The 108980-nt window shown below is 71.7% G+C and carries 98 protein-coding genes (1 of these 98 running past the window's edge); 52 read left to right on the plus strand and 46 right to left on the minus strand.

Annotated elements, in window-relative coordinates:
* The 6 genes from ABZ810_RS13195 to ABZ810_RS13220 all read right to left on the minus strand — a co-directional run.
* A protein-coding gene (locus tag ABZ810_RS13195) for a prolyl oligopeptidase family serine peptidase (RefSeq protein WP_358402746.1) crosses the window boundary here: on the minus strand, nucleotides 1-1631 show its 5' portion. It extends 331 nt beyond the left edge of the window; the window shows 1631 of its 1962 coding nt (coding positions 1-1631); it begins with the start codon at nucleotides 1629-1631; its stop codon lies beyond the left edge, outside the window.
* A 74-nt stretch (nucleotides 1632-1705) separates the two neighbouring features.
* Complete coding sequence (locus ABZ810_RS13200) at nucleotides 1706-2779, minus strand: NAD(P)-binding domain-containing protein (RefSeq protein ID WP_358402747.1); 1074 nt, start codon at nucleotides 2777-2779, stop codon at nucleotides 1706-1708.
* Between the two features lie 157 nt (nucleotides 2780-2936).
* A complete protein-coding gene (locus ABZ810_RS13205; RefSeq protein ID WP_358402748.1) occupies nucleotides 2937-3923 on the minus strand; it encodes an amino acid ABC transporter permease in 987 nt (328 codons plus the stop codon).
* Nucleotides 3920-4603, minus strand: a complete 684-nt coding sequence (locus ABZ810_RS13210; RefSeq protein ID WP_358402749.1) for an amino acid ABC transporter permease — start codon at nucleotides 4601-4603, stop codon at nucleotides 3920-3922. The genes ABZ810_RS13205 and ABZ810_RS13210 overlap by 4 nt, the downstream gene beginning before the upstream one ends.
* A 74-nt stretch (nucleotides 4604-4677) precedes the next feature.
* Entirely contained in the window at nucleotides 4678-5511 is an 834-nt protein-coding gene (locus ABZ810_RS13215) for a glutamate ABC transporter substrate-binding protein (protein ID WP_358402750.1), read from the minus strand.
* Nucleotides 5512-5552: 41 nt separating this feature from the next.
* A complete protein-coding gene (locus ABZ810_RS13220; protein ID WP_358402751.1) occupies nucleotides 5553-6359 on the minus strand; it encodes an amino acid ABC transporter ATP-binding protein in 807 nt (268 codons plus the stop codon).
* Nucleotides 6360-6634: 275 nt separating this feature from the next.
* Here ABZ810_RS13220 and miaB point away from each other — a divergent pair, with 275 nt between their 5' ends.
* The gene (gene miaB, locus ABZ810_RS13225) at nucleotides 6635-8182 is read left to right on the plus strand and encodes a tRNA (N6-isopentenyl adenosine(37)-C2)-methylthiotransferase MiaB (protein ID WP_358402752.1); all 1548 of its coding nucleotides are present in this window, start codon (nucleotides 6635-6637) and stop codon (nucleotides 8180-8182) included.
* A 92-nt stretch (nucleotides 8183-8274) separates the two neighbouring features.
* Here miaB and ABZ810_RS13230 read toward each other — a convergent pair whose 3' ends face one another.
* A complete protein-coding gene (locus tag ABZ810_RS13230) occupies nucleotides 8275-8472 on the minus strand; it encodes an antitoxin (RefSeq protein ID WP_358402753.1) in 198 nt (65 codons plus the stop codon).
* Between the two features lie 98 nt (nucleotides 8473-8570).
* Here ABZ810_RS13230 and miaA point away from each other — a divergent pair, with 98 nt between their 5' ends.
* Nucleotides 8571-9476, plus strand: a complete 906-nt coding sequence (gene miaA / locus ABZ810_RS13235; protein ID WP_358402754.1) for a tRNA (adenosine(37)-N6)-dimethylallyltransferase MiaA — start codon at nucleotides 8571-8573, stop codon at nucleotides 9474-9476.
* Nucleotides 9477-9530: 54 nt separating this feature from the next.
* Complete coding sequence (dapF, locus tag ABZ810_RS13240) at nucleotides 9531-10397, plus strand: diaminopimelate epimerase (RefSeq protein ID WP_358402755.1); 867 nt, start codon at nucleotides 9531-9533, stop codon at nucleotides 10395-10397.
* Between the two features lie 43 nt (nucleotides 10398-10440).
* Here the strand turns inward: dapF and ABZ810_RS13245 are convergent, their stop codons facing one another.
* From ABZ810_RS13245 to aceB, 8 genes are all read right to left on the minus strand, one after another.
* Entirely contained in the window at nucleotides 10441-11652 is a 1212-nt protein-coding gene (locus ABZ810_RS13245) for a hypothetical protein (protein WP_358402756.1), read from the minus strand.
* A gap of 455 nt (nucleotides 11653-12107) precedes the next feature.
* Nucleotides 12108-14063, minus strand: a complete 1956-nt coding sequence (locus ABZ810_RS13250) for a sensor histidine kinase (RefSeq protein WP_358402757.1) — start codon at nucleotides 14061-14063, stop codon at nucleotides 12108-12110.
* Between the two features lie 469 nt (nucleotides 14064-14532).
* Nucleotides 14533-15150, minus strand: coding sequence for a TetR/AcrR family transcriptional regulator (locus ABZ810_RS13255; RefSeq protein WP_358402758.1), 618 nt, complete (start codon nucleotides 15148-15150; stop codon nucleotides 14533-14535).
* Between the two features lie 83 nt (nucleotides 15151-15233).
* Nucleotides 15234-15947, minus strand: coding sequence for a hypothetical protein (locus tag ABZ810_RS13260; protein WP_358402759.1), 714 nt, complete (start codon nucleotides 15945-15947; stop codon nucleotides 15234-15236).
* 222 nt (nucleotides 15948-16169) lie between these two features.
* The gene (locus tag ABZ810_RS13265; protein WP_358402760.1) at nucleotides 16170-17546 is read right to left on the minus strand and encodes a heterodisulfide reductase-related iron-sulfur binding cluster; all 1377 of its coding nucleotides are present in this window, start codon (nucleotides 17544-17546) and stop codon (nucleotides 16170-16172) included.
* Nucleotides 17546-18757 (minus strand): FAD-binding oxidoreductase, encoded by a 1212-nt coding sequence (locus tag ABZ810_RS13270; protein WP_358402761.1) that lies wholly within the window; start codon nucleotides 18755-18757, stop codon nucleotides 17546-17548. The genes ABZ810_RS13265 and ABZ810_RS13270 overlap by 1 nt, the downstream gene beginning before the upstream one ends.
* The gene (locus ABZ810_RS13275) at nucleotides 18757-20235 is read right to left on the minus strand and encodes an FAD-linked oxidase C-terminal domain-containing protein (RefSeq protein ID WP_358402762.1); all 1479 of its coding nucleotides are present in this window, start codon (nucleotides 20233-20235) and stop codon (nucleotides 18757-18759) included. Before ABZ810_RS13275 ends, ABZ810_RS13270 begins: the two co-directional genes overlap by 1 nt.
* Before the next feature lie 87 nt (nucleotides 20236-20322).
* A complete protein-coding gene (gene aceB, locus ABZ810_RS13280; RefSeq protein WP_358402763.1) occupies nucleotides 20323-21930 on the minus strand; it encodes a malate synthase A in 1608 nt (535 codons plus the stop codon).
* 318 nt (nucleotides 21931-22248) lie between these two features.
* Here aceB and hflX point away from each other — a divergent pair, with 318 nt between their 5' ends.
* The 5 genes from hflX (at nucleotide 22249) to ABZ810_RS13305 (ending at nucleotide 29817) form a co-directional block, all read left to right on the plus strand.
* On the plus strand, nucleotides 22249-23628 hold the full coding sequence (gene hflX / locus ABZ810_RS13285) for a GTPase HflX (protein WP_358402876.1): 1380 nt from the start codon (nucleotides 22249-22251) through the stop codon (nucleotides 23626-23628).
* An 803-nt stretch (nucleotides 23629-24431) separates the two neighbouring features.
* Complete coding sequence (hutI, locus tag ABZ810_RS13290; protein ID WP_358402764.1) at nucleotides 24432-25646, plus strand: imidazolonepropionase; 1215 nt, start codon at nucleotides 24432-24434, stop codon at nucleotides 25644-25646.
* 65 nt (nucleotides 25647-25711) lie between these two features.
* A complete protein-coding gene (locus tag ABZ810_RS13295; RefSeq protein WP_358402765.1) occupies nucleotides 25712-26572 on the plus strand; it encodes a DegV family protein in 861 nt (286 codons plus the stop codon).
* Nucleotides 26573-26617: 45 nt separating this feature from the next.
* The gene (locus ABZ810_RS13300; protein ID WP_358402766.1) at nucleotides 26618-27322 is read left to right on the plus strand and encodes a helix-hairpin-helix domain-containing protein; all 705 of its coding nucleotides are present in this window, start codon (nucleotides 26618-26620) and stop codon (nucleotides 27320-27322) included.
* 386 nt (nucleotides 27323-27708) lie between these two features.
* Nucleotides 27709-29817: a ComEC/Rec2 family competence protein gene (locus tag ABZ810_RS13305; protein ID WP_358402767.1), complete on the plus strand. Its 2109-nt coding sequence runs from the start codon at nucleotides 27709-27711 to the stop codon at nucleotides 29815-29817.
* Nucleotides 29818-30041: 224 nt separating this feature from the next.
* Here ABZ810_RS13305 and ABZ810_RS13310 read toward each other — a convergent pair whose 3' ends face one another.
* Nucleotides 30042-30623, minus strand: coding sequence for a TetR/AcrR family transcriptional regulator (locus ABZ810_RS13310; protein ID WP_358402768.1), 582 nt, complete (start codon nucleotides 30621-30623; stop codon nucleotides 30042-30044).
* 98 nt (nucleotides 30624-30721) lie between these two features.
* Here ABZ810_RS13310 and ABZ810_RS13315 point away from each other — a divergent pair, with 98 nt between their 5' ends.
* The 3 genes from ABZ810_RS13315 (at nucleotide 30722) to holA (ending at nucleotide 33965) form a co-directional block, all read left to right on the plus strand.
* Entirely contained in the window at nucleotides 30722-32248 is a 1527-nt protein-coding gene (locus ABZ810_RS13315) for an FAD-dependent monooxygenase (protein ID WP_358402769.1), read from the plus strand.
* Between the two features lie 33 nt (nucleotides 32249-32281).
* Nucleotides 32282-32938 carry a CatB-related O-acetyltransferase gene (locus ABZ810_RS13320; protein ID WP_358402770.1) on the plus strand — a complete coding sequence of 219 codons (657 nt, stop codon included), beginning with the start codon at nucleotides 32282-32284 and terminating at the stop codon, nucleotides 32936-32938.
* A gap of 61 nt (nucleotides 32939-32999) precedes the next feature.
* A complete protein-coding gene (gene holA, locus ABZ810_RS13325; RefSeq protein WP_358402771.1) occupies nucleotides 33000-33965 on the plus strand; it encodes a DNA polymerase III subunit delta in 966 nt (321 codons plus the stop codon).
* Between the two features lie 48 nt (nucleotides 33966-34013).
* On the opposite strand, the gene ABZ810_RS13330 is transcribed toward holA, so the two are convergent.
* The 3 genes from ABZ810_RS13330 to rpsT form a co-directional block, all read right to left on the minus strand.
* Nucleotides 34014-34433: an SRPBCC family protein gene (locus ABZ810_RS13330; RefSeq protein WP_358402772.1), complete on the minus strand. Its 420-nt coding sequence runs from the start codon at nucleotides 34431-34433 to the stop codon at nucleotides 34014-34016.
* A complete protein-coding gene (locus ABZ810_RS13335) occupies nucleotides 34433-34981 on the minus strand; it encodes an RNA 2'-phosphotransferase (RefSeq protein WP_358402773.1) in 549 nt (182 codons plus the stop codon). Before ABZ810_RS13335 ends, ABZ810_RS13330 begins: the two co-directional genes overlap by 1 nt.
* 102 nt (nucleotides 34982-35083) lie before the next feature.
* Entirely contained in the window at nucleotides 35084-35353 is a 270-nt protein-coding gene (gene rpsT, locus ABZ810_RS13340; protein ID WP_358402774.1) for a 30S ribosomal protein S20, read from the minus strand.
* A 212-nt stretch (nucleotides 35354-35565) separates the two neighbouring features.
* On the opposite strand from rpsT, the gene lepA reads away from it, so the two are divergent.
* Entirely contained in the window at nucleotides 35566-37440 is a 1875-nt protein-coding gene (gene lepA / locus ABZ810_RS13345; protein WP_358402775.1) for a translation elongation factor 4, read from the plus strand.
* Nucleotides 37441-37669: 229 nt separating this feature from the next.
* The gene (locus tag ABZ810_RS13350; protein WP_358402776.1) at nucleotides 37670-38422 is read left to right on the plus strand and encodes a Uma2 family endonuclease; all 753 of its coding nucleotides are present in this window, start codon (nucleotides 37670-37672) and stop codon (nucleotides 38420-38422) included.
* 76 nt (nucleotides 38423-38498) lie between these two features.
* On the opposite strand, the gene ABZ810_RS13355 is transcribed toward ABZ810_RS13350, so the two are convergent.
* The 3 genes from ABZ810_RS13355 to ABZ810_RS13365 form a co-directional block, all read right to left on the minus strand.
* Nucleotides 38499-38984 (minus strand): DUF4870 domain-containing protein, encoded by a 486-nt coding sequence (locus tag ABZ810_RS13355; RefSeq protein WP_358402777.1) that lies wholly within the window; start codon nucleotides 38982-38984, stop codon nucleotides 38499-38501.
* 90 nt (nucleotides 38985-39074) lie between these two features.
* Nucleotides 39075-40523 (minus strand): hypothetical protein, encoded by a 1449-nt coding sequence (locus ABZ810_RS13360; protein WP_358402778.1) that lies wholly within the window; start codon nucleotides 40521-40523, stop codon nucleotides 39075-39077.
* A 76-nt stretch (nucleotides 40524-40599) separates the two neighbouring features.
* On the minus strand, nucleotides 40600-41475 hold the full coding sequence (locus ABZ810_RS13365) for a hypothetical protein (protein ID WP_358402779.1): 876 nt from the start codon (nucleotides 41473-41475) through the stop codon (nucleotides 40600-40602).
* A 221-nt stretch (nucleotides 41476-41696) separates the two neighbouring features.
* Here ABZ810_RS13365 and ABZ810_RS13370 point away from each other — a divergent pair, with 221 nt between their 5' ends.
* The gene (locus tag ABZ810_RS13370) at nucleotides 41697-42137 is read left to right on the plus strand and encodes a hypothetical protein (RefSeq protein WP_358402780.1); all 441 of its coding nucleotides are present in this window, start codon (nucleotides 41697-41699) and stop codon (nucleotides 42135-42137) included.
* A 23-nt stretch (nucleotides 42138-42160) separates the two neighbouring features.
* Here ABZ810_RS13370 and ABZ810_RS13375 read toward each other — a convergent pair whose 3' ends face one another.
* Together ABZ810_RS13375 and ABZ810_RS13380 are read right to left on the minus strand one after the other, a co-directional pair.
* A complete protein-coding gene (locus tag ABZ810_RS13375; protein ID WP_358402781.1) occupies nucleotides 42161-42766 on the minus strand; it encodes a hemerythrin domain-containing protein in 606 nt (201 codons plus the stop codon).
* A 12-nt stretch (nucleotides 42767-42778) separates the two neighbouring features.
* Nucleotides 42779-44308 carry an MFS transporter gene (locus ABZ810_RS13380; RefSeq protein ID WP_358402782.1) on the minus strand — a complete coding sequence of 510 codons (1530 nt, stop codon included), beginning with the start codon at nucleotides 44306-44308 and terminating at the stop codon, nucleotides 42779-42781.
* 114 nt (nucleotides 44309-44422) lie between these two features.
* On the opposite strand from ABZ810_RS13380, the gene ABZ810_RS13385 reads away from it, so the two are divergent.
* Complete coding sequence (locus ABZ810_RS13385; RefSeq protein WP_358402783.1) at nucleotides 44423-45325, plus strand: MarR family transcriptional regulator; 903 nt, start codon at nucleotides 44423-44425, stop codon at nucleotides 45323-45325.
* Between the two features lie 81 nt (nucleotides 45326-45406).
* Entirely contained in the window at nucleotides 45407-46621 is a 1215-nt protein-coding gene (gene hemW, locus ABZ810_RS13390; protein WP_358402784.1) for a radical SAM family heme chaperone HemW, read from the plus strand.
* A 12-nt stretch (nucleotides 46622-46633) separates the two neighbouring features.
* Here the strand turns inward: hemW and ABZ810_RS13395 are convergent, their stop codons facing one another.
* Together ABZ810_RS13395 and ABZ810_RS13400 are read right to left on the minus strand one after the other, a co-directional pair.
* The gene (locus ABZ810_RS13395) at nucleotides 46634-47386 is read right to left on the minus strand and encodes a DUF4870 domain-containing protein (protein ID WP_358402785.1); all 753 of its coding nucleotides are present in this window, start codon (nucleotides 47384-47386) and stop codon (nucleotides 46634-46636) included.
* Nucleotides 47387-47416: 30 nt separating this feature from the next.
* The gene (locus tag ABZ810_RS13400; protein ID WP_358402786.1) at nucleotides 47417-48238 is read right to left on the minus strand and encodes a DUF3097 domain-containing protein; all 822 of its coding nucleotides are present in this window, start codon (nucleotides 48236-48238) and stop codon (nucleotides 47417-47419) included.
* Between the two features lie 143 nt (nucleotides 48239-48381).
* Here ABZ810_RS13400 and hrcA point away from each other — a divergent pair, with 143 nt between their 5' ends.
* The 3 genes from hrcA (at nucleotide 48382) to ABZ810_RS13415 (ending at nucleotide 51361) form a co-directional block, all read left to right on the plus strand.
* Complete coding sequence (gene hrcA / locus ABZ810_RS13405; protein ID WP_358402787.1) at nucleotides 48382-49395, plus strand: heat-inducible transcriptional repressor HrcA; 1014 nt, start codon at nucleotides 48382-48384, stop codon at nucleotides 49393-49395.
* Complete coding sequence (gene dnaJ / locus ABZ810_RS13410; RefSeq protein ID WP_358402788.1) at nucleotides 49396-50529, plus strand: molecular chaperone DnaJ; 1134 nt, start codon at nucleotides 49396-49398, stop codon at nucleotides 50527-50529.
* Nucleotides 50530-50629: 100 nt separating this feature from the next.
* Entirely contained in the window at nucleotides 50630-51361 is a 732-nt protein-coding gene (locus ABZ810_RS13415; protein ID WP_358402789.1) for a 16S rRNA (uracil(1498)-N(3))-methyltransferase, read from the plus strand.
* A 149-nt stretch (nucleotides 51362-51510) separates the two neighbouring features.
* On the opposite strand, the gene ABZ810_RS13420 is transcribed toward ABZ810_RS13415, so the two are convergent.
* Together ABZ810_RS13420 and ABZ810_RS13425 are read right to left on the minus strand one after the other, a co-directional pair.
* Nucleotides 51511-52185, minus strand: coding sequence for a hypothetical protein (locus ABZ810_RS13420; protein WP_358402790.1), 675 nt, complete (start codon nucleotides 52183-52185; stop codon nucleotides 51511-51513).
* Nucleotides 52182-52724, minus strand: a complete 543-nt coding sequence (locus ABZ810_RS13425) for a SigE family RNA polymerase sigma factor (RefSeq protein WP_358402791.1) — start codon at nucleotides 52722-52724, stop codon at nucleotides 52182-52184. The genes ABZ810_RS13420 and ABZ810_RS13425 overlap by 4 nt, the downstream gene beginning before the upstream one ends.
* A 371-nt stretch (nucleotides 52725-53095) precedes the next feature.
* Between ABZ810_RS13425 and ABZ810_RS13430 the strand changes: the two genes are divergently transcribed.
* The 5 genes from ABZ810_RS13430 (at nucleotide 53096) to ABZ810_RS13450 (ending at nucleotide 57447) form a co-directional block, all read left to right on the plus strand.
* The gene (locus tag ABZ810_RS13430) at nucleotides 53096-53440 is read left to right on the plus strand and encodes a histidine triad nucleotide-binding protein (RefSeq protein ID WP_358402792.1); all 345 of its coding nucleotides are present in this window, start codon (nucleotides 53096-53098) and stop codon (nucleotides 53438-53440) included.
* Between the two features lie 141 nt (nucleotides 53441-53581).
* Nucleotides 53582-54625, plus strand: a complete 1044-nt coding sequence (locus tag ABZ810_RS13435; protein ID WP_358402793.1) for a PhoH family protein — start codon at nucleotides 53582-53584, stop codon at nucleotides 54623-54625.
* 223 nt (nucleotides 54626-54848) lie between these two features.
* The gene (gene ybeY / locus ABZ810_RS13440) at nucleotides 54849-55322 is read left to right on the plus strand and encodes an rRNA maturation RNase YbeY (protein ID WP_358402794.1); all 474 of its coding nucleotides are present in this window, start codon (nucleotides 54849-54851) and stop codon (nucleotides 55320-55322) included.
* A 41-nt stretch (nucleotides 55323-55363) separates the two neighbouring features.
* Nucleotides 55364-56662 (plus strand): hemolysin family protein, encoded by a 1299-nt coding sequence (locus ABZ810_RS13445; protein ID WP_358402795.1) that lies wholly within the window; start codon nucleotides 55364-55366, stop codon nucleotides 56660-56662.
* Nucleotides 56663-56742: 80 nt separating this feature from the next.
* Nucleotides 56743-57447: a hypothetical protein gene (locus ABZ810_RS13450; protein WP_358402796.1), complete on the plus strand. Its 705-nt coding sequence runs from the start codon at nucleotides 56743-56745 to the stop codon at nucleotides 57445-57447.
* Between the two features lie 65 nt (nucleotides 57448-57512).
* On the opposite strand, the gene ABZ810_RS13455 is transcribed toward ABZ810_RS13450, so the two are convergent.
* The gene (locus tag ABZ810_RS13455; RefSeq protein WP_358402797.1) at nucleotides 57513-57848 is read right to left on the minus strand and encodes a cytidine deaminase; all 336 of its coding nucleotides are present in this window, start codon (nucleotides 57846-57848) and stop codon (nucleotides 57513-57515) included.
* 145 nt (nucleotides 57849-57993) lie between these two features.
* Here ABZ810_RS13455 and ABZ810_RS13460 point away from each other — a divergent pair, with 145 nt between their 5' ends.
* From ABZ810_RS13460 to era, 3 genes are all read left to right on the plus strand, one after another.
* Entirely contained in the window at nucleotides 57994-60123 is a 2130-nt protein-coding gene (locus tag ABZ810_RS13460) for an MMPL family transporter (protein WP_358402798.1), read from the plus strand.
* A 76-nt stretch (nucleotides 60124-60199) separates the two neighbouring features.
* Entirely contained in the window at nucleotides 60200-63607 is a 3408-nt protein-coding gene (locus tag ABZ810_RS13465) for a BTAD domain-containing putative transcriptional regulator (protein WP_358402799.1), read from the plus strand.
* Between the two features lie 83 nt (nucleotides 63608-63690).
* Nucleotides 63691-64596, plus strand: coding sequence for a GTPase Era (era, locus tag ABZ810_RS13470; protein ID WP_358402800.1), 906 nt, complete (start codon nucleotides 63691-63693; stop codon nucleotides 64594-64596).
* A gap of 114 nt (nucleotides 64597-64710) precedes the next feature.
* On the opposite strand, the gene ABZ810_RS13475 is transcribed toward era, so the two are convergent.
* Nucleotides 64711-65682, minus strand: a complete 972-nt coding sequence (locus ABZ810_RS13475; RefSeq protein ID WP_358402801.1) for a hypothetical protein — start codon at nucleotides 65680-65682, stop codon at nucleotides 64711-64713.
* Nucleotides 65683-65805: 123 nt separating this feature from the next.
* Here ABZ810_RS13475 and ABZ810_RS13480 point away from each other — a divergent pair, with 123 nt between their 5' ends.
* The 8 genes from ABZ810_RS13480 to leuA all read left to right on the plus strand — a co-directional run bounded on the left by ABZ810_RS13480 (nucleotide 65806) and on the right by leuA (nucleotide 74337).
* Entirely contained in the window at nucleotides 65806-66417 is a 612-nt protein-coding gene (locus ABZ810_RS13480) for a zinc-ribbon domain-containing protein (RefSeq protein ID WP_358402802.1), read from the plus strand.
* Nucleotides 66414-67202 carry a dimethylargininase gene (ddaH, locus tag ABZ810_RS13485; RefSeq protein WP_358402803.1) on the plus strand — a complete coding sequence of 263 codons (789 nt, stop codon included), beginning with the start codon at nucleotides 66414-66416 and terminating at the stop codon, nucleotides 67200-67202. The genes ABZ810_RS13480 and ddaH overlap by 4 nt, the downstream gene beginning before the upstream one ends.
* A gap of 146 nt (nucleotides 67203-67348) precedes the next feature.
* The gene (gene urtA / locus ABZ810_RS13490; RefSeq protein ID WP_358402804.1) at nucleotides 67349-68581 is read left to right on the plus strand and encodes an urea ABC transporter substrate-binding protein; all 1233 of its coding nucleotides are present in this window, start codon (nucleotides 67349-67351) and stop codon (nucleotides 68579-68581) included.
* A gap of 97 nt (nucleotides 68582-68678) precedes the next feature.
* Nucleotides 68679-69557, plus strand: coding sequence for an urea ABC transporter permease subunit UrtB (urtB, locus tag ABZ810_RS13495; RefSeq protein WP_358402805.1), 879 nt, complete (start codon nucleotides 68679-68681; stop codon nucleotides 69555-69557).
* The gene (gene urtC / locus ABZ810_RS13500; RefSeq protein WP_358402806.1) at nucleotides 69554-70642 is read left to right on the plus strand and encodes an urea ABC transporter permease subunit UrtC; all 1089 of its coding nucleotides are present in this window, start codon (nucleotides 69554-69556) and stop codon (nucleotides 70640-70642) included. Before urtB ends, urtC begins: the two co-directional genes overlap by 4 nt.
* 59 nt (nucleotides 70643-70701) lie before the next feature.
* The gene (gene urtD, locus ABZ810_RS13505; protein WP_358402807.1) at nucleotides 70702-71454 is read left to right on the plus strand and encodes an urea ABC transporter ATP-binding protein UrtD; all 753 of its coding nucleotides are present in this window, start codon (nucleotides 70702-70704) and stop codon (nucleotides 71452-71454) included.
* Nucleotides 71454-72149: an urea ABC transporter ATP-binding subunit UrtE gene (gene urtE, locus ABZ810_RS13510; protein ID WP_358402808.1), complete on the plus strand. Its 696-nt coding sequence runs from the start codon at nucleotides 71454-71456 to the stop codon at nucleotides 72147-72149. Before urtD ends, urtE begins: the two co-directional genes overlap by 1 nt.
* A gap of 478 nt (nucleotides 72150-72627) precedes the next feature.
* Complete coding sequence (leuA, locus tag ABZ810_RS13515; protein ID WP_358402809.1) at nucleotides 72628-74337, plus strand: 2-isopropylmalate synthase; 1710 nt, start codon at nucleotides 72628-72630, stop codon at nucleotides 74335-74337.
* 127 nt (nucleotides 74338-74464) lie between these two features.
* Here the strand turns inward: leuA and ABZ810_RS13520 are convergent, their stop codons facing one another.
* Both ABZ810_RS13520 and ABZ810_RS13525 read right to left on the minus strand, forming a co-directional pair.
* Complete coding sequence (locus ABZ810_RS13520) at nucleotides 74465-74713, minus strand: protealysin inhibitor emfourin (RefSeq protein ID WP_358402810.1); 249 nt, start codon at nucleotides 74711-74713, stop codon at nucleotides 74465-74467.
* A gap of 19 nt (nucleotides 74714-74732) precedes the next feature.
* Entirely contained in the window at nucleotides 74733-75761 is a 1029-nt protein-coding gene (locus tag ABZ810_RS13525) for a M4 family metallopeptidase (RefSeq protein WP_358402811.1), read from the minus strand.
* 119 nt (nucleotides 75762-75880) lie between these two features.
* Between ABZ810_RS13525 and recO the strand changes: the two genes are divergently transcribed.
* The 3 genes from recO to ABZ810_RS13540 are packed head-to-tail and all read left to right on the plus strand — an operon-like array spanning nucleotide 75881 to nucleotide 78272.
* Nucleotides 75881-76678 (plus strand): DNA repair protein RecO, encoded by a 798-nt coding sequence (gene recO, locus ABZ810_RS13530; protein WP_358402812.1) that lies wholly within the window; start codon nucleotides 75881-75883, stop codon nucleotides 76676-76678.
* Nucleotides 76675-77472, plus strand: a complete 798-nt coding sequence (locus ABZ810_RS13535; protein WP_358402813.1) for an isoprenyl transferase — start codon at nucleotides 76675-76677, stop codon at nucleotides 77470-77472. The genes recO and ABZ810_RS13535 overlap by 4 nt, the downstream gene beginning before the upstream one ends.
* A gap of 59 nt (nucleotides 77473-77531) precedes the next feature.
* Entirely contained in the window at nucleotides 77532-78272 is a 741-nt protein-coding gene (locus tag ABZ810_RS13540) for a TauD/TfdA family dioxygenase (RefSeq protein ID WP_358402814.1), read from the plus strand.
* Between the two features lie 78 nt (nucleotides 78273-78350).
* Here ABZ810_RS13540 and ABZ810_RS13545 read toward each other — a convergent pair whose 3' ends face one another.
* From ABZ810_RS13545 to ABZ810_RS13570, 6 genes are all read right to left on the minus strand, one after another.
* Entirely contained in the window at nucleotides 78351-78776 is a 426-nt protein-coding gene (locus ABZ810_RS13545; protein ID WP_358402815.1) for an OsmC family protein, read from the minus strand.
* 88 nt (nucleotides 78777-78864) lie between these two features.
* Nucleotides 78865-79254, minus strand: coding sequence for a transcriptional repressor (locus ABZ810_RS13550; protein WP_358402816.1), 390 nt, complete (start codon nucleotides 79252-79254; stop codon nucleotides 78865-78867).
* A complete protein-coding gene (locus tag ABZ810_RS13555) occupies nucleotides 79251-80123 on the minus strand; it encodes a metal ABC transporter permease (protein ID WP_358402817.1) in 873 nt (290 codons plus the stop codon). The genes ABZ810_RS13550 and ABZ810_RS13555 overlap by 4 nt, the downstream gene beginning before the upstream one ends.
* Nucleotides 80120-80779 (minus strand): ABC transporter ATP-binding protein, encoded by a 660-nt coding sequence (locus ABZ810_RS13560; RefSeq protein ID WP_358402878.1) that lies wholly within the window; start codon nucleotides 80777-80779, stop codon nucleotides 80120-80122. The genes ABZ810_RS13555 and ABZ810_RS13560 overlap by 4 nt, the downstream gene beginning before the upstream one ends.
* A gap of 59 nt (nucleotides 80780-80838) precedes the next feature.
* Nucleotides 80839-81780 carry a zinc ABC transporter substrate-binding protein gene (locus ABZ810_RS13565; RefSeq protein WP_358402818.1) on the minus strand — a complete coding sequence of 314 codons (942 nt, stop codon included), beginning with the start codon at nucleotides 81778-81780 and terminating at the stop codon, nucleotides 80839-80841.
* Nucleotides 81781-81823: 43 nt separating this feature from the next.
* Nucleotides 81824-82102: a DUF6703 family protein gene (locus ABZ810_RS13570; protein WP_358402880.1), complete on the minus strand. Its 279-nt coding sequence runs from the start codon at nucleotides 82100-82102 to the stop codon at nucleotides 81824-81826.
* Nucleotides 82103-82214: 112 nt separating this feature from the next.
* Between ABZ810_RS13570 and ABZ810_RS13575 the strand changes: the two genes are divergently transcribed.
* From ABZ810_RS13575 to ABZ810_RS13585, 3 genes are all read left to right on the plus strand, one after another.
* Nucleotides 82215-82499, plus strand: coding sequence for an antibiotic biosynthesis monooxygenase (locus ABZ810_RS13575; protein ID WP_358402819.1), 285 nt, complete (start codon nucleotides 82215-82217; stop codon nucleotides 82497-82499).
* 134 nt (nucleotides 82500-82633) lie between these two features.
* Entirely contained in the window at nucleotides 82634-83932 is a 1299-nt protein-coding gene (locus ABZ810_RS13580) for a DUF1906 domain-containing protein (RefSeq protein ID WP_358402820.1), read from the plus strand.
* A 240-nt stretch (nucleotides 83933-84172) separates the two neighbouring features.
* Nucleotides 84173-85561, plus strand: coding sequence for a glycine--tRNA ligase (locus ABZ810_RS13585; RefSeq protein ID WP_358402821.1), 1389 nt, complete (start codon nucleotides 84173-84175; stop codon nucleotides 85559-85561).
* Nucleotides 85562-85692: 131 nt separating this feature from the next.
* On the opposite strand, the gene ABZ810_RS13590 is transcribed toward ABZ810_RS13585, so the two are convergent.
* Nucleotides 85693-86379, minus strand: coding sequence for a hypothetical protein (locus ABZ810_RS13590; RefSeq protein ID WP_358402822.1), 687 nt, complete (start codon nucleotides 86377-86379; stop codon nucleotides 85693-85695).
* Nucleotides 86380-86632: 253 nt separating this feature from the next.
* Here ABZ810_RS13590 and ABZ810_RS13595 point away from each other — a divergent pair, with 253 nt between their 5' ends.
* Entirely contained in the window at nucleotides 86633-87133 is a 501-nt protein-coding gene (locus tag ABZ810_RS13595) for a hypothetical protein (protein WP_358402823.1), read from the plus strand.
* A gap of 146 nt (nucleotides 87134-87279) precedes the next feature.
* A complete protein-coding gene (gene secD / locus ABZ810_RS13600; protein WP_358402824.1) occupies nucleotides 87280-89553 on the plus strand; it encodes a protein translocase subunit SecD in 2274 nt (757 codons plus the stop codon).
* A gap of 10 nt (nucleotides 89554-89563) precedes the next feature.
* Here secD and ABZ810_RS13605 read toward each other — a convergent pair whose 3' ends face one another.
* Both ABZ810_RS13605 and ABZ810_RS13610 read right to left on the minus strand, forming a co-directional pair.
* Nucleotides 89564-90691, minus strand: a complete 1128-nt coding sequence (locus tag ABZ810_RS13605) for a septum formation family protein (protein ID WP_358402825.1) — start codon at nucleotides 90689-90691, stop codon at nucleotides 89564-89566.
* A 351-nt stretch (nucleotides 90692-91042) separates the two neighbouring features.
* Nucleotides 91043-92932, minus strand: a complete 1890-nt coding sequence (locus tag ABZ810_RS13610) for a glycoside hydrolase family 15 protein (RefSeq protein ID WP_358402826.1) — start codon at nucleotides 92930-92932, stop codon at nucleotides 91043-91045.
* Nucleotides 92933-93202: 270 nt separating this feature from the next.
* Here ABZ810_RS13610 and ppdK point away from each other — a divergent pair, with 270 nt between their 5' ends.
* From ppdK to ABZ810_RS13640, 6 genes are all read left to right on the plus strand, one after another.
* Entirely contained in the window at nucleotides 93203-95893 is a 2691-nt protein-coding gene (gene ppdK, locus ABZ810_RS13615) for a pyruvate, phosphate dikinase (protein WP_358402882.1), read from the plus strand.
* Between the two features lie 113 nt (nucleotides 95894-96006).
* Nucleotides 96007-96759: a YdcF family protein gene (locus ABZ810_RS13620; protein WP_358402827.1), complete on the plus strand. Its 753-nt coding sequence runs from the start codon at nucleotides 96007-96009 to the stop codon at nucleotides 96757-96759.
* Nucleotides 96760-96824: 65 nt separating this feature from the next.
* Nucleotides 96825-98105 (plus strand): deoxyguanosinetriphosphate triphosphohydrolase, encoded by a 1281-nt coding sequence (locus ABZ810_RS13625; protein ID WP_358402828.1) that lies wholly within the window; start codon nucleotides 96825-96827, stop codon nucleotides 98103-98105.
* A 105-nt stretch (nucleotides 98106-98210) separates the two neighbouring features.
* On the plus strand, nucleotides 98211-99434 hold the full coding sequence (locus ABZ810_RS13630; protein WP_358402829.1) for an FAD-dependent oxidoreductase: 1224 nt from the start codon (nucleotides 98211-98213) through the stop codon (nucleotides 99432-99434).
* Nucleotides 99435-99479: 45 nt separating this feature from the next.
* On the plus strand, nucleotides 99480-100733 hold the full coding sequence (locus tag ABZ810_RS13635; RefSeq protein WP_358402883.1) for an MFS transporter: 1254 nt from the start codon (nucleotides 99480-99482) through the stop codon (nucleotides 100731-100733).
* Between the two features lie 96 nt (nucleotides 100734-100829).
* The gene (locus tag ABZ810_RS13640) at nucleotides 100830-101252 is read left to right on the plus strand and encodes a GtrA family protein (protein WP_358402830.1); all 423 of its coding nucleotides are present in this window, start codon (nucleotides 100830-100832) and stop codon (nucleotides 101250-101252) included.
* A gap of 94 nt (nucleotides 101253-101346) precedes the next feature.
* On the opposite strand, the gene ABZ810_RS13645 is transcribed toward ABZ810_RS13640, so the two are convergent.
* Nucleotides 101347-102705, minus strand: coding sequence for a hypothetical protein (locus tag ABZ810_RS13645; protein WP_358402831.1), 1359 nt, complete (start codon nucleotides 102703-102705; stop codon nucleotides 101347-101349).
* Nucleotides 102706-102953: 248 nt separating this feature from the next.
* On the opposite strand from ABZ810_RS13645, the gene ABZ810_RS13650 reads away from it, so the two are divergent.
* A complete protein-coding gene (locus ABZ810_RS13650) occupies nucleotides 102954-103619 on the plus strand; it encodes a DUF305 domain-containing protein (RefSeq protein WP_358402832.1) in 666 nt (221 codons plus the stop codon).
* Nucleotides 103620-103663: 44 nt separating this feature from the next.
* Here ABZ810_RS13650 and ABZ810_RS13655 read toward each other — a convergent pair whose 3' ends face one another.
* On the minus strand, nucleotides 103664-104968 hold the full coding sequence (locus ABZ810_RS13655) for an alpha/beta fold hydrolase (protein ID WP_358402834.1): 1305 nt from the start codon (nucleotides 104966-104968) through the stop codon (nucleotides 103664-103666).
* A 115-nt stretch (nucleotides 104969-105083) separates the two neighbouring features.
* Between ABZ810_RS13655 and ABZ810_RS13660 the strand changes: the two genes are divergently transcribed.
* On the plus strand, nucleotides 105084-105824 hold the full coding sequence (locus tag ABZ810_RS13660) for a DUF4389 domain-containing protein (protein ID WP_358402836.1): 741 nt from the start codon (nucleotides 105084-105086) through the stop codon (nucleotides 105822-105824).
* 66 nt (nucleotides 105825-105890) lie between these two features.
* On the opposite strand, the gene ABZ810_RS13665 is transcribed toward ABZ810_RS13660, so the two are convergent.
* Together ABZ810_RS13665 and ABZ810_RS13670 are read right to left on the minus strand one after the other, a co-directional pair.
* Complete coding sequence (locus ABZ810_RS13665) at nucleotides 105891-106763, minus strand: LLM class F420-dependent oxidoreductase (RefSeq protein WP_358402838.1); 873 nt, start codon at nucleotides 106761-106763, stop codon at nucleotides 105891-105893.
* Nucleotides 106764-106860: 97 nt separating this feature from the next.
* Nucleotides 106861-107376, minus strand: a complete 516-nt coding sequence (locus tag ABZ810_RS13670; RefSeq protein WP_358402839.1) for a CGNR zinc finger domain-containing protein — start codon at nucleotides 107374-107376, stop codon at nucleotides 106861-106863.
* A gap of 106 nt (nucleotides 107377-107482) precedes the next feature.
* Between ABZ810_RS13670 and ABZ810_RS13675 the strand changes: the two genes are divergently transcribed.
* Nucleotides 107483-108337, plus strand: coding sequence for an alpha/beta hydrolase (locus ABZ810_RS13675; RefSeq protein ID WP_358402840.1), 855 nt, complete (start codon nucleotides 107483-107485; stop codon nucleotides 108335-108337).
* Nucleotides 108338-108740: 403 nt separating this feature from the next.
* Here the strand turns inward: ABZ810_RS13675 and ABZ810_RS13680 are convergent.
* Nucleotides 108741-108980: hypothetical protein (locus tag ABZ810_RS13680; protein ID WP_358402842.1), on the minus strand; the 240-nt coding region annotated here is incomplete at its 5' end.

Genomic DNA, 108980 nt, shown 5'->3' on the forward strand with positions numbered 1-108980 from the left:
TGCGACTCGAAGTCGTGCGTGGACGCCACAAAGCTCTGCAGCTCGCTGATGCCGTAGTAGGACGTGGCGGCCTTGAACAGGTCGGTCTGGGTCACCGCCGCCAGAGCCGTCCAGCCGCCGGCGCTGCCGCCGCGGATCGCCATGCGGGCCGGGTCGGCGATGCCGCCGTCGATGAGGGCCTGGGCGGCGGCGATGGCGTCCTCGACGTCCACCACCCCCCACTGGCGGCGGAGGCGTTCACGGTAGGCGCGGCCGTAGCCGGTCGAACCGCCGTAGTTGACGTCGACGACGCCGATGCCGCGGCTGGTGAAGTACGCACGTTCCAGGCTGAGCACCTTGGTCGTCCGCGACGTCGGCCCGCCGTGCACGAACACCACGTACGGCGGGCGCTCGCCCTCCGGCGCGGCGGCCTCGGGGTTGGACGGGGGGTAGATGTGCGCGTGCACCGGCCGCCCGAACGGCCCCTCCAGCTGCTCGCTGCGAGGCTTGGGGAGGTAGGCGATGTCGGGCACCTCGGCGAGCTCGCGCCGCAGGCCCTCCACCCGGCCGGTCGTCACGTCGACGCGGACGACCGACGACGGGATGGCGGGGCCGCCCGCGATGCCGACGATGGTGGTCCCGTGCGCCGACAACGCCGGCGTCCAGTCGTCGTAGGGGCCCTCGAGGTCGGTGAGCTCCAGCGTCTCCGGGTCGTAGACGCCCAGGCGCATGTCGCCCTCGCCGTGCAGCACCGCGAGGCGGCCGTCCTCCAGCAGCGCGTACGGCATGCCGCCGAGCGTCCACAACGGCCCGGCGAACTCCTCCTCGGCCGGGTAGAGCGCCTGCGGCGACTCCCCGTACAGCCCGACCTGGTAGATGTTCCACCAGCCGGGCCAGTCGGAGATCACGTAGAGGCTGCTGTCGTCGCGCCACAACGGGGCGAGCACGGACTCGGTGAGGCCGCCCTTGACGGTGCGCGGCGCCACGGCCTTGCCGTCCTCGATCGCGGCGACGCGCAGCTCGGTGCCGTCCCAGGGCATGCGGGGGTGGCTCCACTGCACCCACGCCAGGTGGCCGCCGCCGGGCGACGGCGACGGGCTGGCGTAGAAGTGCGCGCCGCTGACCAGCTCGCGGATGAGCCCGGCGTCGTCGGCGCCGCTGCCGTCGAGCGGCACGGCGACGATCGCGCGGCGGATGCCCTCGGGCGTGTGGCCCTCGCAGACGCACCACACCTCGGTGCCGTCGGGCGACAACACGTAGTCGGCGTACCGCAGCCCGCCCGGCAGCGCCGGCTCCGGCGTCAGCGGCCGCGGCTTGGGATCGCCCGGATCGAGACGGTGCAACCGCTGGTCGTCATAGTTGGAGAACACGATGGCGTGGCCGTCGGCGGTGCGTACCGGCAGGTATGACCGCCCGCCGTATTCGTGAACGCGGGTCCGCGCGTCCCACGGGGCCTGGAGCAACTCGGTGCGATGCCCGCCCCGAAGGTGGATGACCGTGGTTCTTCCGCCCTCCTCGGGCCGGGTCTCCTGCCACCACACATCACTGTTGTGAACAATGGGAAAGCTGAGGCGCAGCCGCGCACGGGCGACGTCGGCTGCGGAGATGGGGGAGGGCCAGGAGCCGTAGGGAAGGGTCGCACGAGCGGTCATATGCGAATCGTCCCGCAAACGGGGACAGGTTGGGGCCATGAACCGCCAGTTGAACTCGGAAAGATACAAGCCGCTCACCGAGCGCCGGTCGCCTCCGGAGCCGGTGCGCGCCCGGGGCCTTTCAGCAGGGCCTTCACCTGCCGTACGGCGGTGCGCCCCGCCCGATTCGCACCGATCGTGCTCGCGGACGGTCCGTACCCCAAAAGGTGAATTCTGGGATCATCCGCCACGCGCGTCCCGTCCATCCGGATGCCCCCGCCGGGGCCCCGCAGCCGCAGCGGCGCGAGGTGGTCCAGAGCGGCCCTGAACCCGGTCGCCCACAGGATGACGTCGACGTCCAGCCGCCGCCCGTCCGGCCACTCGACGCCGGTCGGCGTCACGCGTTCGAACATCGGCCGCCGCGCCAGCACGCCGCTCTCCCGCGCGGCGCGCACCTCGTCGGTCAGCAGCAGCCCGGTGGCGCCCACCACGCTCCCCGGCGGGAGCCCGCGCCGCACCCGCTCGTCGACCCGCGCCACGGCCGCCGCGCCGTCGAGCGGGCCCTCCACCCACACCGGCTCGCGCCGCGTCACCCAGGTCGTCTGCGCCGCGACCGGCGCCATCTCCATCAGCGCCTGCGTCGCCGAGGCGCCGCCGCCGACGACCAGCACGCGCAGCCCGGCGAACTCCGCGGGCCCCCGGTAGCCGGCGGTGTGCAGCTGCCGTCCGCGGAAGTCCGCCATCCCCGGTTTGAAGGGCAGGAACGGCCGGTCCCAGGTCCCGGTCGCGTTGATCAACGTTCGGGCGATGAGGAGGCTCTCAGAGCCCTCCACGAGCAGCCGCCCGTCGCCGGCCTCCCGCACCGCCGTCACGTCCACCGGCCGGTGCACGTCCAGGCCGAACTCGCGCTCGTACCGCGCGAAGTACTCCGACACGACCTCCGACGCGGGCCGCCGCGGATCGCGCGACTCCAGCGGCAGGCCCGGCAGGTCGTGGATGCCGTGCGCGGCGCCGAGGGTCAGCGTCGGCCACCGGTACTGCCACGCCCCGCCCGGCCGCGGCGCGTGGTCGAAGATCACGAAGTCCAGGCCGGCCCGCCGCAGGAAGTACCCGGCCGACAACCCCGCCTGGCCGGCCCCGATCACCGCGACATCCACGTCCTGCGTCACACCCGCAAGAACCCGGACCCCCGGACGAAGATTCCCGCACGCGGGCCGCGGCCCGCACCGCCGGTGAACGGCGAACGGTGAACGGCGAAGGGGCGCCACCGGAGATCGGTGACGCCCCTTCGAGAGACGTGTCGCGCCGCGGGCGGCGGCCGGCGGGTCAGACGCCGCCGGTGTCGCCGCTGATGCTCGGCGGGGTCTGGTTGACGCCCGACACACCGACGGCGGGCTGGGTGCCGATGCCCACGCCCATCGTCTTGGCGGTGCTCTTGCGGCTCCGCCGGGACCTGGCCTCCAGCCGGGTCGCCAGGTAGCCCAGCGCCATGTTGATCATGATGTAGATCGCGCCCGTCACGACCAGGGCGGCCACGGCGTTCCCGTAGTTGGCCTTCATCTGGTAGAAGCCCAGGGTCAGCAGCTCCTCGTACGCGATGATCGAGCCGAGCGCCGAGTCCTTCAGCAGGACGACGAGCTGGGCGACGATCGCCGGCATCATCGCGGTCACGGCCTGCGGCACCAGGATCAGCCGCATGACGCCGTTCTTGCGCAGCCCGATCGCGTACGCGGCCTCCGACTGCCCCTTCGGGATCGACAGGATGCCCGCGCGGAACACCTCCGCGAGCACCGACCCGTTGTAGAGGGTCAGGCCGGCGACCACCGCCATGAACGGGGTGATCTCGATGAACTCGCGGTTGAACGCGGTCGCGATCGTGGGCGGCCCGGAGAAGATGAAGAAGATCAGGATCAGCAGCGGGATCGCCCGGAAGAACTCCACGACCGCGCCGGACGGGACCCGGATCCACCAGTGGTCCGACAGCCGCCCCAGGCCGAACACCACACCGAAGAGCAGCGCCAGCACCGAGCCGATCGCCGCGGCGTAAAGGGTGCCCAGCAGACCCGGGATGATGAACTCGGTCCAGGTCTCGCCCTCCAGGAACGGCTCCCAGAGCTCCCCGGCGAACTGGTTCTCCTCGTCGAGCCGCCCGTAGACCACGTACGCGATGCCGAGCAGGATCAGCGTGCCGACGACGGCGATGATGTTGTTGCGCACCCGGGCGCGCGGCCCCGGCGCGTCGAACAGGACCGAGGGCTCGCTCTTCTTCGCCTTGGTCGGCTTGGGCGCCGGCGTGTCCACGGACGTCGTCATCGAGCCACCGCCATTCGCTTGGACAGCCAGCCGAAGAAGAAGCCCATCGGCAGGGTGAGGATCATGAACCCGATCGCGAACGCGGCGAACATCGGGATGGTCGCGCCCTCCTCGTCGAAGAGCTGCCGCATCATGTACGCCGACTCGACGTAGCTGGCGACGATCACCACGGTGGTGTTCTTGGTCATCGCGATGAAGATGCTGCCCAGCGGCGCGATGACCGACCGGAACGCCTGCGGCAGGATGATCAGCCGCAGCGACTGGAAGAACGTCAGGCCGATCGCGCGCGCCGCCTCCGCCTGGCCCAGCGGCACGGTGTTGATGCCGGCGCGGAGCGCCTCGCAGATGAACGCCGCCGTGTAGGCCGAGAGCCCGAAGACCGCCAGCCAGTAGAAGTTGACCGTCGACTGGTTCGAGAGCTTGATGTGGAGCGTGTCGCTCAGGCCCAGCGCGCAGAACGCGAGGATGAGGGTCAGCGGCGTGTTGCGGAATATGTTGACGTACACCGTGCCCGCGCCGCGGAAGATCCTGACCGGCGAGACCCGCATCCCGGCCAGGACGGTGCCCAGGATCAGCGACAGGACTCCGCTCATCAACGCCAGGCGGATCGTCGCCCAGAACCCCTGGGCGATGTCGTCCATGCGGTCGAAGACCGGTGTGAAATCAAAGAGAACGTCCATCGTGCTCCACCATCTCGAACCAGGGCCGGTGAACCCCGGAGGGGCTCACCGGCCCTTTGGTCGAACCGTATGGGTCAGCTGCAGCCGTTGGGCGCCGGCTGCGCGGCGTCGAACGGAAGTCCGGCCTTGCCGAACCACTTGTCCCAGAGGGTCTTGGCCGTGCCGTCCTTGTACATGTCCGTGACGGCCTTGTTGACGGCCTCGCAGCCCTTGGTGTCGCCCTTCTTGAGGCCGATGCCGTACTTCTCGTCGGTGAACGGCGAGTTGACGACCTTCATCGTGGTGCCGCCGTCGCGCGCGACGAAGCCGGCCAGGATGGTGGCGTCGGTGGAGACGGCGTCGAGGGAGTCACCCTTGAGCTTGGTGATGCAGTCGTCGTAGCCCTGCGCCGGAACGGTCTCGGCGGCGACCTTGGTGTTCTGCTTGTTGGGGCCCTCGGTGATGTTCTTCCACGAGTTGGAGCCCGCCACCGCGCACAGCTTCTTGCCCTTGAGCGACGCGAGGTCCTTGATGGAGGTGTCGTCCTTGCGCACCATGATGTCCTGGTGCGTGATCACGTACGGGCCCGCGAAGGTGACCTTGGGCTTGCGGGCGTCGGTGATCGAGTAGGTCGCGATGACCAGGTCGACCGTGCCGTTGGCCAGGAAGGTCTCGCGGTTGGCCGACTTGGCCTCCTTGAGCTCCACCGTGGCGCCGAGCTTCTTGCCGATGTAGTTGGCGACGTCGACGTCGAAGCCCTCGACCCCGCTGCCGGACTTGAGCCCCAGCGACGGCTGGTCGTACTTGACGCCGATGATCAGCTTCTTCTTGTCGGCGACCGAGTCTTCCTTCTTCTCGGCACAACCGGACACCGCCATGGCACCCGCGGCCAACGCCGCCAGGGCCACCCCGTACTTGCGAACGCGCATGTCTGTTACTACCTCTTCTTCCCTGACGGAGCCCCAGCGGCTCAGTGCGTGAGGATCTTGGAAAGGAAGTCCTTCGCGCGCTCGGTGCGCGCGTTGGTGAAGAACTCGTCGGGGGTGCTCTCCTCGACGATCTGGCCGTCGGCCATGAAGACGACCTTCTGGGCGGCACGGCGGGCGAAGCCCATCTCGTGGGTGACCACGATCATGGTCATGCCCTCGGTCGCCAGGCTCGTCATGACGTCGAGCACCTCCTTGACCATCTCCGGGTCAAGGGCCGAGGTGGGCTCGTCGAAGAGCATCACCTTGGGCTTCATGGCCAGCGCGCGGGCGATCGCGGCGCGCTGCTGCTGGCCGCCGGAGAGCTGCGCGGGGTACTTCTGGGCCTGGTTGGCGATGCCGACCCGCTCGAGCAGCTCCATCGCGTGCTTCTCGGCTTCCTGCCTGCCCGACTTGCGGACCTTGACGGGTCCGAGCATGACGTTCTCGAGGATCGTCTTGTGGGCGAACAGGTTGAAGGACTGGAACACCATGCCGACGTCCGCACGGAGCCGGGCGAGGTCCTTGCCCTCCTCGGGCAGCTTCTTGCCGTCGACGAGGATGGTGCCGTCGCCGATCGGCTCGAGCCGGTTGATCGACCTGCACAGCGTGGACTTGCCGCCGCCGGAGGGGCCGATCACGACGACGACCTCGCCGCGGTTGATGGTGAGGTTGATGTCCTTGAGAACGTGCAGTTCACCGAAGTGCTTGTTGACGTTCTCCAGGACGACGAGGGGGGCACCGCCCTGGGTGTCATCCTGGGGCCCGCCGTCTTCCTTGCCCGGCTCGGGCCCGACTCCGCTGTCCGTCATGGGCCCGGACTTTACGTCATCATTAGCAATGAACAACCCTCGGCGCGGTACCGATCCGATCACGAATCCCCACGTCGGCGGGGGAATTCGCGAACCGTCGTTGATCGACTGGAGCGCCTTCGGGGTACGGGGTCATCTCATATGGTGACCACGTTGTTATGCCTCGGTTATTAACGAACACCGCGCGTGACGGTGAGCCAACTCATGATCGACATCACGGCACTGAATGATCACGCGCGGGGACCCGGCGCCGCCGCGTACGCTTGGTCACTGTCATGAATGCGCCTATGGAGACCGGCGCCCGCACGTACGAGATCCGTACCTACGGGTGCCAGATGAACGTCCACGACTCCGAGCGGCTGTCAGGCCTGCTGGAGGACGCCGGCTACGTCCGCGCCGCCGAGGCCGGTGCCGAGCCCGATGTCGTCGTGTTCAACACCTGTGCGGTACGGGAGAACGCGGACAACCGGCTCTACGGCAACCTCGGCCATCTGCGGCCCGTCAAGGACGGGCGTCCGGGCATGCAGATCGCGGTCGGCGGGTGCCTGGCGCAGAAGGACCGCGACACCATCGTCCGGCGGGCGCCCTGGGTCGACGTCGTCTTCGGCACGCACAACATCGGCTCGCTGCCGGTGCTGCTGGAGCGGGCGCGCGTCCGGGAGGAGGCGCAGGTCGAGATCGAAGAGTCCCTGGTGACCTTCCCGTCGACCCTGCCGACCCGCCGCGAGTCGCCGTACGCCGCGTGGGTGTCGATCTCCGTCGGCTGCAACAACACCTGCACGTTCTGCATCGTCCCGTCGCTGCGCGGCAAGGAGCGGGACCGCCGGCCGGGCGAGATCCTCGCCGAGATCGAGGCCCTGGTCGCCGACGGCGTCCAGGAGATCACCCTCCTCGGCCAGAACGTCAACGCCTACGGGTCGGGCTTCGGCTCCCTGGCCACCGCGCCCGGCGAGGTCCGCGAGATGACCGCGAACGGCCAGTCGGCGTTCGCCGGGCTGCTGCGCGCCTGCGGCGGCGTCGAGGGCCTGGAGCGGGTCCGGTTCACCTCCCCGCACCCCAAGGACTTCACCGACGACGTGATCGCCGCGATGGCCGAGACGCCCAACGTGATGCCGTCCCTGCACATGCCGCTGCAGTCGGGCTCGGACCCGGTGCTCAAGGCGATGCGCCGCTCCTACCGCCAGGAGCGCTACCTGGGGATCATCGAGAAGGTGCGGGCCGCCATCCCGGACGCCGCGATCACCACCGACATCATCGTCGGGTTCCCGGGCGAGACCGAGGACGACTTCGAGCAGACGCTGCACGTCGTGCGCGAGGCGCGCTTCTCGTCGGCGTTCACGTTCCAGTACTCCAAACGTCCCGGCACGCCCGCCGCCACCATGGACGGCCAGATCCCCAAGGAGGTCGTGCAGGCCCGCTACGAGCGCCTGATCGCCCTCCAGGAGGAGATCTCCTGGGCCGAGAACAAGAAGCAGCTCGGCCGCGCCGTCGAGGTACTGGTCGCCGAGGGCGAGGGCCGCAAGGACGGCGCCACCCGGCGCCTGTCCGGCCGCGCGCCCGACAACCGGCTGGTGCACTTCGCCGCCCCGGACGAGCCGGTGCGGCCCGGTGACATGGTCACGGTCGAGATCACGTACGCGGCGCCGCACCACCTGGTGGCCGACAAGCCCGCCGCCGGCATCCGCCGGACCCGCGCGGGCGACGCCTGGGAGGCCCGGCAGGGCAAGCCTGACGGTGCCGCCGGGGTCTCGCTGGGCATGCCGTCCATCGGCCGTCCCGCGGCCCCGCCGTCAACGGCCTCCGCGTGCTCGACCTGCCCCTGACACCGCCGTGGAGCGCGCGCGTGCCCACGCCGGCGAGTGGCCGTCGCGCGACGGCGACGACCGGGCGGCCGGCGTGGGCCCGGCGTGAGTCGTCAGGACGCGGGAGTGCCGCCGTCCTTCGGCTTGGCGCCCTCGATGAAGTCCTTGGCCTTGTCCTGGGCCATGTCGACCTTGTCGGCGTACTTGCCGCCGGTCTTGTCATCGACCATGTCGCCGGCCTTGTCGACCGCCTGCTTGGTTTTGTCGGCGTTGCCACCGAGCATTTCCTTGACCTTGTCGACGATGGACATCTGAATCCCCCGATCCGTCGTCCCCATGGCGCCGTGCGGACCCCGTCCGACGCCCGTACACCCGGATCCATACCCCATTCATTGCCGAAAATAAGCCTGTGACCTCACCAAACGTCATCGCCGTCGTCGGGCCGACCGCGGCCGGCAAGTCCGATCTCGCCGTCGGTCTCGCGCTGCGCCTGGGCGGAGAGGCGATCAACGCCGACTCGATGCAGTTCTACCGGGGCATGGACATCGGCACCGCGAAGCTCTCCCGGGACGAGATGCGGGGCGTCCCGCACCATCTCCTCGACCTGTGGGACGTGACCGTCACCGCGAGCGTCGCGGAGTTCCAGCGGCTGAGCGCCGCGGCCATCGACGACGTCCGCGGGCGGGGCCGGGTCCCGGTCCTGGTCGGCGGCTCCGGCCTGTACGTGCGGGCGGCGCTCGACCATATGGAGTTCCCCGGCACCGACCCGGCCGTACGGGCACGCCTGGAGGAGGAGCTGGCCGCCGTGGGGCCCGACGTCCTCCACGAACGGCTGCGCGAACGCGACCCGAAGGCCGCCGACGCCATCCTGCCGAGCAACGGGCGGCGCGTCGTCCGGGCCCTGGAGGTCATCGAGATCACCGGCCGCTCCTTCACCGCGACCCTGCCCGAGCACCGCTACCGCTACGACGGCGCCGTGCAGATCGGGCTGACCGTGCCCCGGCCCGAGCTGGACGCGCGCATCGGCCTGCGGGTCGAGCGCATGTGGGAGGCCGGTCTGGTCGACGAGGTGCGCAAGCTGGAGGCGGAGGGGCTGCGGGACGGCCTCACCGCGGGGCGAGCGCTCGGCTACGCCCAGGTGCTGCGGTTCCTGGCGGGCGAATGGACCGAGGAGCAGGCCAAGGAGGAGACGGCCCGGGCCACCCGGCGGTTCGCCCGGCGGCAGGAGTCGTGGTTCCGGCGCGACCCCCGCGTGCACTGGCTGCCGTACGACGCGCCCGACCTGCTCGACCGGGCGCTCGGCCTGACCGGCTGACCCGCTGACCCGGCCGTCGGGCGACCGGCCGCAGCCGGGCAATACGATCGGGGCATGCGTTTCATCAAGGGCCACGGCACCGAGAACGACTTCGTGATCCTGCCGGACGCCGACGGCCACCTCGACCTGACCCCCGAGCTCGTCGCGCGGATCTGCGACCGCCGCGCGGGCATCGGCGCCGACGGCGTGCTGCGCGCCGTCCGCACGAAGGCGGCGGGCGAGACCGGGGTCGAGGCGCTGGCGGGGTCCGCGGAGTGGTTCATGGACTACCGCAACTCCGACGGCAGCGTCGCCGAGATGTGCGGCAACGGCGTGCGCGTCTTCGCCCGCTATCTGGTGGACGCGGGGCTCGCCGCGCCCGGGGAGTGGGACCTGGCCACCCGCGGCGGCCTGCGCCGGGTGACGCTGGGCGAGACGGGCGACGTGAACGCGGACATGGGGCCGCCGGTGTTCCAGGGTGCCGGTGAGGCCTCGGTGGACGGCCGTCCGTACGCGGGCAAGCGCGTCTCCATGGGCAACCCGCACCTGGCCTGCCGCATCGACGGGCCGGTGGCCGCCCTCGACCTGACCCGCGCGCCGGACTTCGACCCGGCGGCCTTCCCGGAGGGCGTCAACGTCGAGTTCTTCCGTCCGGTGGGGGAGCGCCACCTGGAGATGCGGGTGTACGAGCGCGGCTCCGGCGAGACCCGTTCCTGCGGCACGGGCACCGTCGCGGTCGCGGTCGCGGCGGCGATCGGCTCCGCCGCCCCGGACGGGGCGTACGACCCGGCCGGTGGCCGGCTGCCGCGCGGCGCGTGGACGGTGGACGTGCCCGGCGGCCGCCTGACCGTCACGCTCGACGGCGAGACCAGCTATCTGAAGGGCCCGGCCGTCCTCGTCGCCGAGGGCGAGATCCGGCCGGAGTGGCTCCAGGCCCGCTGAGGGCGCCCTGTCCGGCGCTCGGGTCGCCGGACAGGGCGGTCCGTCAGGCGGGGGTGAAACGCTCGATGAACGGGGCGTAGCCGGTGCCCTGGACGCCCACGGCCCAGATCGACCGGGTGCCGGGGATGGCCGCCATGTCGCGCGCCTCGGTGTGGCCCAGGTCGGGGTCGCGCGAGGGGCCGAGGACCCTGCTCCACGTGGTGCCGTCCCAGTGCAGGTAGCCGGTCCGGCCGCTGCCCACGGTCTCGGCCAGGGCGGGGATCCAGACGCCGCCGGAGCAGTCGGACACGAGGTGGCCCCCGTACGCCATCGGGAACATGCCGTTGCGCGGCACGTCCGCGACCTTCGTCCAGGCTCCGGCGTCCAGGCGGAAGAGCCGCTGGCCCGCGTAGGCCCAGACCTCGCCGCGCGAGACCGGCAGGATGTCCAGCGCGGGCGGGAACGTGGCGGCCCCGGCGGCCAGTTCGAGCCTGGTCCAGGCCGACCCGTTCCAGTGGAAGGTCAGCGATCCGGCGCCCGACTGGAGGCTCGTCGCGCCGATCCAGACGTCCCGGCGTGAACGGACCTTGATCGACATCAGCTGGTGGCCCTCGTCCAGGGCGGGGCCCTGCTTGCGCACCCACGCGCCGCCTTCGAAGCGCAGCAGGCTCTGCTGCCCGGCGGCCGGGCCTTCGGAGAGGACGGCCCACGCGGTGCCGCCCGGCTCGGCCGAGACGGCGGGCACGAACGCGAGCGGGTCGGCGCCCACGCGCGGGACCGGCACCTCCCGCCAGCTCGAGCCGTTCCAGTGGATCGAGATCGGGGCCTGGCCGGTCAGGGTGATCCCGGTGACCCACGCGGCGCGCGGGCTCGCGGCGGCCAGATCCATCCACCAGTTCCACTGGAGGGGAGGGACGGGCCGGGTGACCCACTCCAGGCCGTTCCAGTGGAGCGCGGTGGTGACGTCGCGCTGCTCCCAGGAGAACTGGCCGATGGCGAACGCGGTGCGCGGCGCGGGCGCGGCGACGGCGAACAGCTGCGTCGCGGTGCCGGCCGGGTACGGCACGTCGGCCCAGGTGCCGGCGGGTGCCGCGCTCGCCGGGGCGCCGGGTACGTCCGCGGGCGAGGCCGCGCCGGTAAGGGAGGCCGCGGCGGGGGAGGCCCCGGCTCCGGCCCAGGTCAGGCCGGTACCGGCGCCGGTCGTCAGGGCCAGGCCGATCGCGCGGCGCCGGGTGAAGTGCTCGGGAAGGTCGCTGGAGCTGTGCTGCACGGACACGATGACTCCTCGGGCGCGGGGGAACGATCACGTCGCGCCAACTATGCCACCATCTGCTGGCAACGTCTGCGCTCGTGGGTCGCATTTGTCAACGTGTGAGGACCCTGGTCGCTGTTTGTGGTGGCCAGTGTTCTTACTGACGTTCGTCCCGGAAGGACCGGGACTGATGTCCCTGACCGGCGGGACCCGGGAAGGCATAACTTCGTTCCTGCACACCTCCTGGTGGAAAGGCCCGCACGGGTCCGGGATGGGAGCCCCGGTGCCGGAGCGGAGCCCGAGGGCCGGTGGCGACCTTCTTGGCGGGGGGCGGTCACCGGCCCTCACAAACTTTGAACGTCCTGCGCCGCCGCGAGGCCATATCCGCTGTAACCCCTTGGCCCCGCGGTGGCGCAGGCGCGTTCCACCCGAGGTGACGTCCGGCACGGGTGATGTGAGCCCTTCCGAGGCCGCCCGCGCTATGGGGGGACCGGGAGGCGGGCGCTCACCATGGTGCCGCCGCCGGGCGCCGGGCCCACCGAGCAGGATCCGCCCAGCTCGGCGGCCCGCTCGCGCATCGACGACATGCCGATCCCGGAACGTACCTGCTGGGGCAGCCCGACGCCGTCGTCCCCGACCGTCACGTGCAGGTCGCCGTTCATGTTGAGGTGGACCACCGCGGCGCGCGCCCGGGCGTGCCGGTGCACGTTGGTCAGGGCCTCCTGGACGATGCGGTACGCGGCGACCTCCGCCGCCGCCGGAAGGCTGGACAGGTCGCCCTCGACGTGCACGTCCACCCGGGGACCGTCCTCGGTCGAGACCACGCCGCCCAGCGCGCGGATCGCACCGGCCAGGCCGAGGTCGTCCAGCGCCGGGGGACGCAGGTCGTAGACCAGGTCGCGGATGTCGCCGATCGTGCGGCCCATCGTCGACCGCAGGTTCTCCAGGAGGGCGTCGACCGCCTTCGGGTCGCGCTTGAGGGTGATGCGCGCGGCGTCCACCGTCATGGCGAGGCTGGCCAGCGTCGGGCCGAGCCCGTCGTGCAGGTCGCGGCGCAGCCGCCGGCGTTCCTCCTCGCGGGTGCGCAGGATGCGTTCACGGGACCGCTGCACGTCGGCCGCCAGCCGCGCCGCGTTCGCCAGTTCGGCCAGGTTGCAGGCCAGGATCGAGGCCAGCCGCATGTCGGGGGTCCGCCGGCGCGAGAAGAGCAGCCGCCCGACCGGCTCGCCGTGCCACACCAGCGGGATCACCTCGGGCCTGTCGTCCATCTTGCCGCTGTCGGCGGTGACCGCCCGGCCGTCCCGGTCGAGCACCTCGATCACGACGCCGTTCGCGTGCAGCGCCTCGCGCACCGCCTCGGCGGCCACCGCGAGCGCGGCGGCGGGGTCGGCGGCGGCCTGGAGGCGGCGGTTGATGCCGTCGGCGAGGCGGTACGGGTCGCGTTCGCCGTGCAGCAGCCGGTCGACGGCGCGCTGGAGGCGCCGGCGCGCGGGCTCGAAGACCGCGCCCGCCGCGATCGCCCCGGCCAGCCCCGCCAGCGGCCCGCGGTCGGCCACCAGCAGGCTGGTGGCTCCGACGAGCGCGAAGTAGACACCGGTGATCACGATGACCAGGCCCGCGTAGACCAGGGTGCGGTTGAGCACGACGTCGATGTCGTACAGCCGGTAGCGGGTGATCGCGACCGCGATGCAGATCGGCACCGCCGCGATGGTGAAGTTGCGGACCGGGTCGCCGATCGGCGTGACCTCGCCGAGCCAGATCACCGCCTGGCCGATCACGCCCGGGTAGATGACCCACCCGATCTGGCGGCGCACGTCCGGCGGCGACTGGACGAAGCGCACCACCATCGACACCATGCTGAGCAGCAGCGTGACGACGATCAGCACGCTGATCGGCCACGGGATCTCCTGGAGCGGGTAGACCGAGACGCCGTTGTGGTAGTCGCGCGCCTCCGGGTCGATCGTCAGGTGCACGCACACGATCAGCGGCACCGCGCACGCCATCGCGAGCACCGGCCGGAAACGCCGCGAGACCAGCCTGCCGTCCGGGAAGATCAGCGGCAGGACGAGGGTGAGCGTGAACGTGTCGACCGCCCACAACCACTGGCCGAGCCAGAGGAAGAGGCCCGCGCCGAACCAGCCGTGCTCGTGCAGCCAGGGCCCCAGGTTGAGCGACAGCACGTACACCGCGGCGCTGAAGCCCGCCAGCAGCATGACCCAGCCCACCCGCAGGCCCGGCCGGTGCCGCAGGAGGAACGCGGCGACGGGCGTCCAGAAGAGCGCGATGACGATCTCGGGATGCCACCAGACCATCCGCCGGCTCTCCGGCACGCCCAGGCCGATGAGCAGTGAGACGCACACGAGCAGGACCGCCGCCACGGCGAGCGCTATCGCTCCCCGGACCGCCGTCCTCTCGTCGTGCCTCACTGTGACCATCCACGCTCCCCGAGTCAAAAAGTAATGGAATGGTAAAGCGTCTCGGTCGTGTCCTGATGACCCAGGGGCGACCGCCTCAGGACACCGGGACTGCTGGATGCGGATGCTGGGCTCGTTGCCCGCGCGGTATGGGGGCCGCTCGGGCGTTGCTGAGAGGGGGAGTTCGTCATGCGCGGGGCGATAGGGCGTAGGCGGGTCGGCGTTCCCGTCGGGGGGCCGGAGCCGGAGCACCGGCGAGGTGACGGGGATGTTCGTGACTTTAGCCGCACAGTGCCCGCGGCGGCACCTGAGCTCCCGCGGGGGCGTGCTCGGGTGGTCGCGCGCTGGTGGGAGCTCGCCGCGGGTCCGGTCCCGCGCGTCAAGATCGCCGGACGCTGGTAATTTCCGGCGGCCGGCTCGTTCCCGCTTTCCGGACGGCCCATTCGGGGGGGCCGGTGTGCGCCGATACGGCGTGGGGACGAGCCGGGGATCAGCCCTGCGCGGCCTGGGTGAGGGTGGAGGACACGGCGAGTGACCGGAGACCGCGGCGGAACTCGTCCGGGGTGACGTCGCCCACCAGCAGGTACTGGATGATGAAGCCGGGCATCATGCCGAAGAGGGCCTTGCCCGCGGCGGTCGCGTCGGTGTCGGCCGGGAGTCGGCCGGCGTCCCGCAGGCGCGCCACGTACTGGATCCAGAGGGCGCGCAGGTCCAGCAGCCGCCCGCGCACGTAGGCGCCGAACTCCTCGTCGTACAGGGCCAGGGCCCAGGCCTGCGGCGCCAGGCGGAGGTTGTCGCCGGGCCCGGACAGTTCGACGATCTTCGCGGTGAGGCGGCCGACCGCGTCGTCGAGCGGCGGCACCGGATCCTCGGCGAGCACCGTGGCGACGTATCCGGCCAGGCTGGCGATCGCGGTCGAGGCCAGGGCCTGGATGATCTCGGTCTTGCTCTTGAAGTAGCGGTAGACGGCTCCCGCAGACAGCCCCGACTCGGCGAAGATGTCCTGCATGGACGTCTCGTGGAAGCCCTTGCGGATGAAGCAGGCGCGCGCGGCGTCCAGGATCTGCGTCCGCCGGCGTTCCAGGTGCTCTTCGCTCACTCGAGGCATGGACGAAAGATAAAACGAGCATTCGTTTCTTGACAAACCAGCACCCCGATCCGGGCGCGGCGTGCGGGCCGGGCGGGGTGGGCCTACGTGGGGGTGTCCGGCAGGGCGAGCTCGATGCCCTTGCGGTCGCTGGTGTAGCGCGCGTTCCACACGTACAGCTTGAGGTCGCCGGTGTCGAGGTTCTCCTTCACCGGCAGGTCGGTCGCGATGCGCACGACGTACGAGGCGCCGGCCGGGATGAGCGTGTCGCCCGCGTCGGTGATGGGGGGCTTGGAGCCGTTCAGGCGCGCCGTGACCTTGCTGCGGTTGGGCAGGGTGCACATGGACTCGGGGATGCCCGGCTGCGGCATGCAGCGCTCCTGGGCCTCCTTGGGCACCTCGGACAGCGGCATGAAGAGGTCGGCGGGGTAGTCCAGCAGCACGGCGCGCTTCTGGTTGTTGGTGATCACGTACTCGGCGTAGGCGTAGCTCGAACCGGCGGGGGCGGGCGTGCCGTCGCCGAGCGGCTTGGAGTCGACCCCGGTCTTGACCGCGGCGAGGGTGTAGGAGTAGCCCTCGGGAGTGGTGAGGCTCAGCGCCGGGCCGACCTTGGGCGCCGGGGTGGAGGCGGGGCCGTCGCCGCCCTGGGCGGAGAGCGAGGGCTCCCCGCCTGCGCCGTCGTCGGATCCGGGGCGGAGGATGAAGATCCCGGCCGCCACGACGGCGATGCCGACCGCGCCGGTCAGGGCGCCGGCCAGACCGACCTTGCCCGCGCTGCTCTTCTTGCGCCGGCGGTGTGAACGGTAGCTGTTGGACATGGTTCGTGCTCCTCGGGGTCTCCCGCGCGATCCTCGGGCCTGCCCTCCACGCAGGCTCAGGCGCGTCTTCGGGCCTGCCCCACAGGCATCGAACGCTTCCGGGCCGCCTCTGCAGGCTCAGTAAGCGCCCTCTGTCCCCGGGGGCAGTCACCATAGCAGGGCATTCGAAATGATCGTGACGCGGCGTGACCAAACCCCCGATAGGCGGATAAGCAGGTCAGATCACGACGAAGATCGCTTGAGGAGGTGCCCCGCACCGAGCCCGCGCAACGACGCGTCCAGCACCTCGGCCGTGTGCGCCACCGCGATCCGGGTGCCGCCGCGGGCGAGCGCGGTGGCGATCTGCATGGAACATCCGGGGTTGGCGGCGACGAGCAGTTCGGCTCCGGTGGCCCGGACGCCGGACGCCTTGCGATCGCCGAGCTCGGCCGCGGCCTCCGGCTGGAGGATGTTGTACGTGCCCGCCGAGCCGCAGCACACCTCGGGGTCGGCGATCTCCCGCACCTCCAGCCCGGGGATTCCGGCGAGCAGCGCGCGCGGCTGGCTGCGGATGCCCTGGGCGTGCGAGAGGTGGCAGGCGTCGTGGTACGCGACCGTGGCCGGAACCGGCCGCCGCTCCGCCCGCGGGCCGAGTTCGGCGACGAACTCGGCGAAGTCCCTGGTCTTGGCCGACAGGGCCTCGGCCCGGCTCGCCCAGTCCGGCTCGTCGGCGAGCAGCTTCACGTACTCCTTCATCGCCGAACCGCAACCCGCCGCGTTCACCACGATCACGTCCACCCGCTCGAACGCGATGATCGTCCGGCGGGCGAAGGCGCGGGCCTCCTCGTCGCGGCCCGAGTGCAGCGACAGCGCGCCGCAGCAACCCTGGCCCTTGGGGATGACGACGTCGCAGCCCTCCAGGGCCAGCACGCGCGCGGTCGCCGCGTTCACCCCGGGGAAGAACTCCCGCTGCACGCACCCGGTCAGCATCCCGACCGTGGCGCGGTGCTCACCACGCGCGGCGACGCGTTCGGGCAGGCGGGGCGCGCGGCCGAGGGGCGGCGCGAGCCGTTCCATGGCGGCCAGCATGGGGGAGACGCGCTCCAGCAGGCCGCTGCGCCGGACGAGCCGGTCGAGGCCCGTCTTCTGGTACGCGCGGAGCGGCCCGCGCAGCGCCCTGAGCCGGGCCGGGTAGGGGAAGAGGTTGAAGACGGCCGCGCGGACGGCCCGTTCCCCGGGCGAACGCGGGTGTTCGCGGTCGACCTCGGCCCTGGTCAGCTCGATCAGCCGGTCGTACTGGACGCCGGACGGGCACGAGGTCACGCACGCCATGCAGCCCAGGCAGCGGTCGAAGTGCTCGACCATCGGGCCGGTGAGGGGCGTGCCCTCGGCGTGCTGCTGCATCAGGTGGATGCGTCCGCGCGGCGAGTCCATCTCCTCGCCCCACAGGACGTACGTGGGGCACGTCGGCAGGCAGAACCCGCAGTGCACGCAGTCACCCGCCAGCTTGGTCACCTCGCCCAGCTGCCCGAGGGCGTCGACGGGCTCGGCCGCGGGCGGCGTGTGCCCCCCGGGTGCGGTGCTCTCGCCGGGCGCGGCGCCGTCGCCGGGTGCGGTCATCAGATGCCTCCAACGAAACGGCCGGGGGACAGGCGGTGGTCCGGGTCGAACTGGTCCTTGACGCGCCGCATCAGGGTCAGCGCGGGCAGCGGGCCCCAGACGTCGTCGGACGCCCGTACGCCCTCGGGCGCGTACCGGACGACCGCGCCGCCGTGGTGGCGGGCGAGCGCCGACCGCAGGCGCGCCAGCGTCTCGGCGACCTCGGCCGCGTCCCCCGCCAGGCCCGCGTAGCCCCGGCCCGCGGCCGACCACCGCACCGCGGCCGGGACCGTGGCGAGCTCGGACAGCAGGGGACGGAGCGCGGTCGGGGGAGCGGTGACCTCGATGAGCGTCGTGCCGTCGGGATAGGCGCCCCACCAGGGCGGCGGCTCCTGGCTGATGTGGGCGTCCGCGCCCAGCAGGTCGGCGACGTGGGTGGCCCGCGCGGCGACGCCGTCGGGAACGCCTTCGAGTAGCACGCCCAGCGTGAGGCCGTCGCCGGACGCGTCGCACTCCAGGGCGCTCGGGGCCGCGGGGGAGTGCAGGACCGCCTGGACGGCCTCGTGCGCCAGTCCCGCGTCGGCGGCGCGCACGGTCACGTAGGCGTGGGCGGCCGGCACCGGATGCAGCCGGAACGCCGCCTCGACGATGAGCCCCAGCGTGCCGTACGAGCCCGAGAACAGCCGGCCCAGGTCGTACCCGGCGACGTTCTTGACGACCTTGCCGCCGGAGTGGGCGACCCGCCCGTCCGCCCGCACGATGGTGAGGCCGATCACCAGGTCGCGCGGCGACCCGTACAGCAGGCGCAGCGGACCGGCGGCACCGGTGGCGATCGTGCCGCCCACCGTCGAGCCGGGGAGGGGCGCGTCGAGCGAGAGGCGCTGGCCGCGTTCGGCGAGGATCTCCGCCAGGCGCTCCATCGGCAGGCCCGCCTCGGCCTTGACCACCAGGTCGCCCGCCGCGTGCTCGATGACGCGGTCGAGCCGCGAGGTGTCCAGGAGCAGGTCGCAGCGCCGCGGCGGCAGCCCCCAGTCGAGCCGGGTCTCGCCGCCGCGCGGGACGACCGCCAGGCCGCGTTCGGCCGCCACGCTCATCACCTCGGCCGCCTCCGCCACGGTCGCGGGAGCGGCCACCAGGCCCGGCGCGACGCCGAGGACGCCCTCCGCGGGCTCCGCCGGGCGGACGTCGGCGCAGACCTTGGCCAGCGCGTCGAGCGGCTCCTTGGGCGCCATCAGAAGATGTCCGCCTTTCCCTCGTACGGATGGGGCCCCTTCCGGACCCCGGGCACCTCCCCGCAGAGCCGGGGGGTCGGGAAGACCTTGCCCGGGTTGCACAGCCCCGCCGGGTCGAAGCCGCAGCGCACCATCTGCATGGTGTCGAGATCGGTGTCGGTGAACATGCGCGGCATGTAGCGGGACTTGTCGACGCCGACCCCGTGCTCGCCGGTGATCGAGCCGCCGTGCTCGATGCACAGGTCGAGGATCTTGCCGGACACCTCCTCGGCGCGTTCGGCCGCGCCGGGCTCGGCGTCGTCGAAGAGCACCAGCGGGTGCAGGTTGCCGTCGCCGGCGTGGAAGACGTTGGCGACGCGCACGCCCGACTCGGCGGACAGCGCGTCGATGCGGGCCAGGACCTGGGGGAGCGCGGTCCGCGGGATCACGCCGTCCTGGACGATGTAGGCCGGGCTGATGCGGCCCACGGCGGCGAACGCCGACTTGCGGCCCTTCCAGATGAGCCCGCGCTCGGCGTCGTCGGCGGCGATGCGGATCTCGAACGCGCCCGCCTCGCGGCACAGCCGTTCGACCTCGGCGAACTGCGCCGCGACCTCGGTCTCGGGGCCGTCCAGCTCCACGATGAGCACGGCGCCGGCGCCGGGCGGGTAGCCGCAGGCCACCGACGCCTCGGCCGCCTCGATCGACAATGCGTCCATCATCTCGATCGCGGCCGGGACCACGCCCGCGCCGATGATCGCGGAGACGGCCCTGCCGCCCGCCTCGATCGACTCGTACGCGGCGAGCAGCGTCTGCACGGTCTCCGGCACGCGCGTCAGCCGTACGGTGATCTTGGTGGTGATGCCGAGCGTGCCCTCCGAGCCGACGAACGCGCCCAGCAGGTCGTAGCCGGGATCGTCGGCCGCCAGCGTGACCAGGTCCCCGTCCGGGGTGACGATCTCGCAGGCGAGGACGTGGTGCGCGGTGAAGCCGTACTTCAGGCAGTGCGCGCCGCCGGAGTTCTCCGCCACGTTGCCGCCGACCGAGCAGATCTGCTGGCTGGACGGGTCGGGCGCGAAGTAGTAGCCGTACGGGCGGGCCGCCCGCGACACGTCCAGGTTGATCACGCCGGGCTCGACCACGGCGCGCTGGTTCGGGATGTCGATCTCCAGGATGCGGCGCATCCGGGACGTGACGATCAGGACGCCGTCGGTCCGGGGCAGCGCGCCGCCGGACAGGCCGGTGCCCGAGCCGCGCGCCACGTACGGGACGCCGGCCGCCGCGCAGGCGCGCACGATCGCCGCGATCTGCTCGGCCGTGCCGGGCAGCACGACGATCGCGGGCATGGCCCGGTGGTTGGTCAGCCCGTCGCACTCGTAGGTGCGCAGCCGCACCGGGTCGGTGATGACCGCCTCGGCGCCGAGCAGGCCGGTGAAGTGCCGGCCGAGCGCCTGGAGCGCCGGGTCCAGGGTCTGGAGTGTCGGGTCCGTCGTGTCCATGTCACCCCCACCTTCCTCCCCCGAAGCGAACGACTGCAAGATCACCTCCCGGGGCGCCGAGAGATGACCCTGCAGCCGCCGGTCGTCCTACGGGAAGCGGATGTAGGCCGGAGTCGTCAGGAACTCCTTGTACTCGTCCGCGAGCGTGACCTCCTTGAAGAGGGCCACGGCGTCGTTGTAGCGCGGCTCGTTGAACGAGTCGCCCAGCTCCTCGCGGATCTTGGCGAGCTCATCGTCGAGGATCTGCTCCACCCACTCCTTGGTGATCTTCCGCCCCTCCTTGGTGGAGATGCCGTTGTAGATCCACTGCCAGACCTGCGAACGCGAGATCTCGGCGGTCGCCGCGTCCTCCATCAGGTTGTGGATCGCCACCGCGCCCGAGCCGTTCAGCCAGGTCGCCAGGTAGCGCAGCGCCACGTCGACGTTGCCGCGCAGGCCCGCCTCGGTGATGTCGCCCGGGGTGGCGGCCACGTTGAGCAGGTCGGCGGCCGAGACATTGACCTCCTCGCGGAGCCGGTCGCGCTGGTTGGGCTTGTCGCCCAGCACGCCGTCGAACACCTCGCGGCAGACCGGCACCAGGTCGGGGTGGGCGACCCAGGAGCCGTCGAAGCCGTCGCCGGACTCGCGGGCCTTGTCGGCCCGCACCTTCTCCAGCGCGACCTTGTTGACCTCCTCGTCCCTGCGCGACGGGATGAACGCCGCCATGCCGCCGATCGCGTGCGCGCCGCGCTTGTGGCACGTGCGGACGAGCAGCTCGGTGTACGCGCGCATGAACGGCGCGGTCATGGTGATCGCGTTCCGCTCCGGCAGCACGAAGTCGGGGCCGCGGTCGCGGAACTTCTTGATCACGGAGAAGAGGTAGTCCCAGCGGCCCGCGTTGAGGCCCGCCGAGTGGTCGCGCAGCTCGTACAGGATCTCCTCCATCTCGAACGCGGCCGGGATGGTCTCGATCAGCACGGTCGCGCGGATGGTGCCGCGCGGGATCTCCAGGGTGTCCTGGGCGAGGTTGAACGCGTCGTTCCAGAGCCGCGCCTCGAGGTGGCTCTCCATCTTGGGCAGGTAGTAGTACGGCCCCTTGCCCTTCTCCACCTGGCGGCGCGCGCTGTGGAAGAAGTAGAGGGCGAAGTCGAAGAGCGACCCGGAGACGGGCTCGCCGTCGACCAGGAGGTGCTTCTCCTCCATGTGCCATCCGCGCGGGCGGACCACGATGGTGGCGAGCTCCTCGTCGGCCTTGAGCGCGTACGACTTGCCGCTCTTGGGGTCGGTGAAGTCGATCGTGCGGTCGAGGGCGTCGCGCAGGTTGAGCTGGCCCTCGATCATGTTGTTCCAGAGCGGGGTGTTGGCGTCCTCGAAGTCGGCCAGCCACACCTTGGCACCGGAGTTGAGCGCGTTGATCGTCATCTTCCGGTCGGTCGGACCGGTGATCTCCACCCGGCGGTCCTCGAGGCCGCGGGCGGGGGCGGCCACCCGCCAGGTCTCGTCCGCGCGGACCTCGGCGGTCTCGGGGAGGAAGTCCAGGGTGCCGCCCGCGGAGAGGCGGGCCTGCCGGTCGGCGCGGGCCTGCAGAAGCTCCTTGCGCCGGGCGCCGAGCTCGCGCTGCAGCGTGGCGACCAGGCTGAGCGCGTCAGGCGTCAGGATCTCGTCGTACCGCTCGTGGAGGGGGCCGGTGACCTCCACGCCTTCGAGTGCAGCCATCTGCCTGCCCTTTCGTATCGTGAAAACTCGCTTTTGTTTTGCGGAGAACGCTACTCGCCGGTACGGGAACCGGTCAAAGCGGGTCCCCTGGTCAGCACGGCTCCGCTGGGTATCCCCGGGTTGGCGGGGGATAATCGAACGACCGGCCGTCGTGGGCGTGAGACGATCGCTGGATCCGTCGCGAGGGAAGAGACGCCTGGGCGGCGGTGTTCTACGACACGTATGACTCACGTTATTTCTGCAGACCAGGAGACCGATATCCGCAACGAGATCGAGCGGGACGAGATCGAGTTCACGGGCCTCGACGCTGACGAGCCGATGACCGGCGAGCTCGACCTCGAGGACAGGCGGGCGCTGCGCCGCGTCGCCGGACTCTCCACCGAGCTCACCGACGTCACCGAGGTCGAATACCGGGCCCTGCGGCTCGAACGGGTCGTCCTGGTGGGGGTCTGGACCGAAGGCACCGCCGACCAGGCCGAAAACTCGCTGCGCGAGCTGGCCCTGCTCGCCGAGACCGCCGGCTCGGAGGTCCTGGAGGGACTCAGCCAGCGCCGCGTCCGGCCGGACGCCGCGACCTACATCGGCTCCGGCAAGGCCGCCGAGCTCCGCGACATCGTCATCTCCACCGGCGCCGACACCGTCATCTGCGACGGCGAGCTGGCGCCCAGCCAGCTCCGGCACCTGGAGGAGATCGTCCAGGTCAAGGTGATCGACCGGACCGCGCTGATCCTCGACATCTTCGCCCAGCACGCCAAGAGCCGCGAGGGCAAGGCCCAGGTCGAGCTCGCCCAGCTCGACTACCTGCTCCCGCGCCTGCGCGGCTGGGGCGGCAACCTGTCCCGCCAGGTCGGCGGCCGGGCGGCCGGCGGCGTCGGCATCGGCGGCCGCGGGCCCGGCGAGACCAAGATCGAGCTGGACCGCCGCCGCATCCGCACGCGGATGGCCAAGCTGCGCCGCCAGATCGCCGAGATGTCCAAGGCGCGCGACACCAAGCGCGGCGAACGGCGCCGCAACGCCGTCCCGGCCGTCGCCATCGCGGGCTACACCAACGCGGGCAAGTCGTCGCTGCTCAACCGGCTGACCGGTGCCGGTGTCCTGGTGGAGAACGCGCTGTTCGCCACCCTCGACCCGACGGTCCGGCGGGCCGAGACGCCCGGTGGCCGCGCCTACACCCTGGCCGACACCGTCGGCTTCGTCCGCCACCTGCCGCACCAGCTCGTCGAGGCGTTCCGCTCGACGCTCGAGGAGGTCACCGACGCGGGCCTGGTCCTGCACGTCGTCGACGGCTCCGACCCCGATCCCGAGGCGCAGCTCGACGCCGTGCGCGAGGTGCTGCGCGAGATCAACGCCGACTCGATCCCCGAGATCGTCGTCATCAACAAGGCCGACGCCGCCGACGACCTCAGCCTCGCGCGCCTCCAGCGCCGCGAACCGCACAGCGTCGTGGTGTCCGCCCGCACGGGCCAGGGCATCGACGCGCTGCGCGAGCTGATCGAGCGCGACCTGCCCGGGCTGGAACGCGAGATCCACGCCGTCGTCCCGTACGAGCGCGGCGATCTCGTCGCCCAGGTCCACGAGCGCGGCGAGGTCGTCAAGCAGGACCACGTCGCGGAGGGCACCGTGCTGCACGCGCGCGTCCCCGCCGACCTGGCCGGCGAGCTCGAACGTTACGCCGAGCAGTCGGCCACAACCTCCTAACCTCGTCACGTTCACAACGTCACTCTCCGGAGTGATGTGCTGGTCCGGGCGAGGCCTTAGGGCCCGACGAGTCGGGTGGGGCGCGGCTGGCGCCCGCCCGCTGGTCCGGCTCACCGCCGTGCGGTGCCGCCGGACCATGCTGCTCGACCATGCCGCTCGACCATGCCACTCGACCATGCCGCTCGACCACTCCTGGAGGGGCAGGGCCGGGTTCGCGCACCACCATTCGTTTGCGCGGATATCGGCCGGGAGAGGCGGGCGGGTTCCCGGTCCGGGCGCGGGTCCGGTTTCGGGCCCGGCGAATGTCGCGTGCGGCCTAATGCCGGTCGCCCTACGGTGACAGCTTCTCCATTCCGCTTGACGGACCTGCGGGAGTCCGTACGGTCGTAGGACTAAGGACGTGGGGACGTGGCGATGGGGAGCGACCATATATTTCGTGGATTATTGACTGATCTGCGCAGTTTGTCCGGTTGCTCTACGGTGACGGCCAGTGCGAACGCGCGGGTCTCCCGGCCCTGTCAGACAAGGGTTCCGGAAACTTCTTCCGAGATGGGTGCGTTTGTTGACCAGAGGTTGTCGCCCGGGCCTTCGGTGCACTACCGTGACGAAACCGATATCTCCGGTCTCGTTGCTCAAGGTGATCACTTGATCACCCTTCCCCCCAGTGGTGTTTCGCCGGCACCCAGTCGGCGTCTCAGATCGAGAGCAGGTGGCCCTCTGCATGGCATGTCTGCGTTCCAGGTCGAGGGCGGCCACAACGCCCGGTTCGGCCACGGCGTTGAATCACCCAGGTCGGTGACCCCATGACGGTACGGCTGTTGACGAACATCGGCAGGCTCTGGACGGGCACCGACGTCTGCAGCAACGCGGCCGTGCTCATCCACGACGACCGCATCGTCTGGGCCGGTCCCGCCTCCGACCTCCCGCAGAGCGTGCCCGGCATCATCGACGACATCGTCGACGTCGACCACGTGGAGAACCTCGGCGGCGGCCTCGTCACGCCCGGTCTCATCGACGCCCACTCGCACCCGGTCTACGCGGGCAACCGCTGGGCCGAGCTCGCCATGCGCACCAGCGGCTCCTCGCACTCGGCGATCACCGCGGCCGGCGGCGGCGTCAACTCCACCGTCACCGTGACCCGCGGCACCGACCCCTGGACCCTGTGCAACGCCGTCCGCGAGCGCCTGCGCCAGTGGATCCTCGCGGGCACCACCACGGTCGAGGCCAAGACCGGCTACCACCTCACCCGCGACGGCGAGCTGGCCGACATCCGCATGCTGCGCTCGCTCGAGGGCGAGCCGTCCATGCCGCGCATCCACGCCACGTTCCTGGCCGCGCACATCCTGCCGCCCGAGTTCTTCGGCCGCCGCCGCGACTACATCGAGGCCGTCCGCCTCTGGGCCGGCGACGCCGCCGCCGCGGGCGCCGACTCGATCGACGTCTACTGCGACGAGGGCCACTTCACCGCCGAGGAGGCCCGCGCCCTCCTCCTCACCGGCAAGCGTGCGGGCCTCAAGGCGCGCATGCACGCCTGCGCCAACGAGCGCATCGGCGCCGCCCAGGTCGCGGCCGAGGTCGGCTGCGCCTCCGCCGACCTGCTCACCCAGGCCAACGACGACGACATCAAGGCCCTCGCGCACGCGGGCGTGACCGCGACCGTCTGCCCTGGCAGCGCCCTCAACAGCGCACGCCCGCCGGCCCCGGTCCGCGCCATGCTCGAACGCGGCGTCACCGTCGCCCTCGGCACCGACCACAACCCGGGCCAGTGCGGCATCACCTCGATGCCGCTCGTCATCGGCCTCGCGGTCGCCATGTTCGGCCTGAGCGTCACCGAGGCCCTCCGCGCCGCCACCCTGGGCGGGGCCGCCGCCCTGCGCGTCGGCGACCGCGGTTCCCTCGCGCCCGGCATGCTCGCCGACATCGTGCTCTGGGACGCCGACCACGAGGGCGCCTTCGCCTGGGCCTTCGGTCTCCGTGCCCTCCGGGTCTGGCGAGGCGGGGTGCCCGTCCAGCCCTGACCCGCGAAAAATGATCGTTACTCGCCGATAATTCGGCTTCGCCCCCAAGGGGATAACCTCGCCTCATGGCAAGCGTGGTCGCGGTCGTCACGGACTCCACCTCCTACCTCCCTCCGGGGCTCGCCGAACGGCATGAGCTCACCGTCGTCCCGCTGCAGATCGCCATCGGCGGCCAGGTGCGGGACGAGGACGAGATCACCGCCGCCGAGGCCGCGCGGGCGCTCAAGGAGTGGCACCCGGTCACCACGTCCCGCCCGTCCCCCGAACGTTTCGCACACGCCTACAAGGCGGCCGCCGGAGCGGGCGCGACCGCCATCGTCTCCGTCCACCTGTCCGCCGCCATGTCCGGCACGTTCGAGGCCGCCCGCCTCGCCGCCGAGGACGCGCCCGTCCCCGTCCGCGTCGTCGACTCCGGCACGATCGGCATGGGCCTCGGTCTCTCCGCCCTGTCCGCCGCGGCGGCCGCCCTCGCCGGCGCCGACGCCGCCGAGGTCGAGGCGGCCGCACTGCGCCGCGCCGAGCTCTCACGCTCCCTCTTCTACGTCGACACCCTCGAGCACCTCCGCCGCGGCGGCCGCATCGGCGCGGCCCAGACCCTCCTCGGTTCGGCCCTCATGGTCAAGCCCCTGCTCAACATCGTCGACGGCAGGATCGCCCCCCTCGAAAAGGTCCGCACCTCGGCCCGCGCCCTGGCCCGCCTGGAAGAGCTCGCCGTCGAGACCGCCGCCCGCTACCCGTCCGTCGACCTGGCCGTCCAGCACCTGTCCGCCGCCCAGCGCGCCGAGACGCTGGCCGCCCACCTGCGCGAACGCATCCCCAACGTGGAGGACGTCTACCTGGGCGAGGTCGGCCCGGTCATCGGCGCCCACTCCGGGCCCGGGATGCTCGGGGTCGTCGTGGCGCCTCAGCCGGTTATCCACAATTAGCGACACCCCTGTCGCCCTGCGTTCTCGCTCCCTAACGTCGGCCGGGTGAACCTCTCCGACGCCACCGAACGGCTCCACGCGCTGCTCGAACGCCGGCGCCCTCCGGCGGGCGGCCCGCCCGCGGCGTCCTTACGTTCCGAGCCCGAGCCGCCCCTCCGCGATCGCCTCGACCCCGGCCTCCCCGGAGCCCGTGCCCTGGCCCTCCTGGGCGTCCTCGCCGCCCTGGCCGCCGCCGTCTATCTCTGGCTCTCCCGGCCTCGCCCCGACCCACCCCCACCCGCCGCGGCCCGCACCTCCCTCTCCGCCGTGACGCCCACCCCGCCGAGCCAGCTGATAGTCCACGTCTCGGGCAAGGTCCGCCGTCCCGGCATAGTCCGCCTCCCCACCGGCTCCCGGGTCGCCGACGCCATCCAGGCGGCAGGCGGCGTCAACGCCGGAGCTCGCACGGACACCCTCAACCTGGCCCGCAAGCTCCTGGACGGAGAACAGATCCCGGTAGGCGTTCCCCAGCCCTCCCCACCGCCCGTGCCGGCCGCGGGAGCGACGAACGCCCCCGGCGCACCCCTCGACCTCAACACCGCCACCGTCCAGCAACTTGACGAACTCCCCGGCGTCGGCCCCGTCCTGGCCCAGCGGATCGTCGACTACCGCGCCCAGCACGGCTCCTTCCGGTCGGTCGACCAGCTCCAGGAGGTCTCAGGCATTGGCACCCGCCGCTTCTCCGAGCTCAAACCGATGGTGCGCGTATGACCGGCCTGCTCGGCGAGCCACCAGAGCGACGCGGACCAGACCTCCGCCTGCTCCCTCCCGCCCTCGCGACCTGGTCCGCAGCCGCCATCGCCCTGGGGCTGCCCCCCGTGTTCTCCTCCTTCCTGGCTGCCACCACCGCCGCGGCAGCCGCCCTTCTTCTCACGACCCACCCCCGCAGGAGATCACCCACCGGGCCGGCAGGCGACCCGGGCGCAGGACGTGGTGCCGGTGTCGGGCACGCCGATGGATCAAGCGGCGACCCGGGTGTGGGGCGTGGCGGGGGTTCAGGTGGTGGCTCGGGTGTGGGGCGTGGGCGGGGTGTGAGACGTGGCGCGGGTGCGGGGCATGGCGTGAGCCGGCGTGGGGGAGCGGGGCGGGGTGGCCCGGTGCGGCGGATCGGCGTGATCGCGGGGGTGGTCCTGGCGTGCGTCGCGGCCTCGTCGGCGGGGGCGGGCATGCGGGTCGCGGCGGTCGAGGGCGGGCCCGTACGGGAGATGGCACGGGCGGAGCGGGTGGTCGAGCTGGAGGCCGTCGTCACGGGTGAGCCGCAGGCCACGGCGACGGCACGGCGTCCGGTCTTCCTGGTGCGGGCGCGGGCGGAGGTGGTGCAGCGGACCCGCGTCCGGGTGCCGGTTCTGCTCATCGCGGCGGACCCTCGCTGGTCGGGCCTGGTGCCGAGCCAGCGGGTGCGGTCGACCGCGCGGCTGGACGTGCCCCGGCACGGCGAACTCCTGGCCGCGGCCGCGGTCGTACGGGGCCCACCGCGCGTTCTGGGATCTCCCTCACGGGCCCAGCGCGCGGCGGAGTCCGTCCGCACGAAGTTACGTCAGGCCGTCGAACGATTGCCGGACGACCAGCGGGGCGTGCTGCCGGGCATGGTCGTCGGCGACACGTCGCGGCTGGACGACGCGCTGGCCGAGGACTTCCGTACGGCGGGACTGTCCCACCTGCTCGTCGTGTCCGGCGCGAACCTGGCGATCGTGATCGGGGCGGTGCTGGCGGCGTGCCGCTTCGCGGGTCTGGGGCGGCGATGGTCGCCGCTCGTCGCCGGCCTCGCGGTCATCGGCTTCGTCCTGGTGGCACGGCCCGAGCCGAGCGTCCTGCGCGCCGCGGTCATGGGAACGATCGGGCTGCTCGCCCTGCTCAGCGGCCGGGAACGGCAAGGCCTGCCCGCTCTGTGCGCGGCGGTCATCGTGCTGGTGCTGGTCGACCCGTCGCTGGCCAGGTCGTACGGGTTCGCGCTCTCCGTCGTCGCCACGGCGGGACTGCTCGTGCTCGCTCCTCCCTGGCGCGAGCGCCTGCGCCGCCGGATGCCGGGCTTCCTTGCCGATGCCCTGGCGGTCGCGGCCGCGGCACAGATCGCGGTCTCGCCCCTCCTGGTGACGCTCTCAGGCGAGCTCGGCCTGGTCGCGATCCTCGCGAACCTGCTGGCGGCCCCCGCGGTCGCACCCGCGACCCTCCTGGGAGCGCTGGCGGCACTGGTCGCGTTCGTCAGCCTTCCGCTGGCGCGCCTGGTGGTGTGGCCGGCAGGGCTCGCGGTCGGCTGGATCGTCTGGATCGCCCGCGCCGCGGCGGACCTGCCGTTCGCCTCCGTCGTGTGGCCGGGCGGGGCGTTCACGCTGCTGCTCACCGGCGTCGCCGCGTACGCGGTCCTCCGCTGGCGGCCGGCCCGCCTGGTGTGCGCGGCCCTCGTCACCGGCGTGCTCGTGGCCTTCGTCGGGCTCCGGTGCACCGCGCCGGGCTGGCCACCGCGAGACTGGATGCTGGTCGCCTGTGACGTCGGCCAGGGGGACGGGCTCGTCCTCTCCGTCGGCGAGGGCCGCGCGGTCGTCGTCGACGCGGGCCCGGATCCCGGCCTGATCGACGGCTGCCTCCGCCGCCTCGACGTGCGCGGTGTCGCGATGCTGGTGCTGACCCACCCCCACGCGGACCACGTCGATGGCGTGGCGGGCGTCCGGCGCGGCCGGGCGGTGGACATGGTGCTCACCACGCCCCGCACCTCGGGCAAAGAGACCCGCCTGCTGGGCGGCCTGCCCGTCCAGGTCGCCGGCCCCGGCCAGGAATGGACGGTCGGCGAACTGACCCTCTCCATCCTGGGCCCGCCCGACGGCCCGCGTCTCACGTCCGATGACGACGGCACCGCGATCAACAACGCCAGCATCGTCATGGTGGCCCGCCGTCCCGGCTTCAGCGCGCTCCTGGCGGGCGACGTGGAGACCGAGGCTCAGCAGTCCCTCGCCCCCGGCGTCCCGCCGGTGCAGGTCCTCAAGGTCGCGCATCATGGGTCCCGCCGCCAGGACCCCGCGTTCACCCTGGCCACCCGCGCGAAGATCTCCATCATCTCCGTCGGCCGGGACAACGACTACGGCCACCCGTCCCCGCCCACCATGGCCCTGCTCCACCGCCTGGGCGCCCGCGTCCACCGCACCGACGAACGGGGGGACGTCGCCGTGATCCGCACCAGCCGAGGCCCGGCCACGCTCACCCGCCGCTGACCACCGCACGCGACGGGACCGCCCTAAAGATCGTGTGGGTGCGGTGGTGATCCGGAGGCTGGGGCCGCTGCCCGGCCGGGAAGGGATCATCTGTGGTCGGTGCCGGGGGGGTCAGGATTCGGCGGCCAGGCGTTCCTTGGCCCACTGGTCGGCGGCCTGGGGGTCGGTGGTGCCCATCACGAGGAGGCAGGCGGGGCCGGGGTGGCGGGTCGGGGTGCGCAGCTTCAGGGGGGTGGCCTCATTCCGGTGAAGAGGGCGGTGAGGATCCGGTCGACGTAGTCATGGGTCAGGGGCTCCTGGGTGATCAGGAACTGGAAGTACAGCGGGCCGGACAGGATCGCCATCGCCAGGTTGAGGTCGAAGTCGGGCGACAGCTGGCCCTGGTCTCGGGCCGTCTTCAGCCGGGCGACGGTCTTGTCCGCCTGCGGGGCGATGAAGCGCTCGTTGAGCGCGGCGGCGACGTGAGGGTCGTACTGGGCCTCACCGACCAGGGCCTGGAACAGCGGTCCGAAAGGTGGCCTGCCCATGAGGTCGATGGCCGCGTGGATCTGCGCGCGCAGGTCGGCGGCGACGTCGCCGGTGTCGGGGTAGTCCAGATCGGCCTCGTGCAGCGACAGCAGCGAGTCGAGCAGCAGGGCCCCTTTGGACGGCCATCGGCGGTAGATGGTGTGCTTGCCGACACCGGCGCGGGCCGCGACCGCTTCGATGCTGAGTCTGGAGTAGCCGATCTCCTCGCCCAGTCGCAGCGTGGTCCGCATGATGGCCTCGGTCAGATCGGCGCCACGGCGGTTGCGCTTGTCGGTCATACCGCCACCCTATCGGCACGGCACGTGCCGTACTTGACATCGAGGTCCCGTCTCGGGCATCGTTCGGCACGGCACGTGCCGTTTTGAGAGGGGAGTGCGTGAACGCTGACGTGATCATTGTGGGCGCAGGCCCGACCGGTCTGATGCTGGCCGGTGAACTGCGCCTGGCCGGGGTGCGGCCGCTCGTGCTGGAGCGGCAGCCGCACGTCCGGGACACGCCGAAGGCCGGGGGCCTGGGCGGGCAGATCCTGGAGCTGCTGGACTACCGGGGCTTGCTGGAACGTTTCGAAGCGGCCTGCACCGACCCCATCCCGGCGCCCCGATTCCCGTTCGGCGGTGTGCATCTGGACCTCACCCGGCTGGCGGATTCCCCGATGCACGCCCTGCCGCTCCCGCAGCACCGGCTCGAGAGGCTGCTCGACGAACGCGCCGGTGAGCTGGACGTCGACATCCGCCGCGGACACCAGGTGGTCGGGGTGAGCCAGGACGACGCCGCGGTGACCGTGGACGTGCGCGGCCCGGACGGGCCCTACCGCGTGATCACCCGGTACCTCGTGGGCTGCGACGGCGCGCGCAGCCGGGTCCGTGACCGGGCCGGAATCGCGTTCCCCGGCACCACCTATCCGGAGGTCAACCGGCTGGCCCAGGTCACCCTGCCCGAAACGGTGACCGTGCTCGGCGACGGCGGCCTCGACGTTCCCGGCTTCGGCACGATCAGCGCGGGTTTCACCCGGACGGAAGGTGGTCTGTTCGGAATCGGCGCGTCGCCGGAGTCCGAGGTCGTGTCCCTCTACACCGTCGAGGACGAGACCACCGAGTACGACGACGACGTGCCGATGACCGTGGCCGAGCTGCGGGAGAGCCTCCGCCGCGTTCTCGGCGTGGATCTGCCCGTGGGAGAACCGAGGCGGCTGTCGCGGTTCACCTTCAAGGCCCGGCAGGCCGAGCGCTACCGTGCGGGGCGGATCATGCTGGCCGGTGACGCGGCCCATCTGTTCCCCGCCACCGGCGTCGCGATCAACGCCGGCATGCTCGACGCGGTCAACCTGGCCTGGAAGCTGGCCGCCGACGTCCACGGCTGGACGCCGCCCGGCCTGCTGGACACCTACCACGGCGAACGCCACCTCGCCGGCGCCCGCACCCTGCTGCACACCCGGGCTCAGGTGGCACTGCGGCGCGGGCACGACCCGGCCGCCGAAGCGCTCCGGGATCTCTTCCAGGAGCTGCTCCTCGACGAGCAGCCGCTGCGGCGCATGGGGGCACTGCTGGCGGGTGCCGACATCCGCTACCCGATGCCCGGCTCCGACCGCCACGCGCTGGTGGGCGCCTTCGCTCCCGACCTCGCCCTGCACACCGACCAGGGCGTGAGCCGCGTCGCGGAGCTCATGCACCCCGCGCGCCCCGTCCTCCTGGACCTCGCCGGCCGCGAAGACCTGCGCGAGACCGCCCGAGGCTGGGGGCGGCGCGTCGACGTCCACACCGCCAAGACCGATGATCGGCCGGCCGACGCCCTGCTGATCCGCCCGGACGCGCACATCGCCTGGGCCGCGACCATCGACGAGCCGGCCGACAGCGCCGCGCCCGCGCTGCGCGAAGCTTTCTCCGCGTGGTTCGGCACCCCCTGACGTCCTCCTCAGATCCAGGAAAGGAAACGATTCGTGACCCCGCTCGTTCCCGCCGACCCGACCGTGGTGCATCCGATGCCCGGACAACCGCGGGTGGTGCTGCTGAAGCCACTGGTCACCTCGCCGCTGATCGAGGTCGGGGAGTTCTCCTACTACGACGACCCGGACGATCCGACCGCGTTCGAGACCCGCAACGTGCTCTACCACTACGGCCCGGAGAAGCTGGTCATCGGGAGGTTCTGCGCGCTGGGGGAGGGGTTGCGGTTCATCATGAACGGCGCCAACCACCGCATGGACGGCCCCTCGACGTTCCCGTTCCCGATCATGGGCGGCTCGTGGGCCGGGCACTTCGACCTCATCACCGGCCTGGCCGGGCGCGGGGACACCGTGGTCGGCAGCGACGTCTGGTTCGGGTACGGGGCCATGGTGATGCCCGGCGTCCGCATCGGCCACGGAGCGATCATCGCCTCCGGGTCCGTCGTCGTCGACGACGTCCCGGACTACGGGATCGTGGGCGGCAACCCCGCCAGGCTCCTCCGGCGCCGCTACGACGATGCCGACGTCGACCGCCTCCTGGCCCTGGCCTGGTGGGACTGGCCGCTCCAGCACATCACCGAGCACATCCGCACGATCATGTCCGGAAGCATCGACGACCTGGAGAACGCGGCGCCCGCGCCTCCGCACCGATGACCCCGCGCGAGGGGCGGCGTCGGCGGCGCGATCAGGGCGTGGGGCGTGGCATGCTGCTGGGGTGCCTGCTGACCCCATCACGCTGATCGTCGGTGACGAAGAACTGCTCGTGGACCGTGCGGTCGGTGACGTGGTCGCCACCGCGCGCGCGGCGGATCCGGAGGTCGAGGTGATCGACCTCATGCCGGGCGGGCTGGAGACGGGACGGCTGGCCGAGCTCACCTCGCCGTCGTTGTTCGGCAGCGGCAAGGTGCTGGTCCTGCGGTCGTCCCAGGACCTGGGGAAGGACCTGGCCGCCGAGGTGCTCAACTACGCCAAGAACCCGGCCGAGGACGTCGCGCTGGTGGCCGTTCACGCGGGCGGCGCGAAGGGCAAGGCCCTGGCCGACGGGCTCGCCAAGGCGGGGGCACGCAAGGTCATCTGCCCGAAGGTCACCAAGATGGGCGAGCGGATCGACTTCCTCCGGGCGGAGATCCGGCGGCATGGCGGGAAGATCTCGGCGGACGCGGCGCGCGGCCTCCTGGACGCGGTCGGGAACGACCTGCGGGAGCTCGCCGGGGCGTGCAGCCAGCTGGTCGCCGACACGGGCGGGAAGATCGACGACGCGGCGGTCGCCCGCTACTACCGGGGCCGGGCCGAGGTCAGCGGGTTCACGGTGGCGGACAAGGCCATCGAGGGGCAGCTGGCCGACGCGTTGGAGCAGCTGCGCTGGGCTCTGGCGACCGGTGTGGCGCCCGTCCTGATCGTCAGCGCGCTGGCTCAGGGCGTCCGAGGGCTCGCGAAGGTGGGGGGAGCCCCGCGGGGTGCGCGGGGGGCCTCTCTGGCCAAGGATCTCGGCATGCCGCCGTGGAAGATCGACCGGGTGCAGCGCCAGCTGCGTGGATGGTCCGGGGACGGCGTCGCCCGGGCCCTGGGGACCGTGGCCGAGGCCGACCTGGCGGTGAAGGGCGGCGCCGCGGATCCCGCGTACGCCCTGGAGAAGGCCGTCAGCGACATCGTCGCCGCCCGCAACGCCGGCGCCCGCTGAACGCCCGATCAGGCCACGCCCGAACGCGCGCCCAGGGGTCGACGGTCGTCAGGATTCGGCTTTGGCCTTGAGGCCTTGGGCTTCCATGCCGACGTAGCGGCGGGTCAGGCGGCCGGCCAGGAGGGCGAACAGCGGGGCCAGGGGGCCGGACTGGCGCAGGGCCAGACGGACGGTGACGGTGCCATCCGGGTTCGTGGTCAGGTAGTGGGCGCCGGTGGTGGTCACGCCGGGGCTGCGGGACTCCCAGGTGAAGGACTTCTCGGGGACGAACTCGGTGACGGTCCAGACGGCGGCGGGGAGCCTGGGCTGGTGGACGCGGGCCTGGCTGCCCTCGCCGAACGGGGCGTCGGTGACGAGTTCGACGCGGTCGACGGAGGCGGTCATGTCGGGCCAGCCGGTGACGTCGGCCAGGAGCCGCCAGACCGTGGCGGGGGAGGCGTCGATGGTGACGGTGACTTCGTGGCGCATCAGCCGGGGATCCTCAGGTAGGCGGGCGGGACGGAGCCGACGAGCCAGACGCCGTTGGCGCTGACGCGGAACTCGTGGCCGTCGGCGGCCATGCGGGCCGAGTCGATCACCAGGATGACGGGGCGGCCGCGGCGGGCGCCGACCCGGGTGGCGGTCTCACGGTCGGGGGAGAGATGGACGGCGTGGCGGTTCATGGGCAGGAGGCCGTCGCGGAGGATCGCGTCCAGCGAGGCGCCCACCGTGCCGTGGTAGAGGGTGGCCGGTGGGGCGACCACGGGCAGGTCCAGTTCGACTTCGACGGAGTGGCCCTGGCTGGCCCGGATGCGCGTGCCGTCGTCGCTGTAGGCGTAGCGCTTCTTGTCGTTGGACGCGACGACGTGGTCGAGCTCTTCGCGGGTGACGTGGAAGTTGTTGCGGGCGCAGGCCGCGAGGAGGTCGTCGACGGAGACCCAGCCGGCCCGGTCGAGGGTCAGGCCGATGCGCCCGGGATCATGGCGCAGGTGTTTGGCCAGATACTTGGAGATCTTGACGGTCCGGCGGTCGTCCATGGAGATCACCGTACGGGGTCAAGCAGGGCGCCGCCGCCTGATTTTTGCAGCGCGAAAACGCCGTAGCCCGTTCGGGCTACGGCGTCTCGGGCGCCGGGGGTCCTACTTGGCCTGCAGGGCGGCGGCCTGCTTGGCGATCGCCGACTTGCGGTTGGCGGCCTGGTTCTTGTGGATGACGCCCTTGCTGGCCGCGACGTCGAGCTTGCGGGCGGCCGAGCGCTGGGCGGCGACCGCCTCGTCGACGTTGCCGGCCTCGGCGGCCTCGCGGAACTTGCGGATCGCCGTCTTCAGCTCGGACTTGACGGCCTTGTTGCGCAGGCGAGCCTTCTCGTTCTGCTTGTTCCGCTTGATCTGGGACTTGATGTTAGCCACGTCGAATGAGCCTCAAAGGTCGATGGTTACCATGGGTTGCGTTCACCGGCCGAGGGCCGGTACCGACGGCGGCCGCGGTGCCCCACGGCACGACGCAACGCCACACGCAGTCGCACAGCCTACCAATCCCCGGGCCCTCACCCAAACCGAACGGCGTGCGGAGCATGCCGCCCGGCATGGGATTATGGGATACGGCAAGATCTGCCACATCCATGTCCACGAGTCTTTGTGAACGGACCCCGGTGCCAGCGCCTCTGCCCAACAAGACCGATCCCGCGATCATCCGCAACTTCTGCATCATCGCGCACATCGACCACGGCAAGTCGACGCTCGCCGACCGCATGCTTCAGCTCACCGGAGTCGTCGAGGAGCGCCAGATGCGCGCCCAGTACCTCGACCGCATGGACATCGAGCGGGAACGCGGCATCACGATCAAGAGCCAGGCCGTCCGGCTGCCCTGGACGGGCGCCGACGGCGTCGACTACGTGCTCAACCTGATCGACACGCCCGGCCATGTCGACTTCTCCTACGAGGTCTCGCGGTCGCTGGAGGCGTGCGAGGGCGCGGTGCTGCTGGTGGACGCGGCGCAGGGCATCGAGGCGCAGACGCTCGCCAACCTGTACCTGGCGATCGAGGCCGACCTGCACATCATCCCGGTCCTCAACAAGATCGACCTGCCCGCGGCGCAGCCCGACAAGTACGCCGGGGAGATCGCCGGGATCATCGGCTGCGACCCCGGCGACGTGCTGCGGGTGTCGGGCAAGACCGGCGAGGGCGTCACCGAGCTCCTCAACAACATCGTCGAGACCGTGCCGGGCCCGGTGGGCGACCCGGACGCGCCGGCGCGGGCGCTGATCTTCGACTCGGTCTACGACACCTACCGCGGCGTGGTCACCTACGTGCGGATCATCGACGGGCACCTGTCGCGCCGCGAGAAGAGCCTGATGATGTCGACGGGCGCGGCCCACGAGACCCTCGAGGTCGGGGTCATCTCGCCCGAGCCCAAGCCGGTGGACGGGCTGGGCGTCGGCGAGGTCGGCTACCTGATCACCGGCGTGAAGGACGTCCGGCAGGCGCGGGTCGGTGACACCGTCACCGTCGCGTCCAAGGGCGCCACCGAGCCGCTCGGCGGCTACCAGGACCCCAAGCCGATGGTGTTCTCCGGCCTCTACCCGATGGACGGCGACCAGTACCCCGACCTGCGCGACGCGCTCGACAAGCTGCGGCTCAACGACGCCGCGCTGATCTACGAGCCGGAGACGTCGGCGGCGCTGGGCTTCGGCTTCCGGTGCGGCTTCCTCGGGCTGCTGCACATGGAGATCGTCCGTGAGCGGCTGGAGCGCGAGTTCAACCTGTCGCTGATCTCCACCGCGCCGAACGTCATCTACCGGGTCGACATGGAGGACGGGACCGAGCACACGGTCACCAATCCCAGCGAGTTCCCCGAAGGCAAGATCGCCGAGGTGTACGAGCCGATCGTCAAGGCGACGCTGCTGGCCCCGTCCGAGTTCATCGGCGCGATCATGGAGCTGTGCCAGGGCCGCCGCGGCGTCCTGCTCGGCATGGACTACCTGTCCGAGGACCGCATCGAGATCCGCTACACGCTGCCGCTCGCCGAGATCATCTTCGACTTCTTCGACCAGCTGAAGTCGCGGACGCGCGGCTACGCCTCCCTCGACTACGAGCCCAGCGACGAGCAGGTCTCCGACCTGGTCAAGGTCGACATCCTGCTGCAGGGCGAGTCGGTCGACGCGTTCAGCCAGATCGTCCACAAGGACAAGGCCCGCGAGTACGGCCTGATGATGACCTCCAAGCTCAAGGAGCTCATCCCGCGGCAGCAGTACGAGGTGCCCATCCAGGCCGCCATCGGCGCCCGCATCATCGCCCGCGAGAACATCCGCGCCATCCGCAAGGACGTCCTCGCCAAGTGCTACGGCGGCGACATCTCCCGCAAGCGCAAGCTGCTGGAGAAGCAGAAGGAGGGCAAGAAGCGGATGAAGACCATCGGAAGGGTCGACGTCCCGCAAGAGGCCTTCGTCGCCGCCTTGTCCACCGGTGAGCCGTCCGGGGACAAGGCGAAGAAGTAGCGTCCTGCGGGCGCGGCAAGAAGCGGATGCCGTGTTCGATGCGGAAGGGTCGACGTCCCGCAGGAGGCCTTCGTCGCCGCCCTGTCCACCGGTGAGCCGTCCGGGGACAAGGCGAAGAAGTAGCGCACGGAGAAGTAGCGCGCGGCGTTCCGGGAGAGCGGGTTTCAGGGAACGTCTCGAAATCGCAAAACGGCGGTGACGCGGTGTCCCCGCGTGGACACTAGGCGTTGTGACCCATACGTTGCTGCATCAGGTTCTCGTTTCCGACCTGGTGGTCCCGATCGGCATCGCGGAGACGCCCGAGCAGGCGTCCCGCACGGGGGCGGGTGCACGGCTCGCCGACACCACCTGGCTGCGTTCGGACCTCATGGTCTTCACCCGGGGCCAGGACTCCGGCGACCCCGCCTCCATCGAGGGCGCGCCGCTGCTGGCCGTCGAGATCACCTCGGACGCGTCGCGCGAGGTGGACCTCGGCGCCAAGAAGGACCTGTACGAACGGTACGGGGTGCCGTCCTACTGGGTCGTCGACCTCAAGGGCGACGAGCCCGAGATGCAGGTGTTCGAGCTGAGCGACGACGGGCGGTACGCCGAGGAGGCCCGCGTCACCTGGGGCCGTACCTGCACGCTGACCAGGCCCTTCCCGATCGAGCTCGCACCCGACCAGATCTTCGACCGGCTGCCCCGGCCGCCCGCCAACAGGAGGGGGACCCACGTGCCCGCCCACGCCCACCGCACCGGCCCGGACCTGCCGCACTGCGAGGAGCCCATTCTGATCGACTCGTTCGGCCGCTGGCCGACCGGCGCCGAGAAGGTCGAGCTGTGGGACGGCTGCCCCGTCTTCTACGGGGCCTGGGACGAACGCGACGTCGCGATCGCCGAACGTGCCTATCCCGGCCGTGTCGTTCGGCTCGACCAGCCGCCGGGGGAGCCCGGCACCCTGACCGTCCTGCCCGGCCCCGGAGTGCCGGCCGACGACGCGTGACACCTTGGCCCGTCCGCGGGCGGTGCCGCCCGGCTCGCCGGTCGTCCCCGCGTCGGCTGCCGGGCGGTCGCGTGGGTTACTTGAAGATGGGCCAGGCCACCGGTGCCGGGACGCGGCGGAACTCGCCGCGGTTGGCCGCGCGGGCGCCGTACACGAGGTAGAACATCACGACGGCGGTGAAGCCGAGCGGGATCCAGATCATCACCTCGACGGCGAGCGACAGCAGGCCGCCGACCAGCCAGACGACGATCGCGGCGATGCCCATGTCGAGCGCCTGGGCGGCGTGCTTGCGGACGAAGGGCGACCGGCCCTTGCCGACGAACGCGACGGCGGGCGCGATGGCGCCGACGAGGAACTGACCCACGTACGCCATCAGCGCCCAGGTCTTGTCGTCGCTGCTCACCTGGCCGAAGTGGCCCGGCATCTGGGCGGTGCCGCCGTGCGGGGGCTGCTGCCACTGCTGCTGTTGCGGGGGCTGCTGCCACTGCGGGCCCTGCGGCTGCTGCCAGGCGGGGCCCTGGTGGGGTTGCTGACCGGGCGACGGGGGAGGCCCGTAGGCCATGAGGCGTGTCCTCTCGAAGAAGAGCTCTTGGCGAAGTCTACGACTACTACGACTACTTGGACGCGCCTGGAGTTCGCCGGTTCCCCTCGTTCAGCCGGCCCTCCACAACACGGCGGTGGGCGACTGGCGGGTCAGCGTCGCCGAACCGCTCCACGTGATGGCGGACGGGCCGGGCAGGTAGCCGGTCCGGAGGAAGAAGCCGCGGTTGACCGCCGTGACCGTCGCCGGGGCGCCGTTGTCACCGAGGCCCACCGGGAGGCGGACGGCCTCCACGCTCGCGATGTCGGCGATCGTGGTGCCCGTGGGCAGTTCGACGGTCGTGGCGGCGGGGCCGTCGCGTTCGATCGACCAGCTCGGTTCGCCGTGGTCGGAACGGTAGAGCGTCCCCGGGTCGCGCTTGAGGCGGACACCGAGCGCGACGCCGGGGGCGGACCCGAGGCCGGTGGCGGCGCCGGTGCTCTTGGCGATCTCGACGAACAGGTACGCGCGCTGGTCGCCGACCGCCTTCGTGGCGGGATCGGAAGGGCTCTCGATCTTGCCCTCGCGGGTCATCTCCTGCGCCATGAGGCGGTAGGTCCACGGTTCGCGGTCCATGACGACCTCGCGGGCGCGGTCGGCGGGCTTGGTGCGGGACGCGTCGAGCAGGAAGCGCAGCGGCGCGTCCGGGCTGATCACGTCGCAGAGGTTGTTGTTCGACGTGCAGGTCTGCAGGACGGGATGGTCGCCCTCGTACCGTCCTCGGAACGTGAACGTGAGGTGCTGGGGAGCCTGGTAGACGCCGGGCGCGACGCGGCGGCCGGAGGCGTCGACCTCGACGCGGTAGACCCATTCGATGTCGGTCGTGCGGCCCCACCTGGCCATCAGCGCGGGGCTGTCGGTGCCGCCGTCCTCGTTGCTCCACACGATCGAGTACTCGATGATCCGGTGGCCGGGCGTGGTGGCGGGCCTGGAGTCGTGCCAGGCGATCAGCGGCAGGTCGGTGGTGGCGTTCTGGTACGGGTCGCCGCCGAACGGCCAGCCCGTGCGGCCCACGAGGACGGGCGCGTGCCGGAGGGCCACCTGGTCGGCCTCGGGGATCCGGACGGCGGGGCCGGCGAGGGTGACGCGGCGGGCGGCGGGCGCGCTGCCGCGTGCGAAGCGCAGCGTGACCTCGTGCTCGCCGCGCTTCACCGCGCCGAGGCCGAGGCTGCGCGCGGTGGGCGCCGAGGACGGCACGACCAGGTCGGTGACGTGCCGCCCGTCCACCGAGATCGCGACCACCGCCGACTCGGCGCCCGTGCGCGCCCAGGAGACGCCGGGGGCGGCGGCGGTGAACGAGATGACCGCCTCGCCGTCGCGGTCGGCGGTGAAGGCGAACGTGCGCGCCGGGCCGCCGCGGTCGACGGTGAGCGTGCTCACCACGGCGGACGCCGGCACCGCGGCCGCCGGCACGGCGGTGGACATGGCGGAGGCGGACGCGGAGGGGGACGCGGCGGGGACGAGAACGAGGGGTGCGCCGAGGAGGGCGCCGGTCACGGCGGAACGCGCGCGGCTGCTCATGATCAGGGAATCTAGGGAGCCCGTGTCGCGGTCCGGTGAAGAACCGGTTCCTCGTGGATGTCGGGATCGTTGAGGGTCACCGGCGGCGCGGGCGGGGCGGCTCCGGCCGCTGGAGCGAGACGCCGGTGAAGAGACCGCCGGGCGTGGCACGGTCCCCTTCGGGGCGGTAGAGCCGGAGGCCGAGCGCGGGCAGGTACGACATGCGCCCGCGTTCGACGATCTCGTTGCCGAGGCCGCGGAAGAGCGCGATCACGTCGTCGGCGGGTTCGTCCAGCAGGTCGATGCCGTCCATCCGCAGCCGCAGCTCCGGATTGCCGCCCCAGCCGGTGGTGCGTTCCCCGTAGATCTCGCCCACCCGCTCGTCGTCGCCGTCCAGCCGTTCGGTCGAGACGGCGAACAGCGAACGGCCGATCCAGATGCCGCGATGGTCGGCCCAGCCGCACAGGAACCGGGCCCGCGGCGGCCGGGTGCCGGACTGCTCGGCGACCGTGGCCAGCGTCGTCCAGGCGTCCGCGGACCGCGTGGTGAACCGCAGGTGCGCGTCCGGCAGGATCGCGCCCGCGCCCGGTTCGAGCGTCACGACGTACGGGGCCACCTTGCCCGGGAACCGTGCCGGGTCGGGGTCCCGCAGCGTGACGAGCCCCTCCCACTCGACCGGCGCCTCGACCGCGAACCACGAGATGTCGGCCTCGAGGCCGAGCTCGAGGAAGGTGCGGTCGGTCAGCGTCCGGGCGATGTGCTCGCGCAGGCCCTCGGCCGTCTCGTCGAGCCGGCGCGGCCACCACGGCGGCTCGGGGTCGCCGGTCGTCCAGTCGACGCCGGGACCGCCGAGGTCGGTGCGCTCCTCCGCGCCGTCCTTCTCGACGACGCGGCAGTGCCAGCCGCCGGAGTCGCCCCGCAGGACCACCCGCGTGGGCACCCGGCCGAACTTGACAGCCCCCTCGTTCCGCACTCCGAGACCCTATCCGCTCCGTGCGGGCGAAACGTGCCGCCGCCGGTCACCGGGCACGGCGCACCGAACGACCATGATCGTCCCGGATCGTCCGCGCGGAGTGCGCGGGGGTTGTGCGCGACACGGCCGGGGTCACTCGACCTGGACGGATATGTCGGTACGGTCGGATGGCCGTGGTCAACTCGGATGGCCGTGGTCAACTAGGTTCGGGAGGTTCGACCGTGCCCCACTCCGGGCAGGTGCTGCGTTCTCCGAAGGAGCGGGAAGCGGTCAACGGCGCGGTGCGCGCCCTGAGGTCGGCCGCCCCGTTCGGCTGGGAACGGCTCGGGTTCGAGTTCCGCGCGACCGTGGGCATCGACAGCGCCTCGTTCGAGGTCGTCGACGCGCACGGCTCGGCGCGGACCGCGATGCCGCCCGGGCAGGCGATCGGCAGGATGGACGAGCTGCGGCGGGCGATGTACCAGCGCGGCAAGGGCGCCTGGTTCACCGCGCGGCTCGAGGTGGAGCGGTCGGGGCGGGTGAGCGCCGAGTTCGACTATGACGGCGAGCCCGACTTCACGCCGCCGCTGACGCCCTCGGCCTACGTGCTCGATCTCGAACGTTTCCCCCGTACCGACGAGCACATCCCGGGCTGGCTGCGCGCCAAGCTGCGCGAGGCCTGACGCGCCCGGCCGCCGGCCGGCGCTCAGCCGGAGAGGACGGCCCAGCGGCGGGCGCGGACGTAGCGCGGCCGCCAGCCGACCCGGTAGACGAGCCGGGCCGGCAGCGGCAGCGAGGCGAGGAACGCGCCGCGTGACCCGCCGGGCGTGGCGTCGTCCATCAGCCAGGGGAAGAACTCCGCGGCGCCGCGGAGCCCCTGGCTCTTGCGGATGTGCGCCGCGAACGCGGTCCACTCGTCCTCGGTGACGAGCGGCAGCAGGTCCTGCTCCTCGTGGTCGAGGTGGTCGCGCAGGGCGGACGACAGCCGCGCCGCGTGCTCCCGCAGCCGCACCGGGTCGGGGTCGTCCATGACGACGTCGACCTCGTCCAGCAGCGGGTCGACGGCGGCGTGCTCGGCCTCCATGGCGTCCAGCAGGGCGAGCTCGTCCGGGTTGTCGGCCAGCCGCCTTCGCATCGGCGGCCACAACGCGGCGTCCTCGGCGCGGTGGTGGATCTCCAGCTGCCGGCGGAACGTCCGCCAGCCCGCCCGCACGGTCTCGTCGGCGCCCAGCCCCGCGTCGGCGGCGGCCCGCAGGCGGTCCAGGTCGCGGCGGAACGCGTCGTGCGCGGCGTACATCGGGGTGAAGTCCATCGTGGTCCTCCTTCAGGCGGCGTGCGCGGGCTCGGGCTTGGACACGGCGGGCGCGGGACCGGTCTGGTCGACGAAGTCCCGGCCGCGGATCAGCAGCAGCGACGACGCGGCCGAGAAGAGCGCGACGACCGCGCCGACGAGCAGGATCAGGTTGAGCCCGTCGACGAAGCCGGCCTGCGCCGCCGACACGACGATCTGGTTTCCGGTGCCCGCCGCCCCGGATCCCGCGCCGACGCCGTCGGCGATCTGGTGTGCCTGCGCGGCGAGCGGCGAGTCGAGCAGCCGGTCGGTGACGGTGTCGCGGAGCCGCCCGGCGAAGAGCGAGCCGAGCGCGGCGATGCCGGTGGCGATGCCGACCTGGCGGAACGTGGTGTTGATGCCCGAGGCCATCCCGGAACGGGCCGGCTCGACCACGCCGACGGCGGTGGAGGCCAGCGGCACGTTCACCAGCCCGGCGCCGATCCCGGCCAGGACGAGACCGGGGATCAGGTGCGTCCAGTCGGACGCCGGGGTCAGGCCGCGCATCAGTAGCAGGCCGATGCCGATCAGCAGGAAGCCGAGCGAGATCATCGCCCGTACCGGCACCACGGTGGTGAGGCGGCCGGCGATGCCGGCGGTCAGGAAGATCGCGCCGGTCAGGAAGAGCGTGCGCAGCCCGGTCTCCATCGCCGAGTGGCCCAGCTGCACCTGGAGGTAGAGCACGACATAGGTGAGCAGCGAGAACAGCGACGCGGAGATGCCGAACGCCGCGATCAGACCGCCGGTGAACGTGGGCTTGCGGAGCAGGGCGAAGTCCAGCATCGGGCGGCGCTGCACGGCCTCGGCGATCCCGAACGCGACCAGCAGCACCGCGGCGGCCGACAGGCTGATGACGGTGCGCGGCTCGGTCCAGCCCTCGGCGCTCTCGATCAGGCCGTAGACCAGGGCGGCGAGGCCGCCGGTGAACGTGACCAGGCCGGCCCAGTCGGTCCGGGCCGCGTTCGGGTCGCGCGACTCGTCCACCTTGAGCAGCGTGACCAGGACGGCGCCGATGCCGATCGGGATGTTGACCAGGAAGATCCAGCGCCAGGACAGCCCGGTGGTGATCACGCCGCCGAGCACCGGGCCGACCGCCACCGCGATGCCGGTGACCGCGCCGAAGACGCCGAACGCGACGCCGCGGTCCTTGCCGCGGAACGCGTTGCTCAGCAGCGCCAGCGAGGTCGCGAACATGATCGCCCCGCCGATGCCCTGCCCGGCCCGCGCCAGGTTGAGGAACATCGGGCCGGTGGCCGTCCCGCACAGCAGGGACCCGGCCGTGAAGATCGCGGTGCCGGCGGCGAAGAGCCTCCGGCGGCCCAGGCGGTCGGCCAGGGTGCCCGCGGTGAGGAGCCCGGCGGCCAGGGCCAGCGCGTAGGCGTCCAGTACCCACTGCAGGTCGGCGAGCGAGGCGTCGAACGAGTTCTGGATGTCGGGAAGGGCGACGTTCACGATCGTCACGTCCAGCAGCAGCATGAACACGCCGACGACGACCGCCACGAGAGTCCACCACTTGCGGGCCATCACGGCCCCCTTTCAGAGGAGATGCCTCACGCTAAAGTCATCTCTGTTAATCGTCAACCCTCTTAACGATCCATCTACTTATCTATCAAACGGGTTTGCTAACATGTGCGCACCGTGAACACCGATGACCGTCCCGCCGACGACCGCCCGGCCGTTGACCGGCTCGCCGGGTCCGCCCCGCCCGCGCCGGCGATCGCCGACTACGTCGGCTATCTGCTCGCGCGCGCGTTCAAGCGCGCCCGCGGTTGCGCCGAGCAGGCCATGCCGGACGGCCGGATGCCCCGCGAGCTGGGCGCCCTCTCGGTCCTGCACGAACGCGGGCCGGTCTCGCAGCGGGAGCTGGGCGAGCTGCTCGGGGTCAATCGGACGATCATGGTCAAGCTGGTCGACGGCATGGAGGCCGCCGGGCTGGTCCGCCGCGAGCGTGACCCCGGCGACCGGCGCTCGTACCGGATCACGCCGACGGCGGAGTCCGCCGCGACGCTCGACAGGCTGAGGGGCGCCGCCGACCGGGGCGAGGCCGTGCTGGTGGCCAGGCTCACGCGGGCCGAGCACGAGCGGCTCAACGAGCTGCTCGCCGGGCTGCTGCCGCCGTCCGCCGACCCGCCGCGCTCGCTGACCTCGAGCACCGGCTACCTGCTCGCCGCCACCCACTTCCACCTGCGCGACCGGGGCACCGACGCGATGCGCGGGCTGGGCATCGAGCCCCGCGACTTCGGCGTCCTGTCCGCCATCGCCGCCCTCGAGCCGTGCTCGCAGCAGCAGGTGGCGCGGGAGATGGGGGTCAGCGGGCCCGCGATCGTCGGCTCGTTCGACACCCTGCAGGCCGCCGGCCACATCGAGCGCGAGCGCAACCCCGACGACCGGCGCGAGCACGTCCTGCGCTGCACCGCGCGGGGGCGCGACATCCTGGCGCGGGCCCGCGCGATCAACGACGGCATCCACGACGACCTCGCCGGCCGGCTCACCCGGCCCGGCCTGGACGAGCTCCGCGCCCTCCTGACCAAGATCATCTGAGCCCGCCGTCCCGCGGTCACGGCCGGCGCCGCGCCGTCGTGGACGGTCCGAGCAGGGCGCGGGGGAGGGCAGACTTGAGGGGTGCCCGCGACCCTGCCCGACGGCGACCCCGTACCGGCCGACGGAAGCCTGCCCGGCAGCGCCCTGACGGGCCTGGGCGGCCCCGGCCGGCCGTTCGCCTTCTACGTGCACGTGCCGTTCTGCGTGACGCGCTGCGGCTACTGCGACTTCAACACCTACACGGCGACCGAGCTGGGCCCGGGCGCGAGCCGGGAGTCCTACGCCGAGACCGCGATCCGCGAGGTGCGGATGGCGCGGCGCGTGCTCGGCGGCACCGACCTGCCGGTGGAGACCGTGTTCGTGGGCGGCGGCACGCCGACGCTCCTGTCACCCGACGACCTGGGACGCGTCCTGGCGGCGATCGACGCGGAGTTCGGGCTGGCGCCGGGGGCCGAGGTCACCACCGAGGCCAACCCCGAGTCCGTCGACGAGGCCTACCTGGGCAAGCTGCGCGAGGTCGGGTTCACGCGCGTCTCGTTCGGCATGCAGAGCGCGCGCGAGCACGTCCTGGCGGTCCTGGACCGCACGCACACGCCCGGCCGGGTGCCGCAGGTGGTGCGGTGGGCGCGGGAGGCCGGGTTCGAGCACGTCAACCTGGACCTGATCTACGGCACGCCGGGGGAGGGCGACGACGACTGGCGGGCCTCGCTGGAGGCCGCGCTGGCCGCCGGTCCCGACCACGTCTCGGCGTACGCGCTGATCGTCGAGGAGGGCACCCGGCTGGCCGGCCAGGTGCGGCGCGGCGAGCTCGCGACCCCCGACGACGACGCCATGGCCGACCGCTACCTGCTGGCCGACGAGCTGCTGAGCGCGCACGGCCTGCGCTGGTACGAGATCTCCAACTGGGCGGCGGACGACGCGGCGGCCTGCCGCCACAACCTCCTCTACTGGACCGGCGCCGACTGGTGGGGCGTCGGCCCCGGCGCGCACAGCCACGTCGGCGGCACCCGCTGGTGGAACGTCAAGCACCCGGCCGCCTACGCGTCGCGGCTGGCCGAGGGCGTCACGCCCGCGCACGCCCGTGAGATCCTCGACGCCGGCGACCGCGCGATCGAACGGATCATGCTGGAGCTGCGGCTGGCCACGGGCTGCCCGGCCGAGCTGCTGGACGGCACGGCCGTACGCCGCGCGATCGCCGACGGCCTCGTCGAGCCGGAGCCGTACGAGCGCGGCCGCGCCGTCCTCACGCTGCGCGGCCGCCTGCTGGCGGACGCAGTCGTCCGCGACCTCACCTGAGGCCGGCCGCGGCTACTTGATCATCGGCCAGGCCATGAACGCCGGGAAGCGGTAGTACTCGCCGCGGTTGGCCGCGATCGCCGCCATGACCAGGAAGACGATCTGGGCGATGCCCTGCGCGATCAACAGGAAGATCCCGATGATCACGAAGATCAGGATGAAGTTGATGATCAGGTAGACCAGCTGCGTGATCGCGAAGTTGAGGCCCTGCGAGCCGTGATGGCGCAGGAACGGGGACTCGTCCTTCTTCACCAGGAAGACGATCAGCGGGGCGACGAAGCCGAGCAGGAACTGGCCCAGGTGGCACAGCAGCCCCCAGGTCCGGTCGTCGGAGGTCGGTGCCCCGTAGGCGGCCGGCTGCCCGTAGGGCTGCACCTGGCCGCCGTAGCCGTACGCCTGCCCCTGGTCGTAGCCCGGCGTCTGGCCGTAGCCCGGGCCGCCGTAACCCGGCTGCGTCTGCTGCCCGTAGGGCGCCTGCTGGCCATATCCGGGCTGCTGCCCGTAGCCCTGCTGCTGCTCGTACCCCTGCTGGCCGTAGGCCTGCTGCTCGTGACCCTGCTGGCCGTAGCCCGGCTGCCCGTAGCCCGGCTGCCCGTAACCGGACTGGTCCTGCCCGTATCCGGGCGTCTGGTCGTGGCCCGGCTGCTGCTGGTCGGGCTGCTGGCCGTACGCCTGCGGTCCCTGCCCGTAGTCGTGCTGTTGCTGTCCCTGATCCGGTTGCTTCTGCTGTCCGTGGTCCGGCTGCTCCGGAGGCCCGTACGACATCGCCTGCTCCTCAGATGGGGGTGGCCTTGCCTACCGCGGGGGGCTCGTCACAAAGTCGATCAGTTCTTCGACGCGGCCCAGGAGCTCGGGTTCCAGGTCGGTGTAGGTGCCCACCGACCCGAGGATCCGCTTCCATGCCGCGCCCACGTTGTCTCCCCAGCCCAGTGCGGTGAGCACCCCCTCCTTCCAGGGTACGCCGCGCGGCACCTGAGGCCAGTGGTGAATCCCGGCCGCCTCGGGTTTGACGGCCTCCCAGATGTCGATGAACGGATGCCCGGTGATCAGGACGTACGGGGACGAGACCTGGGCGGCGATGCGGCTCTCCTTGGAGCCCTCGACGAGGTGGTCGACCAGGACGCCCAGCCGGCGCTCGGGGCCCGGCTCGAACTCCGCGACGATGGCCGGGAGGTCGTCCACGCCCTCCAGGTACTCCACGACGACGCCCTCGACCCGCAGGTCGTGGCCCCAGATCTTCTCCACCAGCTCGGCGTCGTGCAGGCCCTCGACGTAGATCCGGCTCTCCTTGGCGACCTGCGCGCGCAGCCCCTGGACCGCGATCGAGCCGGAGGCCGACCGGGCGGGCCCCCTCGGCACCGCCGTCGGCCGCACCAGCGTCACCGGCCTGCCGTCGATCAGGAAGCCCGCCTTGGTGAGCGGGAAGACCCGCCGCTTGCCGAAACGGTCCTCGAGGGTCACGCCGAACTTGTCGCAGGAGACGACCGCTCCGCAGAAGCCGCTGCCGGGATCCTCGACCACCAGGTCGATCTCGGCCGGGATCTCGGGGATCTGTCCCTTGCGGGGCCGCCGCCAGTCACCCGCGAGAACGTCGTCGCCATAGTCCTTGCTCTGCACGGATCGGCACTCTAGTGACTGGAGGGCTCGGTGGCACCCTCCTGAGGGCGCCCTCCGGGCCGTACACTTGGCACTCGGAAGTATGGAGTGCCAGTACGGAGGCACTCGGAAGCGGCGACGACGGGGGCGAAGGAGGTGACCAGGTGCTCGACGACCGCAAGCTCGAGGTCCTGCGCGCCATAGTCGAGGACTACGTCTCCACCAATGAGCCGGTCGGTTCCAAGACCCTGGTGGAGAGCCACAACCTCGGCGTGTCCTCGGCGACCATCCGCAACGACATGGCCGTCCTGGAGGAGCAGGGCTACATCGCCCAGCCGCACACCAGCGCCGGGCGCATCCCGACCGACAAGGGCTACCGGCTGTTCGTCGACCGGCTGTCGACGGTCAAGCCGCTCTCGTCGGCCGAGCGCCGCGCCATCGAGACGTTCCTCAACGGCGCCTACGACCTCGACGACGTCGTGACCCGGACCGTCCGCCTGCTGGCCCAGCTGACCCGGCAGGTGGCCGTCGTCCAGTACCCGTCGCTGACCAGGTCGTCGGTCCGGCACGTCGAGCTCGTGCCGGTCGCCTCGCGCCGCCTGCTCCTCGTCCTGATCACCAACACCGGGCGGGTCGAGCAGCGCGTCATCGAGACCTACGGCGAGGTGTCGGAGGAATCGATCGGGCACCTGCGGGCGTTGCTCAACACGTGCCTGGACGGATGCGGGCTCGGCGAGGTGCCGCACGCGGTGGCCGACCTGCCGGAGAAGGTCGCGGCCGACGACCGGCCGATCGCGGCCGCGGTGTTGTCGGTGCTGCTGGAGACGCTCGTCGACCGGCACGAAGAGAAGATCGTCTTCGCGGGGGCGGCCAACCTGGCGGCGGTGGACTTCTCCAAGAGCCTGCGCGACGTCCTGGAGGCTCTGGAAGAACAGGTCGTCCTCATGCGGTTGCTCGGGGAAACCGGTGATTCCTCTACTCTTACGGTGCGCATCGGCACCGAGAACCCCGACGAGGGGCTCCGGTCCACCTCCGTCGTCGCAGCCGACTACGGAGTCGGCGATCAGACGTTGGCCCGGCTGGGAGTGCTCGGGCCGACGCGCATGGACTACCCCAGCACGATGGGAGCGGTACGGGCAGTGGCACGCTACGTCGGACAGATCCTGGCGGGTTCGTAAGTGGCCAACGACTACTACGCGACCCTAGGGGTCCGCCGCGACGCGAGCGCGGACGAGATCAAGAAGGCGTACCGCAGGCTCGCGCGCGAACTGCATCCTGACGTCAACCCGGACCCGGAGACGCAGGAGAAGTTCAAGGAGATCACCCAGGCCTACGAGGTGCTCTCCGACCCCAAGAAGCGCGAGATGTACGACCTGGGCGCCGACCCGTTCGCGCCCGGCGGCGGGGCGGGCGCCGGCGGCTTCGGCGGCGCCGGGTTCCCGTTCAGCGACATCATGGACGCCTTCTTCGGCACCGCGACCTCGCGCGGGCCGCGCAGCCGCGCGCGCCGCGGCCGCAACGCGACGCTCAGGGTCGAGCTCGACCTTCAGGAGACCGCGTTCGGCACCACGCGCGAGCTGTCGATCGACACCGCCGTGGTCTGCACGAGCTGCACGGGCTCGGGCTGCGCGCCCGGCACCCACCCCGACACCTGTGACACCTGTCACGGCCGCGGTGAGGTCCAGCAGGTGCAGCGCTCGTTCCTGGGCCAGGTCATGACGTCCCGCCCGTGCCCGCAGTGCGGCGGCTACGGCAGCGTGATCCGCACGCCGTGCCCGGAGTGCTCGGGCGACGGCCGGGTGCGGACCCGCCGCACGGTCAAGGTCAAGATCCCCGCGGGCGTGGAGAACGGCATCCACATCCAGCTGGCGGGCGAGGGCGAGGTCGGCCCCGGCGGCGGCCCGCCCGGCGACCTGTTCCTGGAGATCGTCGAGAAGCCGCACCAGATCTTCGAGCGGGAGGGCGACGACCTGCACTGCACGGTCGAGATCCCGATGACCGCCGCCGCTCTCGGCACCAACGTCACGATCGAGACGCTCGACGGCGCCGAGGAGGTCGACATCAAGCCGGGCACGCAATCCGGCCAGGTGATCACCCTCTACGGGCGCGGCGTCCGGCACCTCAACGAGAGCGGCCGCGGCGACCTGATGATCCACGTCAACGTGGAGACGCCCAACAAGCTCGACGAGGAGCAGGAGGACCTGCTGCGCCGGCTGGCCGAGCTGCGCGGCGAGGAGCGCCCCCCGGGCAAGTTCGCGCCGGGCCAGCGCGGTGTCTTCTCGCGCCTGCGGGACGTGTTCAACCAGCATTGAAGCGAAGCCGTGCGGGCCTATCACCAGGGCCGTGACGGCGACCTCCCGTCGTGACCGGAGACCCCTCCGGTCGCGGCGGGTTTCGTTCGTGAGGAGGGGCATGAGCCCGCCGGTGTTCCTGGCCGAGCCCGACCGCCTGGAGGGCGCCAGCGTCGTCCTGGACGGCGCCGAGGGCCGTCACGCCGCGACCGTCCGCCGGATCCGCCCCGGCGAGCGGGTCGACCTGACCGACGGCGCCGGCCTGCTCGCCCGGTGCGTGGTCACCGCCGCCGACAAGGTCTCGCTGACCCTGGACGTGCTCACCCGCGAGCACCACCCGCGCCCCGAGCCCCGCCTGGTGGTCGTCCAGGCCCTGCCCAAGGGCGACCGGGGCGAGCTGGCCGTCGAGACGATGACGGAGGTCGGCGTGGACGAGATCGTCCCCTGGCAGGCCGCCCGGTGCGTCACCCAGTGGAAGCCCGAACGCCGCGAGAAGGCCCTGGGCCGCTGGCGTTCCACCGCCCGCGAGGCCGCCAAGCAGGCCCGCCGCCCGTGGCTGCCCGAGGTCGCCGGCCTCGCCTCCACCGAGCGGGTCGCCGAACGCCTCGCGGCCGCCTCCGCCGCCCTCGTCCTGCACGAGGAGGCCGAGGCGCGGCTCAGCACGTTCACGCCCGCCGGGACGGGGGAGATCATCCTCGTGGTCGGGCCGGAGGGCGGCATCAGCGACGAGGAGATGGACCGCTTCACGGCCGCGGGCGGACGCCCGGCGCGGCTGGGCCCGACCGTCCTGCGCACCTCGACGGCCGGAGTCGCCGCCGCGGCCGTCCTGCTGGCGGCCACCTCGCGCTGGTGAGCGGGCGGCCGCCCAGCGCCGCCTGAGAGGCGTCCACGGCCGCCCATAGGGCGATGGCCGGCTGAAGGGCCCGCGGCTGCCTGACGGGCCGCCTCAGCGGGCGGCGGCGCCGTCAAGGGCCGATGACGGCGCCGCCCTGGGAGGTGCGGCTAGGGGGTCTGGCCGGACGAGTCGCTCGTGGACGACTGCTCGGAGGCGGTCTCCGTCGGGGTGACGGTCGGCTCCGGGTCCTGGCTGGTCGGCGGTGTCACCGGAGGCTCCGGCTGTTTGGTCACCGCGGTGGTCGGCGGCGGCGCCGGCGTCGTGCAGGTGACGGCCGGCGGGGTCGCCGGGGAGCTGCCGGGGGACGGCGTCCCCGCGGCGGACGGAGCCGGCGCGGGCTCGCCGGGGGCCTGGCAGGCGATCGTGGAGGACGCGTTCGGGATCGTCGGGGAAGCGGACGGATCCGCGGGACCGTTCTCAGAGGGAGGCGGGGATCCCTGGCTGTGCGAGCCGTTCGACGGCACCTGGCCGTTGGCGCCGGTGCCGGCGGCGCCGTTGTCGTCGCTCGACGAGGGGCCGTTGTGGCCGGCCGGCGACGTGAACAGGTTGACCGTCTGGGGTGCGGACACTCCGATGCCCGCGATGGCGACGGCCGCCCCGACGGCCAGTACGGGGCGAGCCCAACTCGCGGTGAACCAAGCCCATCCGAAGCGCCGTAGGCGGCGCTCCTCGATCCGGGCCCGGATGCGGTCCAGACCGTCGGTGGATGGGGTGACCGTGTCCGCCTCCGCGTTGAGGGCACGGCGCAGGATCTCACCGTGCTCTTCGTGGGGATCGGTCATGAGAATTGCTCCAGGACGTTACGAAGCGCGGCCATGCCGCGCGCCGTATGACTCTTGACGGCGCCTCGACTGATGCCCATGGCGTGGGCGATCTCGGCTTCGGACAGATCGGCGTAGTAGCGCAGGACCAGGGCCTCCCGCTGACGGTTCGGGAGCGTGTGCAGGGCGTCGACGACGGCTGAGCGTTCGAGCTCGCCGATGGCCCCGGCCTCTGCGCTCGGCGCGTCCGGCAGCCCCTTGGGGGCGTACTTCTCCACGACGGCGCGGTGCCGCAACACCGATCGTGACCTGTTGACCACCGACTGACGCAGGTACGAGAGAGCCTTGTCGGGGTCGCGCAGGCGGCGCCATCCGCCGTGCATGGCCACGAAGGCGTCCTGGACGACCTCTTCGGCCGTCCCGGAGTCCCGTACGAGCATCGCGGCCAGACGCACCAGCGAGCGGTAGTTGGCACTGTAGAGGGCGGTCACCGCCTGGTCGGCGTCCCAGGCGACGGCCACGGCCCCGGTAGTGCCCCTGGCCACGAGGGTCTCGGTCACGTCTGTGGGACGCGTACCCTCCTCGTCCGGTTTACGAAAGGGCATCTCTTGTCTTGCCTCGGTCACCTATCCGCCGCCTTTGCCGTCCCCCGGCCACCCGATCGGATGGTCACCTTCGGTACGGCGTGGATGGACGTGCCCGACCGGTCGAGACCTGGTGGCGCAGGGAGCTTCGGCCCGGGGGGAACGCCTGAGTCGCAACTTTAACGAGTCGGCGGCGCCCTGTGGGAGCCGAACGACCGTCAGGTTGATCAGCGAGACCTTACCCCGAGCGGGAGTCCGCAGGCTACGGGCCGAAAACCCTCTGTAGGATCCGCCGGTACCGGCCTCGGTAACATTTTCCGCGGCCGGCGCCGACGGGAGGAGACAGCGTGACGGACTGCCTGTTCTGCAAGATCGTCTCGGGTGACGTGCCCGCGAAGATCGTACGCGAGAGTGACCGGACGGTCGCGTTCCGCGACATCAACCCGCAGGCGCCCACCCACGTCCTGGTGATCCCGCGCGACCACCACCCCAACGTGGCCGCGCTGGCCGCCGCCGACGCCGAGCTGCTGGCCGAGCTGCTGCGGGAGGCCGGGCAGGTGGCCGCCGGCGAGGGCATCGACGGCACCGGCTACCGCGTCGTCTTCAACACCGGGGCCCAGGCGGGCCAGACGGTGTTCCACGTCCACGCCCACGTCCTGGGCGGCCGTGGCCTCAACTGGCCGCCCGGCTGAGCCGTCGAATCGTGCGCCGAGCAGCGGTGACGGCGAGCGTAAATCCAGCGGCGTGATGTCGGGGGTGGCCAGTACCATGGATAGGGACAACCGCTGGACACCCGACAGAAGGCAGGTCGGAGAGGCCGCAAGGCCCGGCTGATGACCCCATCAACTCACGCGGGACGCGACGAGCGATCCCAGATCAAGATCGTGGTGCCGGACGACCATTCCATGGTGAGCCTGCTGGGCTCCCGGGACGAGCTGCTCCACGTGATCGAGCGCGCTTTCCACAGCGACATCCACGTCCGCGGCAACGAGATCACCGTCACGGGTGCCGAGCCCGAGACCGAGCTGGTCTCGCGGCTGTTCGCGGAGCTCATCGACCTGCTCAAGGGCGGCACCCAGCTGACGCCCGACGCGGTCGAGCGCAGCCTGGCCATGCTCCGCAACGAGACGCCCGAGCGCCCGGCCGACGTGCTCACCCTCGACGTGCTGTCCAGCCGGGGCCGCACGATCCGGCCCAAGACGCTCAACCAGAAGCGCTACGTGGACGCGATCGACAAGCACACGGTCGTCTTCGGCATCGGGCCCGCGGGCACCGGCAAGACCTATCTGGCGATGGCCAAGGCGGTCAAGGCGCTGCAGGACAAGAAGGTCAACCGGATCATCCTCACCCGCCCGGCCGTCGAGGCGGGCGAGCGCCTGGGCTTCCTGCCCGGCACGCTCTACGAGAAGATCGACCCTTACCTGCGGCCGCTCTACGACGCCCTGCACGACATGGTCGACCCCGACTCCATCCCGCGCCTGATGGCCGCCGGCACGATCGAGGTCGCCCCTCTGGCGTACATGCGTGGAAGGACGCTCAACGACTCGTTCATCATTCTCGACGAGGCGCAGAACACCTCGCCCGAGCAGATGAAGATGTTCCTGACCCGCCTGGGGTTCGGCTCCAAGGTGGTGGTGACCGGTGACGTCACGCAGGTCGACCTGCCCAACGGGCAGGAGAGCGGCCTCCAGGTCGTCCAGGGCATCCTGGACGGCATCGGCGACATCCACTTCTGCCGCCTCAACAGCCACGACGTCGTGCGCCACAAGCTCGTGACCGACATCGTCGAGGCCTACGGCCGCTTCGACGCGGCCCGGCAGAACGACAAGGAGCGGGTCTCCGACATCAAGCGCGGCCAGTCGCGCAAGCGCCGCTGACCCGAGCCCGGCCCGCGGGGCGCCGCTGATGGCACGCCGAGCTGGTGACACGTCGAACGGCCCGGCCACGATCCGTGGCCGGGCCTCGCCGTTTCCCGCGGGGGTATCTCGGTAGGGTGGGTGCGCGGTTCGGGACCGCCGCGCGGCGCCGCACGGATCGGGGCCGCGCCGGGCCGGATGGCCCCTGGGGGACGGGCCCGGCCGTCCACGGAACAGGAATCTGATGAGCATCGAGGTGTTGAACGAGTCCGGAGTCCCGGTCGACGAGAACGATCTCGTCGATCTGGCCCGGCACGTGCTGGACGGGATGCGGGTGCATCCGCTGGCGGAGCTGTCGCTGCTGCTCGTGGACGAGGCGGCGATGAGCGAGCTGCACGAGAAGTGGATGGGGGAGCCCGGGCCGACCGACGTGCTGGCCTTCCCCATGGACGAGCTGCGGCCGGGGCCGATGTCGGGCGGGACCGAGGACGAGGAGGCCGACCCCGGGCTGCTCGGCGACGTCGTGCTCTGCCCGGCGGTCGCCGAACGGCAGGGCGCGGACGCGGGCCACGGCACCCAGGCGGAGCTGGAGCTCCTGTGCACGCATGGGATCCTGCACCTGCTGGGGTACGACCACGCCGAGCCCGAGGAGCACAAGGAGATGTTCGGTCTGCAGGCCGAGCTGCTCACGTCCTGGCGGGAGAAACCGCAGTCATGACCGGAGCGGAGCCCGCCGCCCTCAGGGCGGCCGGTTAGGCGATGAGCGCACAGATCGGCTGGCTGCTCACCCTCGCGGTGGGCCTGGTGATCCTGGCAGGGCTGTTCGCCGGCACCGAGGCGGCGCTGGCGCGGGTGTCGCGCGTACGCGTCGAGGAGCTGGTCCGGGAGGGCCGGCGCGGCGCCGAGCGGCTCGCCCAGGTGGTCGCCGACCCGGCCCGCTACCTCAACATGGTCCTGCTGCTGCGGATCAGCTGCGAGCTGGTGGCGACGGTGATCGTGGCCGATCTGTGCATCTCGTGGCTGGACGAGACGTGGCGCGCGTACGTCACCGCCGCCGCGATCATGATCGTGGTCAGCTACGTGGTGGTGGGCGTCGGCCCGCGGACGCTGGGGTTGCAGCACGCCGACCACATCGCGCTGGCCGGGGCCGCGGTCATGCACCCGGTGACCAGGGTGTTCGGGCCGCTGCCCAAGCTGCTCATCCTGCTGGGCAACGCGCTGACGCCGGGGCGGGGGTTCCGGGAGGGGCCGTTCGCCACCGAGGCCGAGCTGCGCGACCTCGTCGACCTGGCCGAGCAGCGCAGCCTGATCGAGCCGGACGAGCGCGAGATGATCCACTCGGTGTTCGAGCTGGGCGACACGCTGGTGCGCGAGGTCATGGTGCCGCGCACCGACATCGTGTTCATCGAGCGCGGCAAGACGTTGCGGCAGGCCATGTCACTGGCGCTGCGCAGCGGTTTCTCGCGGATCCCGGTGGTCGGCGAGAACGAGGACGACGTGGTGGGCATCGCCTACCTCAAGGACATCGTCCGGCGCAGCCACGAGCACCGCGAGGGCGAGTCGGTCGAGAAGGTCGAGTCGGTGATGCGGCCCGCGACGTACGTGCCCGACAGCAAGCCGATCGACGAGCTGCTGCGCGAGATGCAGGCGCGGCAGACGCACGTAGCCATCGTCATCGACGAGTACGGCGGCACCGCGGGCCTGGTCACCATCGAGGACATCCTCGAGGAGATCGTGGGGGAGATCGCCGACGAGTACGACGTCGAGGCGCCCCCGGTGGACTGGCTGGACGACGACAAGCGCAGCGCCCGGGTGACCGCCCGGCTGCCCGTGGAGGACCTGGCCGAGCTCTTCGACGTCGAGATCGACGTGGAGGAGGTCGAGACGGTCGGCGGGCTGCTGGCGCACGCGCTGGGCCGGGTGCCGATCGAGGGCTCGACGGCGGGGGTCGCCGGGCTGGCGCTGACCGCCGAGAGCATCGCCGGGCGGCGCAACCGCATCGGCACGGTCCTCGTCCGGCGGGTCTCCGATGTCTCACTCGACACTGACGAGTCGTAACAGATCGCGACAAACCGCACTTCAGGGTTAGTCTCACCCCCGCTGGGAACGATCATGCGCTGAGAGGTCGGGGGGATCTCATGTTGCGCATCGTTTGCGGGGCCGTGCTCGTCACCGTGCTCGTCACCGTGGGCATCGCCGGTTGCGGGGCCGAGGCGGCGCCGCCGCCCACGGCCGTGGCACCGGAGGCCAGCCTGTCGGCCGCGGTCCTGTCCGGCACCGAGGTGGCCGCGGGCTACGCGCCCGCGGAGAACCAGCGGGTGTTCGAGGGCATGGAGCCCGCCGATCCCGACTGCGCGCGCCTGCTCAGGCTCGCCGACGTCGAGGGCGCGCGCGACATCACCGGCGCCGGACGGGCGCCCGAGGCGCACGCGGCGTTCTACCGCGCCAGCCCGGTCGCCAGCCTGGCGCAGCACGTCCTGCGGCTGCCGGCCGGCCTCGCCGCCGAGCACGTGGTGGCGGCGCGCAAGGCGGTCGTCCGCTGCCCGAAGATCGTGGTCGAGTCCGGTGACGGCGACATCCGCCTGCGCCGCGACACGACCCGCAAGCCCAGGGCGCTCAAGGACGCGCTGGCCGTGCGCTACGCCAACAAGGACATCTCCCTGGAGGTGGTCATGGCGGCGGTCGGCGACGACCTGCTGGTGGTCGCCGCGCCCGGCTCGTACAGCGCGGCGTCGGGGCCCAGGACCACCGAGCGCATCGCCGTCAAGGCGATCAAGAAGCTGCGGGCCGTGCACGCGGGCAGGATCCCGCTGACCACCCCCGCGCCGCCGGACGTTCCCTAGCCCGCCGTACGCCGCGTGCCGCGACGGCCGGACGCGGATCCGCGGGACGGCCGGACGACGCAGGTCTACGCGACGGTCGTGCGGAGGGTGCCGTCGGGGGCCGCCACGAAGACCGGGGCCTTGGCGCCCAGGTCCCGGACGGCGGCGACGTCGGACGCGTCGGCGGTGCCGGCCGCGGTGACCAGGGCGGCGGCCTCGAGGTCCTCGGCGCCGCTGGAGACGGCCATGGCGACCGCCACCTGGAGGGCGGTCAGCGTCAGGTTCGGCAGGGCGACGCTGGTGGCCGAGTAGGTCCGGCCGGTCTCGTCGCGCACCGCCGCGCCCTCGGCCGCGCCGGTCCGCGCCCGGGCCGCCCGCGCCAGCGTGATGATCTTTTGGTCCTCGGCACCGATGTCGCTCACGGTCCCAGCCTAGGACGTGGCCCGCGAACGCCCGCGGGCGGCCGCCGACCGGTGGCGACCGGGGCCGCAAGTCGGCGGCAAGTGGGCGGCAAGAACCCCGGGTGATGCTCGTGACCTCAACGGATCACGCTCTTGCGAGGGAACGATGTCTCGTCTGCTCTACCGCCTGGGGAAGGCCGCGGCGTTGCGGCCCTGGCGGTTCATCGTGGCCTGGGTGCTGCTCGTCGGCGCCGTGGCCGGGGTCTCCGGCGTCGCGGGCGGTGCCCTGCACGACGACTACACGCTGGCAGGGACGGGGTCGCAGCAGGCGACGGACCTGCTGAGGGAACGTTTCCCCGCGGTGGCGGGGGCGGACGCCCGGGTCGTCGTCCACGCCGAGAAGGGGGCGGTCGACCAGGCCGCCGTGGCGCGGGCGACGGAGCGGCTGCGGACGCTCCCGCACGTCACCGGCGTCGAGGCGGCCCCGCCCAGCAAGGACGGCACGACGACGCTGCTCACGGTGCGCTACGACGTGCCGGTCACCGACCTGACGCCCAAGGAGACCCTCGGCCACCTGGAGGACGCGACCGGGGGGCTCACCTCGGCCGGGTACCAGGTGGAGTTCGGCGGGCAGGTGCCCGAGAACGTCACGGCGCCCGGGGGAGTGGCCGAGGCGGTCGGCGTCGTGGCCGCCCTGGTGATCCTGCTCCTGGCGTTCGGCTCGGTGGTCGCGGCGGGACTGCCGCTGGCGGTCGCCCTGACGGGCCTCGGCGCCGGCGTCTCGGGGATCACGATCCTGGCGGCGTTCACCGACGTCGCCAACACCGCGCCCACGCTGGCGGTGATGGTCGGGCTCGGCGTGGGCATCGACTACGCGCTGTTCATCCTGACGCGGCATCGGGAGGGCCTGGCCGAGGGGCTGGACGTGCCCGAGTCGGTCGGGCGCGCCACCGCGACCGCCGGCCAGTCGGTGATCTTCGCCGGCTTCACGGTGCTGCTGGCCCTGTGCGGGCTGGTGTTGTCGCGGATGCCGGTGTTCATCACGATGGGCTTCGCCACCGGCCTGGTGGTCGCGGCGACCGTCGCGAGCGCGGTGACGCTGCTGCCGGCCGTGCTGGGGCTGGCCGGGCGCCGCGTCCTGCGCCGCCGTGACCGGGCCGAGGGCGCGACGCTCCAGATCGAGTCGCCGCGCGTCCGGCGCTGGGCCGACCACGTGGCCCGCCGCCCGTGGGCGTGGCTGCTGGCCGGGCTCGTCCTGATGCTCGCCCTGGCCGCGCCCGCCCTCGGCATGCGGACCTGGCCCAGCGACGCCAGCAGCGAGCCGACGTCCAACACGGTGCGGCGCGCGTACGACCTGGTCGCCGAGTCGTACGGGCCGGGGGTGAACGCGCCGCTGCTGGTGACCGCCGACCTGACGAAGGTGAGCCCGGCCGCGCTGCCCGCGATGGACGCCGCGCTGCGCGGAACCGAGGGCGTGGTGGCGGTGGCGCCGCCGCAGTACGCGCCGGACCGCAGCGCCGCCGTGGTCATGGTCACGCCCGGGTACGGGCCGCAGGACGAGCGGGTCACCGGCCTGGTCGACCGCATCAGGGCGGACGCGCTGCCCGACGGCGTCGAGGTCACCGGCTACACCGCCGTCTACGTCGATCTCACCCGGGTGCTGGCGGAACGGCTCTGGCCGGTCATCGGCGTGGTCATCGCGACCTCGTCCGTCCTACTGATGATCGTCTTCAGGTCGTTGCTGGCGCCGTTGAAGGCGGCCGCGATGAACCTGCTGTCGATCGGGGCGGCGTACGGGGTGCTGGTCGCGGTGTTCCAGTGGGGCTGGGGCGCCGAGCTGCTGGGGCTGCCGCACAGCGTGCCGGTCTCCAGCTTCATCCTGCTGCTGATGTTCGCGGTGCTCTTCGGGGTGTCCATGGACTACGAGGTGTTCCTGCTGTCGAGGGTCCGGGAGGAATGGTTGCGGACCGGCGACGCGCGCGGCTCGGTGGCGACGGGCCTGGCGGCCACCGGCCGGGTGATCACCAGCGCGGCGCTGATCATGGTCGCGGTGTTCCTCGGCTTCGCGCTCGACCCGGGCCTGGTGATCAAGCAGATGGGCGTGGGCCTGGCGGTGGCGGTCGCGCTGGACGCCACGGTCGTCCGGCTGGTGCTCGTCCCGGCGACCATGGCCCTGCTCGGCAAGGCCAACTGGTGGCTGCCACGGCCGCTGGCCAGGATCATCCCGCGGATCGACATGCACGGCCACGACGGCGCCACGGCCGCCGGGCCGCCCCGGGAGCCCGTCAAGGTCTGACCGCCCGCCGGTCGCCGCCGCCGCTTCACCCAGACCGCCCCGAGCCTCCGGCGAGGGGCGGTTTAGGCTTCCCTACATGGCGGGAGGCGCGACGGGGGCGGCGATCCGGGTGCTGGGCCCGTTCGAGGCGTCGGTCGACGGCACCCCGACGGATCTCGGCGGCCCGCGGCAGCGCTCGGTCCTGGCGCGCCTGGTGGCGGCGCAGGGCCAGATGGTCCCGGCCGACCGCCTGATCGAGGAGTTGTGGCCCGGCGAGGCCCCGCCCCGCGCCTCGGCCGGGCTCCAGTCGTTCGTCTCCCATCTGCGGCGCGCGCTCGAACCCGGCCGGCCGCCGCGCACGCCCGCCGGGGTGCTGGTCACCTCGCCGCCCGGCTACGCGCTGCGGCTGCCCGTCGACGGCGTGGACGCCTGGCGGTTCGACGAGCTCGTCGGCGCGGCCGGCGACCTGCTCGCGGGCAACGACCCGGCGGCGGCCAGGGAACGCGCGGAGGAGGCCCTGACGCAGTGGCGCGGCCCCGCTTACGCCGAGTTCGCCGACCTGCCGTGGGCCATCGCCGAGGCCGGGCGGCTGGACGAACGGCACCGGATCGCCGTCGAACGCCGCGCCGAGGCCATGCTCGGGCTCGGCGCCGCCTCCGAGGCGGTGCCCGGCCTGGAGGCGCACGCCGCCGCCCACCCGCTCCGCGAGGAGGCGTGGCGGCTGCTGGCGCTGGCCCTCTACCGGGTGGGACGCCAGGGGGACGCGCTGGGCGCGCTGCGCCGGGCCCGCACGACCCTGGCTGACGAACTGGGCGTCGACCCCGGCCCGGCCCTGCGGCGCCTGGAGGCCGGCATCCTGGCCCAGGCCCCCGAGCTGGACCCGCCTCCCGCGAGCCCGGCGCCTCGCCTCCTGCCGAGCCCGGCACAGCCCCCGGCGCCGCAACGTGTGCTGCGCGTCGTCCGGGAGCCCGAGGCCGGTGCCGCCGCCGGCCCGCCGTTCGTCGGACGCGCGGCCGAGCTGGCGCGGCTGGCCGCCGGGGCCCGCGACGCCGCGTCCGGGCACTGCACGGTCGTCCTGGTCAGCGGCGACGCAGGCATGGGCAAGACCGCGCTCGTCGAACGGCTGGCCGCGACGCTCGCCGCCGAGGGCTGGACGACCGCCTGGGGGAGGGCCCCGGAGACCGGCGGCGCACCGGCGGCCTGGCCCTGGGCCGAGCTGCTCCGCGACCTCGCCGCCGCGCGCCCGCCCGACGGCGACCTCGCCACGGCCCTCGGCCCGCTGCTCGACGCCGTGCCGCCGGACGCCGATCCGGCCGCCGACGCCACCACCGGCCGCTTCCGGCTGCACCTGGCCGTGGGGGAGTACGCGGCCAGGCTCGCCGCGCGGGCGCCGCTGCTGCTCGTCCTGGACGACCTGCACTGGGCCGACGACGAGACCCTCGCCATCCTGGGCCGCCTGCCCGGCGGGCTGCGCGGGCGCCCGGTGATGATCGTTTGTACGTTCCGCCAGACCGAGATCTCCGAACGGCTCGCCGGCGCCCTCGCCACCCTCGCCCGCGCCGAGCCGCTGCGGCTCGAGCTGGCCGGGCTGGGGCCCGGCGAGGTGGCGCGGCTGGTCCGGTCGATCTGCGCCGCCGAGGTCGCCGCCGCCGACCTGGCCGGGATCGCCGAACGTACCGGCGGCAACCCGTTCTTCACCCGCGAGACCGCCCGGCTGCTCGACGCCGAGGGCGTCGCCGCGGCGTTCAGCGGCGTGCCCGCCGGGGTCGGCGACGTGCTGCGCCGCCGCCTCGCCGCGCTGCCCGAGCCCAGCCTGGCCGTCCTGCGCAACGCCGCCGTCGTCGGCATGGAGGCCGACCTGGCCGTCCTCACCGACGTGTCCGGCGGCGACGAGGACGCGGTGATCGACGCCGTCGAGGCCGGGACGGCCGCCGGGCTGATCGTCGAACCCGCCGCGGGCCGCATCCGGTTCGGGCACGCGCTCGTCCGCGACACGCTCTACGACGGCCTGTCGCGCATCCGCCGCACCCGCCTGCACGGCCGGGTGGCCGTGGCGCTCGAACGGCGGCGCCCGGGCGAGACCGCCGCGCTCGCCCACCACTACCTGGCCGCGGGCGACGACCCCGCCAAGGCGGTGCGCTACGCGCGGCTCGCCGCCGACGCCGCCACCGCCCGCTTCGCGCACGGGACCGCCGCCGGGCTGCTCGTCCGCGCGGCCGACCACCTGCGCGCGGAACGCCCGGAGGCCGTCCGCGAACTGCTGGAGACCGAGATCGCCGCGATCCACGCGTCCGCCCTGTCCGGACGGGTCGTGGCGGCGCGCGAACGGCGGCGGCGCGCGATCGCCGAGGCCCGCGCGTTCGGCGACGTCCGGCTGCTGGCCAGGGTCATCGTGAGCTACGACGTGCCGACGCTCTGGACCAGCCACATCTACGGGACGGCCGACCTCGGGGCCGTCGAGGCGGGCGAGCACGCCCTCGCCCGGCTGGGGGACGACGAGGAGGAGCTCCGCGTCAGGCTGCTCACCTCGATCGCCATCGAACTGGAGGGCGACCCGGACCCGCGCGGGTCGGAGGCGTCCCACGAGGCGGTGCGGCGGGCCCGCGCGCTCGGCCGCCCCGGCCTGGCCGCGGTGGCGCTGAACGGCCGCTTCCTCAACGCCTTCCGGTCGGCGGACGACCTGGCCGAGCGGCACGCGATCGCCACCGAGATCCTGGAGATCGCCACCGCCCACGACATGGGGCTCTACCAGGTCCTCGGCCACCTCCAGCTCCAGGCGGCGTCGGTCGACGCCCTCGACCTGGTGGCCGCCCGCGCCCACCTGGAGGAGGGGCGGCGGCTCGCCGACGGGTACGGCCTGTCACTGCTGTCGTTGATCGCCAGCTGGTACCACGGCATCGAGAACGTCTTCCGGGCCCGCGTCGAGGCCGCCGAACGCGCCTACGCCGAGGTCGGGCAGGCGATCGGCCGTACCGGCATCTGGGGCAGCGAGCGCGGCATGGAGCTGGTCGGGATCTTCTGCATCCGGCTCGTCCAGGGCCGGGTCGGCGAACTGGTCGAGCCCGCCCGCTGGCTCTGGGAGCAGTGGCCGCACGTGGGCGCGACCGCCGACTTCTACGCCGTGGCCCTGGTCGCCGCCGGCGACGAGGAGACCGCGCGCCGCGTCGCCGCGGACGCCGGACCGGTACGGCCCGACTTCTTCTTCGACCTGGTGATGGCGCTGCGCGGGGTGCGGGCGATCGCGCTGGACGACCCGGAGACGGCCGCCGAGGCGCACGCGGCGCTGCTGCCGTACGAAGGCCGCGTGACCGGCGGCTCCTCCGCCGTGGCCAGCATCGGGCCGGTCGGCCAGATCCTCGGCGACCTCGCCGTCCACCTGGGGCGCCCGGACCAGGCCGTCGGCCACTATCGCCGCGCCGCCGAGGTCGCCGCCCGGATCGGGGCCGCCCACTGGGTCGCGGCGGCCCACGAATCCCTCGCCCGCCTGGGCCATCCCGCCGCCTGACCCGGGCCTCCCAGGCGGGGATCACGTCGCCGACCGGCCAGGTCGGGGCCGATCCGCGCCGCGGGTAGGCGACAATTGACCACGTGACGACGAACGAAGGATTCCGCTCCGGCTTCGCTTGCTTCATCGGGCGGCCGAACGTCGGCAAGTCGACCCTGATGAACGCCCTCGTCGGCACCAAGGTCGCGATCACCAGCAACCGTCCGCAGACCACCCGCCGCGCCATCCGCGGCATCGTGCACCGCCCGGACGCCCAGCTGATCGTCGTCGACACGCCCGGCCTGCACAAGCCGCGCACCCTCCTGGGCGAACGCCTCGACAGCCTGGTCCGGTCGACCCTCACCGAGGTCGACGCGATCGGCTTCTGCGTCCCCGCCGACGAGAAGATCGGCCCCGGCGACAAATACATCGCCCGCGAGCTCGCCGGCGTCAAGAAGACCCCGATCGTGGCGATCGTGACCAAGACCGACCTCGCCTCGCAGGAGCAGGTCGCCCGGCAGCTGCTCGCCGTCGGGGAGCTCGGCGACTTCGCCGACATCGTGCCCTGCTCGGCCACCGACGGCTTCCAGGTCGACCTCGTCGGCGACCTGCTGATCCAGCACCTGCCGGAGGGCATGCCGCTCTACCCCGAGGGCGACCTCACCGACGAGCCCGAGCAGATCCTGGTCGCCGAGCTGATCCGTGAAGCCGCGCTGGAGGGCGTCCGCGACGAGCTGCCGCACTCGATCGCCGTCGTCGTCGACGAGATGGCGCCGCGCGAGGGCCGCGACGACTTCATGGACGTCTACGCCCACCTCTACGTCGAACGGCCCAGCCAGAAGGGCATCATCATCGGCCACAAGGGCAGCCGCCTCCGCGAGGTCGGCTCCCAGGCCCGCAAGCAGATCGAGGCCCTCCTGGGCACCAAGGTCTACCTCGACCTGCGCGTCAGCGTCCTCAAAGACTGGCAGCGAGACCCCAAGCAGCTCCGCCGCCTGGGCTTTGACTGAATTCATTCCTCAGCGGCCTCGGCGGCGAGCCTGGCGGCTCGTCCACCGAACCGCGAAGCGTGCGAGCGCGTCATCGCTTCGCGATCTCTCGTGAAGCTTCGCCTTCGGCTCGCTTCACGACCCGTTTTCGCGCTCGCGTGCGGGCTTGGGCCCAGGGGCGTCCAGGTCCTGCGCCGGGGTGGGCTGGTCCTGCGCCGGGTCGGGCTGGTCCTGCGCCGGGTCGGGCTGAGCCTGCGCCGGGTCGGGTTGGGGCTGGGCTGAGGCGGCCGGCTGGGCTGGGACCGGGCCGGGTTGGGCTTGGGCGGGGTCTACTGGGGCCCAGCCGGGCTGGGGATGGTCGGTTCGGGGCTGAGACCATGCCTGCTCGGGTGCCTGCTCGGGTGCCTGCTCGGGTGCCTGCTCGGGTTGGGGGTAGGCGGGTTGCTGGGGGTCCCAGGGCTGCGCGTTCCATCCGGGCTGGGGCCGGCCCTGCCAGGGCTGGGGGTGCTGGGCGGGCTCGGGTGCGCGGCGGCGGCCTACCAGGGGGCGGACGAGGCTGAAGCCGAGGACGAGCAGGGCCGACGCGACCGCCATGTACCAGCCGTAGGCCGGGGTGATGTCGTAGGGCAGGAGGGTCGACTCACCGCCGGGGAGCTCGGCGGTGGCGTCGTCCAGGCGCAGCAGGAACAGGGTGCAGACCAGCAGGGCGAGGGCGGCGGGCACGGCGGTGAGCGCGGAGATGCGGGTGTCGCGGGCGGCCAGGCCCCAGAACGCCATGGCCATCGCGGTGACGGCGAGGATCGGGACCGCCAGCACCATGCTGTCGGACTCGATGCCCGCGGCCTCGCCGAGGTCGTGGGTGAGGGTCTGGCCGAAGGCGTCCACGACCACGCGGGCGCGGGCCCAGGGGAGGAACGCGGCGACCATGAGGACCGAGCCGGCGCAGATCACCAGGATGTTCCACCAGGTCCCGGCCCGGGAGGCGGGCTGGGGCGCGGGGGCCGGGGCGGGCGTGGCGGGCGGTTCCTCAGGGTGAACGGGCGGCGGGTAGCCGTCGGCCGGTGGCAGGAAGTCCGGCCGCGACCGCGGGCCCAGGTCACCACTCATGGACCCAGCGTAAAGGTCACGCCCCCGATGATCCCGTTCCGGCGCGGCGAACTCGGCGGGTCGGCTCCCTCATCTTGAGAGGATCGGTACTTTGGAAGGGTCCGTAATGGGAGGAGCCCCCCGGTGTTGCTTATTTTCGGCCTGTCGGTGTTCTTCCGTACGGTTGGCGAGGGGACCTTCCACTGTCCGCAGTGCGGCGGGGACCGTGCCTACCGGCGGCGGAACGGGCGACGGTGGTTCACGCTGTTCTTCCTGCCCGTGATCCCGCTGACCGGAGTCGGCGAGGTCGTCGAGTGCCGCACCTGCAAGACCAGGTTCGACGTCGCGGTGCTGGGCGCCCCGACCGCCGTGCAGATGGCCGCCGCCCTCCCGGCGGGCATGCGGGCCGCGGCGTCGCTGGTGCTGCGGGCCGGCGACCCGTCCGACGGGGCCGCCCGCGGCCGGGTCATCGAGGCCGTGCGCGGGTACGGCGAGATGACCTTCGGCGAGAACGACGTGGAGGCCGACCTCCGGCTCCGCCCCGAGTTCCTCCAGGAAGAGGTGGCCCGCGCGGGCGCACAGCTCGCGGTCGAGGCCAAGGAGTGGTTCCTGTCGCAGGCCGTGCGGGTCGGGCTGGCCGACGGGCCGCTGACCGAGGGCGAGCGGCAGACCATGCACCACATCGCCCACCTGCTCGGCATGTCGCGCGCGCACGCGCTCGGCGTCATCGTGACGACCGAGGGCGCGGCACGGTGATCCCGCTGCCGGGGCGGTCCGGGGTGCCGCTCGCCGGCACGGGCACCGCCCTGGTGCGCACACCGGGCCCGCGGCTGGCGGAGGGGATCGTCACCCACATCGAGCGCCGTCCCGTGGACGTCGCGCGGGCGGCGCGCCAGCACGGCGCCTACGTCGCGGCGCTGCGCGCGGCGGGCTGGCGGGTGCGCGCCCTGGCCGGCGACGAGTTCCCCGACGGGGTGTTCGTCGAGGACGCCGTGGTCGTCTGCGGCGATCTGGCGGTGATCGGCCGGTCCGGCGCCCCGCGGCGGCGCGGCGAGGCCGCCGCGGCCGAGCGGGCGGTCCGCGAGCTGGGCCTGCGGATCGAACGGATCAAGGGGCCCGGCACCCTCGACGGCGGCGACGTTCTGCAGGCCGGCGACACCGTCTACGTGGGGCGGAGCGGCCGGACCAACGAGGAGGGCATCTGCCAGCTCGCCCACCTGCTGGGCGGCCGGCGGGTGGTGCCGGTCGGGATCAGCGGCTGCCTGCACCTCAAGAGCGCGATGACCGCGCTGCCGGACGGCACGCTGATCGGCGTGCCGGAGCGGCTCGACACCTCCGTCCTGCCCGGCGTGCGGGTGGCGCCCGAGCCCGCCGGCGCCCACGTCGTCGTGCTGGGGCCCGACCACGTCATGCTCTCGGCCTCGGCGCCGCGCACCGCCGACCGGCTGGCGGCGGACGGACTGCGGGTGACCACGGTCGACATCGGCGAGTTCGAGGCCCTGGAGGGCTGCGTCACCTGTCTCTCCGTGCTCGTCCGCTGACGCGCGGCGATATCACCACGATCGGGACGTACCAGTGAGATCTTCGTAAATCATCTGTAACACGAAGGATCTTGCGCGGAAATCTCATTCCGGAGACTTGTCACAGACAACGAAGCCACGGGGCCCGTTCTGTGAGGAGTCGATAGTTGCGCAAATCATTCGTGCGTCCCCTGGTCGCGGCGGCCGTATTGCCGGCCGCACTGCTGACGGCGTGCGGCGGAGAATCGACGGAGAACTCGTCCGGGTCGGGGAGTTCCGGCAACACCATCAAGGTCGGAATCCTGCATTCTCTCAGCGGCACGATGGCCATCAGCGAGGTCACCGTCAAGAACTCCGAGACGATGGCCATCGAGGAGATCAACGCCAAGGGCGGGGTGCTCGGCAAGAAGATCGAACCGGTCGTCGAGGACGGCGCCTCCGACTGGCCCACGTTCGCCCAGAAGGCCCAGAAGCTCATCAAGAAGGACAAGGTCGCGACGGTCTTCGGCGGCTGGACGTCCGCGAGCCGCAAGGCGATGCTGCCGGTGTTCGAGCGCAACAAGGCGCTCCTCTGGTACCCGGTGCAGTACGAGGGCCTGGAAAGCTCGCCCTACATCTTCTACACCGGCGCGACCACCAACCAGCAGATCGTTCCGGGCCTCGACTACCTCAACAAGGAAAAGGGCAAGAAGAAGGTCTTCCTGGTCGGCAGCGACTACGTTTTCCCGCGCACGGCCAACAAAATCATCAAGGCCTACGCGAAGGCCAACGGAATGCAGGTCCTGGGTGAGGAGTACACCCCGCTCGGCCACACCGAATACAGCACTCTCGTCAATAAGATCGCCGAAGCCAAGCCGGACGCGGTCTTCAATACGCTCAACGGTGACAGCAATGTCGCGTTCTTCAAGCAGTTGAAGAGCGCCGGTCTCGGCGACGCCGAGAAGATGCCGGTGATGTCGGTCAGCATCGCCGAGGAAGAGGTCAAGGGCATCGGCATCGCCAACATCGTCGGGCAGCCCGTGGCCTGGAACTACTACCAGACCACCAAGGGCGCGGTGAACGAGACCTTCGTGAAGGCCTTCCAGGCCAAGCACAAGGGCGCCGTCACCTCCGACCCGATGGAGGCCGGCTACAACGCCGTCCACCTGTGGGCCAAGGCCGTCGAGAAGGCCGGCTCCACCGACGTCGCCAAGGTCAAGGCCGCCGCGGCCGGGCTGTCGCTGGACCTGCCCGAGGGCAAGGTCACCGTCGACGGCTCCAACCAGCACGTCTACAAGACCGCCCGCATCGGCGTCATCCAGCCGGACGGCCTCATCAAGGAGGTCTGGGCGTCGGACGAGCCGATCAAGCCCGACCCCTACCTGAAGACCTACCCGTGGGCCGCCGGCCTGTCGTCCTGACCCGCACGAGCTGACGGTCGGCGCGCTCAACGAAGCGCGCGCCGCCTCGTTCGAAGCCCCCAACCAAGGACTTCAGCCGAGGAGGCGGCAACCACTCATGGAATCCTTGCTCAACCAGCTACCGATCGGCCTCAGCATCGGCGCGGTGCTGCTGCTGATCGCGCTCGGGCTCACGTTCACGTTCGGCCAGATGGGCGTGATCAACATGGCCCACGGCGAGTTCATCATGGCCGGCGCCTACACGGCCTACATGCTCCAGGACTGGGCCGGCTCGCAGGCGGTGATCGTCGCCCTGCCGGTCGCGTTCGCCATCGCCGGCGCCCTGGGCTGGGTGCTGGAACGCCTGGCCATCCGCCACTTCTACGGCCGGCCGCTGGACACCCTGCTGCTGACCTGGGGCGTCAGCCTGGTACTCCAGCAGGCCGCGCGCGACATCTTCGGCGCCCCCAACGTCCAGGTCGTGGCGCCCTCGTGGCTGACCGGCCGGATCGAGGTGCTCGGCGCGGGCATCCCCTACGCGCGGCTGTTCATCATGGCGCTCGCCCTGGCCTGCGTCGTCGGCATCTGGGCGTACATGGAACGTTCGGCGCAGGGCCGCCGGATGCGCGCGGTCATGCAGAACCGCGAGCTCGCCGCGTGCAGCGGCGTCGCGACCGCCCGCACCGACCAGCTCACCTTCTTCATCGGCTCCGGCCTGGCCGGCGTCGCCGGGGTCGCGCTGACCCTGATCGGCCCGGTCGGCCCGTCCCTGGGCACCTACTACATCGTCGACGCGTTCCTGGTCGTCGTCGCGGGCGGGCTCGGCCAGCTGCGCGGCGCCGTGATCGCCGCGGTCGCGCTCGGCATGCTCAACTCCTACGCCGAGTTCTGGACCGACGCCAGCCTGGCGAAGGTGATCGTCTTCGCCGTGATCATCGCTTTCCTCCAGTTCCGTCCGCAGGGCATGTTCGTCCTCCGTTCCAGGGCCCTGACATGAGTGAACGCCTGCGCGGTTACGCGCTCTTCGCCTCGATCTCCCTCCTGCTCCTGGTCGTCGCCCCGGCGGTGCTGCCGGCGTTCCGGCTGGACGAGCTGGCCAAGTACCTGTGCTTCGCCATCGCCGCGCTCGGCATCGGGCTCGCCTGGGGCCAGGGCGGCATGCTCACCCTCGGCCAGGGCGTCTTCTTCGGCCTCGGCGGCTACGCCATGGCGATGTACCTCAAACTGCACGACGCGGGCGGCGACCTGCCGGACTTCATGACCTGGAGCGGCGTGGAGACGCTCCCGGCGATCTGGAAGCCGTTCTCCAACGTGGGCTTCGCCCTGGCGGCGGTGATCGTGGTCCCGGTCCTGGTCGCCGTCGTGCTCGGCGCGCTGGTGTTCCGCCAGCGGGTCCGCGGCGCCTACTTCGCGATCCTCACCCAGGCGCTCGCCGCCGCGTTCGTGATCCTGCTGGTCGGCCAGCAGGGCCTCACCGGCGGGACGAACGGCATGACCAACTTCTACGACTTCTTCGGCCAGGACCCGGAGGCGGAGAGCACGCAGCGCACGATGTACTTCATCACCGCGGGCGTCCTCGGCGTGCTCTACCTCGGTGCCCGGCAGCTGGTGAAGAGCCGGTTCGGGCGCCTGCTCGTCGCGGTCAGGGACGGCGAGGACCGGGTGCGGTTCCTCGGCTACAACCCGGCCACGGTCAAGACCATCACGTTCGCGATCTCGGCGGGCATGGCCGGGCTGGCCGGGGCGCTGTTCGTCCCGGTCGTCGGGATCATCTCGCCGTCGCTGCTCGGCGTGGTCCCGTCCCTGGAGCTGGTGGTCGCGGTCGCCGTCGGCGGCCGGTACGCGCTCGCCGGGGCGATCCTCGGCGCCGTCGTCATGAACTACGCCAAGACCTCGTTCAGCGAGCAGTGGGCGGGCGGCTGGCTCTACCTTCAGGGCGCCCTGTTCATCCTGGTGATGACGCTCGCGCCCCGGGGCGCGGTCGGCCTGTACGAGCAGCTCCGCGACACGGTCGCGCGCCGCCGGTCGGTCGACCCGCCGCCGGTCCAGACCCCGCCGGTGAAGGAGGAGGTGCCCGCATGAGTGAGCGGAGCGAGCGTCCCGGGGGGCGTGGGGGGTCGCCCCCCCGCGAGGAGCAGAGCATGAGCGAACGTTCGCTCCTGGAGATCCGCGGCCTCGAGGTGGTCTTCGACGGCTTCCGGGCGATCAACGGGGTCGACCTGACCGTCGGCGAGGGGGAGCTGCGGTTCCTCATCGGGCCCAACGGCGCGGGCAAGACCACGCTCATCGACGTGATCACGGGCCTCACCAGGCCCGCCGCGGGATCGGTCACGTTCGCCGGCACGGAGCTGACCGGCCGCAAGGAGCACAAGATCGTGCGGCTGGGCATCGGCCGCACGTTCCAGACCAGCGTGGTGTTCGAGGAGCTGAGCGTCGTCGAGAACCTCGACCTGGCGGCCAGCTTCCGGCGTCCCCTCACCGCGTTGCTGCGGCAGCGCCGCGGCGTGTCCGACACCGTCGCCGCGGCACTGGACACCATCGGCCTGGCCGACCTCGCGCGGCGCCCCGCCGGGGTGTTGTCGCACGGGCAGCGCCAGTGGCTCGAGATCGGCATGCTCATCGCCCAGCAGCCCAAACTGCTTCTGCTGGACGAGCCGGTCGCCGGGATGAGCAAGGACGAACGGGAGCGCACCGGCGAGCTCCTCACCGAGATCGCCAAGGACCACACGGTGATCGTGGTGGAACACGACATGGAGTTCCTGCGCCGCTACGCGTCCCAGGTCACGGTCCTGCACGAGGGCACCGTGCTGGTCGAGGGCGACGTCGCCGCCGTCCAGTCCGACCCGCGCGTCCAGGAGGTCTACCTGGGACGGAAAAGGGAGGAGGCAGCGTGATGCTGGAGGTCACCGGGCTCGAGGCCGCCTACGGGCGCGCTCGTGTCCTGTTCGGCGTCGACCTCAAGGTCGAGGCGGGGCAGCTCATGTGCGTGATGGGGCGCAACGGCGTCGGCAAGACGACGCTGCTCAACACGATCATGGGCGTGCTGACGCCGACCGCCGGAACGGTCGTCTTCGACGGCGAGGACGTCACCAAGGTGCCGACGTACGAGCGGGTCCGGCGCGGCATGGGCTACGTCCCGCAGGGGCACGAGACGTTCCCGCAGCTCACCGTGGCCGAGAACCTCCAGGTCACGCTGGACGCCTCCCGGCACAAGGACAGGTCCGCCATCGACGAGGCCCTCGAGGTCTTCCCGCGCCTCAAGGAGATGCTGACCCGCCGGGCCGGCTTCCTGTCAGGCGGCCAGCAGCAGCAGCTGGCCATCGCCCGCGCCCTCGTCACCCGGCCGCGCATGCTGATCCTCGACGAGCCCACCGAGGGCATCCAGCCCTCGATCGTGGTCGAGATCGAGGAGGCCATCGAGCGGCTGCACAAAGAGCAGGGGCTCGCCGTCCTCCTCGTCGAGCAGTACCTGGAGCTGGCCCTCCGCCTGGCGGACGGCTTCGTCATCATCGAGGGCGGCGCCGTCCAGCACTCCGGCACCGCCGAGGACCTCAGAGACGATCAGGTGAAGCGCCTCCTCGCCGTCTGAGACGTCCGACCCGTCCGATCGGCCACGCGCACGGCGGCCGGGCCCTCGGGCCCGGCCGCCGTCGCAGACGACCTCCAGATGAACCTTGCGGTAACCGGCCATGGTCATCCGGGATCCCGGTGGTCCACGGGGTGAGCAAGATGAGCCGCGCCATTGTGACGGAGGCCATGGGGAGGGTCACCCGATGGGCGTTGAGCGGCCACCGGGCTTCTCCCGCAGGATGCCGCTGACCTGGGGGTTCAGGGAATAATCCGGGCCGATATGGCAGTTGTGGTAGCGAATGGGCCATTTGTTGCGACGTCTCAAATGGCGGACGGCGTTTCCGTAACACGGATGGAATCTGTTAGCTTTGCCAGCGTGTTGCGTGAGCTGCTCCTCCTTAGCGGCCGCAGCGGGGGCCTGTAACAGGTCGGCTCCCTCGCTGCGGGACTTTGACGTGGACGTCGGCCGCAGGACCTGAGCAGAGGGAATCCAACGGATGTATCCGCAACAGCAGTCTTCCGGCATGCCGTTCGAGCGTTACCGGCCGTTCGAGCCGATCAGGCTCACCGACCGGACCTGGCCGGACGAGGTCGTCACCGAGGCGCCCCGCTGGTGCGCGGTCGACCTGCGCGACGGCAACCAGGCGCTCATCGACCCGATGGACTCCCACCGCAAGCTCCAGATGTTCGAGCTGCTGGTACGGATGGGCTACAAGGAGATCGAGGTCGGGTTCCCGGCGGCCAGCCAGACCGACTTCGACTTCGTGCGGCAGATCATCGAGGAGGGCCGGGTCCCCGACGACGTGGTGATCCAGGTGCTGACGCAGGCGCGGCCCGAGCTGATCGAGCGCACCTTCGAGTCGGTGCGCGGCGCCAAGCAGGCGATCGTCCACCTCTACAACTCGACCAGCACGCTCCAGCGGCGCGTGGTGTTCGGGCAGGACAAGGACGGCATCACCGCGATCGCGGTCGAGGGCGCCAAGCTGTGCAAGAAGCTCGCCGAGGACATGGGGGAGACCCAGATCTTCTTCGAGTACTCGCCGGAGTCGTTCACCGGCACCGAGCTGGAGTACGCGGTCGAGGTCTGCAACGCCGTCAACGACGTGTGGCAGCCGACGCCGGAGTGGAAGACCATCGTCAACCTGCCGGCGACGGTCGAGATGGCCGGCCCGAACGTCTACGCCGACCAGATCGAGTGGATGCACCGCAACCTGGCCCACCGCGACTCGGTCATCCTGTCGCTGCACCCGCACAACGACCGCGGCACCGCCGTCGCCGCGGCCGAGCTGGGCTACATGGCCGGCGCCGACCGCATCGAGGGCTGCCTGTTCGGCAACGGCGAGCGCACCGGCAACGTCTGCCTGGTCACCCTCGGGCTGAACCTCTTCACCCAGGGCGTCGACCCGCAGATCGACTTCTCCGACATCGACGAGATCCGCCGCACCGTCGAGTACTGCAACCAGCTGCCGGTGCACGAGCGGCACCCCTACGGCGGCGACCTGGTCTACACCGCGTTCTCCGGCTCGCACCAGGACGCGATCAACAAGGGCTTCGACCACCTGCGCCGCGACGCCGACGCGGCGGGCGTACCGGTGGACGGCTTCACCTGGCAGGTCCCGTACCTGCCCATCGACCCCAAGGACGTCGGCCGCTCCTACGAGGCCGTCATCCGGGTCAACAGCCAGTCCGGCAAGGGCGGCGTCGCCTACATCATGAAGACCGAGCACGCGCTGGAGCTGCCGCGGCGCCTGCAGATCGAGTTCTCGCGGGTCGTGCAGGAGCACACCGACAGCGCGGGCGGCGAGGTCTCCGCCGAGCTGATGTGGGACATCTTCGAGAAGGAGTTCCTGGTCAGCGGCCCCCGCGTGGGCCTGCTCGCGCACCGCGCCGCCTCGCGCGTGGACGAGAAGGACGTGCTCACCTGCGACCTGCGCGTCGACGGCGAGATCCGCGAGATCGAGGGCGTCGGCAACGGCCCGGTGTCGGCGTTCGAGAACGCGCTGGCCTCGATCGGCATCAACGTGCGGGTGCTCGACTACGTGGAGCACGCGCTCAGCGCCGGCGGCGACGCCCGCGCGGCCGCCTACGTCGAGTGCGACGTCAACGGCACGAGCGTCTGGGGGGTGGGCATCGACGGCAACATCGTCACCGCCTCCCTCAAGGCCATCCTGTCGGCCGTCAACCGGGTGGCCCGATCCGCCGCCTGAACGACGTTCCACCCCAAGGACCCGGTCACGACGATGTGATCCATTGCGTGTGATCGATGGTGCGGCCCCTGTCGTGACGACCTCACGACAGGGGCCGATCCGCGTCCGCCGCCACGGCGGGCCCGGCCTAGCGGCCGAGGACGTGGTGGACGAGCTCGCGGAGAGGCCCGTGCAACTGGGCCTCGCCCACGGTCGCGGTGGCGCCGTCGATGTCGATGTCGTAGAGGAACTGGTCGGGGATCCGCCCCGGAGGCGGCACCGCGCCCAGATCCACCCGGTCGACGAGCCGGCGCAGCATCGGGTCGCTCGCGGTGTCGGACTCGCCGCGCCTCTCGATGCCCGCGAAGCCGCCGCTGCGGACCACTGTCACCCTCACGCTGTCACCTCGGTCGGTTTTACACCTGGACGCCTACCCCCGTCCACGCCTCCTTTACCGCCCGGTTCTCCGCGCTGTCAGCCCCGTAGAGGCCGGTGGCGGTGGCCACCGTCGCCGCGGCGAAGCCCTCGAAGGTCTCCGCGACCTTGATCTTTCCGCTGGTGAGGGTGTCGTACCAGACCTTGCCGGCCTTGTCCCAGGCGTTGCCGCCGATGGCCACCGCGGCCAGGTGGAACGCGCGGTTGGGGATGCCCGAGTTGATGTGCACGCCGCCGTTGTCACGGTAGGTGTCGACGTACTGGTCCATGTGGCCGGGCTGCGGGTCCTTGCCGAGCTGCGGGTCGTCGTAGGCGGTGCCCGGCTCCTTCATCGACCGCAGCGCCACCCCGTTGACGCCCTCGGCGAGCAGGCCCTGGCCGATCAGCCAGTCGGCCTGGTCGGCGGTGTGGCCCAGGTGCCACTGCTTGATCAGCGAGCCGAAGACGTCCGAGACCGACTCGTTGAGGGCCCCGGCCTGCCCGTAGTACTCCAGGTTGGCGGTGTACTGCGTGATGCCGTGGACGAGCTCGTGGCCGGTGACGTCGAGCGGGCCGGTGAACGCGGTGAACAGCACCCCGTCACCGTCGCCGTAGACCATCTGCTCGCCGTTCCAGAACGCGTTGTCGTAGTCGCGCCCGTAGTGCACCGTCGAGACCATCGGCAGGCCCGCGCTGTCGATGGAGTCGCGCCGGTAGGCGGCCTCGAAGAAGTCGAAGGTGACGCCGAGCCACTCGTAGGCCTGGTCGACGGTCCGGTCGCCGGTGGCGGCCGCGCCCTCGCCGCGGACCTTCTTGCCCGGCAGCACCTCCTGGCTCTGCGCGTCGTTGATCGTCCGGTCGGGGACGAAGTCCTCCGTGGGCGCGGGCAGCTCGGGGCCCGCGGTGCGGCGCTCGACCCGCTGCGCCGAGCTGATGATCAGGGTGCGGCGGGCGATGTCACGAAGGGCGGGGTCCTCGGCGACGCGAGCGACCCGCTCCAGCATGTGCGGCGGCACGATGGTGCATCTCATGGGACAACGCTGCCAGGCGGATGTGATCGGAGCCACATCTTTCCGCGTTCCTTGACGACCGATTGCGGTCACGGACGGTGATGGACGGTGTGACCCTCGGAGTGCGCCAGAATGGACAGGTGACGCTCTACCGTGACGAAGGCATCGTGCTGCGGACCCAGAAGCTGGGCGAGGCCGACCGCATCGTGACGGTGCTGACCCGGCGCACCGGCCGCATCCGCGCCGCCGCCAAGGGGGTCCGCAAGACCAAGTCGCGGTTCGGCGCCCGGCTGGAGCCGTTCACCCATGTCGACCTGCAGCTGTACGAGCGGCGCTCGCTCGACCTGATCACCCAGGCCGAGACGTTGCGCCCGTACGGCGAGCGGCTGGTCACCGACTATCCCCGCTACACGGCCGGCACGGCGATGCTGGAGACCACCGAGAAGCTCACCGAGGAGCGCGAGCCCGCGCTGCGGCAGTTCCTGCTGCTTGTCGGGGCCCTGCGCACCCTGGTCGAACGTGATCACGACCCGCGCCTGGTGCTCGACGCGTTCCTGCTGCGCTCCCTCTCGGTCGCGGGCTGGGCCCCGGCGCTGGACGAGTGCAGCCGGTGCGGCGACCGCGGCCAGCTGCGCGGGTTCGCGATCGCCGCGGGCGGCGCGTTGTGCGCCCGCTGCCGCCAGCCGGGCGCGGCGACCCCGGCGCCGCCGACGTTCTCGCTCATGCTGGCGCTGCTGCGGGGCGACTGGGAGTACGCCGACGGGAGCGAGCCGCGCCACCGGGTAGAGTGCAGCGGCCTCGTGGCCGCCTACCTGCAGTGGCACCTGGAGCACGGCATCAGGTCCCTCCGCCACGTGGAGCGCGACGCCCCCGGCGGCGACCGCCACGTCCCGGCGTCCCGCGAGGGCGACGACACGACCGACAGGGAGCGAGTGTGAGAAGGGCCGTTCAGCCGCCGTACCCGCACAAGGACGGCGCCCGGCCGCCCGCGATCCCGGCCGACCTGGTGCCCCGGCACGTGGCCATCGTGATGGACGGCAACGGGCGCTGGGCCAAGGAGCGCGGGCTGCCGCGCACCGAGGGCCACAAGATGGGGGAGGACTCCCTCTTCGACGTGGTCATGGGTGCGATCGAGCTGGGCGTTCCGACCGTGTCGGCCTACGCGTTCTCCACCGAGAACTGGAAGCGCTCGCCCGACGAGGTGCGCTTCCTGATGGGCTTCAACCGTGACGTGATCCGCCGGCGCCGCGACCAGCTGCACTCGATGGGCGTCCGCGTGCGCTGGGCGGGCCGCCGTCCCAAGTTGTGGCGCAGCGTCATCAAGGAGCTCGAGGACGCCGAGGAGATGACCCGCGACAACGACGTCCTCACCCTGCAGTTCTGCGTCAACTACGGCGGCCGGGCCGAGATCGCCGACGCCGCGGCGGCCATCGCCCGCGACGTCAAGGCCGGCCGGCTCAACCCCGACAAGATCACCGAGAAGGTGTTCGCCCGCTACCTCGACGAGCCGGGTCTCCCCGACGTCGACCTCTTCCTCCGCTCGTCGGGGGAGCAGCGCATCTCCAACTTCCTGCTCTGGCAGTCGGCGTACGCCGAGATGGTCTTCCTCGACACCCTCTGGCCCGACTTCGACCGCCGCCACCTCTGGCACGCCTGCGAGCTCTACGCCAGCCGCGACCGCCGCTACGGCGGGGCCGTCCCCAACGCGGTGGAGCCTGCGCCGGCCACCTGAACAGATATTTCCTACTTGAATAGTTGACTTAAGGGGCGGGGCCGCATACGTTCGGTCCTATGCTCACGGCAACCAGCGTGCTCGAAATCAGCCAGGTGAGCGGCCGCATCGGCGCGGTCGTCTCCGGGATCGAGCTGTCGGGCGACCTCGCCGACGAGACCGTCGACGAGATCCGGCTCGCGCTCCTGCGGCACAAGGTCGTCTTCTTCCGCGGCCAGTACCATCTGGACGCCCGCGAGCAGGCCGCGTTCGCCCGCCGCTTCGGCGCGCTGATCGACCCCGACACCGAGATCCCCGCCCTGGACGCCTGGCACACCGACGCCACGTTCCTCGACCGGCCGCCGCGGATCTCGGTGCAGCGGGCGCTCGAGGTGCCCGGGCACGGCGGCGACACCGTGTGGGCCAACACCGTCACCGCCTACGAGGACCTCCCGATCGAGCTGCGCGACCTGGCCGACCGGCTGTGGTTCCTGCACTCGGCCACGCGCGGCGCGCTGGAGACCCGGCACCCGCTGGTCCGCGTGCACCCCGAGACCGGCGAACGCGCGATCCTGCTCGGCGGCTTCGCCACCTCCGTCGTGGGGCTCACCCAGCGGGCCGACTCCGAGGCCCTGATCAAGCTCTTCCAGGAGTACGTGACGCGCCTGGAGAACACCGTGCGCTGGCGCTGGGCCGCCGGCGACGTCGCCATCTGGGACAACCGCGCCACCCAGCACCGCGTCATCAACGACTTCGGCGACCGCCCCCGCCGCCTCCACAGCACCACCGTGGCGGGCGACGTTCCGGTCGCCGTCGCCTGAGCGGGGAATCCACGCCCGAACGCGTCGAGGCGGGGGCGCGGACCGTTCCGCGCCCCCGCCTCGCGGGCCGTGCCCGTGTCAGGCCAGCGCGGCGTCCAAGGTGATCTTGGTGCCGGCGAGGGCCTTGCTGACGGGGCAGTTCTCCTTGGCGTTCTGCGCGGCCTTCTCGAAGTCGGCCGCGGTGATGCCGGGAACGCTGGCCCGTACCGTCAGGTGGATGCCGGTGATGCCCTCACCGGGCTGGAAGGTGACGTCGGCCTTGGTGTCGACCTTCTCCGGGGGCGTGCCCGCGCCGGCCAGGCCGTGCGAGAGCGCCATCGAGTAGCAGGTGGAGTGCGCCGCGGCGATGAGCTCCTCGGGGCTCGTCTTGCCGTTGGCCTCCTCGGCCCGCGACGGCCAGCTCACCTCGAAATCGCCGACCTTCGACGAGTCCAAGGAGACCGTGCCCTGGCCGCCCATCAGCGGCCCTTCCCAGTGCGCGTTCGCGGTACGTGTCGTAGCCATGTACCCGATCTTTGCTCATTACCGGCGGGTCGGGGGCACCCGCCCCCGCGTTTCGCCGGCGCGGCGCCGGTTCGGGGACGGCGCCGCGTCAGCCGGTCCTGGCCGGGGCGGCGCAGTCGGAGCAGGTGCCGAAGACCTCGACGGTGTGGGTGATCTCCACGAAGCCGTGCTCGGCGCCGATCGCGTCGGCCCACTTCTCCACGGCCGGGCCCTCGACCTCGACCGTGCGGCCGCAGGCGCGGCAGACCAGGTGGTGGTGATGGTCGAGCGTGCGGCAGGCGCGATAGACGGCCTCACCGTCGTCGGTGCGCAGCACGTCGACCTCGCCCGAGTCGCTGAGCGCCTGCAGCGCGCGGTAGACGGTGGTCAGGCCGATCTTGGAGCCGTCCGCGCGCAGGTCCGCGTAGATGTCCTGTGCGCTGCGGAAGTTGTCGCAGCCGGCCAGAGCCTCCCGCACCGCGTTCCGACGGGCCGTCATCCCCCAAGCACCTCCGCCTCGGCTTCCACGCTCCTCCGGGCACCGGCCGGAACCGCGCGGGTACGTCTGCGCCGCACGACCGTTCCCCCGATCACCGCGACGACGAAGACCGCCAGAGCCAGCAGGACGATCGAGGGCCCCGGCGGGAGATCGTACTCGAAAGAGCCGACCAGGCCCGACACCGCCGACAGTACACCGATGCCCATCGCCACAAGCATCGTGCTCTTGAATCCCCGGGTGAGCTGCTGCGCCGCGGCGACAGGGATGACCATCAGTGCGCTCACCAGCAGCAACCCGATGGCCCGCATCGAGATGACCACGGTCACCGCGGCGGTGGCGGCGATGAGGACGCTGAGGAAGCGCACCGGGAGGCCCGCCGCCCGCGCGACCTCCTCGTCCTGGCAGAGCAGGAAGAGCTCCCGGCCGAACAGGGCCACGATGCCCAGCACCGCCACCGCGAGGCCGGCGACGACGTACAGGTCGGCGGCCGTCACGCTGCTGATGGACCCGAACAGGTAGGACTGGAGGTTGGCGCCGCCGCCCTGCGCGTTGGTGAGCAGCACGCCGCCCGCCAGGCCGCCGTAGAACAGCAGCGCCAGCACCACGTCGGCGCCGCTGCGGCTGCGCGCCCGCAGCACCTCGATGGCGACCGCGCCGAGCACGGAGACGACGAGCGCGCCCAGCACGGGCGAGTTGCCGGTGAGCAGGCCCAGCCCGATGCCGGTCAGCGCGATGTGCCCGATGCCGTCGCCGAGCAGGGAGAGCTTGCGCTGCACCATGAACGTGCCGACGGTGGGCGCGGTCAGGCCGATGAGCACCGCCATCACCAGGGCGATGCGCATGAAGTCGTACTGCAGGATGTCGCTCACGCCGTGCTTCCCGTGATCTGTGCGATGCGGCCGTGGTCGAGGACGACGGTCCGGTTGATGAGCGGTTCCATCGGGCCGAGCTCGTGCGTCACCAGGACGACCGTGCGGCCGCCGGCGGCGAGCCGGCGCAGCGTGCCCGCCAGCGCCGCCTGGCTGGCCGCGTCGACGCCCGCGGTGGGCTCGTCCATCACGAACACCTCGGGCTCGCCCGCGAGCGCGCGGGCGATGAGCACGCGCTGCTGCTGGCCGCCCGACAGCAGGTGCGCGGAGTCGCGCGCCCGGTCGGTGAGCCCGACGGTCTCCAGCGCCCGGTCGACTGCGGCGCGGTCGGCGGCCGACGTGGGGCGCCAGCGCGACTGCCGGGCGACGCGCCCCGACGCCACGACCTCGCGCACGGTCGCGGGGACGCCGCCGCCCATGGGCAGGCGCTGCGGCACGTACCCGACGCGCTTCCAGTCGCGGAACCTGGCGGCGGGGACGCCGAAGATCTCGGTGCGTCCCTCCGACAGCGGGAGCAGCCCGAGCATGGCCTTGATCAGGGTCGACTTGCCGGCGCCGTTCGGGCCCAGCACGGCCAGCACGTCGCCGGGCGCGACGGTCAGGTCGACGTCGCGCAGCACCTCGCGCCCCTCGAGCCGGACGTGGCCGCCGGTCATCGCGAAGGGCGCGAGGTGCGCGGGAGAGCCGCCCGCCTTCGTGGTCCCCGTCGTCTTGATCATGGTGCTCCCAGTGCGGTGCGCAGGGTCTGGAGGTTCCGCTTCATGATCGAGACGTAGTCGTCCGGGGACTCCTTGGCGACGCCCTCGACCGGGTCGAGCACGTCGGTCCTGACCCCGGCCTCGCGGGCGAGGGTCTCGGCGACCTTGGGACTCACCAGCGTCTCGGTGAAGACCGTGGTGGCGCCCGCGGCGCGCACCTCGTGGGTGAGCTCGGCGACGCGCTTGGGCGACGGCTCGCTCGTCGGGTCCACGCCGGCGATCGAGACCTGCTTCAGCCCGTAGCGGTCGGCGAGGTAGCCGAACGCGGCGTGCGCGGTCACGATCGTCTTCCGCTCGGTGTCCTTCAGGCCGTCGCGGAAGCTCGTGTCGAGCGCGGTCAGCTCGGCGGCGACGGTCTTGGCGTTGGCCTTGTAGGCGGCGGCGTTGGCCGGGTCGGCGGCGGCGAGCCGGTCGCCCAGCGTGGTGGCGATGGTGGCCATCCGGCTGGGGTCCAGCCAGATGTGCGGGTCGTACTCGGTCTCGTGCGCGTGCCCGTCGCCCTCGCCCTCGTGCTCCCGGTCGTCCCCGGCGACGGGCAGCGTCTTGACGACGCTCGCGGCGTCGAGGGCCTTGTCCTTGGCGTGCTTGGCGACCGCGTCGTCCACGGCGGGCTGGACGCCCTTCACGTAGACGGTGTAGTCGGCGTCGCCGACGTCGGCGATCTGCCGCCCGGTCAGCTCCAGGTCGTGCGGCTCGGCCCCCGGCTTGGTGAGGGTCCTGACCTCCACGTGCTCGCCGCCGACCTTCCCGGCCAGCCACGCCATCGGGTAGAAGGACGCGACCACGCTGGTCCTGCCGGAGTCGGCGCCCGCGTCGCCGCAGGCGGTCAGGCCGAGCAGCGCGGCCGTGGCGAGGGCCGGAGGGGCGAGGGCGCGGAGGAGCTTCCGGGAGGTGAACACCCCTCAAGTGTGGACGAAGATGAAAACGGTTGTCAAAACCGCCCTAGCCGCCACCCACCACATGACTCACGGCGAAGGCCACCAAAAGCACCATCGCGACCACCCGCAACACCCGTGCCGGGGTGTCCAGCGCGGGCCAGTTGAGGTAGGCGAACCAGGCCAGGAACGCCAGCAGGACGAGCAATCCGGCCGCGCCAAGCCAGCCGCCGCCCCACAGCCCGGCCACCAGCAGGGCGAAGACCACGACGAGCAGCACCCACCGGGGGAGTGTGTGCAAGAACACGACAGGCCTCGCACTCAACCGCTCGACCGTGGCGCGCATTCCCCGCCCGGGGGATCCCGTCTCGCGTTCAGTGTTCACGGGCCCAACCTAGCGCTGTGTCCCGGTGGCCGACCGGCCCCCGGCCGGCCTTGCGGGCTGGGAGGATGGCCCGATGATCGCGATTACCCGGTACCGCGTGCCGAGCCAGGAGGCCGACGGCTTCGCCGCCCAGATGACCGCGGTGCTCGACGCGCTCGCCGCGAGCCCGGGCTACGTGTCGGGACGGCTGGCGCGCACCGTCGACGAGCCCGACCTGTGGGCCCTCATCACCGAGTGGGACGGCGCCGGCTACTACCGCCGCGCGCTCGGCGCCTACGAGGTCCGCCTGGTGTTCATCCCGCTCGCCGCCATGGCGGTGGACGAGCCCGGCGCCTACGAGGTGGTCTCCACCCGCTGACGGCGGCGCGGCCACGGATTCTGTCAACGAACGGCAGGCACGGGGAAAGAACGCACCGTCCCCGTTTGGCGACTCTCCGTGGCGGCGATCCTTGCCGCTGACGGGCACGGCGCCCGTGCACGGGAGGAGTTGTGATGCGGCATGCGGCTGTTCTCGGCGGGACCTTCGGAGCGGCGGTTCTCGCACCCCTCGTCGCCGGGCTCGAACCGGCCTCCGCGCGGCCCGCGGCCGTCCAGGCCGCCGCGCTGAACGCCGGCGTCCACGGCGGCCAGGCCCGGACCGCCGGCTACCGGGGCGCGCGGATCCCGGTGCCGGCCGGGTGGGAGGTGCACCGGCTCGACCTGGACCCGTCCCGCTGCGTCCGGCACGACCGGCCGGCGATCTACCTCGGCCGGCCGGGAGCGGAGCAGGACTGCCCGGCGCGCCTGATCGGCGGCGCGGAGACGCTGCACGTCGAGCCGCTCGACGGTGTCTCGGCACAGCGGCGCGGGGGCGCCGTCCGGGCGAACAGGCTGGCGAGGTTCGCCGTCAGGGAGAGCTTCGCCCGGCGGGTCTCGGTCCGGGTGCCCGAGGCCGGGGTCTCGATCACCGGCGTGTACGGCGGCGACGCCCGCGCCCTGCAGGACGTCATCCGCTCGGTCCGGCTCACCGCCGCCTGGGCGGCCGGCGGATCTCCGAGCGCCGAGCGGCGCGGCGGCACGGCCCGGAAGGAACCGCGCATCGCCAGGCCGACCGCGCGAGAGAAGGGCTGGGCCGCGGGCCGGGGCTTCGACACCTGCACGGCGCCCTCGTCGCGGACCATGGCCGCCTGGCGCCGCTCGTACGCCATCGCCAACATCTACATCGGCGGCGCGTCGCGCGGCTGCTCCCAGCCCAACCTGACCAGGTTCTGGGTGAAGGCCGTGCGCAGGATGGGCTACCGGCTGATCCCGACGTACGTCGGGCTCCAGGCCCCCTGCAACCAGGACGCCTACCGCGCCCACTTCAAGGCCAAGGACGCCGCGGCCGAGGGCCGCAGGGCCGCCGCCGACGCGGTCGCGCGCGCCCGCGCGCTCGGCATCCCGCGCAAACGGCCGATCTACTTCGACATGGAGGCGTACCCGAGCGCCAAGACCAAGTGCCGCCAGGCCGTGCTCACCTTCCTGCACTCCTGGTCGCGCGCCATCACCGCCCGCAAGTACGTGTCGGGCGTCTACAGCAGCGCCGGCTCGGGCATCCGCGACCTCGGCTGGGCCACCGGCATCGCCAAACCCAAGTCGGTCTGGTTCGCCCACTGGGACAACAAGGCCAGCGCCTACGGCAGCCCGTTCCTGATGGACCACTGGTGGCACCCGCACCGCCGCATCAAGCAGTACCGGGGCCCGCACAAGGAAGAGCACGGCGGGATCTCGCTCAACATCGACAGCAACGTCGTCGACGGCCGGGTCTACTGATCACGCACATCCCCTCACCGTCCGTGCCCGGCCGGATTCGCCGGGTTGACGTTCGGGAGGTGGCGGGCGTGCCCTAGACTCGGAAACGCTCTTGGAACGCCGGGCACGCCGACGGGGTCGGCCACCGCGTTCGGGGGCGTCACCGGGGATCACATCTCGCCTTCGACCGCGCCGCCGGGGCGGCGCGCGGGGCGTACGACCGACATCCCACCGACTGCCAGCCGGATGGAGAACACGCTCATGGCACGCCGTTCCGACGTGATGGACACGATCGTCAACCTCGCCAAGCGGCGAGGGCTGGTCTACCCGTCGAGCGAGATCTACGGCGGTCTGCGCGCCTCCTGGGACTACGGGCCGCTGGGCGTCGAGCTGAAGAACAACGTCAAGCGCCAGTGGTGGAAGTCCATGGTGCAGGGCCGTGACGACGTCGTCGGCCTCGACTCGTGCGTCATCCTCGCCCGCGAGGTCTGGGAGGCCAGCGGGCACGTGCAGGCGTTCGTCGACCCGCTGACCGAGTGCCAGTCCTGCCACAAGCGTTTCCGCGCCGACCACCTCGAAGAGGCCTACGAGGAGAAGCACGGCAAGGCGCCGGCGGGCGGCCTCGCCGACATCACCTGCCCCAACTGCGGCGTGAAGGGCTCGTTCACCGAGCCGCGCATGTTCAACGGCCTGCTCAAGACCTACCTCGGCCCGGTCGAGGACGAGTCGGGCCTGGCCTACCTGCGGCCCGAGACGGCGCAGGGCATCTTCATCAACTACAAGAACGTCGAGCAGTCCGCGCGGCGCAAGGTCCCGTTCGGCATCGGCCAGGTCGGCAAGTCGTTCCGCAACGAGATCACGCCGGGCAACTTCATCTTCCGCACCCGCGAGTTCGAGCAGATGGAGATGGAGTTCTTCGTCAAGCCGGGCACCGACGAGGAGTGGCACCAGTACTGGATCGACGAGCGCCTCCAGTGGTACGTCGACCTGGGCATCAACAAGGAGAACCTCCGGCTCTTCGAGCACCCGCAGGAGAAGCTCTCGCACTACTCCAAGCGCACGGTGGACGTGGAGTACCGCTTCGACTTCGTCGGCAGCGAGTGGGGCGAGCTGGAGGGCATCGCCAACCGCACCGACTACGACCTGTCGACGCACTCCAAGGCGTCCGGCGCCGACCTGTCGTTCTTCGACCAGGAGGCCGGCGAGCGCTTCGTCCCGTACGTGATCGAGCCCGCGGCCGGCGTCGACCGCTGCACGCTGACGTTCATGATGGACGCCTACGCCGAGGACGAGGCGCCCAACGCCAAGGGCAAGCTGGAGAAGCGCACCGTCATGCGGCTCGACCGGCGGCTGGCGCCGGTCAAGGTCGCGGTGCTGCCGCTGTCGCGCAACAGCGACCTGTCGCCCAAGGCCCGCGACCTGGCCGCGCAGCTGCGCAAGAACTGGAACGTCGACTTCGACGACGCGGGCGCCATCGGCCGCCGCTACCGCCGCCAGGACGAGATCGGCACCCCGTTCTGCGTCACGGTCGACTTCGACAGCCTCGAGGACGACGCGGTGACGGTGCGCGAGCGCGACACCATGAGCCAGGAGCGCATCGCGATCGGCCAGGTCGAGTCGTTCCTGGCCGCCCAGCTCATCGGCTGCTGAGCCGTGTTGACGCCGTGAGCGGCCTCGCGTGCGGGGTCGAGTTCTCGTCGATGGTGAACGGCCGCGCGATCGCCTCACGGTGATCACGCGGCCGTTCACTTTGGGGAGCTGGGGAGCCCCGGGAGCAGGGATCAGGGGTTGGTGCCGGTCACGTAGAGGGACTGGTCGTACGTCCCGGAGCCCGCGACCGTCTCGCCGAGGAGCTGGTAGGTGGCGTTGACCGTGGCGGTGGACGGGCAGAGGAAGCTTCCGCCCGACTGGCGGTTGACGACGGCGTTCGTGACGCCGACCTGGGCCTGGCTGTTGCTCGCCACCGGGCGGGAGGCGTTGTCGCCGTTGAAGCCGTTGGCGGTCAGGTTGCCACCGAAGTAGCACGTGATGCCGCCGAAGATGTTCACCACGGCCTTGACCCTGAAGTTGCTGATCGTGACGCCGGCGTCGCGGCCGCTGGCGTGGGCGGGGTCCCACGTGACGTTGCCGCCGGTCCACGGCAGGTTCTCGGTGGTGATCGTGGATGAGGTGGTCCCGGTGCAGGGGCCGCCTCCGGCGCCGCTGAACGACGCGGAGTTGATGGTGAGACCGGAGCCGTTGGCCTGGATCGAGCCCGTCATCGTCGACTCGCTGCACGAGCCGCTGCCGATGGACGTCGACACGCTGGCGGTGCCGAGCAGGGAGGCGCGGACGGCGCCGGAGTAGGCGTCGGCCGCGGCCGAGCCCTTGCGGATGGTCGTGGTGACGGCGGATGCGGGCGGGGCTGCCACGGCGACGACGGCCATGGCCGCGATGCCGACGGTAACGGCTTGTCTGATGTGCGCCACCGGATACTCCTTCGTCCGGTTCGGGGGTGGGCATCGTGAAAGTAATTCATCATTTACTGGTAACGCAACCGTTTGTGGAGACATGGGTCTGGCCGGATTGAGACACCTTCACGTTTTCCGAGGTCGCGTCCTCCGGTCGAACCGGATCTACCGTGACGGCCCGTCCGGTAGCGTGGCGGGAAGCCGCCGGAACACCAGTGGCACACCGATCGAACACCGGCGGCGCACCGGTAACACCGATGGGGGGACGCGCGTGAGCGACGCTCGGCGTTCCGCCCTGTTTGCCTCCCAGTCCGCCTCCCAGCCCGCCTCCCCATCCGCCTCGCAGCCCGCCGGCGACGAACGCGGGCGGGTCGTCAGGCTCCTCCTGATCGTCCTGGGCGTCCTCGGCTTCGTGGTCCTGCCCGGCGCCGCCCCCGCGTCCGGCTCCGTCGGCGCGGGCGTACGGGCCGGTGCCGCCCAGCCCGGCCAGCCAGGCCTTCCGGGCCCGGCGAGCCGGGGGAGGGGCGCCAAGACCTGCCCCGCTCCGCGCGCCGACTGCGTGGTCGTCTCCGTCGCGGCGGCGACGTCCAGGCAGGCCGCACCCGCGACCGCGCCCGTCCCGGACCAGATCCCCGCGGTCGCCGGCACCGGTGCCGGGATCGCGCCCGCGCCGGCCGTCGCCCGCCTCGGCCGCGCGCCCGAGCACGCCGGACCGTTCGAGACGGCCCCGCCGGGCCTGCCACGCGGCCGCGCCCCGCCTTCCTTCGCCTGATCTGACTGCGCCTCGCCCGCCCTCGCCGTCCTCGTGACGGCGACGGCGCACCGCAGAGCGCCGTCCCGCCGCGCCCGTCCCCACCCCGGGACGGCCGGTGGCGCACGGCGTCTCCCCTGATCAGACAACGTGGAAGGTTGCCCCCTTTGACTCGCGCCAACGTGGTGCGGGCGATCCTGGCGTTCGCCGTGCTCGCCTCGTCCCTGTACTTCGCCCTGTCCAAACCCGCCCGGCTCGGCCTCGACCTGCGCGGCGGCACCCAGATCGTGCTCGAGACGCAGGACTCGCCGAACGCCAAGGCGACCCGGGAGAACACCGACCGGGCTCGGGAGGTGCTCCAGCGCCGCGTCGACGCGCTCGGCGTGGCCGAGGCGTCGATCACCCGGTCCGGCGACCGGCGGATCATCGTCGAGCTGCCCGACGTCCAGGACCCGACCCGGGCGGCCGAAGCGATCGGCAAGACCGCCCAGCTCACCGCCCATCCCGTGCGCACCGCCGACGGGAAGCCCAAGGCGGGCGAGCAGTCCATCGCCGACGAACGCGGGCAGCCCATGATCATCGGGCCCGCCGTCCTGACCGGCGACGGCATCGGGTCGGCGGAGGCCTCGTTCGACACCCAGAACGTCGGCGGCTGGTTCGTCACGATCAAGTTCCGCGGCGAAGGCGGCAAGGCCTGGCAGCAGGTCACCGGCAAGGCCGCCTGCGCCGTGGGCGACGAGCGCCGCATCGCCATCGTGCTGGACGGAAAGGTGATCTCCTCGCCCGGCGTCGTCCAGGACGTGGCCTGCAACGTCGGCATCGCCGGCGGATCGACCCAGATCACGGGCGAGTTCAGCCCCGAGGAGGCCAAGGAACTGGCCGCGCTGGTCCAGGGCGGGTCGCTGCCCGTCCCGGTGAAGACCATCGAGCAGCGGGTGGTCGGCCCCACCCTCGGCGACGCGGCCATCGACGCCAGCGCCAAGGCGGCCGTCATCGGGGTGATCCTGACCGGCCTGTTCATCATCGCCGTCTACCGGCTCGTCGGCGCCCTGGCCGCGATCGCCCTCGCCTGCTACGCCCTGATCTCGTACGCCGCGCTGGTGATGATCGGCGCGACGCTGACACTGCCGGGCCTCGCCGGGTTCGTGCTGGCCATCGGCATGGCGATCGACGCCAACGTGCTGGCGTTCGAACGCGCGAGAGAGGAGTACCAGGCGGCGCCGAAACGCGGCGTGCGCGTCGCCCTGAGCACCGGCTTCACCAAGGCCCTGTCGGCCATCGCCGACTCCAACATCACCACGCTGCTGGCCGGCGGGCTGCTGTTCTTCCTGGCGTCCGGCCCGGTCAAGGGCTTCGGCGTCACGCTCACGATCGGCGTGCTCGGCTCGATGATCTCGGCCCTGCTGCTCAGCCGGGTGCTCACCGACGCCGCGCTCAGCCGCGGGTTCCTCGCCCGCCGCCCCGGCCTCACCGGCCTCGGCTCGGTGGGCCGGCTGCGCACCTGGCTGGACCGCCGCAACCCGGACCTGATGAAACGCCGCAGGCTCTGGCTCGCGCTCTCCGGCCTCGCCGTGGCCGTGGCCCTCACCGGGGTCTTCGCCAAGGGGCTCAACTGGGGCGTCGAGTTCACCGGCGGCCGGCTCGTCGAGTACTCCACCAGCAGGACGCTCGACATCGACACCGCCCGTTCGGCCGTGGCGGACGCGGGCTTCCCGCGCGCCGTCGTGCAGACCTCCGGCGAGGACGACATCTCGGTCCGCACCGAGAACCTGTCCAACGCCGAGGTCACCGAGATCCAGCGGGCCCTCGCGGAGAAGGGCGGCGGCGACGTCACCAAGCAGCGGGACGAGCTGATCGGACCCAGCCTGGGCGAGGAACTGCGCACCAAGGCGCTCATCGCGCTCGGCGTGGCCCTCCTGGTCCAGCTCGCCTACCTGGCGATCCGGTTCCGCTGGAGCTTCGGCGCGGGCGCGGTGCTGGCGATGTTCCACGACGTGATCATCGTGGTGGGCGTCTTCGCCTGGCTCGGCAAACCCGTCGACGGCGTCTTCCTGGCCGCCCTGCTCACCGTCGTCGGGTACTCGGTGAACGACTCGGTGGTGGTGTTCGACCGCATCCGGGAACTCTGGGGCGACCAGCCCAAGGGCCGCTTCGCCGACATCGCCAACCGGGGCGCCCTGCAGACCGTGCCCCGCACGGTCAACACCGGGATGGGCGCCGTCTTCATCCTGGCGGCGCTGGCCTTCCTGGGCGGCGACTCGCTGACCGACTTCGCCCTAGCGCTGCTCGTCGGCATCGGCGTCGGCACGTTCTCCAGCGTGTTCACCGCCACCCCGCTGGCGATCGTCCTCGAACGGTTCGTCAAGGCGCCGGCACCGCGCCCCAAGACGCTCAAACGCCCGCCCGCCCGCAAGCCGGGCGAATCCGGCGCCGTCGTCTGAGCGGCGGGCGTCAGCCGGGGACGACCGAGCGGCTCAGGCTCTGGCCGCCCTTGCCGGTGACGTAGCAGACGCACGCGCGCTCGCCGAGCGCCCACGACTCCTTGGAGGGGGTCAGGTACCAGCGTTCGATCCGGACCGGGGGCGGGTTCTTCGCGAAGAGCCCGTCCCACCGGGCCGTGCAGCCCGCCGACGCCTTCGCGTCGATGGCCCTGGTGCCGGGCCACCGGGCGCCCGGGACGGTGAAGGTGTGGGTGACCTGCCCGGTGTGCGGGGCGTCGCAGGCGGCCAGCCGGACGGTCGAGGACCGTTTCACGGCCTGGACGAAGCAGTCGCCCGGCTTCACGTCCTCCCAGGCGCGCACCCCGGCGGCGAGCACCGCGAGCGGCCTGCCGAACTTGGTGCCGCCGTCGGCGGTGATCGCGCAGTTCACCTCGCGGTTGCCGATCCGCCAGGAGAACCGGCGCGGGTACAGGGCGAAGACGCTGCCGCCCTCGACCGGCGTGCGCGTCCTGAAACGTTCGCGGATGCGCTCCTGGCATCCGGCGGTGCCGAGCCGGGAGACCTCGGCGTCGCCCGGCCACGGCCCCGCGGGCAGGCTGAAGACCAGGACCATCTCGCCGTCGTGCGGCAGGTCGCACTCGACGATGTCGGTGTTGATCGAACGGGTCCGCCCGGTGAAGTCGAAGCACTGGCCGGCCCGCGGGTAGAGCTGGAACGTCCCCATGCCCTTGCCGCCCGAGTCGCCGGTGCCGGCCATCGCCACCGTCAGCACCACGGTGACGATCAGGACGCCCCAGGCGCCCGCCGCGACGAGGCCGCCGACGGCCATGCCCCTGCCCTTCTCGTTCCGGCGGCGGATCTGCACCAGTGCCGCGACGCCGAACCCGACGGCGAACAGGACCATCCCGCACAACCCGGTGGCCAGGGCGACGGCCGCGAACCGGTTGGTCCGCGGCGGCCGCTCCAGAAACCCGGCGACCCCGCCGACGTCCTCGTACGCACCGGCCCGCGCGCCACCGTCCTCCGCTGCCGCCGACGCGGCGGGCCCGGGCTCGCTCGCGTGCTCCCGCGCCGGCTCCGGCACGGCCCAGCCGCCCCCCGCCGCCTCGAGCTCATCACCGTCCGCTGGCACAGTCACGGCTCGCGACGATATGGGAGCTATGTAACAAATAACGCCCTATCCAGCGCCGTTGTCATTCTGTGATCGTTCACCCCGAAACAATCACGATGTCCCAGGTGAGGGTTGCGCCGAGTTCAGCGACTCAGGCCTCTCAAACGTTCCCCGTCGATCCTGATTCGGATCGGTACATCGATCACGGTGCCGGCACCGCCCGGCTCAAGGATCTGGTGTTGGCGATACGACCCCAGCGCATCCCTACGAGCCAGTACCCAAGGTATGCCGTTCGCACAGGGCCCGCGAAGAAGGCCGCCGCGATGTCTGGTCGCGGCGGCCTGTCTCTCGGTCCTTCTGACCCTTTGGCCTTTCGGGTCACGCCAGGGGCGGGGGGTCCTGGTCGTGTTCGGCGCGGATGACCTGCATGACCGCGTTGATCAGGGCCAGGTGGGTGAAGGCCTGCGGGAAGTTGCCCAGGTGCCGGCCGGTGTGCGGGTCGATCTCCTCCGCGTACAGCTGGAGCGGGCTGGCGTACGAGAGCAGCTTCTCGCACAGGGCCCGGGCGCGGTCCAGCTCGCCGACCATGACCAGCGAGCTCACCAGCCAGAACGAGCAGATCGTGAACGTGCCCTCTTCGGAGTCGAAACCGTCGTCGGTCTCGGCGGCCCGGTAACGCAGCACCAGGTCGTCCTCGGACAGCTCGTCGGCGATCGCCAGGACCGTCTCGCGGACCCGCTTGTCGTCGGCGGGCAGGAAGCCCAGCAGCGGGATCAGCAGGGCCGAGGCGTCCAGGGCGGTCGCGCCGTAGTGGGCGGTGAAGACACCGCGCTCGTCCAGCGCGTTGGCCAGGACGTCGGCGTGGATCTCGTCGGCCGCCGCCTGCCAGCGCTGGGCGCGCTCGTTGTCGCCGCGGATGCGGGCCAGGCGGGCGCCGCGCTCGGTGGCCACCCAGCAGAACACCTTGGACGAGGTGAAGTGCTGGGGCTCGCCGCGGACCTCCCACATGCCGCAGTCGGGCTGCTTCCAGTTGTCGACCGCGTCCTCGACCTGCTTGACGACGATCTTCCACAGCCGGTCGTCGAGGCGATCCCGCTTGCGCACGAACAGGTAGATGGAGCCGATGATGGCGCCCCACACGTCGTGCTGGGCCTGCATGTACGCCTCGTTGCCGATCCGGACCGGCTTGGCGTTGTCGTAGCCGGACAGGTGGTCGAGGGTGGACTCCGGGAGTTCCTCGCGGCCGTCCAGCCCGTACATGATCTGCAGTTTGCCCTCGGCGGCCTCGGCCACGTCGGTGATGAAGTAGAAGAAGTCGTTGGCCTCCCAGTCGTACCCGAGGGTGTAGAAGGCCCACAACGCCATCGTGGAGTCGCGGATCCAGGTGTAGCGGTAGTCCCAGTTGCGGTCGCCGCCCGGGGTCTCCGGCAGCGACGTCGTCGCGGCGGCGGCCACCGCGCCGGACGGCGCGAACGTCAGGCCCTTCAGCGTCAGCGCGCTGCGCTGCAGGTGGCTGCGCCACGGGTGGTCGGGGAACCGGCCCCGGTCCAGCCAGTGCTGCCAGTGGTGGACGGTCCACACGAGGCGTTCGTGCGCCTGCTCGTAGGATCCCGGCGGCTCGTGCTCGCTCCACGACAGGGCCACGAACCGGGCCTCGCCCTGCTTGAGCAGCGTGCGCGAGGTGGCCAGGGACCCCTCGAAGCCCACGTTCATGTCCGTGGTGAGGCGCAGCGAGACGCCGTTGCCGCTCGCGACGGCCTCGTGGTAGCCGGCGCCGGTGTGGTCCCACTGGGCGGGCGTGCGGCCGTAGTCGAACACCGGCATGCAGTCGAGCCGCACCTGGACCTGGCCGTTGACGCACCGCACCATGCGCAGCAGCACGTGATCCGCGTCATAGTCGGTGGGCGCCCGCCGATGCGTGTGAGATCGCTCCGTCTCGTGATGCCAGGGGCCCATGAGGAGGGCGTCCGTCACCACCAGCCAGCCGCCGTGCGTCCACCAGGTGGTCTCCATCACCATGGTGCCGGGTATGTAGCGCTGGGCCGCGGGCACCTCGACGCCTGCCGGGCCGACGCGGAAGTAGCCCGCGTCCCGGTCCAGGATCGATCCGAACACGCTGGGGGAGTCCATGCGCGGCAGGCACATCCACTCGATGTTGCCGCTCGGCGCCACCAGCGCGGTCGTCTCGCAGTCGGACAGGAACCCGTAATCGGCGATCGGGGCGAACGGGTCTCCCGCCCGGCCGCCGGCGACCATCGGCCTCACCACAACCTCACCTCCTTGATCCATCATTCCCTCTCAATCGCAATGGGTACGCCATGTACCAGGGCCTTTTCCGACGTGACTTGTCTGGAATGTCCGCATTGGAATAGACCAGTGGTCGGCCTCTGACCTGCGAGGACGTACGGTGGGAGCCCGGGCGACGAGCAGTGGTCCGCTTCGCGGGTACAGTCCCCGCAAACAGGGCATAGGGCTTCCACCGAGCGGGAGACCCGGGCGCCCTGTGCTGGGTGGAACCGGAGCGTGAAGGAGCTCCTCGTGCCGAAGTTCGTCTATGACTTCACTGAGGGAAACAAGGACCTCAAGGATCTGCTGGGTGGCAAAGGCGCCAACCTGGCCGAGATGACCAATCTCGGTCTGCCAGTGCCGCCTGGGTTCACGATCACAACGGAGGCCTGCAGGTACTACCTCGAGCACGGGACCCTTCCCGAGGGGCTCGAGTCCGAGATCGACGACCACCTGACCGCGCTCGAAAGCGCGATGGGCAAGCGCCTCGGAGAGGCTGGAGACCCGCTGCTCGTCAGCGTACGTTCCGGCGCCAAATTCAGCATGCCCGGGATGATGGAGACCGTCCTCAACATCGGCCTCAACGACGAGTCCGTGCACGGCCTGGCCGCGCAGGCGGGCGACGAGCGGTTCGCCTGGGACTCCTACCGGCGCCTCATCCAGATGTTCGGCAGGACCGTGCTGGACATCGACGGGGAGCTGTTCGAGGACGCCCTGGAGGCCGCCAAGGACGCCAGGGGCACCAAGGACGACAACGACCTGGACGCCGGCGACTTCCGCGAGCTGGTCGGCACGTTCAAGGACATCGTCAGCGACCAGGCCGGCCGGGACTTCCCCACCGACCCGCGCGAGCAGATGAACCTGGCCATGATGGCCGTCTTCGACTCCTGGAACGCCGAGCGGGCGATCCTCTACCGCCGCCAGGAGCGCATCCCCGTCGACCTCGGCACCGCCGTCAACGTGTGCTCCATGGTCTTCGGCAACATGGGCATGGACTCGGGCACCGGCGTCTGCTTCACCCGCGACCCCGCGTCCGGCCAGCAGGGCGTCTACGGCGACTACCTGCAGAGCGCCCAGGGCGAGGACGTCGTGGCCGGCATCCGCAACGTCGTGCCGCTGATCGAGCTCGAAAAGATCGACAAGCCGTCGTACGACCAGCTGCTCGAGATCATGGAGACGCTGGAGAACCACTACCTCGACATGTGCGACATCGAGTTCACGATCGAGCGCGGCAAGCTCTGGATGTTGCAGACCCGGGTGGGCAAGCGGACCGCCGCCGCGGCGTTCCGCATCGCCTGCCAGCTGCTCGACCAGGGCCTCATCGACGCCGACGAGGCCGTCGACCGGGTCACCGGCGACCAGCTCGCCCAGCTGATGTTCCCGCGCTTCGCCGCCGGCGCGGCCAAGGAGGGGACGCTGCTGACCAAGGGCATGAACGCCTCGCCCGGCGCCGCCGTCGGCAAGGCCGTCTTCACCTCCGCGCGCGCCGCCGAGTTCGCCGGGCGGGGCGAGGACGTCATCCTGGTGCGCCGCGAGACCAACCCCGACGACCTGTCCGGCATGGTCGCCGCCCAGGGCGTGCTCACCTCGCGCGGCGGCAAGACCTCGCACGCCGCCGTCGTCGCCCGCGGCATGGGCAAGACCTGCGTCTGCGGTGCCGAGGAGCTCGACGTCGACGTCAAGGGCGGGGTGTTCACCGCGCCGGGCGGCGTCACCGTCCGCGAGGGCGACGTGATCTCCATCGACGGCACGTCCGGCGAGGTCTTCCTCGGCGAGGTGCCGGTCGAGGACTCGCCGGTGGTGCGCTACTTCGAGGGCGAGCTGAAGGCCGCCGACGGCGACGAGCTCGTCCAGGCGGTGCACCGCCTCATGAAGCACGCCGACGAGCGGGCGCGGCTGAAGGTCCGCGCCAACGCCGACAACCCCGAGGACTCCGCGCGGGCGCGCCGCTTCGGCGCCCAGGGCATCGGCCTGTGCCGGACCGAGCACATGTTCCTCGGCGACCGGCGGCAGCTGGTCGAGAAGCTGATCCTGGCCGAGACGGACGACGAACGGCAGGCGGCGCTGGACGCCCTGGAGCCCCTCCAGAAGCAGGACTTCGAGGGCATCTTCACGGCCATGGACGGCCTGCCGGTCACGATCCGGCTCATCGACCCGCCGCTGCACGAGTTCCTCCCTGACCTCACCGAGCTCTCGGTCAAGGTGGCCCTCGCCGGTGACGCGGCGGACCCCCAGGACCGGAGGCTGCTCGAGGCCGTCCACCGACTGCACGAGCAGAACCCTATGCTTGGACTCCGCGGCGTGCGGCTGGGTTTGGTGATTCCTGGCCTGTTCTCGATGCAGGTGAGGGCGATCGCCGAAGCGGCCGCCGAACGGGCCCGGGCGGGCGGCGAGCCCAAGCCCGAGATCATGATCCCGCTGGTGGGCGCCGTCCAGGAGCTCGAGGCCATCCGCGACGAGGCGCTGGAGATCCTCGCCCAGGTCGAGGAGAGCACGGGCGTCGACGTGCACGCCCTGATCGGCACCATGATCGAGCTGCCGCGGGCCGCGCTGACCGCCGGGCAGATCGCCGAGGCCGCCGAGTTCTTCTCGTTCGGGACGAACGACCTCACCCAGACCACCTGGGGCTTCTCCCGCGACGACGTCGAGGCGGCTTTCTTCTCCCGTTACCTGGAGCTGGGCATCTTCGGCGTGTCGCCGTTCGAGACCCTCGACCGTGACGGCGTCGGCCGGCTGGTGCGCATCGCCGCCGAGGAGGGCCGCAAGGCCCGCCCCGACCTCAAGCTCGGGATCTGCGGCGAGCACGGCGGCGATCCCGACTCGGTGCACTTCTGCCACGAGGTCGGGCTCGACTACGTGTCCTGCTCCCCGTTCCGCATCCCGGTCGCCCGCCTGGAGGCGGCCCGTGCGGCGATCGAGTCGGGCGGTTCCGACGCGCGCTGATCCGGTTCCCTCGCGGGCGAACTTTCCCGGGTGAGATCTCTCATGGTCCGCCGCGCCGAGGAGTTGTGAACTCCACGGCCGCGGCGGACCATCTAACTAACGTGTCCGATGCGATGACGTTGGAAGTAGAGTTGCCGGAAACCGAGGCCGAGGACCCCGAAGAGGGGCCGGAAGACCAGCCCCGCAGGGGCAAGCGGGCCCGCAAGCGCCGGTCGCGCTTGTTCGTGGTCACGGTGAGCGTGGTCCTGGGACTGCTCGCCATCGTGGTGTTCACCCCGCTGGTCGTCGGCTGGCGCGTCTGGTACCAGGCACGGCAGGACGAACGCCCCAAGTCGGACGCGATCATCGTGCTGGGGGCCGCGCAGTACAACGGGGTGCCGTCCCCGACGCTCAAGTGGCGCCTGCAGCACGCCCTGGAGCTCTACCGGGCCGGAGTCGCGCCGCGCATCGTCACCGTCGGCGGCAAGCAGCCCAAGGACAACTTCACCGAGGCCGCCGCCGGCAAGCGCTGGCTCGTCCAGAAGGGCGGGGTGCCCGCCGACAAGGTGATCGCGGTCGGCGAGGGCCGCGACACGCTGGAGAGCATGAAGGCGGTCGGCCGGCAGTTCGACAGGCTGGGGCTGGACTCGGGCGTGATCGTCACCGACCCGTGGCACGGGCTGCGGTCCAAGCGCATGGCCGAGGACGCCGGCATCCACGCCGCCGCGTCGCCGACCCGCAGCGGGCCGAGCGTGCAGACCCGCGACACCCAGTTCCACTACATCGTCCGCGAGACCGGCGGCTACCTCTCCTACGTCCTGCTCGGCAAGAGCTGGAAGCCGCCGAGCGAGACCATCAAGGGTTCGACGCCGCCCGAGGGCCCGTAACCCGCGTCCCCAGCGACGCCCTTTGGCCACCGGGACGTCAGAGGACCCGCATACCCTGGTGGGTAATGACGACATATGCAGACCGCGACCGGGAACGATGGGCGCCCGAGGCGCCCAAACGGCGGGATCGCACCGCGTTCGAGCGCGACCGCGCCCGGGTGCTGCACAGCGCCGCGCTGCGGCGGCTCGCGGCCAAGACCCAGGTGGCCTCGCCCGGCTCGCAGTCGGCCGCCGACAACGTGCAGAGCCTGCGCACCCGGCTCACCCACTCGCTGGAGTGCGCCCAGGTCGGCCGTGAGCTGGGCAAGTCGTTCGGCTGCGACCCCGACCTGGTCGAGACGGCCTGCCTGTCGCACGACATCGGGCACCCGCCGTTCGGCCACAACGGCGAGACCGCGCTGGACGGCATCGCCCGCGACTGCGGCGGTTTCGAGGGCAACGCGCAGAGCCTGCGGGTGCTGACCCGGCTGGAGCCCAAGTCCTTCGCCCCCGACGGCCCGCCACTCTACGGAAGGAGTGTGGGGCTCAACCTCACGCGTGCCGCACTCGACGCCGTGATGAAATACCCGTGGAGCAAGGACTCCTCCCGGGTTCGTGCTCCCCGCGCAGGCGGGGGTGGCCCGTTCGGTGTCTACGAGGACGACGCCGACGTCGCGGCTTGGGCCCGGGAGGCTGCTCCAGAAGGGCGCCCCTGCTTCGAGGCCCAGGTCATGGACTGGAGCGACGACGTCGCCTACTCCGTGCACGACCTGGAGGACGCCCTGGTCGCCGGGCACATCGACTTCGCCCTGCTGGCCGACCCGGCCGAGCGGCGGCTGGTCGCGCAGACCACGATCAAGCTCTACTGCGACGACGCCGACCTGGCCGAGCTGGAGGAACGGTTCACCGAGCTGCTGGCCGCGCCCTACTGGCCGTCCCGCTACGACGGCACGCAGCGTTCGCTGGCCGCGCTCAAGAACCTCACCAGCACGCTGATCGGCCGGTTCTGCCTGGCCGCCGAGGACGCCACCCGCGCCCGGTACGGCGACCGGCCGCTGACCCGTTACGCCGCCGACCTGATCGTCCCGCGGGACCAGCGCCTGGAGTGCGCCCTGCTCAAGGGCGTCACCGCGCACCACGTGTGGATCAGCCACGAGCAGCGCCGGGCCCGCCAGCGCGAGCTGCTGACCGAACTCGCCGAGCTGATGCAGGCCGGGGCGCCCGGCACCCTCGACCCGGCCTTCCGGGCCGCCTATCTGGACGCGCCCGACGACGCGGCCCGGCTGCGCGCGGTCGTCGACCAGATCGCCTCCCTCACCGACGTTTCGGCGATCTCCAGGTGGCGGCGGCTGTCCGGACGCGACTGAGACCGCAGGCCGCGCCCGGGTGTGGCCCTTGTCTGGTGGGTAAGGCCGCTGTAGGGATAGCAGGAACGACGCCTTACGCGGTGCCCTACGGATTGGGAGGTCGCCATGCCCCAGGAGACGTTCGTGATCGTCGGTGCGAGCCTGGCCGGCGCCAAAGCGGCGGAGACCCTGCGCGAGGAGGGTTTCCAGGGGCGGGTCGTGCTCATCGGGGAGGAGATCGAACGTCCCTACGAGCGGCCGCCCCTGTCCAAGGGCTTCCTGCTGGGGGAGGAGGAACGCGACAAGGCGCACGTTCATCCGCCCGACTGGTACGAGAAGAACGACGTCGAGCTGAAACTCGGCACCACGGTCGCCCGGGTCGACCGGGAGGCGCACCAGGTGTGGCCCGCGGCCGGCGAGCCCGTCCGCTATGACCGGCTGCTGCTGGCCACCGGCTCCTCGCCGCGCCGGCTCGACGTGCCGGGGGCGAAGCTGCAGGGCATCCACTACCTGCGGTCGATGGCCGACGCCGCCAAGCTGCGCGAGGCGATCGCGCCCGGCGGGCGCCGCGTCGTGGTGGCCGGGGCGGGCTGGATCGGCCTGGAGACGGCCGCCGCCGCCCGCACCTACCGCAACGACGTCACGGTGATCGAGCCCGAGCCGTCCCCGCTGCACCGGGTCGTGGGCCCCGAGATCGGCGAGATCTTCGCCGGGCTGCACCGCGAGCACGGCGTCGACCTGCGGCTCGACCAGGGCGTGGCGGGCTTCTGGGGCGCCGGGCAGGTGTCGGCGGTGGTCACCTCGGGCGGCGCGGAGGTCCCGGCGGACGTGGTGATCGTGGGCATCGGCATCCGGCCCAACACGGCGCTGGCCGAGGAGGCCGGCCTGGAGGTGTCCGACGGCGTCCTGGTCGACGAGGCGCTGCGCACCTCCGACCCCGACATCTTCGCGGCGGGCGACGTCGCGGCGGCCTACAACCCGCTGCTCGGCAAGCGGATCAGGGTGGAGCACTGGGCGAACGCGCTGGACGGCGGCCCGGCCGCCGCGCGCTCGATGCTCGGCCAGGACGTGGTCTTCGACAAGATCCCGTACTTCTTCACCGACCAGTACGACCTGGGCATGGAGATGGCCGGCGCCGTCGGGCCCGGCGAGTACGACGAGGTGGTCATCCGGGGCGACGCCGGGGCGCGCGAGTTCATCGCGTTCTGGCTCTCCGGCGGCCGGGTCGTGGCCGGCATGAACGTCAACGTCTGGGACGTCACCGACGACGTCCAGGCGCTCATCCGGTCGGGCCGCGAGGCCGACCGCGACCGCCTCACCGATCCCAAGGTCCCGCTGACCGAGGTCTGAGCGCTCCTACCTTGATCCAGAGGCCCGGCGTACAGTCGGGTCTTGATGATCATTGGGGGGCTGCGGCGGGCGCGCGTCGCCGTGACGGTGGCGTTCGCGGTGCACGGCATGATCAGCGTGGCGTGGGCCGCCCGCATCCCGCAGATCAAGGAACATCTCGGGCTGAGCGAGGGTGCGCTGGGCGTGGCCATGCTGGGCGCGCCCCTCGGCGTGGTGGCGGCGGTCAGGTTCGCCGGCCGGATCGTGGAGCGCTGGGGGAGCCGGGCCACGACCGTGGTCGCCGGGCTGGTCGGCGCGCTGTCGCTGGTGCCGCTGGGGCTGGCCTGGAACCTCGGCTCGCTGACGATCTCCCTGCTGGTCATGGGCGCCGCGCTGGGCCTGATGGACGTGGCCATGAACGCGCAGGGCGTGGTGGTCGAACGGCGGTACGGGCGGCCCCTCATGTCCGGCCTGCACGGCGCGTACAGCGTCGGCAACCTGGTCATCGTGCTCGTCGGGTCGGCGGCGGCGCACGCGGCGGTCCCGGTGCCGGTGCACCTGAGCTGCGTGGCGCTGGTCCTGACGGGGTTCCTGCTGCTGGTGGCCCGGGACCTGCTCGACCCGTCCGCCGACGTGATGCCCGTGGCGGACGGCGGCCCCGGCCTGGCCGCCGGGGACGGAAAGGGCGGCGGAAAGGGCGGCGGAACGGGCGGTGGCGGGACGGGTCGCGGCGGCGGTCCGCGGGCCGGCCGGGCGGTGATGGACGCGGGGATGCGGTGGAGGCTGGCCCTCCTGGGGATCATCGGGCTGTGCTCGTTCGTGGGGGAGGGCGGGATGGCCGACTGGAGCGCGGTCCACCTGCGCGAGACCCTCGACACCGGCCCCGGCGTGGCGGGACTGGGCTTCGCGGGCTTCTCGGTGGCGATGACCGCCGGGCGGCTGGTCGGCGACCGGGTGGTGGCGCGGTTCGGGCCCGTCCGGGTGCTGCGCGTGAGCTCGCTGATCGGTGCCGCCGGGCTCGCGCTGGGCCTGCTGGCCGGGCATCCGGCGGCCGCGGTGGCGGGATTCACACTGTTCGGCGTCGGGGCGGCGGCCGTGGCGCCGGTCACGTTCAGCGCGGCCGGCAACCTGCCCGGCGTGCCCGCCGCGGTGGGCATCTCCCGGGTGACCGCGGTCGGTTACCTCGGCCTGCTGGGCGGCCCGCCGGTCATCGGTTTCGTCGCGCAGGCGGTCGGGCTGGGCTGGGCGCTGGCGATCCCCGCCGTGCTGATCTTCATGATCTTCTTCCTCGCGGGCGCCACCGCCACCGCCCGCAGTTGATCTCAATTTGGACTACGCGGCCAGGGCATATGTCACGCTCCGGTAAGGTCTGGGCGAGTGAGTACCATGCAGCGGTCAAGACCGACTAAAACGGTCGTGACCGCCACTCCCCACCGCACGTTCCTGCGTGAGCTGCTGAGCTTCGGGTTCGTGGGGTTCGTCGGCACGGTGATCACGATCGGGGGAGCCAACCTGCTCCGCCACTGGCTGGGCGGCAGCCCGGTCACCAGCGTGGTCGTGCCGACCATGGCCTCGACGCTCTTCTCCTACCTCGCCAACAGGCACTGGACGTTCCGCGAGCGCGACAGCGACGGGTCCGGCCGCGAGGTAGTGATCTTCTTCGCGCTCAACGGCATCGGGATGTCGATCCAGGTGCTGGTCACCGGCTTCACGTTCTACACGCTGGGCCTCACCGGCGGCCTCTCCTACAACATCGCGCTCCTGATCGGCCTCGGCCTGGGCTCGGCGTTCCGCTACTGGTCGTACCGCAAGTGGGTGTTCACCCCGACGGCGGCCTGAGGCTGCCCCGCACCACGCAAGAGACCGCCGTCCCGGTCCTCGCGAGAGGTCCGGAACGGCGGTCACAGGTGTCGCAGACGAGCGAGCCGCTGGATCAGTCGAAGTAATCCGGCTGCGACTGGGTGTTGAGCTCACTCAGCCAGACGCGCTTGCCCTTGTCGGTCCGCTTGTCGCGGATGTCGAGGACGTCCAGACCCTTCTGGATGTCGTTCGAGTAGATGTAGCCGTTGTAGTAGTACGCCGACCACGAACCGCCGGTGATGAGGCGCGTGGCGTCGAGCGGGCCGCGCTCGAACCAGGCGATCTCCTTCGGCTTGCGCGAGTCGGTGAAGTCCCAGACCGAGATCCCGCCCTGGTACCAGGCCTGGACCATGATGTCCTTGCCCTTCACCGGGATCAGCGAGCCGTTGTGGGCGACGCAGTTCTCGGTGTCGGTGTTGGCGCGCGGGATCTTGTAGTAGCTGCGGAACTCCAGCTTGCGCTTGCTGCCCTTGCCGACGATGTCGTAGATGGCGTCCGCGCCCTTGTCCGAACCGATGGTCGGGTTGCAGGTGGCGGTGCCGCCGCCGCCGAGCTCGTCGGTGAAGACGATCTTGGTGGCGCTGTTGTTGAACGTCGCCGAGTGCCAGAACGCGAAGTTCGTGTCGTCGCGCACGGTGTGGATGGTGCGCGGCTTCAGCGGGTCGGAGATGTCGAACAGCACGCCGTCGCCCATGCAGGCACCGGCCATGAGGTCCTTGTCCGGGTACGCGGTGAGGTCGTGGCAGCCGCTGGTCGCCGAGGTGCCCTCGGGGTAGGGGTTGCCGTCACCGGGGTTGCCGCCGTCCGGGAAGAGCACCGGCTCGCTCACCAGGGCCGCCGCGGCGGGGTTCTTGAGCGGGACCTTGATGATCGAGATCAGGTCGTGCGGCGGCTTGCAGTCCGGGAACGTGTCGTTCGGGCTGTACGACGACACGTAGATGTACGCGGTGCCGCGCTTGCCCGGGACGAGCGTGTTGGTGTGCGAGCCGCACTTGGTCTCGACGGACTTCACGTACTGGGGCGCCGCCGGGTTGCTGATGTCGAAGATCTTGATGCCCTCCCACGAGGACTTCTCCGTGGCGGGCTGCGCGACAGCCTGACAGGAGTCGTTGCTCATGGAACGGTCGGTCGACAGGAACAGCAGGTTGCCGGCGAGCGAGACGTCGTTCTGTGCACCGGGACAGTGGACGACCTGCACGACCTTGGGCTTGGACGGCCTGCTGATGTCGTAGACCGTGAAGCCCTCGTAGTTGCCGCCGTAGGCGTACTTGCCCTTGAAGGCCCAGTCAGAGCCGAGAGAGCTCTCGGCCTCGAACGGGGCCTGCTTGGGGATGTTCGCCAAGTGGTGGATGTTGTCCGACTTGGCGATCTCGTTGGGCGCGGGGATGTCCGCCGCAGCGGCCGGCCCGACGAGGGCGGTCGAGACCGCCACCACGATTCCCGCGAGACCGCCCAGCAGGGTTCTGCGTCTGGTCCCGCGTCTGAGGACTGGCGCCACTCTGTCTCCTTCGAACATAGTGCCCCCGTCTATATGTCATTGATCAACGGAGTATGGGACCTTCGCGGGGTTTTGACCAGGCCTGGGACCACCTGTGAGCATCTTGAGACCTAAGCCCGCTTTCGCGGTGACGTCCGGAGTGGGTAGCGTCCGGCCTATCTGAGCAGCTTGGAGGATTGTTGATGCGACACCGGTTGGCGGTGGCGGGCGTCGCGGCGGTCGTGACCGCCTGTGGCCTCGCGGGATGCAGCGGAGACGGCGACCAGAAGGAGGCCGGTCCGAAGCAGACCGTGCTCCAGCCTGGACGTCCGGGCGAGCCGAACAAGACCGCGCTCCTCGGGCCGTCTCCGGCCAAGCCGCCCACGGACGCCGAGGTGCGCTTCTTCCAGATGATGATCCCGCACCACAGGCAGGCCGTGGAGATGTCGGTGCTGGCGCCGGGGCAGGCGGCCGACCCCAAGGTCAAGGCCCTCGCCGAACGCATCGACAAGGCTCAGCAGGTGGAGATCTCGGCCATGCAGTCGTGGCTGAAGCAGAAGGGCAAGCCCACCTCGGCGGGCACCGGCGGGCACGGCGGCCACGGCGCGCACGGAGGCAAGGCGGACGCGCACGCGAACATGCCGGGCATGGCCACCCCCGCCCAGATGGCGCAGCTGCGCGAGGCCCGCGGCGCCGCGTTCGACAAGCTCTTCCTGGACCTGATGATCGTCCACCACCAGGGCGCGCTGACCATGGTCAAGGACGTGTTCGACAAGGGCACCGACGTGACCGTGCAGCAGATGGCCCGGGACGTCATGTCCGGCCAGAACGCCGAGATCGCGCGCATGAGGGACCTGCAGAAGGCCTGATCCGGACCAGGACCGAGCCGCGGCGGGCCTGATCCGTCAGGCCCTCAGGACTCGCCGCGGACCAGCCCGATCAGCCGGTCGAGCACGCGGCCGTCGCTCACGCGCAGGCCGTCGTGCTCGTACTCGTTGGTCACCCAGGCGCGCAGCCCGCGGATCGTCGCCGCGGTCTCCATCGACATGCCGTGGTCGACGTACATGTCGTCGTGGTAGACGGCGGCGGCCACCGGCACCTCGTTGCCGCGCAGCCGGGCGGCGTCGTACAGCGCGGGCCAGTCGTCGCGTTCGGCGACGAGCTCGGCCGCGGCGCGCAGCGGCCGCAGCGCGGGGTCGGTCTCGAACATCCAGGGATAGATCATCTCGCCGGTGAACGACAGCGGCCGTTCGGCCGGGTCGAACGCGGCGTGCTCGGCGCGGACCCGCTGCGCCGCCCACCGGGTCGCCGAGCCGCGCCCCTGCGCGTAGATAGCCTCGTGCACGGTCGCGTACAGCGGCGCCGACGCGAAGCTCAGCTGGCCCTCGACCTGCGCCAGGAACGTGTCGGTGAGCTCGTCGTCGCCGGTGCCGAAGCCGTCACCGGCGTCGTCGAACGCGTCCTCCAGCAGGTAGTGGAGCCGGTGACCGCCCGAGCCGCTGCCGAGCATCAGGCCGAGCGCCTGGAACGCCTCCACCGTCAGCAGGCCGCCGCCCGGCAGCCGCACGTCGTGGTCGCGCAGATGGTCGGCGATCCGCGCCGCGCGTCCGGCGTCGCCGGGGTACCGCTCGAAGTGCGCGCGGTTCTTGGCGGCGACGCGCGGATAGGCGGCGCGGTAGACGTCCTCGGCGGTGGCGGTGAGCCCCGGCAGCCCGCCGGTGACGAAGACCTCGCGCAGTCCCTCGGGGGCGAACGACAGGTACGTGGTCGCGCAGAACCCGCCGAAGCTCTGCCCCAGCACGCTCCACGGCCGGTTCCCGATGAGGCCGCGCCGGATCAGCTCGGCGTCCAGCACGATCGAGTCGGCGCGGAAGTGCGCCAGGTGGCGGGCCTGCGCCGCGGCGTCGCCCACCCGCGCCAGCGTGCGCCGGTTGACCGGCGTCGAACGGCCCGTGCCCCGCTGGTCGAGCAGCAGCACCCGGTAGTCGTCCAGGGCCCGGTCGAGCCACGACTCGCGGCCCACCGGCCGGGGCGACCCGAAACCCGGACCGCCCTGAAGGTAGAGCAGCCAGGGCAGATCGGCGCGCCCGGCCTTGCCGGCGGCCACGACCTCGCGCGCGAACACCTCGATCCGCCGCCCGTCCGGATCGCCGTGGTCGAGCGGGACGGCGAAGCGGTGGTCGGTCAGGACGGTGCCCGGCTGGCTGTAGGAGCTCATGACCCGATTCTGCTGGAGACCGGCGCGGAAACGGCGGAGGCCGGAACCGGCCGTGCCTGACCGCTGCCGGACGCGGCCGCTCGTCACCTGACATGCGCGGATGTACCCTCCGGCCATGGCGACCACGACCGCCACAGGCGGCACCGAGTTCCTGCCCGCGCTCGACATCGACGCGCCCGCCGAGCAGCGGCGCTGGAGCATCGCTCTGCGCCTCATCCTGCTGATCCCGCACCTGATCGTGCTGTTCTTCCTTGGCATCGCGGTGTTCTTCGTCGTCATCGCCGGATGGGTCGCCGCGCTCTTCCTCGGCCGCCTGCCCGACGGCATCCACCGCTTCCTCGCCGGCTACCTCGGCTGGTGGACGCGCGTGTCGGCGTACGGCTACCTGCTCCTGGACGCCTACCCGCCGTTCGCCATGAGCGCGCCGGACTACCCGGTGCGGATCGAGCTGCGCCAGGACCCGCTCAACCGGGTCGCGGTCCTCTTCCGCTTCGTCCTGGTGATCCCCGCCGCCATCGTGTCCCAGATCGTGGCGGCCGGATGGTCGGCGGCCTCGTTCGTCATCTGGCTGGCGGTGCTGATCAGCGGGCACGCGCCGCCCGCGCTCTTCGAGTCGACCGCAGCGGTCCAGCGGTACGTCATGCGCTACAACGCGTACGCGATGTTGCTGACCCCGGCCTATCCCAAGCGGCTGTTCGGCGACGAGGGCCTCGAAGAGCAGCCGCGCGTGTCGCCGACGCGTCCGCTGATCCTGAGCCCGAACGGGCGCGTGCTGCTGATCGTCCTGGTGGTGGTCGGGGTGTTCGGCCTCGTCGTCCAGACCATCACGCAGATCACCGTCCAGTCGAACATGTAGCGGTCGCACGACCGCTGGGCGGGCTCCGGCGCCGCCGCTGAACCGGCGCCGGAACCCGCCGTCGGCTCAGCGGCCGGCGGGCGTGACCTTCTCGGTCTGCGCCAGCGCCTGCGTGAGGACGCCCGCCAGGTCCTGGCCGGTGCCCTGCGAGAAGATGACGTGGTCGACGCCGCGCGCGGCCAGCCGTCCCACCGTGTCGACCGCCTGGTCGACCGAGGGCGTCCCGCCCGGGAGGAACGTCAGCGCCGTCTTCTCGATCTCGGCGTAGTCGCGCCCCTCCCGTTCACAGTGCTCGCGCAGCACCTCGAGCTTGTGCGGCAGTTCGTCGCTGTCGAACAGGTTGCAGGCGTCGGCGTACCTGGCCACGAACCGCAGCGTCTTCTTCTCGCCCCCGCCGCCGATCAGGATCGGCGGGTGCGGGCGGCGGACCGGCTGGGGCGAGTTGAGCGGCCGTTCCAGCTGGTAGTGCCGCCCCTCGAACGGCTTCTCGTCACCCGCCCACATCTGCCGGGCGATCCGGAGCGTCTCCTCCAGCCGTTCGAACCGCTCGGCCGTCGGCGGGAACGCGATGCCGAGCCCGCGCGACTCCTCGTCGTTCCACGCGGCGCCGATGCCCAGCCAGGCGCGCCCGCCCGACAGCACGTCCAGCGTCGTCACCGTCTTCACCAGCACGCCCGGATGCCGGTAGGTGACCCCGGTGACCAGGGTGCCGAGCGTGATCCGCTCGGTGATCCCGGCCGCGTACGACAACGCCGAGTAGCCCTCCAGCATCGGCTCCTCGGCGGGGCCGACGACCTGGATCTGGAAGAAGTGGTCCATCACCCACAACGAGTGCAGCCCGCCCTGGTCGGCCTCGCGGGTGATCCGGCCGAACTCGGGCCCGATGCGTTCCGGGCCGCCGGAGAAGGTGAAGCTTGGAATCTGAAGTCCAATGCGCATGCCTCCACTCTGCTGGCTGGAGTGCGCTCCAGGTCAAGCACGGCGGCCGTGCCACCCGGCCGTGTCGAGGCGTTCGCGCGGTTCGTCCTCCGGCCTGTCAGGTCCGGTGACGCTGCTGGAACCGCGCGGCCTTGGCGCGGTTGCCGCAGACCTCCATCGAGCACCAGCGCCGCTGCCCGTTCTTGGTGACGTCGTAGAACCACAACACGCACTCGGGGTTGGCGCACTCGCGGATGCGCTCCGGGCGTTCGGCGTACAGGCGTACGAGATCCGCCGCCGCGATCCAGGCGGCCTCCCGCCCCGGGGCGTCGATCACGAGCTCCTCCACGGGCTCGCCGTCGCGCAGCAGGGGCCGCCGCGCTCCATGCCCGAGAACGTCGTTGAGCGGCCCCTCGTCCCCCTGGAGCGCGGCACGGACGGCGTCCCGGGCCTCGATCAGGCTCGCCCGCGCGTCCGGCCCGGTCGGCCCTGCCGGCCCGGTCGGCAGGGCGTGCTCGGCCAGCCAGGAGGCCACGCCGTCGGGGTCGTCGAAGGCGTCCACCCAGACGCCCTCGAGGAGCCACGTCGTGTTGGCCAGGTCCAGCGCCAGTGGCTCACCCGTCAGCGGTCTCATGGCGATCAGTCTAACCCCCTAAGTGAGGTTGACCGGTTTTGGTGGCCGGGCTATCGTGGCCGAGCCCCCTAACCGGCTAAATGCCGATAGATGGTTGGAGATGGTCATGACCTTGCGCCACCGCTTCGCCCGGATCGACGGACTGGAGGTCTTCTACCGGGAGGCCGGCACGCCGTCCGCCCCGACGCTCGTCCTCCTGCACGGCTTCCCGACGTCCTCGATCGCCTACCGCACGCTCATCGAAGAACTCGCCGACGAGTTCCATCTGATCGCCCCCGACTACCCGGGCTTCGGCCTCAGCTCCGCACCCGCCGACTTCGAGTACTCGTTCGACCGCCTCGCCGACGTGGTCGACGCCCTGCTCGACTCGCTCGGCCTGACCCGCTACGCGATCTACGTGCACGACTACGGCGCGCCGGTCGGCTTCCGCCTGGCGTTGCGCCACCCCGAGCGCATCACCGGCATCGTCACCCAGAACGGCAACGCCTACGACGAGGGCCTGACCCCGTTCTGGGCACCGATCCGCGCGTACTGGGCCGACCCGTCACCCGCCAACGGCGACGCGCTGCGAGGCATGCTCACCTCGGAGGGCACTCACTGGCAGTACACGCACGGCGTTCCCGACACCTCCCTCGTGGACCCCGCCCTCGAAGTGCACGACCAGGCCCTCCTCGACCGGCCCGGCAACCAGGACATCCAGATGTCGCTCTTCCTGGACTACGGCACCAACCCCGGGCTGTACGCCTCGTGGCAGGAGTACCTGCGCACCCACCAGCCGCCCCTCCTCGCGGCCTGGGGCCGCAACGACGAGATCTTCGGCCCGGACGGCGCGCGCGCCTTCGCCCGCGACCTCAAGGACGCCCAGATCCACCTCCTGGACACCGGGCACTTCCCGCTCACCACCCATCTGGAGGAAAGTGCCACCCTGATTCGCGCCTTCCTGCGCGGCCTCCCTGAGTGAACCCCGAGTGAATCCCGGGTCACTCCCTGGTCACTCACTCCTGGGTGACGACCCGGATGCCCGGTCCGCCGTTCATCGGCGGGCCGGGTTTTTCGTGGAGACGAATTGACCCGATGTGGTCTTGTGTGCCATTCATGGCGTTGTTGTCACGTTTGGTTGTGTGCGCGGCTGGGGGTGGCGGTCATTTGCCGCTTGGCGTTGGCCTGGCCTCGCACGAACTGTGCGCACTTACGTGTCTGATTGTCCTACCGGGAGGTGGCTGGCTGGGGTGGTCGTTATCTCGAATTAAGGCGGCTGGCCAGTGGGGACGGCTGAGCGGAGCCGAAATGACCCACTGCGATCTCGTTCAGCGGTTCGAGCGTTGCGGTCACGTTGGTTGCTGTGGTGGGTGGAGGAGTGGTGATTATCTGCTGCTTGGCGTTGGCTCGGTCTCGCGCGAGCTGTGCGCATTTGCGTTTCTGATCGTCCGGCGGCGGGTGGTCGGCTGGGGTTGTTGTTTTCTCGAAGCGGGGTGGCTGATCCGGGTGGACGGCTGGGCGGAGTCGAAGTGACCCACTGCGATCTCGTTCAGCGGTTCGAGCGTTGCGGTCACGTTGGTTGCTGTGGTGGGTGGAGGAGTGGTGATTATCTGCTGCTTGGCGTT

Source organism: Spirillospora sp. NPDC047279, from assembly GCF_040643285.1.
Lineage (GTDB): Bacteria > Actinomycetota > Actinomycetes > Streptosporangiales > Streptosporangiaceae > Spirillospora.

Excerpts from the sequence above, each read along its gene's own strand:
- ABZ810_RS13205 (WP_358402748.1), bottom strand. The coding sequence starts at position 3,923 with ATGACGACGTCCGTGGACACGCCGGCGCCCAAGCCGACCAAGGCGAAG.
- ABZ810_RS13210 (WP_358402749.1), bottom strand. The coding sequence starts at position 4,603 with ATGGACGTTCTCTTTGATTTCACACCGGTCTTCGACCGCATGGACGAC.
- ABZ810_RS13215 (WP_358402750.1), bottom strand. The coding sequence starts at position 5,511 with ATGCGCGTTCGCAAGTACGGGGTGGCCCTGGCGGCGTTGGCCGCGGGT.
- ABZ810_RS13220 (WP_358402751.1), bottom strand. The coding sequence starts at position 6,359 with ATGACGGACAGCGGAGTCGGGCCCGAGCCGGGCAAGGAAGACGGCGGG.
- miaB (WP_358402752.1), top strand. The coding sequence starts at position 6,635 with ATGAATGCGCCTATGGAGACCGGCGCCCGCACGTACGAGATCCGTACC.
- ABZ810_RS13230 (WP_358402753.1), bottom strand. The coding sequence starts at position 8,472 with ATGTCCATCGTCGACAAGGTCAAGGAAATGCTCGGTGGCAACGCCGAC.
- dapF (WP_358402755.1), top strand. The coding sequence starts at position 9,531 with ATGCGTTTCATCAAGGGCCACGGCACCGAGAACGACTTCGTGATCCTG.
- ABZ810_RS13250 (WP_358402757.1), bottom strand. The coding sequence starts at position 14,063 with ATGGTCACAGTGAGGCACGACGAGAGGACGGCGGTCCGGGGAGCGATA.
- ABZ810_RS13255 (WP_358402758.1), bottom strand. The coding sequence starts at position 15,150 with ATGCCTCGAGTGAGCGAAGAGCACCTGGAACGCCGGCGGACGCAGATC.
- ABZ810_RS13260 (WP_358402759.1), bottom strand. The coding sequence starts at position 15,947 with ATGTCCAACAGCTACCGTTCACACCGCCGGCGCAAGAAGAGCAGCGCG.
- ABZ810_RS13265 (WP_358402760.1), bottom strand. The coding sequence starts at position 17,546 with ATGACCGCACCCGGCGACGGCGCCGCGCCCGGCGAGAGCACCGCACCC.
- ABZ810_RS13270 (WP_358402761.1), bottom strand. The coding sequence starts at position 18,757 with ATGGCGCCCAAGGAGCCGCTCGACGCGCTGGCCAAGGTCTGCGCCGAC.
- ABZ810_RS13275 (WP_358402762.1), bottom strand. The coding sequence starts at position 20,235 with ATGGACACGACGGACCCGACACTCCAGACCCTGGACCCGGCGCTCCAG.
- aceB (WP_358402763.1), bottom strand. The coding sequence starts at position 21,930 with ATGGCTGCACTCGAAGGCGTGGAGGTCACCGGCCCCCTCCACGAGCGG.
- hflX (WP_358402876.1), top strand. The coding sequence starts at position 22,249 with ATGACCGGCGAGCTCGACCTCGAGGACAGGCGGGCGCTGCGCCGCGTC.
- hutI (WP_358402764.1), top strand. The coding sequence starts at position 24,432 with ATGACGGTACGGCTGTTGACGAACATCGGCAGGCTCTGGACGGGCACC.
- ABZ810_RS13295 (WP_358402765.1), top strand. The coding sequence starts at position 25,712 with ATGGCAAGCGTGGTCGCGGTCGTCACGGACTCCACCTCCTACCTCCCT.
- ABZ810_RS13310 (WP_358402768.1), bottom strand. The coding sequence starts at position 30,623 with ATGACCGACAAGCGCAACCGCCGTGGCGCCGATCTGACCGAGGCCATC.
- ABZ810_RS13330 (WP_358402772.1), bottom strand. The coding sequence starts at position 34,433 with ATGCGCCACGAAGTCACCGTCACCATCGACGCCTCCCCCGCCACGGTC.
- ABZ810_RS13335 (WP_358402773.1), bottom strand. The coding sequence starts at position 34,981 with ATGGACGACCGCCGGACCGTCAAGATCTCCAAGTATCTGGCCAAACAC.
- lepA (WP_358402775.1), top strand. The coding sequence starts at position 35,566 with ATGTCCACGAGTCTTTGTGAACGGACCCCGGTGCCAGCGCCTCTGCCC.
- ABZ810_RS13355 (WP_358402777.1), bottom strand. The coding sequence starts at position 38,984 with ATGGCCTACGGGCCTCCCCCGTCGCCCGGTCAGCAACCCCACCAGGGC.
- ABZ810_RS13360 (WP_358402778.1), bottom strand. The coding sequence starts at position 40,523 with ATGAGCAGCCGCGCGCGTTCCGCCGTGACCGGCGCCCTCCTCGGCGCA.
- ABZ810_RS13375 (WP_358402781.1), bottom strand. The coding sequence starts at position 42,766 with ATGGACTTCACCCCGATGTACGCCGCGCACGACGCGTTCCGCCGCGAC.
- ABZ810_RS13380 (WP_358402782.1), bottom strand. The coding sequence starts at position 44,308 with ATGGCCCGCAAGTGGTGGACTCTCGTGGCGGTCGTCGTCGGCGTGTTC.
- ABZ810_RS13395 (WP_358402785.1), bottom strand. The coding sequence starts at position 47,386 with ATGTCGTACGGGCCTCCGGAGCAGCCGGACCACGGACAGCAGAAGCAA.
- ABZ810_RS13415 (WP_358402789.1), top strand. The coding sequence starts at position 50,630 with ATGAGCCCGCCGGTGTTCCTGGCCGAGCCCGACCGCCTGGAGGGCGCC.
- ABZ810_RS13420 (WP_358402790.1), bottom strand. The coding sequence starts at position 52,185 with ATGACCGATCCCCACGAAGAGCACGGTGAGATCCTGCGCCGTGCCCTC.
- ABZ810_RS13435 (WP_358402793.1), top strand. The coding sequence starts at position 53,582 with ATGACCCCATCAACTCACGCGGGACGCGACGAGCGATCCCAGATCAAG.
- ybeY (WP_358402794.1), top strand. The coding sequence starts at position 54,849 with ATGAGCATCGAGGTGTTGAACGAGTCCGGAGTCCCGGTCGACGAGAAC.
- ABZ810_RS13445 (WP_358402795.1), top strand. The coding sequence starts at position 55,364 with ATGAGCGCACAGATCGGCTGGCTGCTCACCCTCGCGGTGGGCCTGGTG.
- ABZ810_RS13450 (WP_358402796.1), top strand. The coding sequence starts at position 56,743 with ATGTTGCGCATCGTTTGCGGGGCCGTGCTCGTCACCGTGCTCGTCACC.
- ABZ810_RS13460 (WP_358402798.1), top strand. The coding sequence starts at position 57,994 with ATGTCTCGTCTGCTCTACCGCCTGGGGAAGGCCGCGGCGTTGCGGCCC.
- ABZ810_RS13465 (WP_358402799.1), top strand. The coding sequence starts at position 60,200 with ATGGCGGGAGGCGCGACGGGGGCGGCGATCCGGGTGCTGGGCCCGTTC.
- ABZ810_RS13475 (WP_358402801.1), bottom strand. The coding sequence starts at position 65,682 with ATGAGTGGTGACCTGGGCCCGCGGTCGCGGCCGGACTTCCTGCCACCG.
- urtB (WP_358402805.1), top strand. The coding sequence starts at position 68,679 with ATGGAATCCTTGCTCAACCAGCTACCGATCGGCCTCAGCATCGGCGCG.
- urtC (WP_358402806.1), top strand. The coding sequence starts at position 69,554 with ATGAGTGAACGCCTGCGCGGTTACGCGCTCTTCGCCTCGATCTCCCTC.
- urtD (WP_358402807.1), top strand. The coding sequence starts at position 70,702 with ATGAGCGAACGTTCGCTCCTGGAGATCCGCGGCCTCGAGGTGGTCTTC.
- urtE (WP_358402808.1), top strand. The coding sequence starts at position 71,454 with ATGCTGGAGGTCACCGGGCTCGAGGCCGCCTACGGGCGCGCTCGTGTC.
- leuA (WP_358402809.1), top strand. The coding sequence starts at position 72,628 with ATGTATCCGCAACAGCAGTCTTCCGGCATGCCGTTCGAGCGTTACCGG.
- ABZ810_RS13525 (WP_358402811.1), bottom strand. The coding sequence starts at position 75,761 with ATGAGATGCACCATCGTGCCGCCGCACATGCTGGAGCGGGTCGCTCGC.
- ABZ810_RS13540 (WP_358402814.1), top strand. The coding sequence starts at position 77,532 with ATGCTCACGGCAACCAGCGTGCTCGAAATCAGCCAGGTGAGCGGCCGC.
- ABZ810_RS13545 (WP_358402815.1), bottom strand. The coding sequence starts at position 78,776 with ATGGCTACGACACGTACCGCGAACGCGCACTGGGAAGGGCCGCTGATG.
- ABZ810_RS13550 (WP_358402816.1), bottom strand. The coding sequence starts at position 79,254 with ATGACGGCCCGTCGGAACGCGGTGCGGGAGGCTCTGGCCGGCTGCGAC.
- ABZ810_RS13560 (WP_358402878.1), bottom strand. The coding sequence starts at position 80,779 with ATGACCGGCGGCCACGTCCGGCTCGAGGGGCGCGAGGTGCTGCGCGAC.
- ABZ810_RS13570 (WP_358402880.1), bottom strand. The coding sequence starts at position 82,102 with ATGCGCGCCACGGTCGAGCGGTTGAGTGCGAGGCCTGTCGTGTTCTTG.
- ABZ810_RS13575 (WP_358402819.1), top strand. The coding sequence starts at position 82,215 with ATGATCGCGATTACCCGGTACCGCGTGCCGAGCCAGGAGGCCGACGGC.
- ABZ810_RS13580 (WP_358402820.1), top strand. The coding sequence starts at position 82,634 with ATGCGGCATGCGGCTGTTCTCGGCGGGACCTTCGGAGCGGCGGTTCTC.
- ABZ810_RS13585 (WP_358402821.1), top strand. The coding sequence starts at position 84,173 with ATGGCACGCCGTTCCGACGTGATGGACACGATCGTCAACCTCGCCAAG.
- ABZ810_RS13620 (WP_358402827.1), top strand. The coding sequence starts at position 96,007 with ATGACGTTGGAAGTAGAGTTGCCGGAAACCGAGGCCGAGGACCCCGAA.
- ABZ810_RS13625 (WP_358402828.1), top strand. The coding sequence starts at position 96,825 with ATGACGACATATGCAGACCGCGACCGGGAACGATGGGCGCCCGAGGCG.
- ABZ810_RS13630 (WP_358402829.1), top strand. The coding sequence starts at position 98,211 with ATGCCCCAGGAGACGTTCGTGATCGTCGGTGCGAGCCTGGCCGGCGCC.
- ABZ810_RS13635 (WP_358402883.1), top strand. The coding sequence starts at position 99,480 with ATGATCATTGGGGGGCTGCGGCGGGCGCGCGTCGCCGTGACGGTGGCG.
- ABZ810_RS13650 (WP_358402832.1), top strand. The coding sequence starts at position 102,954 with ATGCGACACCGGTTGGCGGTGGCGGGCGTCGCGGCGGTCGTGACCGCC.
- ABZ810_RS13655 (WP_358402834.1), bottom strand. The coding sequence starts at position 104,968 with ATGAGCTCCTACAGCCAGCCGGGCACCGTCCTGACCGACCACCGCTTC.
- ABZ810_RS13660 (WP_358402836.1), top strand. The coding sequence starts at position 105,084 with ATGGCGACCACGACCGCCACAGGCGGCACCGAGTTCCTGCCCGCGCTC.
- ABZ810_RS13665 (WP_358402838.1), bottom strand. The coding sequence starts at position 106,763 with ATGCGCATTGGACTTCAGATTCCAAGCTTCACCTTCTCCGGCGGCCCG.
- ABZ810_RS13670 (WP_358402839.1), bottom strand. The coding sequence starts at position 107,376 with ATGAGACCGCTGACGGGTGAGCCACTGGCGCTGGACCTGGCCAACACG.
- ABZ810_RS13675 (WP_358402840.1), top strand. The coding sequence starts at position 107,483 with ATGACCTTGCGCCACCGCTTCGCCCGGATCGACGGACTGGAGGTCTTC.